Source organism: Flagellimonas sp. B-3 (assembly GCF_056857835.1).
The window spans coordinates 1-115,343 of record NZ_JBSXNW010000017.1 but is presented as its reverse complement, the minus strand read 5'-3'; the positions used below and the strand labels follow the sequence as shown (position 1 = coordinate 115,343).

General features: G+C 42.3%; 112 protein-coding genes, 1 tRNA gene and 1 other RNA gene (1 of these 114 running past the window's edge). 51 read left to right on the top strand and 63 right to left on the bottom strand.

Annotated features, from left to right (window positions below):
- Window positions 1-2,160, top strand: the 3' portion of a protein-coding gene (recQ, locus tag AC13CS_RS05290; RefSeq protein ID WP_293168255.1) for a DNA helicase RecQ. It extends 42 nt beyond the left edge of the window; the window shows 2,160 of its 2,202 coding nt (coding positions 43-2,202); its start codon lies off the left edge, out of view; its stop codon occupies window positions 2,158-2,160.
- On the opposite strand, the gene AC13CS_RS05285 is transcribed toward recQ, so the two are convergent.
- The 3 genes from AC13CS_RS05285 to AC13CS_RS05275 all read right to left on the bottom strand — a co-directional run bounded on the left by AC13CS_RS05285 (window position 2,157) and on the right by AC13CS_RS05275 (window position 3,428).
- Complete coding sequence (locus AC13CS_RS05285) at window positions 2,157-2,468, bottom strand: CCC motif membrane protein (RefSeq protein ID WP_293168253.1); 312 nt, start codon at window positions 2,466-2,468, stop codon at window positions 2,157-2,159. The two genes, recQ and AC13CS_RS05285, sit on opposite strands and share 4 nt — an antisense overlap.
- 243 nt (window positions 2,469-2,711) lie before the next feature.
- Window positions 2,712-3,035, bottom strand: a complete 324-nt coding sequence (locus AC13CS_RS05280; protein ID WP_293168251.1) for a CCC motif membrane protein — start codon at window positions 3,033-3,035, stop codon at window positions 2,712-2,714.
- 12 nt (window positions 3,036-3,047) lie between these two features.
- Complete coding sequence (locus AC13CS_RS05275; protein ID WP_313790358.1) at window positions 3,048-3,428, bottom strand: DUF2752 domain-containing protein; 381 nt, start codon at window positions 3,426-3,428, stop codon at window positions 3,048-3,050.
- Between the two features lie 11 nt (window positions 3,429-3,439).
- Between AC13CS_RS05275 and AC13CS_RS05270 the strand changes: the two genes are divergently transcribed.
- Window positions 3,440-3,982: a Smr/MutS family protein gene (locus AC13CS_RS05270; RefSeq protein WP_293168249.1), complete on the top strand. Its 543-nt coding sequence runs from the start codon at window positions 3,440-3,442 to the stop codon at window positions 3,980-3,982.
- Here the strand turns inward: AC13CS_RS05270 and AC13CS_RS05265 are convergent.
- On the bottom strand, window positions 3,979-4,500 hold the full coding sequence (locus AC13CS_RS05265) for a hypothetical protein (RefSeq protein ID WP_293168247.1): 522 nt from the start codon (window positions 4,498-4,500) through the stop codon (window positions 3,979-3,981). The genes AC13CS_RS05270 and AC13CS_RS05265 overlap by 4 nt on opposite strands.
- A gap of 109 nt (window positions 4,501-4,609) precedes the next feature.
- On the opposite strand from AC13CS_RS05265, the gene AC13CS_RS05260 reads away from it, so the two are divergent.
- A complete protein-coding gene (locus AC13CS_RS05260) occupies window positions 4,610-5,758 on the top strand; it encodes a cysteine desulfurase family protein (protein ID WP_293168245.1) in 1,149 nt (382 codons plus the stop codon).
- On the opposite strand, the gene AC13CS_RS05255 is transcribed toward AC13CS_RS05260, so the two are convergent.
- Window positions 5,759-6,406 (bottom strand): hypothetical protein, encoded by a 648-nt coding sequence (locus AC13CS_RS05255; protein WP_293168244.1) that lies wholly within the window; start codon window positions 6,404-6,406, stop codon window positions 5,759-5,761. It lies immediately after the preceding gene.
- 147 nt (window positions 6,407-6,553) lie between these two features.
- On the bottom strand, window positions 6,554-8,245 hold the full coding sequence (locus AC13CS_RS05250) for a M23 family metallopeptidase (RefSeq protein ID WP_293168243.1): 1,692 nt from the start codon (window positions 8,243-8,245) through the stop codon (window positions 6,554-6,556).
- A gap of 159 nt (window positions 8,246-8,404) precedes the next feature.
- Here AC13CS_RS05250 and AC13CS_RS05245 point away from each other — a divergent pair, with 159 nt between their 5' ends.
- The 5 genes from AC13CS_RS05245 (at window position 8,405) to AC13CS_RS05225 (ending at window position 11,295) form a co-directional block, all read left to right on the top strand.
- Window positions 8,405-8,698, top strand: coding sequence for a hypothetical protein (locus tag AC13CS_RS05245; protein ID WP_163625800.1), 294 nt, complete (start codon window positions 8,405-8,407; stop codon window positions 8,696-8,698).
- A gap of 14 nt (window positions 8,699-8,712) precedes the next feature.
- Window positions 8,713-9,006 carry a cell division protein ZapA gene (locus AC13CS_RS05240; RefSeq protein ID WP_292961381.1) on the top strand — a complete coding sequence of 98 codons (294 nt, stop codon included), beginning with the start codon at window positions 8,713-8,715 and terminating at the stop codon, window positions 9,004-9,006.
- A 54-nt stretch (window positions 9,007-9,060) separates the two neighbouring features.
- Window positions 9,061-9,170, top strand: a non-coding RNA gene (gene ssrS / locus AC13CS_RS05235) — 6S RNA.
- 52 nt (window positions 9,171-9,222) lie between these two features.
- Window positions 9,223-10,794 carry a ribonuclease Y gene (rny, locus tag AC13CS_RS05230; protein ID WP_293168242.1) on the top strand — a complete coding sequence of 524 codons (1,572 nt, stop codon included), beginning with the start codon at window positions 9,223-9,225 and terminating at the stop codon, window positions 10,792-10,794.
- A 75-nt stretch (window positions 10,795-10,869) separates the two neighbouring features.
- Window positions 10,870-11,295 carry a CBS domain-containing protein gene (locus AC13CS_RS05225; protein WP_293168240.1) on the top strand — a complete coding sequence of 142 codons (426 nt, stop codon included), beginning with the start codon at window positions 10,870-10,872 and terminating at the stop codon, window positions 11,293-11,295.
- 71 nt (window positions 11,296-11,366) lie between these two features.
- Here the strand turns inward: AC13CS_RS05225 and AC13CS_RS05220 are convergent, their stop codons facing one another.
- The 13 genes from AC13CS_RS05220 to AC13CS_RS05160 all read right to left on the bottom strand — a co-directional run bounded on the left by AC13CS_RS05220 (window position 11,367) and on the right by AC13CS_RS05160 (window position 27,582).
- Complete coding sequence (locus AC13CS_RS05220; RefSeq protein WP_293168238.1) at window positions 11,367-13,409, bottom strand: DUF349 domain-containing protein; 2,043 nt, start codon at window positions 13,407-13,409, stop codon at window positions 11,367-11,369.
- A gap of 142 nt (window positions 13,410-13,551) precedes the next feature.
- Window positions 13,552-14,304, bottom strand: coding sequence for a shikimate dehydrogenase family protein (locus AC13CS_RS05215; RefSeq protein WP_293168236.1), 753 nt, complete (start codon window positions 14,302-14,304; stop codon window positions 13,552-13,554).
- Window positions 14,258-15,298, bottom strand: a complete 1,041-nt coding sequence (locus AC13CS_RS05210; RefSeq protein WP_293168234.1) for a DUF368 domain-containing protein — start codon at window positions 15,296-15,298, stop codon at window positions 14,258-14,260. Before AC13CS_RS05210 ends, AC13CS_RS05215 begins: the two co-directional genes overlap by 47 nt.
- Window positions 15,299-15,409: 111 nt before the next feature.
- Window positions 15,410-16,327, bottom strand: a complete 918-nt coding sequence (locus AC13CS_RS05205) for a polyprenyl-phosphate transporter (RefSeq protein ID WP_293168232.1) — start codon at window positions 16,325-16,327, stop codon at window positions 15,410-15,412.
- A gap of 21 nt (window positions 16,328-16,348) precedes the next feature.
- Window positions 16,349-17,749, bottom strand: a complete 1,401-nt coding sequence (locus tag AC13CS_RS05200; RefSeq protein WP_293168230.1) for a tetratricopeptide repeat protein — start codon at window positions 17,747-17,749, stop codon at window positions 16,349-16,351.
- 86 nt (window positions 17,750-17,835) lie between these two features.
- A complete protein-coding gene (locus AC13CS_RS05195; protein WP_293168228.1) occupies window positions 17,836-19,032 on the bottom strand; it encodes a class-III pyridoxal-phosphate-dependent aminotransferase in 1,197 nt (398 codons plus the stop codon).
- Entirely contained in the window at window positions 19,032-20,735 is a 1,704-nt protein-coding gene (locus AC13CS_RS05190) for an OstA-like protein (protein WP_293168226.1), read from the bottom strand. The genes AC13CS_RS05195 and AC13CS_RS05190 overlap by 1 nt, the downstream gene beginning before the upstream one ends.
- A 174-nt stretch (window positions 20,736-20,909) precedes the next feature.
- On the bottom strand, window positions 20,910-21,389 hold the full coding sequence (locus tag AC13CS_RS05185; RefSeq protein WP_293168224.1) for a Dps family protein: 480 nt from the start codon (window positions 21,387-21,389) through the stop codon (window positions 20,910-20,912).
- 108 nt (window positions 21,390-21,497) lie between these two features.
- Entirely contained in the window at window positions 21,498-22,766 is a 1,269-nt protein-coding gene (locus AC13CS_RS05180) for an adenylosuccinate synthase (protein ID WP_293168222.1), read from the bottom strand.
- A 12-nt stretch (window positions 22,767-22,778) separates the two neighbouring features.
- Window positions 22,779-23,234 (bottom strand): Fur family transcriptional regulator, encoded by a 456-nt coding sequence (locus AC13CS_RS05175; protein WP_293168220.1) that lies wholly within the window; start codon window positions 23,232-23,234, stop codon window positions 22,779-22,781.
- Between the two features lie 41 nt (window positions 23,235-23,275).
- A complete protein-coding gene (locus AC13CS_RS05170; RefSeq protein ID WP_293168218.1) occupies window positions 23,276-25,480 on the bottom strand; it encodes a RelA/SpoT family protein in 2,205 nt (734 codons plus the stop codon).
- 44 nt (window positions 25,481-25,524) lie between these two features.
- On the bottom strand, window positions 25,525-26,757 hold the full coding sequence (locus AC13CS_RS05165; protein ID WP_293168216.1) for a M48 family metallopeptidase: 1,233 nt from the start codon (window positions 26,755-26,757) through the stop codon (window positions 25,525-25,527).
- Between the two features lie 3 nt (window positions 26,758-26,760).
- A complete protein-coding gene (locus AC13CS_RS05160; protein WP_293168214.1) occupies window positions 26,761-27,582 on the bottom strand; it encodes an RNA methyltransferase in 822 nt (273 codons plus the stop codon).
- 49 nt (window positions 27,583-27,631) lie between these two features.
- Here AC13CS_RS05160 and AC13CS_RS05155 point away from each other — a divergent pair, with 49 nt between their 5' ends.
- On the top strand, window positions 27,632-28,435 hold the full coding sequence (locus AC13CS_RS05155; protein ID WP_293168212.1) for a DUF6503 family protein: 804 nt from the start codon (window positions 27,632-27,634) through the stop codon (window positions 28,433-28,435).
- A 52-nt stretch (window positions 28,436-28,487) separates the two neighbouring features.
- Here AC13CS_RS05155 and AC13CS_RS05150 read toward each other — a convergent pair whose 3' ends face one another.
- The 6 genes from AC13CS_RS05150 to AC13CS_RS05125 all read right to left on the bottom strand — a co-directional run bounded on the left by AC13CS_RS05150 (window position 28,488) and on the right by AC13CS_RS05125 (window position 36,643).
- A complete protein-coding gene (locus AC13CS_RS05150; RefSeq protein ID WP_293168210.1) occupies window positions 28,488-29,786 on the bottom strand; it encodes an amidohydrolase family protein in 1,299 nt (432 codons plus the stop codon).
- 9 nt (window positions 29,787-29,795) lie between these two features.
- On the bottom strand, window positions 29,796-32,741 hold the full coding sequence (locus AC13CS_RS05145; protein WP_293168208.1) for an amidohydrolase family protein: 2,946 nt from the start codon (window positions 32,739-32,741) through the stop codon (window positions 29,796-29,798).
- 59 nt (window positions 32,742-32,800) lie between these two features.
- A complete protein-coding gene (locus tag AC13CS_RS05140) occupies window positions 32,801-33,874 on the bottom strand; it encodes a DUF3810 domain-containing protein (protein ID WP_293168206.1) in 1,074 nt (357 codons plus the stop codon).
- Window positions 33,875-33,966: 92 nt separating this feature from the next.
- Window positions 33,967-35,070, bottom strand: coding sequence for a peptidylprolyl isomerase (locus AC13CS_RS05135; protein WP_293168204.1), 1,104 nt, complete (start codon window positions 35,068-35,070; stop codon window positions 33,967-33,969).
- Window positions 35,071-35,081: 11 nt separating this feature from the next.
- Complete coding sequence (gene gldI / locus AC13CS_RS05130; RefSeq protein WP_293168202.1) at window positions 35,082-35,630, bottom strand: gliding motility-associated peptidyl-prolyl isomerase GldI; 549 nt, start codon at window positions 35,628-35,630, stop codon at window positions 35,082-35,084.
- On the bottom strand, window positions 35,627-36,643 hold the full coding sequence (locus tag AC13CS_RS05125; protein ID WP_293168200.1) for a DHH family phosphoesterase: 1,017 nt from the start codon (window positions 36,641-36,643) through the stop codon (window positions 35,627-35,629). Before AC13CS_RS05125 ends, gldI begins: the two co-directional genes overlap by 4 nt.
- Before the next feature lie 74 nt (window positions 36,644-36,717).
- Here AC13CS_RS05125 and AC13CS_RS05120 point away from each other — a divergent pair, with 74 nt between their 5' ends.
- Together AC13CS_RS05120 and AC13CS_RS05115 are read left to right on the top strand one after the other, a co-directional pair.
- Window positions 36,718-37,752 carry an alkaline phosphatase D family protein gene (locus AC13CS_RS05120; protein WP_293168198.1) on the top strand — a complete coding sequence of 345 codons (1,035 nt, stop codon included), beginning with the start codon at window positions 36,718-36,720 and terminating at the stop codon, window positions 37,750-37,752.
- A gap of 48 nt (window positions 37,753-37,800) precedes the next feature.
- Window positions 37,801-38,220, top strand: a complete 420-nt coding sequence (locus AC13CS_RS05115; RefSeq protein ID WP_100815890.1) for a nucleoside-diphosphate kinase — start codon at window positions 37,801-37,803, stop codon at window positions 38,218-38,220.
- A 338-nt stretch (window positions 38,221-38,558) separates the two neighbouring features.
- Here AC13CS_RS05115 and AC13CS_RS05110 read toward each other — a convergent pair whose 3' ends face one another.
- The 3 genes from AC13CS_RS05110 to recF are packed head-to-tail and all read right to left on the bottom strand — an operon-like array spanning window position 38,559 to window position 40,361.
- The gene (locus AC13CS_RS05110) at window positions 38,559-38,855 is read right to left on the bottom strand and encodes a DciA family protein (protein WP_293168194.1); all 297 of its coding nucleotides are present in this window, start codon (window positions 38,853-38,855) and stop codon (window positions 38,559-38,561) included.
- Window positions 38,855-39,277 carry a hypothetical protein gene (locus tag AC13CS_RS05105; protein ID WP_293168192.1) on the bottom strand — a complete coding sequence of 141 codons (423 nt, stop codon included), beginning with the start codon at window positions 39,275-39,277 and terminating at the stop codon, window positions 38,855-38,857. The genes AC13CS_RS05110 and AC13CS_RS05105 overlap by 1 nt, the downstream gene beginning before the upstream one ends.
- Window positions 39,278-39,281: 4 nt before the next feature.
- Window positions 39,282-40,361, bottom strand: a complete 1,080-nt coding sequence (gene recF, locus AC13CS_RS05100; RefSeq protein WP_293168190.1) for a DNA replication/repair protein RecF — start codon at window positions 40,359-40,361, stop codon at window positions 39,282-39,284.
- Between the two features lie 126 nt (window positions 40,362-40,487).
- On the opposite strand from recF, the gene AC13CS_RS05095 reads away from it, so the two are divergent.
- From AC13CS_RS05095 to AC13CS_RS05065, 7 genes are all read left to right on the top strand, one after another.
- A complete protein-coding gene (locus tag AC13CS_RS05095) occupies window positions 40,488-41,249 on the top strand; it encodes a tetratricopeptide repeat protein (RefSeq protein WP_293168188.1) in 762 nt (253 codons plus the stop codon).
- Between the two features lie 3 nt (window positions 41,250-41,252).
- On the top strand, window positions 41,253-41,735 hold the full coding sequence (gene ribH / locus AC13CS_RS05090; RefSeq protein WP_293168186.1) for a 6,7-dimethyl-8-ribityllumazine synthase: 483 nt from the start codon (window positions 41,253-41,255) through the stop codon (window positions 41,733-41,735).
- A gap of 187 nt (window positions 41,736-41,922) precedes the next feature.
- Window positions 41,923-42,207 carry a hypothetical protein gene (locus AC13CS_RS05085; RefSeq protein ID WP_014031601.1) on the top strand — a complete coding sequence of 95 codons (285 nt, stop codon included), beginning with the start codon at window positions 41,923-41,925 and terminating at the stop codon, window positions 42,205-42,207.
- Window positions 42,207-44,054 carry a DNA mismatch repair endonuclease MutL gene (gene mutL / locus AC13CS_RS05080; RefSeq protein ID WP_293168184.1) on the top strand — a complete coding sequence of 616 codons (1,848 nt, stop codon included), beginning with the start codon at window positions 42,207-42,209 and terminating at the stop codon, window positions 44,052-44,054. The genes AC13CS_RS05085 and mutL overlap by 1 nt, the downstream gene beginning before the upstream one ends.
- Window positions 44,055-44,789: a rhomboid family intramembrane serine protease gene (locus tag AC13CS_RS05075; RefSeq protein WP_293168182.1), complete on the top strand. Its 735-nt coding sequence runs from the start codon at window positions 44,055-44,057 to the stop codon at window positions 44,787-44,789.
- 3 nt (window positions 44,790-44,792) lie between these two features.
- On the top strand, window positions 44,793-45,656 hold the full coding sequence (locus AC13CS_RS05070) for a rhomboid family intramembrane serine protease (protein ID WP_293168180.1): 864 nt from the start codon (window positions 44,793-44,795) through the stop codon (window positions 45,654-45,656).
- A 3-nt stretch (window positions 45,657-45,659) separates the two neighbouring features.
- A complete protein-coding gene (locus AC13CS_RS05065; protein ID WP_293168178.1) occupies window positions 45,660-46,697 on the top strand; it encodes an endonuclease/exonuclease/phosphatase family protein in 1,038 nt (345 codons plus the stop codon).
- Here the strand turns inward: AC13CS_RS05065 and AC13CS_RS05060 are convergent.
- The 11 genes from AC13CS_RS05060 to udk form a co-directional block, all read right to left on the bottom strand.
- Complete coding sequence (locus AC13CS_RS05060) at window positions 46,686-46,994, bottom strand: DUF6122 family protein (protein ID WP_293168176.1); 309 nt, start codon at window positions 46,992-46,994, stop codon at window positions 46,686-46,688. The genes AC13CS_RS05065 and AC13CS_RS05060 overlap by 12 nt on opposite strands.
- Complete coding sequence (locus AC13CS_RS05055; RefSeq protein WP_293168174.1) at window positions 46,987-47,619, bottom strand: WbqC family protein; 633 nt, start codon at window positions 47,617-47,619, stop codon at window positions 46,987-46,989. Before AC13CS_RS05055 ends, AC13CS_RS05060 begins: the two co-directional genes overlap by 8 nt.
- Before the next feature lie 23 nt (window positions 47,620-47,642).
- On the bottom strand, window positions 47,643-49,382 hold the full coding sequence (gene lepB / locus AC13CS_RS05050) for a signal peptidase I (protein ID WP_293168172.1): 1,740 nt from the start codon (window positions 49,380-49,382) through the stop codon (window positions 47,643-47,645).
- Between the two features lie 50 nt (window positions 49,383-49,432).
- On the bottom strand, window positions 49,433-50,134 hold the full coding sequence (gene dapB, locus AC13CS_RS05045; protein ID WP_293168170.1) for a 4-hydroxy-tetrahydrodipicolinate reductase: 702 nt from the start codon (window positions 50,132-50,134) through the stop codon (window positions 49,433-49,435).
- Window positions 50,135-50,137: 3 nt separating this feature from the next.
- Window positions 50,138-50,794: a DUF5683 domain-containing protein gene (locus AC13CS_RS05040; protein WP_293168168.1), complete on the bottom strand. Its 657-nt coding sequence runs from the start codon at window positions 50,792-50,794 to the stop codon at window positions 50,138-50,140.
- A complete protein-coding gene (locus AC13CS_RS05035) occupies window positions 50,787-51,692 on the bottom strand; it encodes a ParB/RepB/Spo0J family partition protein (protein WP_293168166.1) in 906 nt (301 codons plus the stop codon). The genes AC13CS_RS05040 and AC13CS_RS05035 overlap by 8 nt, the downstream gene beginning before the upstream one ends.
- A complete protein-coding gene (locus tag AC13CS_RS05030; RefSeq protein WP_163625762.1) occupies window positions 51,693-52,466 on the bottom strand; it encodes a ParA family protein in 774 nt (257 codons plus the stop codon). It lies immediately after the preceding gene.
- A 134-nt stretch (window positions 52,467-52,600) separates the two neighbouring features.
- Window positions 52,601-54,709 carry a methylmalonyl-CoA mutase gene (gene scpA, locus AC13CS_RS05025; protein WP_293168163.1) on the bottom strand — a complete coding sequence of 703 codons (2,109 nt, stop codon included), beginning with the start codon at window positions 54,707-54,709 and terminating at the stop codon, window positions 52,601-52,603.
- Window positions 54,702-56,087: a methylmalonyl-CoA mutase subunit beta gene (locus AC13CS_RS05020; RefSeq protein WP_293168161.1), complete on the bottom strand. Its 1,386-nt coding sequence runs from the start codon at window positions 56,085-56,087 to the stop codon at window positions 54,702-54,704. Before AC13CS_RS05020 ends, scpA begins: the two co-directional genes overlap by 8 nt.
- On the bottom strand, window positions 56,080-56,412 hold the full coding sequence (locus AC13CS_RS05015) for a septum formation initiator family protein (protein ID WP_293168159.1): 333 nt from the start codon (window positions 56,410-56,412) through the stop codon (window positions 56,080-56,082). Before AC13CS_RS05015 ends, AC13CS_RS05020 begins: the two co-directional genes overlap by 8 nt.
- Window position 56,413: 1 nt before the next feature.
- Window positions 56,414-57,022: a uridine kinase gene (udk, locus tag AC13CS_RS05010; RefSeq protein ID WP_293168157.1), complete on the bottom strand. Its 609-nt coding sequence runs from the start codon at window positions 57,020-57,022 to the stop codon at window positions 56,414-56,416.
- Window positions 57,023-57,374: 352 nt separating this feature from the next.
- Between udk and AC13CS_RS05005 the strand changes: the two genes are divergently transcribed.
- Genes AC13CS_RS05005 through AC13CS_RS04995 form a run of 3 tightly spaced genes read left to right on the top strand, consistent with a single transcriptional unit; the run spans window position 57,375 to window position 60,856 of the window.
- Window positions 57,375-57,860 (top strand): biotin/lipoyl-containing protein, encoded by a 486-nt coding sequence (locus tag AC13CS_RS05005; RefSeq protein ID WP_482888589.1) that lies wholly within the window; start codon window positions 57,375-57,377, stop codon window positions 57,858-57,860.
- Window positions 57,861-57,866: 6 nt separating this feature from the next.
- Window positions 57,867-59,309 carry an acetyl-CoA carboxylase biotin carboxylase subunit gene (accC, locus tag AC13CS_RS05000; protein WP_293168153.1) on the top strand — a complete coding sequence of 481 codons (1,443 nt, stop codon included), beginning with the start codon at window positions 57,867-57,869 and terminating at the stop codon, window positions 59,307-59,309.
- 5 nt (window positions 59,310-59,314) lie between these two features.
- Complete coding sequence (locus tag AC13CS_RS04995; RefSeq protein ID WP_293168151.1) at window positions 59,315-60,856, top strand: acyl-CoA carboxylase subunit beta; 1,542 nt, start codon at window positions 59,315-59,317, stop codon at window positions 60,854-60,856.
- Window positions 60,857-61,100: 244 nt separating this feature from the next.
- Here AC13CS_RS04995 and AC13CS_RS04990 read toward each other — a convergent pair whose 3' ends face one another.
- A complete protein-coding gene (locus AC13CS_RS04990) occupies window positions 61,101-62,162 on the bottom strand; it encodes a Gfo/Idh/MocA family protein (RefSeq protein WP_482888587.1) in 1,062 nt (353 codons plus the stop codon).
- A gap of 175 nt (window positions 62,163-62,337) precedes the next feature.
- Between AC13CS_RS04990 and AC13CS_RS04985 the strand changes: the two genes are divergently transcribed.
- The gene (locus AC13CS_RS04985) at window positions 62,338-63,552 is read left to right on the top strand and encodes a multidrug effflux MFS transporter (RefSeq protein WP_482888586.1); all 1,215 of its coding nucleotides are present in this window, start codon (window positions 62,338-62,340) and stop codon (window positions 63,550-63,552) included.
- On the opposite strand, the gene AC13CS_RS04980 is transcribed toward AC13CS_RS04985, so the two are convergent.
- From AC13CS_RS04980 to nagB, 4 genes are all read right to left on the bottom strand, one after another.
- The gene (locus AC13CS_RS04980; RefSeq protein ID WP_482888585.1) at window positions 63,549-64,637 is read right to left on the bottom strand and encodes an anhydro-N-acetylmuramic acid kinase; all 1,089 of its coding nucleotides are present in this window, start codon (window positions 64,635-64,637) and stop codon (window positions 63,549-63,551) included. The genes AC13CS_RS04985 and AC13CS_RS04980 overlap by 4 nt on opposite strands.
- Window positions 64,634-66,220, bottom strand: a complete 1,587-nt coding sequence (locus AC13CS_RS04975; protein ID WP_482888584.1) for a glycoside hydrolase family 3 protein — start codon at window positions 66,218-66,220, stop codon at window positions 64,634-64,636. The genes AC13CS_RS04980 and AC13CS_RS04975 overlap by 4 nt, the downstream gene beginning before the upstream one ends.
- Window positions 66,213-67,493: an MFS transporter gene (locus AC13CS_RS04970; RefSeq protein WP_293168141.1), complete on the bottom strand. Its 1,281-nt coding sequence runs from the start codon at window positions 67,491-67,493 to the stop codon at window positions 66,213-66,215. Before AC13CS_RS04970 ends, AC13CS_RS04975 begins: the two co-directional genes overlap by 8 nt.
- Window positions 67,494-67,704: 211 nt before the next feature.
- Window positions 67,705-69,642, bottom strand: a complete 1,938-nt coding sequence (nagB, locus tag AC13CS_RS04965) for a glucosamine-6-phosphate deaminase (protein WP_293168139.1) — start codon at window positions 69,640-69,642, stop codon at window positions 67,705-67,707.
- Between the two features lie 182 nt (window positions 69,643-69,824).
- Between nagB and AC13CS_RS04960 the strand changes: the two genes are divergently transcribed.
- Window positions 69,825-70,574 (top strand): DeoR/GlpR family DNA-binding transcription regulator, encoded by a 750-nt coding sequence (locus AC13CS_RS04960; RefSeq protein WP_293168137.1) that lies wholly within the window; start codon window positions 69,825-69,827, stop codon window positions 70,572-70,574.
- 7 nt (window positions 70,575-70,581) lie between these two features.
- Window positions 70,582-71,394 carry an N-acetylmuramic acid 6-phosphate etherase gene (murQ, locus tag AC13CS_RS04955; RefSeq protein WP_293168135.1) on the top strand — a complete coding sequence of 271 codons (813 nt, stop codon included), beginning with the start codon at window positions 70,582-70,584 and terminating at the stop codon, window positions 71,392-71,394.
- An 11-nt stretch (window positions 71,395-71,405) separates the two neighbouring features.
- Here murQ and AC13CS_RS04950 read toward each other — a convergent pair whose 3' ends face one another.
- Window positions 71,406-72,524 carry a PQQ-dependent sugar dehydrogenase gene (locus AC13CS_RS04950; protein WP_293168133.1) on the bottom strand — a complete coding sequence of 373 codons (1,119 nt, stop codon included), beginning with the start codon at window positions 72,522-72,524 and terminating at the stop codon, window positions 71,406-71,408.
- Between the two features lie 441 nt (window positions 72,525-72,965).
- Here AC13CS_RS04950 and AC13CS_RS04945 point away from each other — a divergent pair.
- From AC13CS_RS04945 to AC13CS_RS04915, 7 genes are all read left to right on the top strand, one after another.
- Window positions 72,966-73,042 (top strand) — tRNA-Pro (locus tag AC13CS_RS04945).
- Window positions 73,043-73,256: 214 nt separating this feature from the next.
- Entirely contained in the window at window positions 73,257-74,501 is a 1,245-nt protein-coding gene (locus tag AC13CS_RS04940; RefSeq protein WP_293289749.1) for a site-specific integrase, read from the top strand.
- Between the two features lie 339 nt (window positions 74,502-74,840).
- Window positions 74,841-75,542 (top strand): hypothetical protein, encoded by a 702-nt coding sequence (locus AC13CS_RS04935; protein ID WP_293289747.1) that lies wholly within the window; start codon window positions 74,841-74,843, stop codon window positions 75,540-75,542.
- 5 nt (window positions 75,543-75,547) lie between these two features.
- Window positions 75,548-76,378, top strand: a complete 831-nt coding sequence (locus AC13CS_RS04930; protein WP_293289745.1) for a serine/threonine-protein kinase — start codon at window positions 75,548-75,550, stop codon at window positions 76,376-76,378.
- Window positions 76,379-77,578: a hypothetical protein gene (locus AC13CS_RS04925; RefSeq protein WP_293289743.1), complete on the top strand. Its 1,200-nt coding sequence runs from the start codon at window positions 76,379-76,381 to the stop codon at window positions 77,576-77,578.
- 163 nt (window positions 77,579-77,741) lie between these two features.
- Window positions 77,742-78,191 (top strand): hypothetical protein, encoded by a 450-nt coding sequence (locus tag AC13CS_RS04920; protein WP_293289741.1) that lies wholly within the window; start codon window positions 77,742-77,744, stop codon window positions 78,189-78,191.
- Between the two features lie 798 nt (window positions 78,192-78,989).
- Complete coding sequence (locus AC13CS_RS04915; protein ID WP_482888583.1) at window positions 78,990-79,592, top strand: hypothetical protein; 603 nt, start codon at window positions 78,990-78,992, stop codon at window positions 79,590-79,592.
- Here the strand turns inward: AC13CS_RS04915 and AC13CS_RS04910 are convergent, their stop codons facing one another.
- The gene (locus AC13CS_RS04910) at window positions 79,593-80,159 is read right to left on the bottom strand and encodes a DUF4468 domain-containing protein (RefSeq protein WP_482888581.1); all 567 of its coding nucleotides are present in this window, start codon (window positions 80,157-80,159) and stop codon (window positions 79,593-79,595) included.
- A gap of 271 nt (window positions 80,160-80,430) precedes the next feature.
- Window positions 80,431-80,892 (bottom strand): hypothetical protein, encoded by a 462-nt coding sequence (locus tag AC13CS_RS04905; protein WP_293290477.1) that lies wholly within the window; start codon window positions 80,890-80,892, stop codon window positions 80,431-80,433.
- A gap of 777 nt (window positions 80,893-81,669) precedes the next feature.
- On the opposite strand from AC13CS_RS04905, the gene AC13CS_RS04900 reads away from it, so the two are divergent.
- The 3 genes from AC13CS_RS04900 to AC13CS_RS04890 all read left to right on the top strand — a co-directional run bounded on the left by AC13CS_RS04900 (window position 81,670) and on the right by AC13CS_RS04890 (window position 88,519).
- Window positions 81,670-84,699 (top strand): SusC/RagA family TonB-linked outer membrane protein, encoded by a 3,030-nt coding sequence (locus tag AC13CS_RS04900; RefSeq protein ID WP_482888580.1) that lies wholly within the window; start codon window positions 81,670-81,672, stop codon window positions 84,697-84,699.
- Between the two features lie 17 nt (window positions 84,700-84,716).
- Window positions 84,717-86,147, top strand: a complete 1,431-nt coding sequence (locus tag AC13CS_RS04895) for a RagB/SusD family nutrient uptake outer membrane protein (protein WP_293290481.1) — start codon at window positions 84,717-84,719, stop codon at window positions 86,145-86,147.
- A gap of 71 nt (window positions 86,148-86,218) precedes the next feature.
- Window positions 86,219-88,519 (top strand): zinc-dependent metalloprotease, encoded by a 2,301-nt coding sequence (locus AC13CS_RS04890; protein ID WP_293290483.1) that lies wholly within the window; start codon window positions 86,219-86,221, stop codon window positions 88,517-88,519.
- Window positions 88,520-88,686: 167 nt separating this feature from the next.
- Here the strand turns inward: AC13CS_RS04890 and AC13CS_RS04885 are convergent, their stop codons facing one another.
- From AC13CS_RS04885 to AC13CS_RS04870, 4 genes are read right to left on the bottom strand one after another with little or no spacing between them, the layout of a single operon-like run.
- Window positions 88,687-88,929 (bottom strand): DUF6520 family protein, encoded by a 243-nt coding sequence (locus AC13CS_RS04885; protein WP_293290485.1) that lies wholly within the window; start codon window positions 88,927-88,929, stop codon window positions 88,687-88,689.
- 58 nt (window positions 88,930-88,987) lie between these two features.
- Entirely contained in the window at window positions 88,988-89,449 is a 462-nt protein-coding gene (locus AC13CS_RS04880; RefSeq protein ID WP_293290487.1) for a MauE/DoxX family redox-associated membrane protein, read from the bottom strand.
- 56 nt (window positions 89,450-89,505) lie between these two features.
- Window positions 89,506-90,489: a helix-turn-helix transcriptional regulator gene (locus tag AC13CS_RS04875; RefSeq protein ID WP_482888579.1), complete on the bottom strand. Its 984-nt coding sequence runs from the start codon at window positions 90,487-90,489 to the stop codon at window positions 89,506-89,508.
- A 51-nt stretch (window positions 90,490-90,540) separates the two neighbouring features.
- Window positions 90,541-90,912, bottom strand: coding sequence for a DUF7793 family protein (locus AC13CS_RS04870; protein WP_482888578.1), 372 nt, complete (start codon window positions 90,910-90,912; stop codon window positions 90,541-90,543).
- A gap of 374 nt (window positions 90,913-91,286) precedes the next feature.
- On the opposite strand from AC13CS_RS04870, the gene AC13CS_RS04865 reads away from it, so the two are divergent.
- From AC13CS_RS04865 to AC13CS_RS04835, 7 genes are all read left to right on the top strand, one after another.
- Window positions 91,287-92,126, top strand: coding sequence for an RteC domain-containing protein (locus tag AC13CS_RS04865; protein WP_482888577.1), 840 nt, complete (start codon window positions 91,287-91,289; stop codon window positions 92,124-92,126).
- Between the two features lie 269 nt (window positions 92,127-92,395).
- A complete protein-coding gene (locus AC13CS_RS04860) occupies window positions 92,396-92,683 on the top strand; it encodes a helix-turn-helix domain-containing protein (RefSeq protein WP_349351687.1) in 288 nt (95 codons plus the stop codon).
- Window positions 92,680-93,354: a hypothetical protein gene (locus AC13CS_RS04855; RefSeq protein ID WP_482888576.1), complete on the top strand. Its 675-nt coding sequence runs from the start codon at window positions 92,680-92,682 to the stop codon at window positions 93,352-93,354. The genes AC13CS_RS04860 and AC13CS_RS04855 overlap by 4 nt, the downstream gene beginning before the upstream one ends.
- Complete coding sequence (locus tag AC13CS_RS04850; RefSeq protein WP_482888575.1) at window positions 93,338-94,015, top strand: ATPase; 678 nt, start codon at window positions 93,338-93,340, stop codon at window positions 94,013-94,015. The genes AC13CS_RS04855 and AC13CS_RS04850 overlap by 17 nt, the downstream gene beginning before the upstream one ends.
- Before the next feature lie 18 nt (window positions 94,016-94,033).
- Window positions 94,034-95,161 (top strand): hypothetical protein, encoded by a 1,128-nt coding sequence (locus AC13CS_RS04845; protein WP_482888573.1) that lies wholly within the window; start codon window positions 94,034-94,036, stop codon window positions 95,159-95,161.
- A gap of 152 nt (window positions 95,162-95,313) precedes the next feature.
- Entirely contained in the window at window positions 95,314-95,601 is a 288-nt protein-coding gene (locus AC13CS_RS04840) for a helix-turn-helix domain-containing protein (RefSeq protein WP_119606336.1), read from the top strand.
- A gap of 3 nt (window positions 95,602-95,604) precedes the next feature.
- Entirely contained in the window at window positions 95,605-96,861 is a 1,257-nt protein-coding gene (locus tag AC13CS_RS04835) for a type II toxin-antitoxin system HipA family toxin (protein ID WP_482888572.1), read from the top strand.
- A gap of 85 nt (window positions 96,862-96,946) precedes the next feature.
- Here the strand turns inward: AC13CS_RS04835 and AC13CS_RS04830 are convergent, their stop codons facing one another.
- From AC13CS_RS04830 to AC13CS_RS04815, 4 genes are all read right to left on the bottom strand, one after another.
- Window positions 96,947-97,681, bottom strand: a complete 735-nt coding sequence (locus AC13CS_RS04830; protein WP_482888571.1) for a hypothetical protein — start codon at window positions 97,679-97,681, stop codon at window positions 96,947-96,949.
- A 34-nt stretch (window positions 97,682-97,715) separates the two neighbouring features.
- On the bottom strand, window positions 97,716-97,979 hold the full coding sequence (locus AC13CS_RS04825; protein WP_482888570.1) for a hypothetical protein: 264 nt from the start codon (window positions 97,977-97,979) through the stop codon (window positions 97,716-97,718).
- Window positions 97,980-98,036: 57 nt separating this feature from the next.
- Entirely contained in the window at window positions 98,037-98,759 is a 723-nt protein-coding gene (locus AC13CS_RS04820; protein ID WP_482888569.1) for an SOS response-associated peptidase, read from the bottom strand.
- A gap of 214 nt (window positions 98,760-98,973) precedes the next feature.
- Window positions 98,974-99,594 carry an N-acetylmuramoyl-L-alanine amidase family protein gene (locus AC13CS_RS04815; protein ID WP_482888567.1) on the bottom strand — a complete coding sequence of 207 codons (621 nt, stop codon included), beginning with the start codon at window positions 99,592-99,594 and terminating at the stop codon, window positions 98,974-98,976.
- A 245-nt stretch (window positions 99,595-99,839) separates the two neighbouring features.
- On the opposite strand from AC13CS_RS04815, the gene AC13CS_RS04810 reads away from it, so the two are divergent.
- Genes AC13CS_RS04810 through AC13CS_RS04775 form a run of 8 tightly spaced genes read left to right on the top strand, consistent with a single transcriptional unit; the run spans window position 99,840 to window position 106,750 of the window.
- Window positions 99,840-100,133 (top strand): hypothetical protein, encoded by a 294-nt coding sequence (locus tag AC13CS_RS04810; protein ID WP_482888684.1) that lies wholly within the window; start codon window positions 99,840-99,842, stop codon window positions 100,131-100,133.
- 36 nt (window positions 100,134-100,169) lie between these two features.
- The gene (locus tag AC13CS_RS04805) at window positions 100,170-100,445 is read left to right on the top strand and encodes a hypothetical protein (protein WP_482888566.1); all 276 of its coding nucleotides are present in this window, start codon (window positions 100,170-100,172) and stop codon (window positions 100,443-100,445) included.
- Window positions 100,435-102,861: a TraG family conjugative transposon ATPase gene (locus tag AC13CS_RS04800; RefSeq protein ID WP_482888565.1), complete on the top strand. Its 2,427-nt coding sequence runs from the start codon at window positions 100,435-100,437 to the stop codon at window positions 102,859-102,861. Before AC13CS_RS04805 ends, AC13CS_RS04800 begins: the two co-directional genes overlap by 11 nt.
- Window positions 102,848-103,453 (top strand): coiled-coil domain-containing protein, encoded by a 606-nt coding sequence (locus AC13CS_RS04795; protein ID WP_482888564.1) that lies wholly within the window; start codon window positions 102,848-102,850, stop codon window positions 103,451-103,453. Before AC13CS_RS04800 ends, AC13CS_RS04795 begins: the two co-directional genes overlap by 14 nt.
- Before the next feature lie 11 nt (window positions 103,454-103,464).
- Window positions 103,465-104,289 (top strand): hypothetical protein, encoded by an 825-nt coding sequence (locus AC13CS_RS04790; protein ID WP_482888563.1) that lies wholly within the window; start codon window positions 103,465-103,467, stop codon window positions 104,287-104,289.
- Between the two features lie 28 nt (window positions 104,290-104,317).
- A complete protein-coding gene (locus tag AC13CS_RS04785) occupies window positions 104,318-104,935 on the top strand; it encodes a conjugal transfer protein TraK (RefSeq protein WP_482888562.1) in 618 nt (205 codons plus the stop codon).
- Window positions 104,936-104,939: 4 nt separating this feature from the next.
- Window positions 104,940-105,857, top strand: coding sequence for a conjugative transposon protein TraM (gene traM, locus AC13CS_RS04780; RefSeq protein ID WP_482888561.1), 918 nt, complete (start codon window positions 104,940-104,942; stop codon window positions 105,855-105,857).
- A complete protein-coding gene (locus AC13CS_RS04775; RefSeq protein WP_482888560.1) occupies window positions 105,854-106,750 on the top strand; it encodes a DUF4138 domain-containing protein in 897 nt (298 codons plus the stop codon). Before traM ends, AC13CS_RS04775 begins: the two co-directional genes overlap by 4 nt.
- Window positions 106,751-106,957: 207 nt before the next feature.
- On the opposite strand, the gene AC13CS_RS04770 is transcribed toward AC13CS_RS04775, so the two are convergent.
- On the bottom strand, window positions 106,958-107,722 hold the full coding sequence (locus AC13CS_RS04770; RefSeq protein WP_482888559.1) for an MBL fold metallo-hydrolase: 765 nt from the start codon (window positions 107,720-107,722) through the stop codon (window positions 106,958-106,960).
- A gap of 138 nt (window positions 107,723-107,860) precedes the next feature.
- On the opposite strand from AC13CS_RS04770, the gene AC13CS_RS04765 reads away from it, so the two are divergent.
- The gene (locus AC13CS_RS04765; protein ID WP_482888558.1) at window positions 107,861-108,184 is read left to right on the top strand and encodes a winged helix-turn-helix transcriptional regulator; all 324 of its coding nucleotides are present in this window, start codon (window positions 107,861-107,863) and stop codon (window positions 108,182-108,184) included.
- Window positions 108,185-108,194: 10 nt separating this feature from the next.
- Here the strand turns inward: AC13CS_RS04765 and AC13CS_RS04760 are convergent, their stop codons facing one another.
- Window positions 108,195-108,560: a cupin domain-containing protein gene (locus tag AC13CS_RS04760; RefSeq protein ID WP_482888557.1), complete on the bottom strand. Its 366-nt coding sequence runs from the start codon at window positions 108,558-108,560 to the stop codon at window positions 108,195-108,197.
- Between the two features lie 229 nt (window positions 108,561-108,789).
- On the opposite strand from AC13CS_RS04760, the gene AC13CS_RS04755 reads away from it, so the two are divergent.
- A complete protein-coding gene (locus tag AC13CS_RS04755; RefSeq protein ID WP_349351667.1) occupies window positions 108,790-109,239 on the top strand; it encodes an META domain-containing protein in 450 nt (149 codons plus the stop codon).
- Window positions 109,240-109,806: 567 nt separating this feature from the next.
- Here AC13CS_RS04755 and AC13CS_RS04750 read toward each other — a convergent pair.
- The 6 genes from AC13CS_RS04750 to AC13CS_RS04725 all read right to left on the bottom strand — a co-directional run bounded on the left by AC13CS_RS04750 (window position 109,807) and on the right by AC13CS_RS04725 (window position 115,007).
- Window positions 109,807-110,280 (bottom strand): hypothetical protein, encoded by a 474-nt coding sequence (locus tag AC13CS_RS04750; protein ID WP_349351666.1) that lies wholly within the window; start codon window positions 110,278-110,280, stop codon window positions 109,807-109,809.
- Between the two features lie 700 nt (window positions 110,281-110,980).
- Complete coding sequence (locus tag AC13CS_RS04745; protein ID WP_482888556.1) at window positions 110,981-111,223, bottom strand: hypothetical protein; 243 nt, start codon at window positions 111,221-111,223, stop codon at window positions 110,981-110,983.
- A 69-nt stretch (window positions 111,224-111,292) separates the two neighbouring features.
- Window positions 111,293-111,928, bottom strand: coding sequence for a hypothetical protein (locus AC13CS_RS04740; RefSeq protein WP_482888555.1), 636 nt, complete (start codon window positions 111,926-111,928; stop codon window positions 111,293-111,295).
- Between the two features lie 15 nt (window positions 111,929-111,943).
- Window positions 111,944-112,984, bottom strand: coding sequence for a serine hydrolase domain-containing protein (locus AC13CS_RS04735; protein WP_482888554.1), 1,041 nt, complete (start codon window positions 112,982-112,984; stop codon window positions 111,944-111,946).
- A 223-nt stretch (window positions 112,985-113,207) separates the two neighbouring features.
- Window positions 113,208-114,734, bottom strand: a complete 1,527-nt coding sequence (locus AC13CS_RS04730) for a dienelactone hydrolase family protein (protein WP_482888553.1) — start codon at window positions 114,732-114,734, stop codon at window positions 113,208-113,210.
- 120 nt (window positions 114,735-114,854) lie between these two features.
- A complete protein-coding gene (locus AC13CS_RS04725) occupies window positions 114,855-115,007 on the bottom strand; it encodes a hypothetical protein (RefSeq protein WP_349351662.1) in 153 nt (50 codons plus the stop codon).
- Window positions 115,008-115,343 lie beyond the last annotated feature (336 nt).

Sequence of the window (115,343 nt, the reverse complement as noted above, 5' to 3'; positions counted from 1 at the left end):
TATTTTGGTTTCTCAAAATTTAAAGGATTACAGGAAGATGTAATCCAGAACATTCTTAGCGGCAACGACACTTTTGTGATCATGCCAACAGGCGGTGGAAAATCCCTATGCTATCAATTGCCGGCAATTATGAAAGAAGGAACAGCAATTGTTGTTTCTCCTTTGATCGCCTTAATGAAAAACCAAGTCGATGCCATACGCGGCATATCCGAACAGCATGGTATTGCACATGTGTTGAACTCTTCCCTGACCAAAACAGAGGTAAAACAGGTTAAAGAAGATATTACCAACGGTATTACCAAATTGCTTTATGTGGCCCCGGAATCCTTGACCAAGGAGGAAAATGTGGATTTCCTAAAAAATGTGAAACTTTCCTTTGTTGCGGTAGACGAGGCCCATTGTATATCGGAATGGGGGCACGATTTTAGACCGGAATACCGAAACCTACGGGGCATTATAAACAGACTTGGGGACAATATTCCTATTATAGGTCTTACCGCTACGGCCACACCCAAAGTGCAAGAGGATATCATCAAAAATTTGGGTATGACGGATGCCAAAGTTTTCAAGGCATCGTTTAACCGCCCTAACTTATTTTATGAAGTTCGTCCCAAAACCAAGGATGTAGATGCCGATATTATTCGTTTTGTAAAGCAAAATCAAGGAAAATCGGGAATCATATATTGCCTGAGCCGTAAAAGAGTGGAGGAATTGGCACAAGTACTTCAGGTAAACGGCGTAAGCGCAGTTCCGTATCATGCCGGTTTTGATGCCAAGACTCGCTCCAGATATCAGGATATGTTTTTGATGGAAGAGGTTGATGTGGTTGTGGCAACAATTGCCTTCGGAATGGGAATAGATAAACCCGATGTGCGTTTTGTGATCCATCATGATATTCCAAAAAGTATTGAAAGCTATTACCAAGAAACCGGACGTGCCGGTAGAGATGGGGGCGAGGGACATTGTTTGGCCTATTACGCCTATAAAGATGTGGAAAAGCTGGAAAAATTTATGTCAGGAAAACCCGTGGCGGAGCAAGAAATCGGCAATGCTTTATTGCAAGAAATTGTAGCCTATGCCGAAACATCCATGTCCCGTAGAAAATTTATACTGCATTACTTCGGTGAAGATTTTGATGAGGAGAATGGAGAAGGGGCCGATATGGACGATAATGCCAGAAACCCCAAACCGAAGGAAGAGGCCAAGGAGCAGGTTATTAAACTTTTAAGTGTGGTTAGGGATACCAAAGAAAAGTTTAAGACCAAAGAAATTGTCAAGGTTTTGATTGGTAAAACCAATGCCATGATATCCTCGCATAAAACTGATGAAAAACCCTTTTTTGGAATTGGTAAGGACAATGACAAGGAATTTTGGATGGCCTTGACCAGACAGGTTCTGGTAGCGGGGCTTCTGAAGAAGGAAATTGAACGATACGGGATTCTCCATTTAACCGAATTGGGTGAAAAGTACTTGGAGAATCCAGAATCATTTATGATGACGAAGGATCATGTCTACTCCAAAGAAGAGACTGGAAATATTGTTACGGCCCAGAAATCCAATGGGGCTGTTGCGGATGAACATTTATTGAAACTACTCCGTGACCTTCGAAAAAAAGAGGCGCAAAAACGGGATGTGCCCCCTTTTGTGGTTTTCCAAGACCCATCCTTGGAGGACATGTCGCTAAAGTACCCCGTAACCATGGAAGAATTGATAAATATTCAAGGAGTTGGTGAGGGAAAAGCAAAAAAATATGGGAAAGCTTTTGTGGAGCTGATTTCCAAATATGTGGATGAAAATGATATTACCAGGCCCGATGACCTTGTAGTGAAAAGTACCGGGGCGAATTCTGGACTTAAACTTTATGTAATTCAAAGTGTGGACAGAAAACTGCCGTTGGACGATATAGCCTCTGCCAAGGGATTGGAACTACCGGAGCTTATTAAAGAAATGGAACAAATCGTGTTCAGCGGTACCAAGTTGAACATTGGCTACTGGATAGATGAAATCTTGGACGAGGACCAACAAGAAGAAATCCACGATTACTTCTTGGAAGCGGAAACAGATTCCATTTCTGCCGCCATTGAAGAATTCGAAGGCGATTACGAAGACGAGGAACTCCGCTTGTACCGTCTAAAATTTATAAGTGAAGTGGCGAATTAAAATTCGCCACTTAACTCACCTGTAGTAATTGCCGCTACAATAAATCCAAAGTAAAGAATTACGAATACCAAGGAGATAAGTGATAAAGCCAATCCAATATAGGAAAGGATTTTACCCGTTTTTACATTGCTGTAATCGGTATAATTTTCTGGGTTTTGTTGGTACAATTGGTTGGCAGTCTTGGCTTTCACCAATCCTATGATGCTAAATATAGCACCAAAAGGGCCACAGCATACCAAAGTGAGGACAATGGAGAGAATCCCCATTGTCAACACAGTGCTTGCCCCAGGTAAGGGTTGTTGGTTCATTTTATTTTCTAGTTAAAGGTTAAAATCCTGCCTTTGCCGGCAGGCCTGCAAACTTGCCTAAAGGCGGTCAGGTTTTATTACAGTTACTTTTGTGTTTATATAAATGTCCTCTCTCCGGTCTCCCCAAAGGGAGAAACTTTTCTCCTTTGGAGGGATTGAGGGAGGACTTGATTCCCAATGACAAAGAATTTCATTCTTATCTTTAAAACTATGGATTTCAAATCCAATAGTGGTTTATTTATTTTATTGATATTGTTCTGTCATTTCCTGTACTTTTTCCATATAGCCTTCCCAGCCTCCCATTTGGTTGATCGACCATAAAGTATACAATAGATAAAGTAGTCCAATGACCATGCCTATTATCGCAAGTATCCTAACTGTTTTTAGTGTGCTGTAATTTTTGTATACCTCTGGATTTTCAGCATACGTTTTTTCATCTTTTTTGACCAAAAAGAAAGCTATTCCAGCTAGAACAAGACCGGGTGCTCCCCCGAAACAGCAGCAAAGAAATGATAAAATGGCCAAAACTAGGGCGATAGTTACATTAGGTAAATTTTTTTGTTCCATGGTTAATAATGTTTAATGGATAAATTTGAATATATAATTTATTAAAATTAGAGCAACAGTTGCTACGCCTAAACCGGTGATCAATCGGTTGTCTACCTTTAAATTGAATACTTTATTGCTAATGATCATGACAAACAGAGGTATAATGGTATAAATAGCCGGATACATCTGAAAAGCCGCCACAAACTCACCATGCAACAACAAATCAACGGAGCGTTGCAACCCACAACCTGGGCAATCCACCCCCAATATTTTTTTATTGAGGCACGGCAGCATGTAGTTTTCTAAACTAAAGGCGTTTATGGTTGGTGTTAGGTTCATCATAGGCTGTAGTGCCCGAAAAATACTATTATTTTTGTATTCGGGTTTAATTTTTACATCATTTTTTACCACAGCGATCAATTATGGGCAAATTTTCTATTGGAGATAGGGCAGAGGTGTTGGACGAAGCAATTGCGGGAATTGTACAAAAAGTGGATGGTGACAGGGTAACCTTGATTACCGATGATGGTTTCCCCATGCAATATGCAATCAGTGACCTTGTCAAAATCGAAGGCCATATTTCGGTGACTAATTATGAAGTGGCCAAAATCAAAAAAGAAAAGGAATTGCCCAAAAGAAGAAAAGCACCGACCATAAAACCCAAAGAGCGCAGCGCTCCCAAAATGGAGGTGGACCTACACATTCATCAATTGGTTAAATCCAGTAAGGGAATGAGCAATTACGATATGCTGAACATTCAATTGGATACGGCCAAACGGCAATTGGATTTTGCGATACGAAAACGCATCCAACGAGTAGTGTTTATCCATGGGGTGGGTGAAGGCGTTCTAAAAGAGGAATTGCACTACTTGTTCAAGAAATATGACAATGTGGAATTTTACGATGCCGAGTATCAAAAATACGGATTAGGTGCCACCGAGGTTTATATTTATCAGAACAGCTAGTTGGGAACGGTGGTGGTCACCTCCCCAAACTCGTTTATGGCCAAATTGGTAATGCGTTCCCCGTTGCCGGTAACAAAAGATATTCCGCTCAGGCTAATGTTGTGAACAAAAAGGGTGCTGTCGTTTTCGGCCAACATGGTTTCCACGATTACCAATCCATCTTCCGCAACAACTTCATCAATAACTGTGGGTTCTACTACTGGAATATCATCACAGAAATAAGCATTGTCCACAGCATCCGAGAAAACCCTGTAAGTAACTTGAGATTGACCGGGCACTGTACTTTCGGTGACAATGGTGTCTCCTACAACACCATTGTTCAAGACCCCACTTTGCAGTTGTAAGATAAGGGCTTCGCTCTCATTTATTTTGAACATCAGATTTCCTGCGTTCCTGACCGGGGCAGAGCAATATTGAACGGCAACACTGTCAAAATCAATGGTTTCAATCTGAAGGTCGCCATCACTGCAAGAAAATAGCAAGCCCAAAGTAAGAATTGAAAAGATAAATTTTCTCATGCGCCAAATTTAAAGCAATTCCATTATAATACGCCAATACTAAGATCTACTTTAAAAGAAATTAACTTTATTTCCCGTATTTTTACCCCTGTTAAAAGTGAACTCAACCATGCAAAAAGTGTATTTGGACAATGCTGCTACAACGCAGGTAAGGGAAGAGGTTATTCAGCGCATGCAACAAGCGCTTGCGCAGCATTATGGCAACCCATCTTCCACGCACAGTTTTGGAAGGTCGGCAAAAACCGCCGTAGAACAAGCAAGAAAGACCATTGCCAAAACCTTGAATGCCCAACCCTCTGAAATCATTTTCACCTCAGGGGGGACCGAAGCCGACAACATGATTTTGCGATGTGCTGTTAGGGATTTAGGGGTTGAGACCATTATTACCTCCAAAATAGAGCACCATGCCGTGCTGCATACCGTGGAAGAACTCGAAAAAGAGTACAATACAAATGTTCGGTATGTGGATTTAGATGAATTTGGCAGTCCCAGCATAGCACATTTGGAGGATTTGCTCAAGAAGGACGGTTCCAGGAAGTTGGTAAGTTTGATGCATGTGAACAACGAGATTGGCAATATTACGGATATCGCTGCCGTTGGTGAACTTTGCAAAGAAAACAATGCACTTTTCCATTCGGATACTGTTCAGTCCATTGGACATTATCCTTGGGACGCGCAGGCTATACATATTGACTTTATGACTGCGGCAGCCCATAAATTCCATGGGCCCAAAGGCGTCGGATTTGCCTTTATCAGAAAAAATTCTGGATTAAAACCATTGATCGTTGGTGGGGCCCAAGAAAGGGGCTTTAGAGCGGGAACAGAACCTTTTCACAACATTGTAGGCTTGGAAGAGGCCTTTGTCAGGGCTTACGAGCACTTGGATGAAGAGGCCAAAACCGTAAAAGAGCTTAAAAAATATTTTGTAGACCAAGTTTTAAAGGAGATACCGGGAGCTGAATGCAATGGACTTTCAGGTGATTTGGAGAAAAGTACCTATACCTTGGCCAATATTCGCTTGCCGTTTGACAAACAAAAAGGGCTAATGCTCTTGTTCCATTTGGATATGAAGGGAATTGCCTGCTCCAAAGGCAGTGCCTGCCAATCGGGAAGCAACCAAGGGTCGCATGTGCTTAACGAGATTCTGTCCGGTGAGGAGCTGGAAAAGCCAAGTCTACGCTTTTCTTTCTCCATATACAATACCAAGGAAGAACTCGACTACGCTGTTGAGGTATTAAAGGAATTTGCGAACAGTTAATCAGTTTCTGTTCCTGCGTTTTTCTCTGTCGTAAGGAAATTTTCTGGATGCGGTTTTCATCATTTTGTCGATGAGCTCCGTGGTGTTTTTACCGGTTTTCTTGGAGATTTCGTTTTCGTACTTCCACAGCAATTTTCCGGTTTCGCCATCACTGATTTTTACCCCGATGCGACCATAATTGGCATCTCCACTGAAGTAATCCAAAATACTGAAATCGGTGGGCACACCCTCGGAAAGTAAAATGTTTAGGTTTAGGTTGCCGCTGATAATTCCATCAACATCCAAAATTTCACACAATTCTTGGGTGGTGTAGGTGTCAATATTGTTGTAGTTGATGTTGTTTTGGGCCAAAATAGCATTGGTGTTCCTGATATTTTGGAAATCCACACTGAACTTTTTCCGCTTTTTTCGTTTGGAAAAATAGGTTTCCAATGCATTCTGCACCGCGTACCCTTCTTTTTCGGCCAATATGCTTAACTCATCCTTGTCCACGGCTTTTTTGAGTTCCAAATGAGCTATAAAGGGAACAATCGCCAAAATTTCATGGTCATTGGTGTATTCGTCAAACCGTATGCTCTCATAAATGTTTTTTTGCGCCATGGTTAAGGTCGAGGCAAAAAGAACAAAGACAAAGACAATTTTTTTCATCAAATTTTATTTAGTCGAGTACTCGGTAATTAATTGGCCGAAGCTTATAAAAAGTTGAGTTTGAACATCTCTCATGGGTTTACCCTAGAGCCGTTGATTAATTTTAAGGAAATCGGTCTAGGCGATTTTTCGTTTGCAAAAATAACGCTATTTCCTGAAAAATGTGCCCTCATAGGTTGTGGAATTGCCCACATTGTCGGTAACCGTAACTTTTAGTTCACATTCCGTTTCGTTGGAGATATTGTCATCAAAACTGTATGTTATGGTATTGGTCTTGGGTTCGTACTCCATCAAGATCCATTTCCCGTTCAAGGTGGCCGAATAGCTGTCAATACCGCTAAGATCGTCCGAAATGGTAAGGCTCAAATAACTATAATTGCTCAACCATTGTTTTTCCTTAAAATTCTTGGGCCGTATTACGGGTGCAATGCTATCCCTTACCAATGTGTAGGTGCCCAAAGTACGGGTTCGGGTGGTAAAGGAACCATCCCTTTTATAGGTTTTGGAATAGGAAGGGTTCATTCTACTGTCCAAATGTGCAATAAATAGTTGTTTTCTTTCTTCAGCCGAATATTTTGACGGGTCGAAACTAATAGTAAAATTTCGGTGCGCCGCTATACTATTGTCGTGTATGGTGATGGTATCGTTCCCTTTTTCCAGGTTGATGAAGAAATCTTCATAAAATGTACTGGCGGGGAAATACACTTTGGCAGCACCTAGGTCAAAGTTGTTGGGTTTGTCGGCTATCACAAAATTATCGGTGGTTTCATCAACTTTGCTAATTTTTTCTTCCTCTCGTTTCCCTTCAACCGGAATAACGAGCTTGGTTGTGTTTCCGGCCAAATCGGAAATGTGCAATTCCACGTTGTAGGACATTCCTTCTTCCACATTGATTTTACCATCGTTGTACAGTGATTTGTAGATGCTCAAATGGTTGTAGGGCTCCTTAAAACATTTTTGGATACGCTGCCGGTGGTCATAAAAATGAGCGTAATCAATAAGTGTGTTGATGTATCGTGTTTCTCCAAAGGAGAAAGATTCAAAATCAAACTCGGAAAATACCCTGCCATTTACCGTTTGCTTAACGGCATATACCCCATTTTTGTTCGCTGCCATGTCCAAACGGTCAAAAGTATCGATGCCAAAACCAATGGTACCAATGGCAGTTACTTTATCTGCCAAAAAAGAACCATCGGACTGCCTTGTATAATTTAACTGAATTTTCTCAGCACTTTGGTTGATCAAGGCGCCTTCGGACAAAGGGTAGCCATACAGCCCTAGCAAAGTTGGGTCTGTCGCATCCCTTACTTCATAACCATAGAGCAGGGGGTTGGTGGGTTTGCCGCTTACACTGCTTCGTATTTCAAAATGGAGGTGGGGCCCCGCAGAACCGCCTGTATTGCCCGAATAGGCAATAGTGCCCCCTTTTGTGACTTTAAGTTCACCATAATCAGGGAACATTTCCACTTCGTAGGATTGTTTCTGGTACTGTACTTTTTTTACATACTCCTCTATTTCAGGGCCAAATTTTTTAAGGTGAGCATATACCGAGGTATATCCATTGGGGTGTGCTACGTACAGGGCCTTTCCATAGCCCCAGTGAGAAACTTTGATGCGCGTTACAGTACCATCGGCAATGGCATAAACCGGCAGTCCTTCCCGTTGTTGGGTCTTAATATCCATTCCCGAATGAAAGTGGTTGGAGCGCAGTTCACCGAAAGTGCCGGCTAGCACCAAGGGAATGTCCAAAGGGGAGCGAAATTCGCCTTGAGGATATTTTTTTTGGGCAGGCAGGTATAATACAGTAAAAAAAAAGGCTAAAAAAAAGTTGTGGCGCATATAAAAATCAATATTTCCTTACGAAAGTAACCAATGTTTTTATTTGATAAAAAGATTTAAGACAACTCCCCAAACAGGCTCTAAGAATAAATCCAAAAAGTATTGCGAGGTTGTGCTAGGTTGGTTAACTTTGTGTAATACGTATTGTTGTTTGCATATATGAGCGAACTTGTTGAGATTGTGGATTCTTTGGAGAACAAGGTGAGCAAACTGCTGCACAAAATGGAGCTGTTGCACCAAGTGAATGCCAAACTAAAACAGGAATTGGAACTTCAAAAGGAGAAAAACGAACTCAAAGAGCGTGCTCTAAAAGAATGGGAAGAAAAATATGACTCCCTGAAAATGGCGAACACAATGCTGGGTGGTAATACTAGTAGTAAAACAGAAGCTAAGCTCAAAATAAATACATTGATTCGCGAACTTGATGTTTGCATAGCCAAGTTGGCGGATTAACGGATACCGAGATTATGGACGAGAAGCTCAAAATAAAGCTTTCCATTGCCGACAGGGTATATCCTTTAACGATTGACCCCAAGCAAGAGGAAGGGTTGCGAAAAGCGGCCAAGAACATAGAAAATTTGGCAAAAAAGTTTGAGCAAAACTATGCCGTTCGGGATAAGCAGGATGTTTTGGCCATGTGTGCCCTGCAATTTGCTTCCAAAATTGAGCAAGGTGGAATAGAACGTTCAGAAAATGCAGAGGCCGCCATGCAGCGCCTCAGGGCCTTGGATGAATTGGTTCACTCCAAATTGGGAGAATAAGTTCTTTAAAATAAAATATTGTTACTGCCCACATTGGTAATTTATTTTTGACAAACTCAACACTATTATAATTAGAAAGGGTGAGTTTAGGTTGTAAAAGCAGGCCCTACTTGTATAGGGATCCTTGATCAGTCTGTTAGCCCTAAACTTGTATTTTGGAGTTTGTACAAAACTTCTTCCGATGTGGGCTTTTTTTTTAACTAAACACAAGCAAACATGGATAATATCATAGTTATTGTTGGCGCAGCTGTTGTGGGGCTGGCAATAGGATTTGCAATTGCCAAGATGATGGAGAAAGGCAAAGCGTCCAAGACCATTGCCAATGCAAAAAAAGAAGCAGCCAATATTATAAAGGAAGCCAGTAAAGAAGGCGAGAGCATAAAGAAGGATAAGATTTTTCAGGCAAAGGAGAAGTTTTTGGAGTTGAAGGCGGAGCACGAGAAAGTCATCATCAATAAGGATAAAAAAATTGCAGAGGCCGAAAAGCGTACAAGGGACAAAGAGTCACAAGTTAGCAGCGAATTGGCCAAGAACAAAAAGCTTAACGATCAATTTCAACAAAAAATAAAAGAAATCGAGTACAAAAGTGAGATACTCGACAAAAAACAATCTGAGGTTGAAAAGCTCCACAAGAGCCAAGTACAGCAGTTGGAAGTAATTTCTGGACTTTCCGCAGAAGATGCCAAGGCCCAATTGTTGGAATCTTTAAAGGAAACTGCCAAAAGCGATGCCATGGCATATCTTCAAAACACCTTGGAAGAAGCAAAGCTCACCGCACAGCAAGAGGCCCGAAAAATCGTGGTCAACACCATTCAGCGTATCGGAACCGAGGAAGCTGTGGAGAACTGTGTGTCGGTGTTCAATTTGGAGTCGGATGACGTTAAAGGCCGTATTATTGGCCGAGAGGGTAGAAACATCCGTGCTTTGGAATCGGCCACAGGTGTTGAGATCATTGTAGATGATACCCCAGAAGCCATTATCCTATCCTGTTTTGATTCCGTTAGGAGGGAAGTGGCACGTTTGTCGTTGCACCGATTGGTCACCGATGGAAGAATTCACCCTGCCCGCATTGAAGAGGTAGTGAAGAAGACCGAAAAGCAAATCAACGAAGAAATAGCCGAAATAGGCAAGCGTACCGTAATCGATTTAGGTATCCATGGATTGCATCCGGAATTGATCAAAGCAGTGGGCCGAATGAAATATCGTTCTTCCTACGGACAAAACTTATTACAACACTCCAGAGAGGTTGCCAAACTCTGCGGGGTAATGGCCGCCGAACTGGGTCTTAACCCAAAATTGGCTAAAAGAGCCGGATTGCTTCACGATATTGGTAAAGTGCCCATGGCCGAAGTGGAGGTGGAAACCCCTCACGCCATCTTGGGGATGCAATGGGCGCAGAAATATGGTGAAAAGGACGAGGTTTGCAATGCAATCGGAGCCCACCACGACGAAATTGAGATGACCACTTTAATTTCTCCCATAGTCCAAGTTTGTGATGCTATCAGCGGTGCACGCCCTGGAGCTAGGAGACAAGTTTTGGACTCCTACATTCAAAGATTAAAGGATTTGGAAGATATTGCTTTCGGCTTCAATGGGGTACAGAAAGCCTACGCCATTCAGGCGGGAAGGGAACTGCGTGTAATTGTGGAAAGCGAAAAAGTGAACGATGACAAAGCAGCGGAACTCTCTTTCGAAATATCACAAAAAATACAGACCGATATGACCTATCCCGGTCAAGTTAAGGTTACCGTAATCCGTGAAACACGATCGGTGAACGTGGCCAAGTAAGGGCTGATATTTATCATATTTTTCTAACCAAAATCAGGCTAATTTCATTCAGGGAATTGATAAATAACTTGAGTGATGAAAAATAGTGTGCCCGTTTCAAAAATAATGACCACAAAACTGGTCACGCTCACGACCAAAGATGATTTGGTTACTGCAGAAAGGCTTTTCAAGAAGCATCATATTCGACATATTCCTGTTGTTGAAGGTAGTTCCATCTTGGGAATACTGAGCTACACCGATTTGTTGCGTATCAGTTTTGCGGATGCGGTGGATGAGCATGAGGAATTTGTGGATACCATTGTATATAATATGTTCACCATTCCTCAGGTGATGGTCAACGATGTTATGAGTGTAGCATCCGATACTTCAATCAAGGATGTGGCACGTTTTCTCTCCAAAAAAGAATTTCATGCGCTGCCTGTAGTGGATAACGGCAAACTTGTGGGGATAGTCACCACTACGGATTTAATCAACTATTTGTTGGAATGTATTGAATCTTAGACGGGAGAAGTTAAAGGACCGCTAGTTTTAGCGGCCCTTTAATATTTTATTTTTCCATAGAAAACTGAATCTTATTCCTCTTCGTTGCTGTCCGTTTCTTCCTCTTCGCTCTCCTTGTTGAGTTTGTGCTCCAAAATATTCAGCTTCTTCATTTTCTCTTTCCAAGTTTGAAGTGCTTCTTTTTGTTTGTCCAATTTGTTGACGACTTCTTTGACCAAAGGATTGTCCTCTGAATCATCTGAGAAAAACTGAAGGTTGTTCTCCAACTGACGAATTTCGGATTTTACCTCATCAATTTTACGCTTAACAAAAACACGTTCGTTGCCAATGGCGTAGTTATCCTCTGTTTTGGCAAGTTCCTGTACTTTGTTCCCGTATTTGAGCAGTTCCGATTGTTGTTTGCCTACCCCTAATTTTTTAAAGAGGGCATCCACAATTTTATTGAACTTGCTGTTGATGTGCTTTTTGTTATATGGAATACGACCGTATTGTTTCCACTCGGCCAAAAAGGCTTTAACGTCTTCAATATCCTTCTTCTTGTCACCGCTCAGTTGGAACTCTTTTAAACGGTCCAAACATTCGCTTTTCTTTTTAAAGTTTTCAAACTCTTCCTTGTGTGCCTCGTTCTTTTCTGCGTGTAAACGGTCAAAATAGTGGTTGCAAGCATCTTTGAATTCTTTCCAGATTTTGTCGGAATATTTTCTGGGAACATGGCCAATTTTTTTCCAATCCCTTTGAATACGCTTCATTTGTGGGGTAACCTCGGCCCAATCATCACTATCTTTCAAAGAAATGGCCAATTCCAACAGTTCCTTTTTCTTTTCAAGGTTTTGCTGTTGCTCTTTTTTCTGATTTTTATAGAATGCGTTTTTTGTCCTATTGAATTTACGGACGGTTTCCTTAAAATAGCTCCAAGTTTCTTCGTTCACTTTTTGGGGTACCCGACCTGCCTTAAAAAATGAATCCCTTAGCGCTTCCACCTCTTTTATTTGTTGTTGGATGCCTCTGTGGTTATCCGCAACGTTTTCGGCTATTTTAGCGATGTTAGCTATGATCTCTTGCTTTTTTTCCAAGTTTTTCTCGTAGACCTTTTCCAATTCTTGGAAATGTTCTTGCCTACGTTGGTGCATGGCCTTGGTGGCTGTGCTGAATTTTTCCCAGATTTCCTCCCGATGTTCCTTGGCTACGGGACCAATATCCTCTTTCCAAATTTTATGAAGCGTTTGCAGTTCCCTAAAGGCTTTGTTCAAATCTGGTTCTTCCGCCAAAGCTTCGGCACGTTCCACCAACTTCTGCTTTTCTTCCAGATTGTGTTTAAAATCCAGATCGCGCAATTCACGGTTTAGGTGCAGAAAATCGTAAAAGATTTCCATGTGATGATGGTAGGTGCGCCAAACATCGTTGTAATTGGTACGCGGAATGGGTCCTGCATTTTTCCATCTATTTTGGAGGTCTTTAAAATTGTTATAGGTAGTATTAATGTCCTCCTCAATATCAATGAGGCCTTTTAGCTCTTCAATAATATCCAACCTTTTTTGCAGGTTGGCCTTTAGGGATTGATCGAGTTGTTTGTAATATTGATCGCGTTTTTCCCGGAAATCCGAATACACCTCGTTGAATTGCCTTTTGGCAACGGAATTATATCGAAAATCAATTTCATTTCCTCCCTTGGATATAAACTCTTCTTTTTTCTCGTCAATGAATTCTTGGAATTTTTGGTCGAACTCATACTTAATGGAACTAACATGTTTGTTAATTGCCTGTACTTTTTCATTTTTTACCAAACGTTGTAACTCTCCGACCAGGTTTTCCATGGTCATGGAGTGGTAATCCAGCATTGGTATGGTATGCCGTTTTTCGTTTTCGGCATCTTCAGCATCCTCTGCGTTGGATTCGTCAATCTCGTCTATATGTTCTTCGGTATTGTTCTTTTCGCTTTCGGATTCGGAAACGACCTTTTTCTTGGGTTTTTGGGACTCTTCAGTTTCAGATACAGTTTCTTCGGACACTTCAGATTCGGCTTGTGTAGCTTCTTCCAATTGTCCTTTTGTGTTTTCTGATGTTTCTTCTATTCCACCTTCAGCTTGCTGAAGTTTACGATCGTTTTCCTGCATTCGTAGCTTGTTTACCTATTGATTGATGAAAATTATAGCCAATTTAACAACTTAATTGTCTAATAGCAAAAGTATTGATTCTTCTTTTGATGAAGTTTACAGATGTACGGATTGGTAAAATCCCTATGTCGATTACTCGTTTTTAAGCATTGTTCCAGATTTCCCAAGCTTTTTCGGCTTGTTGCTCCAGCATTTTTAATCCATTGGAAATGGTTGCCCCTTTGGCTTCGCCATAAGCTAGAAAACTGGTTTTTTCGGGATTGTAGATAAGATCGTACAGCAAATGTTGAGGACCAATGTGCTGATAGTGGAGTGCTGGTTTGTCCTCAATATTGGGATATGTTCCCAAAGGGGTGCAGTTGATGATCAAGGTGTTTTTTTCCATGATATCTTTATCCAGTTCCCCATAGGTGTACTGCCCATCTTTTTTACTGCGCGAAACATAGGTGTTGGCAATTCCCAGTTCATCCAGAACAAAACGAACCGCTTTGGATGCGCCTCCTGTTCCTAGGATCAATGCGTGGGTATGATGTGGTTTCAAGAAAGGTTCCAAGGATTTTTTAAAGCCATAGGCATCGGTGTTGAAGCCTTTTAAGCCTTTTTTTGAAAATTGAATGGTGTTTACGGCACCTATTTTCTCTGCTTTGGAATCCAATTCATCTAAATAGGGGATAACCTCTTGTTTGTAGGGTATGGTTACGTTAAGTCCTCTAAGATTATCTTGGGTGAGCACGTTTTTTAGCTCTTCGATTTTTTGAAGATCAAAATTCTCGTAGCTGTGGTCGTTCAATCCCAAAGCCTTGAATTTTTGGGTGAAATATCCTTGCGAAAACGAGTAAGAGATGTTTTTACCGAGTAGCCCGAACCTGTTCATTTTTTTTTCTGTTGTTGCCATACCAATCCAAAATCAATAATACCAAAATCCCCATTAAAATAAAAAGTATGGCCCACCAAGTTTCTGCCTCTGCCATTTGTGGAAGGTGACGTTTATAGTTGAGAATTATTTTATCCCCGTTGGAATCCAATAAGGGGTTGCCGGCTTCGTCCACCTTAAAAATGGTTCTTTTCCAAGGCCAAAGTACGCCCAAAGATCCCGTGATAAAACCTAGCAATACCGCAGTTGTTGTAGCTTTAAAATGTTTGAGGACATAACTGAGCAAATGTGAAAAGGTAACCAATCCGGTGACGGACCCCAAGGTGAAAACACCTAGTATCTTTAAGATTTGTATGCGTTCGGAATTTTTTACGAAGCTAAAATCCCCAGATAAAACTTCAGAAAAAGTATCGTAGAGTGCGTTGACGGAATCTACCAGTAGCAGGACATAGTTGCCCAATAAAATCAATATGAAGGAGCCGGACAGCCCGGGAAGTGTCATCCCGGAAACACTAACAATCCCACAGAAAAAAACAAAAAATAAGTTGTCGTTCTCTTTGGCAGGGTTTAAAAAACTAATGGAAATTCCAATGATAAACCCGATGACACCTGCTGGAATGGTACGTTTGTTCCAAGGAGCAAAATCTTTCCCTATATGGTAAATGGAGCCTATGACCATTCCAAAGAAAGTGGCCCAAACAAAGACCTCGTTATGGTCCAAAAAATAATCTAGAATCCGGGAGACACTAAAATAGCTGACCAGCATTCCAAAAATCAGCAAGCCCAGAAATTTGGCATTGGTGTATCGGAAAAAACTTTTGAACCTGCCATTGAAGAACAACTTCACCGCTTTGGAATTCAGTTTTTGCAGCGAATAGATGAATTCTTCGTAAAATCCGGCAACAAAGGCTACAATACCGCCCGAAACCCCGGGAACCTTATTGGCGGCCCCCATGCACAGGCCTTTGATGACCAAGAAGAAGTTATCCAGAAATGTTCTAGGTTGCTGTGGCATAAGACCTGATGGTTTTCTCGATAATCGAGATTTAAATGCTCCGAGGCTTGCCTCGAAATCAAAATATGTTTTCCTACCGATGTCTCGTGGGCTTGTCCCGAGGTAGTTTACTTATTTTTTGGAAGCTACTTTTTCCAGGATAAAAATAAGTGAAAAACCTAGGATGGCTAAGACTATGGCCAGTATTAATTTGCTATCGCCCTCAAAAGCGCCCGGAAGTACGTTCATATCATCCACAACAATGGTTTTTTCGCCAAATGTTTTGGTTTCCAAGACTTTTTTCCACGGCCAAATTTTATTTAAGGAACCCAAGATAAACCCTGTTAGCAGTGCCAAAGTGATGTTTTTGTAGTGATTGAACATCCATTTGAGCAGGCGAGCAAAGCTCAAAAGCCCAAAAATGGCCCCAACGCCCACAGTCAAAATTATTTTGATATCCCTTTCGTGGACAGCATCCAAAATGGTTTTGTAGGAGCCTAACAGTACAAGGATAAACGCTCCCGAAATACCCGGGAGGATCATGGCACAAATGGCCAATGCGCCCGAAAGAAACAAATAGGGCAGGCTACCCGAGTTATCGCTTGCAGGGAGTTCGGTTATAAAGAAAGCCAAGGCAGCGCCCAAGATCAATACAATCACTTTTCCCAAATTCCATCTGGTAATTTCTTTGCCTACCATAAAAATGGAGGCAACCACCAATCCAAAGAAAAAGGACCATAATAAAATGGGTTCGTTTTCCAAAAGCCAACTCAGGAATTTTGCCAAGGAAAGCACACTGATAAATATTCCGAGAAAAAGAGCCAATAAAAAGTTTCCATTGACTTTGTTCCAAAGGGCCTTGATGCCTTCTTTTTTTAAAATTGAAATCAGGGAAAGGTTTATGTTATTTATGGAGGTTATGAGTTCTTCATAAATGCCAGAAATAAAGGCAATGGTTCCTCCCGATACTCCTGGGACAACGTCCGCGGCACCCATGGCCATTCCTTTCAGGGTAATAAAAACGTAGTCCAGTATACGACGTGCTTGCATTAATTTGGTAATAAGGTGGGGCTACTTGGCTGTTTTTCTGATTTTTGAAACCAGCGCTTTTACCCAATCAACTTCAATGAATTCAGGGAATTCTTTTTCAAACTGCTGCAATTTACCAATATCCAATTTCATAGCCTTGGATAAGATGCTTTTTGCTTCATCCAAATCGTGATTTTTTAAATGGATACCTGCCAATTTATAGGTAAGGTCCGAATTGTCGGGATAAAATTCCAACCCTTGGATCAACACTTGTATTGCCGAATTGTAATCTCCGATTTTATTGAGTACTTGTGCCCAGTTCCTCCATGTTTCCAGTTCGTAATTGCCCAAGTCCACTGCTTGTTTATAGGCAAAATCTGCCTCGTCCCAATTGTTTAGGGCAGCATATAATTTTCCGGCTTTTTTCCAATATTTTGGGTTTTCCCCATCAATATTTATGGCCTTGTTGATGTAGTATATGGCTTTTTCATAGTCTTTTTGCCTAAAATGGAAATCGGTAATGGCCAACCATCCCTTGTCCAATAAAGGGTCTTCGTGAACGGTGTGGTAGTAATAATATTTGGCCAGATCGTAGTTCCCCAGTTTTTCGTGGCATTTACCAAGCCTTAGAAAGGCATACGATGTAGGGTCTTCTATGGATATGGTGGACTCGTAGTTCTCGATGGCCTCGTTGTACCTGCCCAATTTTTCCAGCACTTTACCTTTTTCAAAATAGGCGCCGATAAAGGAATCGTCCGAAATCACTGCAAAATCAAAAGCGGTCAAAGCCTCGATATAGAGCTTTTTGGCCAAGTACATTTTCCCCAATTGGTGCCAAGCCACCTCGCAATAAGGGTTTCGGTCGAGATAATCGTTAAGGTATAGGATACTGCCATCATAATCCTCCAAAAACTCAAAGCAGTATACTACGTTATAGAGTGATGAGTAGTCTCCATCATCAATCTCAACGCATCTCATAAAACTAAGTTTTGCCTGCTCGTAGTTGTCCATAAATAGATACTCCATTCCCAATAGGGAGTGAATGTCGAACGAGTGGTCCGTAATATCCAATGCCTCTAGTAGAAGATTTACGGCTTCTTGGTGTTTGTCCTGTTTGGAGCGGATATTGGCCCGTTGGATATAGACTTCCTCATTGGCCGCATTAATGGTCTGAATTTCATCCAGAAGTGTTTCTGCAGCATCAAACTTGTCCTCAAAAGCCAATACTTCTACCTGTAAAAGTTTCAGTTCCATGGAATTTGGATGTTGTTCCAAGCCAATCTGAATGGCTTTTTTGCCCAAGGAGATTTTACCGTTGTTCAGGTAGTGGTGAATAATTTCCTCAAAGTCCTCCGCATCAAAAAAGTAGACGTCATCCGTCTTGAGCATGGACTCAAATTTGTTTATGGATTTGTCAGGATATTCGTTAGATTCTAACGCCATAGGAACGTTTTTGGTTGAACTATGGACTTAAAATTAACCCTTTGCGGTGCTCTTCAAGTCCAAATTCGGGGTATGTTATCAACAAATTAGTTAACAGTACTGGGTTTGTAGTTATTTAAAATACTGAGGATTTGGTCGCAACCCTCCTCAATTTCTTTCATGGAAATGGTTAATGGAGGTGATATTCTTACGGCTTTGGGTTCAAATAAAAGCCAAAAGAGAATCAGTCCTTGTTTAGCGGCCTCAAGGATTAAATAGTCGGCCACTTCCTTGCTTTCCATAATGGGGGCGAGCATTAAGCCCTTGCCCCTAATTTCCTTAATTAAGGAGTGATCCAATAATTTTCGGAACAGTTTTTCTTTTTCCAGCGTTTGTGGTATAAGGTCTGTTTCGGTGATTTCTTTTAGGGTTGCCAAACTTGCCGCAGCAATCACGGGATTGCCACCAAAAGTTGTGATATGTCCAAATTTTGGGTTTTCTTTTAATTCGGCCATGAACTCGTGCGATGCCACAAAGGCTCCTACTGGCATACCTGAAGCCATTCCTTTTCCAATGACCAAGATGTCCGGCGTGCAATTAAAATGTTCAAATGCGAACAATCTACCTGTACGGCCAAATCCGGGCTGTATTTCATCCAGAATCAATAAAGCACCTACTTCGTTGCAACGTTTTCTTACTTTTTCTAAGTAATGGTTCTCTGGTAATATAAATCCAGCGCCCCCTTGAATGGTTTCCAAGACCACGGCAGCGGTTTTCTCGGTAATGTTGTCCAGTTCTTCCTCCGCATTAAATTGGATGAACCTCACATCTGGAATCAGTGGTCGAAAGGCACTTTTGCGTTCCTCCAGCCCCATCAAACTTAAACTGCCCATGGTGTTACCGTGATAGGCCTTTTTTGCAGCAATAATTTGTGAGCGACCTGTGTGTCTTCGGGCCAGTTTAATGGCTCCTTCCATGGCTTCCGTTCCCGAATTGACCAAATAAGTGGTGTTCAGATTGTCGGGTAAGTGTGCCGCCAATAATTTTGAAAATTCGACCGCTGGTTTTTGCACATACTCGCCATAGACCATCACGTGCATGTACTTGTCCACTTGTGCTTTAACGGCATCCACAACTTTTGGATGGGAATGTCCCAAACCGCATGCAGATACCCCAGCCACAAAATCCAGATGGGCATTACCATCTTGGTCGTAGATGTAGCTGCCCTTGGCATGGGAGACTTCCAAGGCCAATGGATGGGGGGAAGTTTGGGCTTGGTATGTGAAAAAGTCGTTTTTGGACATTATGGGGTCTGTGCTTTCTTTTTAAGAACGGGCTTTTTGGGTTTTACAGCCTTGGAATTAGGTGCATTTATAGGGTCGTTTTGGTTTTTCTGCCGTTCGTTTTCCTCTGCATCAATATCAATAGGGCTGTCTATTCCCCTAATTTTAACTAGTTCGATATTATTGTCGTCTTCATCAAAAATTTCTTCTTTGGACATGATCCGCTCATCGCCACGCCAAACAAAACCTTTTAATTTTCGGCTTTCAACGGGCAAGTCGGTCTCGGGGAATATATCCCCATCAGGATTCACATAAAAAGTAATGTCTTCAATGTCGTTATCGGCCATGAGCAATCGAATCTTGCTGCAAATGGTCTTGTCAATTCCAATGAGCTCTTCGTCATCGTTGTAGACGTAGTAAATCACCTCGGTGTTTTGGACCAAATCAATGATTTTGAGCTCGTTTTCTACGAATTTGCCAAAGAGGTTTTTGCCCTTGGCTTGATTGTATCCAGTTCCACTAATGGTATCCAACGAAATAATAAAGGCATTTTCTATCACTTTTAGTGAATCGAGCTTATCGGTTTCCATGTCGGATATCAAATGAATACTATCGCCTGTGATTTGATTGTCCACATTCCATAAAATCGGGTCTGTAATCAACTCGGTGATCCCCGTTCTCTCATCAAAATGAATGGAATCGGATTTACCGCTCAAATCGGTTTTATAGAACTTGGCATTTCTGAAAGCTCTTACGATGCGTTCCTCTTCTTTTCCTGTTACCATCAAAGTATCTCCGTGCATGTAAAGCGAATCTTTTTGCACCAAACTGATGGAAACCGCCCTTTTGGTCGCAAAAACGGAATCTTTGGCCTTGTGCACCTCGGCATAATGGGCCCTGATCACTCCATTGTTGATGGTATCCGTAATCTGGATATTGTTGGTGGCCGAAGCAAATTCGGTAGCCTTATCAAAATAGAGACTGTCCCCCTCTATAATTTTATTGTCGTAATCAATGCGGGTGTTCTTAATGCCGTAGCCTTGTTCTATTTTGGTGTCGTAGAACCCACGTTCGCAGTAAATTTTATATTCTTCACCTGTTATGGTGGATGGACCGTACATGTATGCATTTTTGGAGGTAGTGTAGTAGTCCAACTGCTCGGAATCTATGATGTAATCTGGATTGTCTATGTGTACATTTTGCTGGAACTGATACTTTTTCGGGGTCATAAAATAAGTGCCCACTTTGCTGGTAAGCACATTGGCGGAATCTACCACTTTACCGCCTGAGTTGTAGTATGCCTGCTGTTTTTCTCGATCAAAATAAAGGGTGTCGGTGGTCAAGGTCATCTGGCCGTTCGTCAAATCCACTTTTTCCCAGGCTTTGGCCAGTTTGGTGTTACCGTCATAATCCATTTTGCCACTGTTCATTTCTATGGAATCCCCTTGTTGCAAACGGATGTTCCCAATGGCCTTTAAGCGATTTTCCTCGGCATAAAAAACGGCAATATCGCACCAAAGGTCGGCACCTTGATGCTCAAACTGAACTTGGCGCTCATCGTCTTTGCTGAAAATGGAGGCACCTGGGTACTGCGCTTCATCTTTGGTAAAGTTGGCTCCGTAGACAATGTTGATTTGCCTTTCTCCTTTGGGTTCTTGTTCTTGGGCAAAAACGCTAAAAGCGGCCAAAAATAGAATGAAAAATGAAATGCTTTTCAAATTCATGGAATTTTGCCCAAAAGTAGGATTTTTAAAGGACGTGGCATATACCGTTTAGAAAGCTTTGGCATTTCTGCTCCAAATGGTTGCAGCCTCACATTTTACTTTCCCTGTTTTAAGGAAAGCGTAATACGTCCAAAACGCCAGGTGTTGTGATAAAGAACCACCTTTGCCCTGTATTTATTTGTTCAAAAATGCAGAGTACATCCAAACCAATTTTTCCTGTTCACGGATGTAATCGCTCATCAAGGCGTTGGTACCCTCATCGTTGGAATCTCCGGACATTTCCAGAAGCTCCCTTTCCAAAGGTAGCAGCACTTCATAGCCATTTAGGATTGCCTGAACAGCTTCCTTGCCGTTTGATACATTCTTTGCTGCCTTAATCTTGGATAGCGCTGAATAATCGGCATAGTTATGTAAAGGTGTAAAGCCCAAGGTCAAGATTCTTTCGGCAATTTCATCAATTTTTATCAATGAATCGTTATAGAGCTCTTCAAACTTTGCATGAAGTTCAAAAAACTTTTCACCCTTAATGTTCCAATGGAATCCACGGGCATTCATGTAGAATAGTTGATAATTGGCCAAAAGTTCGTTCAGTTTGTCGGATAGGTCGCTCGAAGCTTGTTTATCTAGCCCTATTTGATTGAGTTTATCAGTCATATCGCTTTATTTTTAGATTGAATTAAAGATAAAGCAAATGTCTTGCACTTAAAGTGATATAAGTCACATAAGGCAATGTTTTGGATACTGAAAAACTACTTTGATAGCTTACCTATGAATAGTTTGAAGCCTGTCGGGGCCTACGGATACGATTTTAATGGGTACATTTAATTGATCTTCCAAGAACGTGATATAGTCGTTCAGCGCAGTAGGTAATTCCTCTGTCTTTGTAAGTTTGGTTAGGTCTTTGGCCCAACCTTTCATTTCGGTGTAAACAGGTGTTACATATTCCTCTTCGATATTGTAGGGCAAATGCTGAATTTCCTCTCCCTTGTATTTGTAGGCCGTACAAACTTTGATGGTTTCAAAACCGCTTAAAACGTCGGCTTTCATCATCATAAGCTCGGTTACCCCATTAATTTGAACGGCATATTTTAGGGCGACCAAATCCAACCAACCACAACGTCTTGGCCGTCCAGTAGTGGCGCCGAATTCGTTACCTATTTTTGCCATTCTTGCCCCATCCTCGTCAAAAAGTTCGGTAGGGAACGGTCCGCTGCCCACACGGGTGGTATAGGCCTTGAATATTCCCAAAACTCTTTCAATTTTATTGGGAGCCACGCCTAATCCGGTACATGCACCGGCTGCCGTAGTGTTGGATGAGGTTACAAAAGGATATGTGCCGAAATCAATATCCAATAAAGAGCCTTGGGCACCTTCGGCCAAAATCTTTTTGCCTTCTGCTTGGGCTTTAAAAATGTACTCCTCGCTGTCTATAAAGGTTAATTTTTTAAGTGTTTCCACACCTTCACAGAATTCTGCTTCAAGTTCGGCCAAATTGTATTGGATGTCCACATTGTAAAAATCAATCATGGCTTCGTGCTTATTGGCCAGGGCACGGTATTTTGTTTTCCAATCGTCAAACTCAAGATCACCGACACGCATACCGTTACGGCCAGTTTTGTCCATGTAAGTTGGACCAATGCCTTTAAGGGTGGAACCAATTTTGGCCTTGCCTTTGGAAGCTTCCGAGGCAGCATCCAATAAGCGATGTGTTGGTAGAATCAAGTGTGCTTTACGGGATATGAAAAGCTTGGTTTCAATATCAATATTGAACTGCTCCAAGTTGTCCAGTTCTTTTTTGAAGATTACGGGGTCTATTACAACTCCGTTCCCCACAACATTTATGGCGTTCTTATGAAAAATCCCAGAGGGAATTGTGTGCAAAACGTGTTTTATGCCATCAAATTCCAAGGTGTGGCCTGCGTTGGGCCCTCCTTGAAATCGGGCTATAATATCGTATTCCTTGGTCAGTACATCAACAATTTTTCCTTTTCCTTCGTCTCCCCATTGGAGTCCAAGCAATAAATCTACCATGTAATGTTCGGGTTATTCAGTTAGGTTTTTTTCTTTGTTTCGAGTTCCGTAGAAATATAATGAGTGATTGTTGATCTTAATGTCAAAAACCTCTTCAATTGTTTTTTTGATGGATTGAATGCGTGGGTCGCAAAACTCCACTACTTCGCCTGTATCGGTCAAGATAACGTGATCGTGCTGACGGTCGAAATATGACTTTTCGTACTGTGCCTGATTTTTGCCGAATTGATGTTTGCGTACCAATTTGCTCTCCAATAATAGTTCAATGGTATTGTAGAGGGTGGCACGGCTTACCCTGTAGTTTTTGGTTTTCATTTTAATGTAGAGCGATTCCACATCAAAATGATCGTCACTTTCGTAAATTTCCTGTAAAATGGCGTAGCGTTCAGGGGTTTTGCGGTGTCCTTTTTCCTCAAGGAACGAGGTGAACACGTTTTTTACAATTTCCTGATTTTTATTGTTTCCCATGGCTTTCTACCTATACTAAGGCACAAAGGTACAGTTAAAAATTAAATTCTGCTTACTTTATCTATCCCTTCGACCTGCTTTAAACTGTTCATCAACCTTTTAAGGATATTGTTGTTTTTTACGACCAAGGTAATTTTTCCCTTAAAGGTACCGCCATCTGCACTAAAGTTGAGGTTGCGCATGTTCACGTGCATATTTTCGGAGATGATTTTTGTAATGTCCTTTACCAATCCCATATTGTCGATTCCCGTAATTTTAATGTCAACGGAGAATTCCTCTTGACTGGAATCTATCCATTTAGCGCTTATGATCCGGTAGGCATAGTTGGATTGCAGTGAGATGGCATTGGGGCAATTCTTCTTATGCACTTTGATGCCATCATTTACACTTACAAAACCAAAGACATCGTCGCCAGGAATAGGGTTACAGCATTGGGACAATTTGTAGTTTAGCCTTTCTTCTTCCTTTCCAAATACAAGTAAATCGTATTTGGTGGTAATTTCGTTTTTATCAACATCTTTTGGAACAGGTGTTTTGCGCATCCTGTTTTTAAAGAAATTGATGAAGGCATTATGATAGGAAGAAGAGAAGTCCTTCAGCTTATCGTTGTCAATAACCCCGATACCCACCCTGTAGAACAAATCCAAGCTGGTCTTTAATTTAAAGAAAGTTACCAGTTTGTTGATGGTGTCCTCGTTCAGGTTTATTTTTTGAGCTTTCAGCTTGCGTCGCAATATCTCCTTTCCTTCTTCGGCAACCTCTTTTTTCTCTTCGCTAAGTGATGATTTTATTTTGGAACGTGCTCGCGCTGTTTCGGCATAATCCAACCAGTTTTGGGTGGGTTTGGCACTATCTGAGGTAATTATTTCCACTTGGTCGCCACTGCGAAGTTTGGTACCTAAAGGAACTAGTTTGCCATTTACTTTGGCACCACGGGTCTTTAAACCTATTTCTGTGTGAATGTTGAACGCAAAGTCCAATGCCGTTGCTCCCTTGGGCATGGATTTTAAATCTCCTTTGGGGGTAAAGACAAATATTTCTTTGGAGTATAGGTTCAGTTTGAACTCTTCAACAAAATCAACAGCATTGCCATTGGCACTTTCCAGTGCTTCTTGTAATTTGTTCAGCCATTCTTCTATACCTTGTTCTTTTTGTGCTCCGTGCTTGTATTTAAAGTGTGCTGCATAGCCTTTTTCGGCGATTTCGTGCATGCGTTCACTTCTGATCTGTACCTCTACCCATTTGCCCTTAGGCCCCATTACTGTAATATGGAGCGCTTCGTAACCTGTGGATTTTGGTGAGGTAATCCAGTCGCGTAATCGGATAGGGTTAGGAGTGAAGTGGTCGGTAACAATGGAATAGATTTTCCAAGCGAGGAACTTCTCGTTCTTTCTATCGGATTTGTAAATGATCCGAATCGCGAATTTATCGTAGACTTCGTCAAAAGTAACATTTTGGGTCTTCATCTTCTTGCGAATGGAGAAGATGGACTTCATTCGGCCTTTGATGTAGTAATTCAGCCCTTCCTTGTCCAAGGATGTCCGTATTACGTTGGCAAAATCTTCGATATAGGCCGAACTTTCCTCCTCGGTCCCTTCTATTTTTGCCTGAATGTCATTGTACACTTCAGGTTCCGTGTATTTTAAAGAAAGGTCTTCCAGATGAGTCTTGATGTTGTACAGACCTATCCGATGTGCCAAGGGAGCGTAGATGTAAAGCGTTTCGGATGCGATTTTTACCTGTTTATGCTCCGGCATGGATTCCATGGTGAGCATATTGTGGTAACGGTCTGCGATCTTAATAATGATTACCCGAACATCATCATGCAAGGTCAGCAGCATTTTTCTAAAGTTCTCAGCTTGCTGACTAATGTCTTTGTCCTTCTTCAGATGGGCAATTTTAGTGAGTCCGTCCACAATTCGGGCAACGGTCTCGCCAAACATCCGCTCAATATCAGCCAAAGTATATGGCGTGTCTTCAACTACATCATGGAGTAGGGCAGAGGCAATGGAAACGGCATCCAAGCCAATTTTGGATGCTACGATCTTGGCCACTGCGATCGGGTGGAAAATATACGCTTCCCCTGATTTACGTCGTTGATCCTTATGGGCATCCACGGCCACATCAAACGCAGAACGAATCAACTTCTTGTCCTCATCCGTGAGCGTCTGGTAGCTTATGCGAAGTAATTCCTTGTACTGCTTCGCAATCTCCTTGTTCTCTTTTTCAATAGCAGCCTCTGTCATAGTATTTTAAATTTACTACAATCTTATTATCTAAACAACAAAAACTATGCCTTTAGGTTTCGGATACGTTCCACCAGTGGTGGGTGGGAGTAGTGCACAAAAACATAGGCGGGGTGTGGTGTTAAGTTGCTCAAGCTTTTTTTGGACAATTTTTTTAAAGAAGATACCAGCGGGGTTGCCGCGAATGTTGTTTTGGCAAAATCGTCGGCTTGAAACTCGAATTTTCTCGATAAATAGTTCATGACCAAACCGGTGATTTCGGAGATTGGGCTGTACAACAGGGCAAAACCTACCAAAGCGGCATGGAAGCTTGGAGTGGATACCCCAATGGCCAACGATATTTCAGGGTGGTTGATGAACAATGAAAGTATGAACAATGTCAGACCTGTGGTCAAAAGTGAGACAATAAGGTTGACAATAATGTGCTTCTTCTTGTAATGACCTACTTCGTGGGCCAATACTGCCACAATTTCATCTTCGCTCAAATCATTGATCAAGGTGTCAAATAGGGTGATGCGTTTTTCTTTTCCAAAGCCCGAAAAATAAGCATTTGCCTTTGTGGAACGCTTGGAGCCATCGATCACAAAGATGTTTTGGAGCTCAAAACCCACTTTCTGGGCATAGTTTTCAATGGAGCTTTTTAGGCTCCCATCTTCAAGTGGTGTTTGCTTGTTGAACAGTGGTACGATCAAGCGGCTATAGAACAAATTGATGAAAAGGATAACCACGGCAACCATGGCCCATGCATACATCCAAAAATTGGGCCCGGTAGACTGGTAAAACAGCATAAACAAAGTCAGAATACCTCCTCCTAAAATAATGGTAAGGATTCCACCTTTTAATTTGTCCGATAAAAAAATGGATTTAGTGGTCTTGTTGAATCCGTATTTTTCTTCGATCACAAAAGTTCGGTAGTAAGAGAAAGGTAATCCCAGAATGGCGCTTCCAAACATAATGATTCCGAAGAAAATCAAAGCCATTGGAATGGGTTCATCGGTGATGGAGCGAGTGAGTTGGTCTACCCATTCAAAACCTCCAAACAGCAGAAAACATACTGTCAAAACCAGAGAGAATCCATCGGAAATTACCCCAAATTTATAATTGGTCTGTTTGTACTGTTGCGATTTTCGATACTCGTTCTCATCATAAATATCGGCAAGTTCGTGGGGCAGTGTTGATTTGAAACGCTTGGCATTCAGGTACTCCAAATATTGGTGAACGAGATATTGGACTACAAGGATGACTAGAATGACATAAAAGAGAGTATTTTTTTCCATAGCTTAAAATCCGCGCTGGCGCTTCGCCTCAAATATAAGTATTGCAGCGGATACCGAAACATTCATGGAGTCTATTTCTCCCTGCATCGGTATAATTATGTTTTGGTCGGAATTTTTAAGCCAATTTTCGGTTAATCCAGTAGCCTCCGTACCCATAACTAGGGCCGAAGCGGCTTTAAAATCACAATCCACATAATTTTTGGAAGCGGTTAAGGCAGCACAGTAAATTTTGATTTGGTTGGTTCGTAAAAAAGCAATGATTTCGTCCGTGGTCCCCACGCCTATTTGGTTGGTAAAAAGGCAACCTACGCTGGAACGTATAATGTTTGGACTATATAGGTCGGACTTGGGGTTTGCTATTAAAACGGCGTCCACAGCGGCCGCATCGGCGGTTCGCAATAGCGCGCCTATGTTTCCAGGTTTTTCGGGAGCTTCGGCCACCAGCACCAAAGGTGTTTTGTTTTTAAAGCAGATGTTCTCCAATGCATGGTTTTTGGAAAGCATCAACCCGAGAACACCTTCTGTGGTGCCACGGTGGGCAATTTTGCCATAAACGCTTTCAGAAACTTGGATGATTTCAGGATTTAAGGACTTTGTAATGGACTCAATGGAAATATCACCCATAATTTCAGGACAAAAAAGAAGGGTTTGCAAAGTATACCCTCCCTTTTGCGCCAGTTCAATTTCCCGTTGTCCCTCCACAACAAAAAGCCCGGTCTTTTTTCGTTCACGGGATTTTTCTTTCAGTTGAAGAATTTTTTTCACCAAGGGGTTTTGGGCACTACTGATCAATTTAGCTTCCATACGCATGGTAAAAATAGCCATTCCTGTAATTATAAAAAGGGGTTTTCGACCAATTGATAAAATTCATATCATGAACAAATTAACCATTCTAGTGTTTTTTCTGGTCGTTTTAGCCTGCAAACAAACGCCTAAAACCGAAACAGTTAAAGAGCCTGTTCCTCAGGAAATTGACGAATCCAAAACGAAGTACCCAGATGCCATGGTCAAAGTTTTTGATGCACATGGAGGTTTGGAGCAATGGAAAAAGCAACGAACATTGTCTTATGTGCTTCCAAAACCTGAGTTGCCCGAAACACATACTATTGACTTGTGGTCCAGAAGAGATAGAATCGACACCGAACAATTTTCAATGGGCTTTGATGGCGAACAAGTGTGGTTGTTGAACACCGACGAAATTTATAAAGGTGATGCGGGGTTTTACCATAATTTGATGTTCTATTTCTATGCAATGCCTTTTGTATTGGCCGATGATGGCATTATGTATTCCGCAACTAAAGATTTGGAATACGAAGGGAAGAAATATCCCGGCCTCCAAATAGCTTATGAGTCGGGAGTTGGGGCCTCATCTAAAGATGAGTATTTTATCCATTTTGACCCAGAAAGCCATCAAATGGCATGGTTGGGCTATACGGTGACCTACAAATCTGGGGAAAGTTCGGATAATGTTAAATGGATTCGTTATGATAATTGGCAAGAGGTAAATGGATTGATTGTTCCTGAATCCATTACATGGCACAAATTTGAGGAAAGAAAAATTCTAGAGCCTGCAAGTACGGTCACTTTTGAAGAAGTTGGCTTGAGTGAGATCTCCAAACCTAAAGGGTTTTATGAAAAACCGGAAAATGGGGAATATGTGCCCATTAAGATGAATTAATCACACAAAACAAAAACGGCGCCCTTCCGAGCGCCGTTTTTTATTTTGGAATCTATTGTCCTTCTTTTTCTCTTTCGTATTTGCCCATGTACCGTTTCCAAAGTTCGGTCTGGTGGGTTTCCAACGAAATATCCCTACCATCAATATAGGCTTTAGTGAGTTTATTGGTACGCATATCCAATGCATCTCCCTCAGAAATAAAAAGGGTGGCACTCTTACCTTCTTCCAAAGTTCCGTACATATCATCAATACCCAAAATTTTGGCTGTGTTGCCAGTTAGTAATTGTAGGGCAGTTTCCTTATCCAGTCCATGGGCTACTGTTTGGCCTGCGTAAAAGGCAAGGTTCCTAGCTTGGAAATTGGCGGCATCCTCATTTTGAAGGCCTACTAAAAGACCGGCATCCAACAATAATTTTGGTAGTTTGTAGGTGATGTCGTAATCATCATCATCAAAACTTGGCAAGGCGTGTGTACGTTCCACTAAAACGGCTACATCGTTTTCTTTTAGAAAATCAGCTATTTTGTTGGCTCTATATCCTCCAACGATTACCACGTGCTTCACGCCCATTGCTTTGGCCATGGTCACACCATCGGTCATCTCCTTTTCGCCATTGGCATGGATGTACAAACGTTGAGAACCATCGAAAAGACCCTGCATGGCGGCAAACGGAAGGTTTTTCTCCGTCTCGCTTGTTTTTCCGTAGGCTTTGGAATTTTGGAAAAACATTTTGATGTCTTCCATTTCCTTCCCATAATCCTTGTTGGGGATATATCCTCTTTCTTCGCCCATCCACCAGCGGCCTCTTCTAAAAAAGTTTGGCCAGTTCATGTGGATCCCATCGTCTGTTTTTAAGGCAGCGTCTTCCCAGTTCCATGCATCAAACTGAACAATGCTGGAAGTTCCGGAAATGGTCCCGCCCTGTGGGGTTACCTGTCCGATTAATACACCGTTGGGACGCATACTTTCCACAACCTTGGACTCTGCGTTATAGGCTATCAAACTACGGACATGGGGAATCATCTCGCCAATTTCATCTTGATCGTCACTTGCTCTAACGGCATCGACTTCTACCAAACCAAGGGGCTTGGAAGGAGCGATAAAGCCTGGGTAAACATGTTTTCCCTCTGCATTGATCGTTGTCCCGGTAGTCGGTGTCGTAACATCTGCACCGATAGCGGTAATCTTTCCATCATTAAAAATAATGGTACAGTTTTCTATCACCTCGCCATTACCAACATGGGCCGTCGCCCCAATAATGGCAACTTGTTCGGATTGAGGTGGGGCAGGGGGTTGTTGTGCGTTCAATGAAACCCCAAAAACAATTGCTATGATTAAAACTATTTTTTTCATGATCTATTTTTAAAGGGTGTCACAATTAAACTCTTCTTTCTTGCTTTGAACGGGAGTACGGGACTTTTCACCCTTCTTGTTCTCGTTCAACATCATACCAATAAGTTGGTTTCTTTCCTTTTTGATGGATTCTCGTAGCATTTTGTCCTTTTCCAAGTCAAAATAAACTTTACCCTCGATCAATGTTTTTTCAGCTTTGGCATAAACCGATAGGGGATGGTCGCTCCAAAGCACTACATCGGCATCCTTGCCTTCCTCTATACTTCCCACGCGGTCGTCCAAATGAAGCAATTTGGCAGGGTTCAAGGTTACCGTTTTCCAGGCTTCAATTTCAGACATGCCTCCATATTTTACGGTTTTGGCGGCTTCTTGGTTCAATCTTCTGGACATTTCCGCATCATCGCTGTTAATGGCGACGGTAACACCTTGGCTGGACATGATGGCGGCGTTGTAAGGAATAGCATCGTTCACTTCATATTTGTACGCCCACCAATCACTGAATGTACCTCCACCAACACCGTGTTCGGCCATTTTATCGGCTACTTTGTAACCTTCCAAAATGTGTGTGAAAGTGTTCACACGGAAACCAAATTTCTCGGCGACTTTCATCATCATGTTGATTTCGCTCTGTACATAAGAATGGCAAGAGATGAATCGTTCTCCGTTTAGGATTTCGGCCAATGTTTCCATCTCCTCATCATAACGGTAAGGTTCTCCGCTCTTTTTCTTTTCATCATATTCCTTGGCGCGTTGGAAATAATCGGTATATACCTGCTCAACGCCCATTCTTGTCTGTGGGAAACGAGAATAGCTCCCCCAGTTGGACTGCTTTACGTTTTCTCCCAGAGCAAATTTGATGAACTTGGGTGAGTTGTCGAATACCATATCCTCGGCACTTTCTCCCCATTTCAATCTAAAAATGGCAGACTGTCCACCGATTGGGTTGGCAGAACCGTGCAACAATTGGGCAGTAGTAACTCCACCGGCCAAATCACGGTAAATGGCAACGTCTTTTGGGTCGATTACATCTTCCATACGTACTTCCGCGGAAGAATTGTGTCCTCCTTCGTTAATGGATAGCGCAGCAATATGTGTGTGCTCGTCAATAATTCCAGCAGTTAAGTGCTTTCCGGTGGCATCAACCAGGGTAGCTCCCCCAGCACGCAAATCTTTACCGACTTTGGAAATTTTACCATTTTTGATCAATACATCGGTGTTTTCCAGAATGCTCTCTCCCGTCCAAACGGTTGCATTTTTGAATAGGATATTTTCCTGCTCAGGCTTTTTCTTGAAGCCATATCCAACATTGGGATAGGTCAAAGCCATAAGCTGGGGCTTCTCGGCAGTTTCTTTGTCTTTGGATTTTTCTTCGAAAGGTGAAGTCTTGGTCATTGTTGCCGAAGTTTCATCACCATTGGGAAGAACCACACTTCCCGTAATGGTTTTAGTGTCCGGCAGAACATGGGCGACCATACGGTAAGAACCTACATTGTCTTCACTAAAAGAAATATTCAGCCAATCGGCGGAATAATCTATCTTGGAATCTACTGTTTCGTCACCTTTTTTGATTTCCGCTTTTGGTTTATCGGCATCTCCTGTCAAGGAAACCTTGTAGGTGCTTCCGTTAACAGCGAGATTATAATCCCCACGAATATCGATGATGTCCATGCTCTCGATAACATTCTTGGTTCCCTGGACCCAGTTTTCGTAAAGCGTGGTCCCTTTGTCAAAAATATCACCAGAGGTAATCAAGAAGTTGGCTTGGCTTCCGGCCTGTAGTGACCCTATTTCGTTGGATTTTCCCAAGATCTGGGCGGGAACAGTGGTCAAAGCTTCCAATGCCTTAGTCTTGGATAGGCCATAGGTAATAGCTTTCATAATTTTTTCCTTCAACTCTTTGGGGGACTTAAGTCCGTGCAAAGTAATGGAGAAATCCACACCGTTATCGGCCAAAACCTTTGGGTTTGATGGAGCCAAGTTCCAGTGTCTCATATCTTTCAAGGCAATGTATTTTGCCTCGTATGGGTTGGAAACATCGAATGCATCCGGAAAGTCCAGCGGTAGGATCAATTTGGCGTTTGTGGCCTTAATTTGGTCAATATGCTCGTACTCATCGCCCCCGCCCAAAATGGTATACTGTATGCCGAAAAGGTCTCCGATCTTATCGGCGCGTAAAACGTTACCGTTATCACCGGCAGCATAAATCTGGGTCAATCCCTTGTTGGCAATAAGTGCTTCCAAGGAACGGTCCTTGGTGTCCACATTGCCTTTGCTGTACCAGTCCATGTCGTAATAAACCTGACGCATCAATGCCATGGCTCCCATTAGTGAGCCTGGATAGGATTGTCTCGAAGCAATGCTTTTTTCAAAAGAAAAATATTGCGCAGATTTATCGGATAGGATACGTTGTGCTTCGGATGCTTCATCGTTCAAAGCAACCAAAAGTCCTGTCCCTCTGGCAATACCATCTTCAATGTGTGTGTTGATGGTTCCAAAACCTGCATTTCGAAGTTCTTTGGCCTCTTTTTCATCATACGTAAAACTATTGATGGCATCTTTCTCTGGCATAATATGGTCGTTCCAGTAGAATCCTTCCCTGGATGGCCCATATTGTGCCGATCTTCCGCCGCCGTTGGCTTTTTTGGGAAGTTTCACGCCAAATCCTGAGAATACATCGATGAATGATGGGTAGATGGATTTTCCATCAAGGTTTTCTACAACAGCATTTTTGGGAATGCTTACGGATTTCCCCACTTGTACCACTTTGCCGTTTTGGATGAGCAAGGTACCGTTATTGATAACCTGTGTTGGGGTTACATAGATCTTGGCATTGGTGAATGCCGTGTAATTGTTGTTTTTCTTTGCCTTTACGCCATCATTTTTTGGAAAGTAGTCCTGCGCAAACAAAGAAACACTGCCCATGAAGAGAAACAGTGCTAAAAGTTTAAGTTTCATAAGGTTTTAATTGAATTAGTCGGTTTAAATATAACCTAACTCTAAGGACTCCACAAGTTTCAAGGAGAGTCTAACTGTTGATTTCGGTAATTAATCATCAATCCAACAACAGAGTTGTAACTTTTGATGCCGTCCTTTTGGTTGTTTACCTTTAAAAAAGTGTTGAATACGGATTTAAATATGGGTTCCATGGGGTTCTCATATTTTTCCCAAAAATTGCGTAATTCATTAAAGTTCTCCTTTACCCCCTTGTTTATGGTGGCAACTATCTTATTATATTGTTCCTCATCTTTATGAAAAAGGTCGGTGAGACAATAGCCTAAGGCATGATTGTAAGCAGAATACTTAAAGTAAGGGTCTTCACTTTGTGAAGTGACCAAAAAACCGATAAAGTTAGTGGCCCCTTCTGCCGAGTAGCCCAATTGATGACCTACTTCGTGCCCGCTAACGGTGGGCAATCTAAATTTTGGGGTAATCCCGTTTACCTGTGCCTCGTTGGTAAAAGGGTTTAGGTAGCCGCCGTATCCCATAAAAGTGAGTGGAATACTGTATATGGAAGACTTTAGACTGCGGTGTTCGTATCCAAAATCGGGGTATTGTTTTGCAAAGTTCCCGTAGGCCTCTTCCGTTTTTGAGAAGATTTCCTTTTTGGAGTAGGGTATATGTACGGGTGACACGGTATCCCCTGTCAACTCAAATTGATATTGGTTTGTTTTTTCGACAATGTATCGGGTTAAATCAACCAATTCGTCAACCGTGTATTCACGTTCAATGCCCAATTTCCAGTTAATGGGTTGGCGGTGATAGTTCATGCCCCAAAGTAGATGAAAGGCAAAATAAACGATGGAAAGTACTACAACAATATCCTTTAAGAACAATAGCGGTTTTCTTTTGATACTTTTCCAATGCCTGTAAAGATATCCAATGGCTAAAATCACCAGAGCAGTGTACAACAAATCTCCAAAAGAGAAGGGAATCCAACCAAACAAGGTTCGTAGCAAACGGGAAATGTAGCTGTAAATCCCATTACTGTAATAATCCTCAACAAAGGTAGGGTAGCTGCTGAGCCATTTTACCAATAGTATTTGTACTGGAAGGGCTAGAGCTATGATTGTTTTGGTTTTTTGTCCCATCAAAAACGAAAGCAAAGTGTTATGAGCACTGAAAAATAAAAAGCCGCACAGAAAAGTACGGCTTTTTTATATTAAATCTGTTTGAGTTGTTATTATTGAATTCCAACAACTTCTATATCAAAGACCAAGGTTGAGCCACCGGGAATAGGGCCATAATCATTGTCTCCATATCCTAAATGCGGAGGAATGAACAAGCGGAGTTTGTCACCGACCTTCATGGTCAATAACCCTTCGCGGAAACCTGCCGCCAATTGAGCATCGGGGCTATAATCCATTGGGAATGGTCGGTAACCGCCCTGATCTCTTCTTCCAGGGTTCAATTGGTTGAATTGCTCGGCAATTTCTTGGATATTGCTATCAAACAAATCACCATTGAACAACCATCCTGCATAGTTGACCAATACTTTTTGACCTATTTTAGGCTGCTCCCCATCACCTTCTTTTAAAGTTAAAATACGCAAGCCACTGGAAGTTTCTTCGGCCTCATTGATTTGTTCCGTAAACTGAGCGGCCAGATCTTCTTTCATTTTTTTGAATGCTTCTTCGGCTGCTTTGGCTTCCTCAAAATAATCGCTCATGATTTGAACGGCATCAAACTGTCGAGCTTCCTTGCCATTGCGAACAATTTCCACATGATCCATTACAATATCGGTAGTTGGCTTGTCGCCAGCTCCGGTTTTTACATTGGCAATGGTGTCCACCACATCCATTCCTGCGACCACTTCACCAAAAACAGTATGTTTGTCATCTAACCATGGCGTTGCTTTGTGTGTGATAAAAAATTGGCTGCTGTTTGTCTTGGGGCCTCTGTTGGCCATGGAAAGGATTCCTTTTTTGGAGTGCCTCAACGAATCGTTGAACTCGTCCTTAAAAGTGTATCCAATATTTCCACTGCCTGTGCCTGTAGGGTCTCCTCCTTGTATCATAAAATCTTTGATGACCCTGTGGAAAACAATGCCGTCATAGAATTTTTTGTCCTTGTACTCATCGTTCACAAATGGGTTTTTGCCTTCGGCCAAAGAAACAAAGTTGGCCACGGTAACCGGGGTTTTTTTGTATTCCAATTGAATGATGATATCTCCCTTGGTAGTTTGGATATCGGCAAAAATGCCATCACCCAAATCGGCATACTTGCTCGATTTACATCCTATGATTACTAGGAGAAATACGGGTATGATATAAAATAATTTCTTCATTGTTTAAGAATTTAGTTTAAACTGTCGTTGTCTATTATGATTGTATGTAATTCTACGGATGATTTAAGTGGCGTTTTTGGTCCAATGGCCTTGTTGTCTCCTTGATAGCCATAGGCTAGGGGAGACGGGAACAAAAATGTAGCCTTCTCGTTTATTTTTAAAAGTTTCACGGCATTTTGAAGCCCGGGAAACAGTTGTTGCTTGTCTATTACGTGAGATATTGGTCCAATTTCTTGCGCCGTATAAATGGTGTCGTTGCCCAAGCTCATCAAATTATAGGAAAACAAAATTTGATCTCCCGTTTTTAATTGATATGTTGCCGTATCGTTTTTGGACTCGTAATAGTACCAAAATCCATCTGGACTGGACAGGTATTCGTGAACCGTATCTTTGGAGATGATTTCCTGAATGGCTTCTTCCTCTGCGGCCAATAATTTTTTGGTACGTTCAATGGACTCCTTGTAAAAACTGCCCGATTTAACCTCTACAGGTTTTCTGGGTTCTGGACCCCCACAGCTGGCAACAATCGCAATCAACAGAACGGCTAGCAAAAATCTCATGGGTTCAATTTGTCTTTATACGTTTTTAAAATATCGTTGAATCTGGATATGGTCTCTTCCATGCTCACCTCGCTCCTGCCCCCGGCAGCATTGGTATGTCCGCCTCCATTAAAATGTGTTCTCGCAAATTCGTTCACGGAAAAATCCCCAACGGAACGCAACGAAATCTTGATAATGCCTTCTTCCCGATTTTCAATAAAAATGAGCGCAAAAATAATACCTTCCAAAGTTAGCCCATAATTTACGAATCCCTCTGTGTCCCCCTTTTTAAAATCGTATTGGTCCAATTCATCTTGGCTAAGGGTAATGTATGCCGTTCTATATTCGGGCAGGATCACCATATTGCTCAAGGCAATGCCCAGCAAATGCAGGCGAGAGGGTGAATTGGTATCAAAAACTTTTTGATGGATTTCCATATTGTCCGCACCCTTGTCAATAAGTTCGGCCACTACACGGTGCGTTTTGCTCGATGTGGAACGGTATTTAAACGAACCTGTATCCGTCATGATGCCTGTGTACAAATTCGTGGCGATGTCGGCATCAATAAGACTGGTTTCACCCAAAAAGTCGATAAAGTTGTAGACCATCTCACAGGTGGAGCTCATGGTAACATCGGAATAGGTCACTTTGGCATAATCACTTGGTTGTTGGTGATGGTCTATCATAATAAAATCTGCATTGGCCTCTTGCAAAACAGTTTCCATTTGTCCAACTCGGGAAAGGTCGTTAAAGTCCAAGGTAAAAATTACAGTGGCCTGATCAATACGTTCTTTGGCTTGCGAGTTTTCCTTTTCAAAATTTATGACCGTATCGTTTCCTGGCAACCATTTCAGAAATTTAGGGTAGTCATTAGGTGCCACAACGTGCACCGTTTGTCCCTTTTCTTTTAAAAAAGCATAGAGGGCCAAACAGGAACCCATGGCATCTCCATCGGGGTTTCTGTGGGGAACGATTACTATTTTCTGAGGTTGGGAAAGAATCGACTTTATTGTCGTGATATCCGCTGAATTCATGCGACCAAATATACAATAATATAATATAGAGGAAACTTGGTTTATCCGTATTTTTGGTTCGGTAAAAACACATCATGAAACATTTTTATATTTTACTGACGGTTCTGGTTCTTTTTTCGGCTTGTAAAAAGAAAGCGGAAAAAACAGTTGGGGTTGCGGATAGTCCAATACCGGATTTTGTTGTGGCCTTTGGCTCTTGTAACATGTCGCAGGAACCGAATCCTTTTTGGGACGATATTTTGGCGGAAAAACCCGATGTGTGGATTTGGGGCGGGGATATTGTCTACGCAGATACGGATGATGTGGAAAGATTACGTACTATTTATGCGATGCAGGACACTGTTGCAGGCTATGCCAAATTGAAAAATGAAGTGCCCATAATAGGTACTTGGGACGACCATGATTTTGGTGTGAACGATGGGGGCTCCGATTTTTCCATAAAGGCCGAAAGCCAACAGGTTTTTTTGGACTTTATGGGTGTGCCCAAGGATAGTGAAAGAAGAGACCAAAAGGGAGTGTATGCTTCCCACGAATATAAGGCTTCATCGGGAAAAGTGAAAGTTATTGTGCTGGATACCCGCTATTTCAGGAGCGAACTCATCAAAGATGAGGATTCCAAAAAAAGGTATAAACCCACTACGGATTCTACCGCAACTGTACTTGGAGAAGCGCAATGGAAATGGTTGGAAAACGAACTTAACGATTCAGATGCCGATTTCAATTTGATCATGTCCAGTATCCAGGTACTTTCGGGAGAGCATGGTTTTGAAACTTGGGGCAATTTTCCTTTGGAAGTGGATAAATTGGAGAATATGATTGCTGAATCAGGAGCCAAGGGGGTGATCATCCTATCTGGGGATAGACATATTTCCGAATTCTCCAAAACGGATATTGACGGTCTTTCCTATCCCTTGGTAGATTTTACCAGCAGCGGACTTACCCATTCCTACTCTAGCTTTAGCGGTGAACCCAATCAGTATCGGGTAGGGGAGGTGGTTTCGGATAAAAGTTACGGTATCATCAACCTAAATATTGAAGAAAGAAAGGCAGAATTCAAGATTATGGGAGATAATGGTACTGTTCTCCAAGAGTTAAAACAAAGCTATTGAGCCTTGTACCTTGCTTGAAAAAGCGTAAGTTTGCGCAAAATTTAAAAAATGACTGGAAATAGAACATTTACCATGATTAAGCCTGATGCCGTTGAAAACGGGTACATTGGTGCAATTTTGGATAAAATAACGGCTGCTGGTTTTAAGATTGTGGCCATGAAGTTTACACAATTGAGCAAGAGGGATGCCGAAATATTCTATGCCATCCATAAAGAGCGTCCATTTTTTGGCGAGTTGGTAGAGTTTATGACAAGAGGGCCCATTGTGGCCGCTATTTTGGAAAAAGACAATGCAGTGGATGATTTCCGCGCTTTGATCGGTGCCACCAACCCGGAGGAAGCTGCTGAGGGAACCATTAGAAAATTGTACGCGGCCAGTATCGGTGAAAATGCAGTACACGGTTCCGATAGTGATGAAAACGCTGCTATAGAGGGTGCTTTTCACTTCTCAGGAAGGGAAATTTACTAATCGCGATACAAAGATATTTTAGTGGAAGCCACCTTTTTGGGTGGCTTTTTTATTTATTCCGTGCGGTTGCTGAGCGCTGGTCATTGAGCGAAGTCGAAATGAGTCGAAGCACGACACGGAATCTCATAAGCAATGGAATGGATGGGATGCTGAAACCTGCCTATGCCGGCAGGCGAGTTCAGCATGAAGAATTACGTTAGATTTCCCGTCGCTTTGCCCTGTCGAAATGACAATACGATTATACTTGTCATTTCGAAATGAGATGCAAAGCATCGATTGAGAAATCTACATTACTTCTAGATTTCTCGTCGCTTAGCTCTCTCGAAATGACATTGCGATTATTTTAAAACCAACTTCTTCACCAGTTCTTTACCTAATTCTTCATTGATCATCTTAATGATCTTGGACTTGCCCAAACTCAATTCTTCTCGCAGTACAGAAGATGAGAGCGAGATAAAGAGCGTTTCGTTCCTTAGTTCAACGGCGGTAGTGTAGTTGTTCACCCCATTGCCCATCAATTTAACCCATGCCTCTCTGGCGTCCACTTTGTCCATGCCCTTTTGGAGCTTGTTCTCTTTGATAAACTCGCTCAAAGCTTCGCTTAATGGTATGTGTGAGCTATGCCGTTTGGCCATTACTGTGGAATTTTGATGGGTTCAAAGCGTTTGTACTTGTAGACAACACCCTCTTGATTGGTTACCGAAAAAGAAACTGAATCCAATTGCAGCAGTTTTTCCTCCCACTCGCTAAACCCGCTTTCATAATATAAGGTAAATCTTTCATTGGATTGGGTTATAGTGAAACGCTCCACATCCTTGGAAGTGTTGTAGGTGCCATCAAACTTCGGTTTCATTTTTTTTCGATATCCTCTCTGTTCTTTTAAGTGGATGAAATCGATGCTTGTGTTTAAGCCATACTCCTTGATGGATCCATCGGGGAATTCTACTTCGGATATTTCCCAATAGCCGTTCAAATAATGCAAATCATCTTTATTTACGGATGAATCATTGCATCCCCAAAGCGTCAAAACCAATAATAGGGAAAGGATTTGTCTCATGGTGCTACAAGTTAAATATTTTATAGCTCTGGTGAATGTTTTTAACGACCTCTTCTGTTCTGTCGGCGTGCGTGTCGCTGATAAAAATCTGTCCAAAATTATCATCCTTCACCAATCCGACGATGTGAGAAACCCTGTTTTCGTCCAGTTTGTCAAAAATATCATCCAATAATAGAATTGGGGTGGTGTCCGCCAATTGCTTGATGAAATGGAATTGCGCCAGTTTCAATGCGATCAAAAAGGATTTTTGTTGCCCCTGGCTCCCAAACTTTTTGATGGGATGCCCCGCTATCGTGAAGCTGAGGTCATCTTTATGAACGCCGACCGATGTGTATTGCAACGCTCTGTCCTTTTCAATATTCTTTTCCAAAAGGTTCAATAGGGGGTCATCGCTCAACTGACTTTCATAGGAGAGGTCTATTTGCTCGTCTTTCTCGGAGATATTTTGATACTGTTCCTTAAAAATGGGCAGAAAGGAATCAATAAACTCAACTCTCTTTTGATGAATCGCTGTTCCCAAGGTATTCATCTGTTCGTTGTAAATGCTCAACGTATCTGGGTCAAAGGTACGGTTGGCGGCAAAATATTTGAGTAGGGAATTTCGTTGCGAAACCACCTTGTTATATTTGATGAGGTTTTGAAGATACACCTTGTCGGATTGCGATATTACCCCATCCATGAACTTTCTTCGGGTCTCGCTTCCTTCCAAAATAAGGTCGCGATCAGATGGGGAAATAATCACCAAAGGCAAAAAACCAATGTGCTCGGAAAACTTTTCGTAGGGTTTTCCATTGCGTTTTATCACCTTTTTAGTGCCTTTTTTAAAAGAGCAGAGTATTTTTTCGGTTCTTTCTTTTTTCTCAAATTCACCTTCAATAACAAAAAAATCGGTGTCGTGCTTTATATTTTGTGTGGACACGGGATTAAAGTAGCTTTTGCCAAAGCACAAGTGGTAAATGGAGTCCAAAACATTGGTCTTTCCCACTCCGTTATCACCCACCAAACAGTTGATTACGGGGTCGAAATCTAGCGCCTTGGAATCGAAATTCTTGTAATTGACTAAAGATAAATGTCTTAAAAACATAAAAAGTTAGAGAAACAATTTGGAATTAAAAGGTAGCCCTCCAAAAAGGGATTCCAAAAATAACGAATAAATTACCTTTTGGTTTTGGATAAAAACTTTATTTTTGCGCGACCAATTAAATGACGGATGGCAACATACAAGAAGAGAGGCTTTAAGCCAAAAAATAAGGAAGAGGAAGCTCAGTTAGAGGAACACGACAGTACAACCGCTGAAGTTTTCAATACTTTGGATGAGGGTGCTTCCAAAACCGAAGAGTGGGTTCAGAAGAACCAAAACTACATTTTGGGCGTTATTGGTGTAATTGCCGTGGGTGTTTTGGCCTACTTGGGTTATCATCAATTCATCCAGAACCCAAAAGAAGCTGCCGCAGCAAACGAACTTTTTTACCCACAACAATATTTTGATCAAGCCTTGGCAAGTGAAACAGAGAAAGATTCTTTGTTCACTTTGGCATTGAACGGGGCCCAAGGTAAATATGGGTTCTTGGATATTATCGAGGAATACAGCGGTACCAAAGCAGCGAACTTGGCCAAGTATTCGGCAGGCATGACGTATTTGAACTTGAAACAGTACGATCAAGCCATTGAGCATTTGGAGGGCTTTTCTTCTGATGATGATATTATGGGAGCCATGGGTAAAGGTGGAATCGGAGATGCTTTCTCACAATTGAACCAGCCTGAAGATGCATTGGACTACTACGAAAAAGCCATTGCACATAGCGATAACGAGTTTACTGCACCAAGATTTTTACACAAAGCAGGTGTGATTGCCTTGGAACTTGGGGAAAAAAGCAAAGCCTTAGGGTACTTTGAACGCATCAAAGAAGAATTTCCCAACTCACAAGAAGCAAATAGCGTTGATGCACTGATCGGATTGGCGCAAAACTAAACCATGGCTACAACGAACAAAAACTTATCCGTTTACGATAAAAACAAAATCCCAAATGCGAAGAACCTTCGGTTTGGGATTGTTGTTTCTGAATGGAACGGTGAAATTACCGAGGCCCTTTATCAAGGTGCCGAAGAAGCTTTAGTGGATTGCGGCGCGCTTCCCGAAAATGTGCTTCGGTGGGATGTGCCCGGGAGTTTTGAACTCACTTTTGGGTGTAAAAAAATGATTCAAACGGAAAAAGTTGATGCCATTGTAGCCATTGGTAGTGTTATCCGTGGCGAAACCAGTCATTTTGATTTTGTTTGCAGTGCCACCGCACAAGGCATAAAAGATTTAAATGTGGCGTATGATGTTCCCGTGATCTTTTGTGTGTTGACGGATGATAACATTGAGCAGTCCAGGGCCAGGAGTGGGGGCAAGCACGGCAACAAGGGAACCGAAGCGGCCATTGCCGCCATACAAATGGCTGTGTTGGGCAAGTAAAAGTCAAGTTCAAGCTCAAGTTCAAGTTCAATACTTCGACAATCCAACTTCTGAACATCCAAGAATCCAATAAGGCCAATCCCCTGGTTGCACAAATATCCAGATAGCTGTTAACATTTTTTGGGATGATCGTTCAATCCCTTTTTCCTATTTTAAGTACCTTTGAGGCTACAGCGATAAGGATACCATGCGAAACCCTTTAAAACTTAGGAAAAATAAGAGCTTCGATTACTCCCCCAGATATTACAAGGGAGAGGGAAATCCTTATAAAATTGAGCACAAACTCGATAAATTTCGAAGTACGGCACATTCTACAAGGGGGCTCAAGAATAAGTTGACTTCTGCAGTAGATGACCTACAGACCGAAGGGGATAAAAACTTAAAGCTTCGTTTTTGGATTATTGTGGCCGTTTTGGTGTTGCTGTTCCTGTTTATCATCGATTTTGATTTATCAATATTCCTGAATCCATAATGGCGGACATCATTAAACTTTTACCGGACCATGTCGCTAACCAAATAGCCGCAGGGGAGGTGGTCCAACGACCCGCTTCCGTTGTAAAGGAACTTTTGGAAAATGCCATTGATGCAGGTTCAACTTCCATTAAATTAATCATCAAAGATGGTGGCAAAGCACTTATCCAAGTCGTTGACGATGGTGTTGGTATGAGCGAGACGGATGCCCGATTGTCTTTTGAGCGGCATGCGACTTCCAAAATATCATCGGCGCAGGACTTGTTCAATCTGGAAACCAAAGGTTTTCGGGGAGAGGCCTTGGCCTCCATTGCCGCAATTGCCCATGTGGATATGCAAACCAGAACCTCGTCCAATGAGGTGGGAACCCATCTTAAGATTGAAGGCAGCAAGATTGTTTCCCAAGAAGTTGTAGCGACTCCAAAAGGAACGTCAATATCTGTCAAAAACCTGTTCTTCAATATTCCTGCCCGTCGGAACTTTTTAAAGTCGAACCAAGTGGAACTTCGCCATATTACCGATGAGTTTCATCGTGTGGCCTTGGTACATCCCAATATTGAGTTCCATTTTTACAATAACGGCTCTGAAATTTTTAACCTGCCCAGCACAAAGCACCGCCAACGAATTGTGCACATCTTTGGCAGTAAAATGGAGCACCGTTTGGTGCCGGTGAACGAAGAGACCGAGGTAGTGAAAGTATCCGGCTTCATCTGTAAACCCGAGTTCGCCAAAAAGAGCAGGGGAGAGCAGTTCTTTTTTGCCAACAACCGTTATATTAGAAGCCCGTATTTACACCACGCAGTGGTCGCTGCTTTTGAAGGCTTGATAAAATCCGATACATACCCTGGGTATTTTTTGTTTTTGGATGTGGACCCATCCTCTATCGATATCAACATCCATCCCACCAAAACCGAGGTGAAGTTTGATGATGAGAACACCTTGTATGCCATTTTAAGGTCAACCATTAAGCATAGCTTGGGACAGTTCAACGTGGCCCCTGTATTGGATTTTGACCATGACCCCAATTTGGACACTCCTTATTCCTACAAAGAAAAAGGAGTCGTGATTCCAAAAGTGACCGTGGACGCTATGTTTAATCCGTTTCAGGAAACACCGACCAAGAAAAATACAGGTAATAGTTTCCGTAAACAAAGCGCCAAAGGCTGGGAAGATTTGTACGAAGGTCTTGGCAATCAAAATGACCACAACGAGTTTAGTAGTGTGATTATTGAGTCGGAAAGTGAGGAGCAAGGAACGTTGTATTCGGGCAAGGATATTGAAGAACATTTGGCCAGTACGTTTCAATTGCGCCGAAAATATGTGGTAAGCACGGTAAAATCCGGGATGTTGGTCATCCATCAGAATAGAGCTCACGAACGGATTCTCTTTGAAAAGTTTTTAGGTGAGATTACGGTAAAAGAAGGTGTGAGCCAACAATTGCTGTTTCCTTTGGAACTGACCTTTAATAAACAGGAATTGGCTGTGCTGCAAGAAATTAAAGAAAGTCTGACAAACATTGGTTTTGCTTTCCAGAGTTTGGAGGAGGAAACTGTAAAAGTGACAGGCGTGCCCATGATGGTTCCCGAGAGTGGGATTGGCACGGTATTGGATCGCTTAATTTCAGATTACATGGAGGGTTATGCCGATGGCTCCATTTCGCAGGCCGAAATGTTGGCAAAGGCATTGAGTAGGAATTTGGCCGTAAGAACTGGGGATGTGTTGGACCAAGAATCGCAATTGACCTTGGTGAACAACCTTTTTGCTTGCAAGGAGCCCAATTTGAGCCCTTTTCAAAAAATAACATATACCATTATCTCAGAAGGGGATATAGATAAAAAATTTAATTAAATGGGTAGACTTACCGAGGCAGTAAAGCATATTTTGATCATTAACGTGATTATGTTTCTTGCCACACAATTATACGGAGACCAAATGTACCAATGGATGTCACTTTGGTTTCCCAAAAATTCCAATTTTGAATGGTGGCAGGTGGTGACCCACATGTTTATGCATGGTAACTTTATGCATATTCTTTTTAATATGTACGCGCTTTGGGCCTTTGGTACGCCTTTGGAGCGTATTTGGGGCAAGAACAAGTTTATTTTCTTCTATTTTTCGGCAGGTTTGGGTTCTGCTGCCTTGCATACCGGGGTGAATTATTTTCTTTTCAACGAGGGAATGAGTGCTTTGGAAGGTGCAGGTATTGCCCGTACACAGATTTTGGATATTTTGGCCAATGGGCAGTATAGCCCCGGTTGGTACGATATTGCTGGAAAAAGCACGGTGGATAGTATGCTGACAGCTTTCAATACGCCAGCAGTAGGTGCGTCGGGAGCTATTTACGGTATTTTGGTGGCTTTTGCATTTATGTATTCGGAGGCCAAACTGATGCTTATCTTTTTGCCCGTACCGATAAAGGCGAAGTACTTTGTGCCGATTCTTATTGCCGTTGACCTTATTTTTGGAATAGGCAATGTTAATACAGGGGTGGCACATTTTGCACACATTGGCGGTGCTTTAATTGGTTTTATAATGATGTGGTACTGGAAAAAGAACCAGTTCAACAGTAATCGGTGGGATTAACTTATGATGAACGGTGGACTACGATATCAATTTGCGAGGCTTAGTATTGCAGAGAAACTTATAGCGGTAAACGTACTGTTGTTTTTGTTGGATGGTCTATCCGGAGCGTTACTGGGGCAGTCCTTTTCGCATTGGTTCCATTTGCCGAAGGATTTCTTTGAATTTTTGGCACAACCATGGTCTTTGGTCACATATTCATTTTTCCACGCAGGTTTTGGTCATATTTTTTGGAATATGCTCGTACTTTACTTTGCCAGTCGAATCTTTTTGAACCTTTTTGATGCCCAACGCTTTATCAACGTCTACTTTTTAGGATTGATATTGGGTGGGTTGGTATTTCTGCTCAGCTATAATGTTTTTCCAACCTTGGTCAATTCCAATACAGCTTTAATCGGAGCATCTGCAGGAGTTAACGCAGTACTTATTTTTGTTTGTGCCTATATTCCCAATCAAGAAGTACGTTTGATTTTCTTCAACATCAAACTATGGTATATCGGGGTTGCTTTGGTGGTTAAGGATTTGGTGCTGATAGGTATGGGGGACAACATTGGTGGTGGAATGGCCCACTTAGGTGGAGCCTTTTTGGGCTATGTGTATGCTCGGCAATTGTTCAAAGGCAATGACATAGGTGCTGGCTTTACCAAGTTCAGAAATGTCATTTTGGACCTTTTCAAGCCAAAAGAAAAGAAGGCGCCAATGAAAACGGTATACAGGAAAAAAGCAGCGACCAAGAGCAAAGCGGATTACGATAAGCAGGCCAAGCAAAAACGAATAGATACGATTTTGGATAAAATCAGCAAGTCTGGTTACGAGAGCTTGTCTAAAGAGGAAAAAGACTTTTTGTTTAAGGCAGGTAAGGAAGATTAGACCGTGAAAAAAGCTACCTCGATAATTGATAGGATTGTGTATGTAATCAATGCGTTAGTTGCAGTTTTATTGATAGTCACCGGCATACTATCCTATATGCCGCTCCAAATTGTTTCGGCCTTATCTGTTCTAAGTTTGGTTGTTCCCTTTCTTTTTTTACTTAATATTTTATTCCTTGTTTACTGGGGCATCAAACTAAAAAGACAACTTGTTCTTTCCTTGGTTGCGATTGTTCTTGGTTATTTAATGTTTGGACCTTTTTATGGATTGGGCAATGACCCTATTCCCAAAAAAGAATCATCCGACTTGAAAATTATGTCCTATAATGTGTGGGGCTTCAATAAAAATGGATGGATGAAAGAACCAGGTGTTGGCGATAGTATTGTTGAACTTGTTAAGAAACAGGACCCCGATATATTTTGTGTGCAGGAGCATAGTAGGGCACGGTATCAGCAATTGAAACAGTATCCTTACCGTAGTGAAACCCCGCATGCCAATAAAAGAGCAACGCAAGCCATATTCTCCAAGTTCCCAATAATAAGTAGCGGTTCGTTAGATCTTCCCGGCACACAGAATAACATTATTTATGCAGATATTTTATTACGAAAAGATACCATTAGGGTTTATAATTTGCATTTGCAATCGTTTAAAATAAGACCCAGTACCGATAATTTTTCAGATGGGGAAAAATCGGAGAGGACATATAAAAGATTGGTCCATACATTTTCGAAGCAGTTGGAGCAGGCGGAAATATTTAGGGCGCATTTTGAGAACAGCCCTTATACCAATATAGTTTGTGGTGATTTAAATAACACACAGTTTTCCAACATCTACAAAATTGTAAAAGGAGATTTACAAGATACTTTTTTGGAAAAAGGTAAGGGCTTTGGTCGTACCTATGATTTTTGGAAGATTCCACTGCGTATTGACTATATTTTGGCAGACCCAAAGTTTGAAGTACTTTCCCATCAAAATTTTGATGAACGCCTGTCCGATCACTATCCTGTTATGGCCACTTTGCGCTTCAGCTCACATGAGTAGGCAATCCAATGTATCCGCAAAAATGTGGATGATCAAGGCCAATCCAATGATTCGTGTGGGTTTAAAAAATGGCAAAATGCAGTAGATGGCTATTGCCCAATAACTGTGTAGGGCATGAAATCCAATACTACAACGGTTGGTGTCAAATAGGGGAGTGGCCCAAAGGTGATCTACATCGATGATAATTCCCGCCAGCAGTATTAGTGCCACTTTGATTCTATTGTCCTTGAAAAACCAAACGGCTATCAAAATAGGGATTAAAAAGTGTATGCCGTAATGGAGTAGATGCCTAAGCATGTTTTAAATCCAAAGATAGACTTTTTAGGTAACTGAGCGTGTTGGTGCCCTCGTTGAACAGGAGATCAAGCACACTTAAATTGGGGATGAATCCGTGGCGTTCCTCAAATACTTGGGTGTAGGGTTCCACGTTCCAATCTTTCTCCTTTTTCGCATCGACCAAAAACCGAGCATCAAAAAGGCTTGCTGGTGAAAGTTCGTATTTTTCGGATTTTTCTGTTGTGATTGCCAGCCCAATACAATCTGCAATCGTTTCTATGGTTTTTAAATTGAAGTCGTATAGGGAGTCTTCAGAGTCTTCGTAAAGTGGTCTTAGCTCATCCTCATAAAATTCAAAAAAAGGTGAGGTCCTGTATGCAGTTTCCAAAGTGCGCCAATGTTCTTTCTTCCAGTTATAACTGTTCTCCGTGCTTACATCAACATATTTTTGTCGACCTTCTTGGCCACCTACGTGCTTAATGGGGATGTTGAGCATGTGCTTGCCCTTATCTGTGGAAATATAACAGCGGTTTCTGTACGTCTGCTTCTGAAAATTATCATGGGCTTCCCAAATCACTTCATGCTGCACTATGGCCGCAAAAGTGGCAATACTTGGAAAATAAGAGGGATGTACGAGTATTTTCAAAGAACAATGTAATTAACGGTTATCTATGCTTTGCTCTTCTTTTTCTTACGGAAGAAATCAAAAATGAACCAAGCTGCCAAAAGCCCGATGAAATACCAGAAATAGGATACAGGTTCGCCGCTTCCGCCAACGGTAGTAAATACACGGTCCCAACGAACTCTCCAATTGGCGATTCCTTGTCTAAAGTTGTCAAAACTCATCCAAAGGAAAACAGGCTTGCCCACAATGTGGTCGGCAGGAACGTAGCCCCAAGTCCTACTATCTTCGGAGTGGTCACGGTTGTCACCCATCATCCAATAATAATCTTGTTTAAAAGTGTAGGAATCGGCTTCTTCTCCGTTGATGAGCACTTTGTTTCCTGTTACTTTTACATCGTTGTGCTCATAATCGCGGATGATTTTTTTGTACAACGGAATAGTTCTCGAATTGATTTCCACCGTGGTTCCTTTCTTAGGAATATAAATCGGTCCAAAGTTATCGTTGTTCCAAGGGTAGAGGTTGGGTTTTTGTGGAAATGCGCCGCCATATTGCCCTTTCGGGTCGATGGTTTGTACCACTGAATCTATGGCAGGATTGTTCCTAAGGGCATCAACCATTTCACTGGTAAGGTTGGCCATCCGGGAGCGGGGTTTTTCCTCGGTGAGCGAAAGCCGCAATTGACGAATAACATCGGTTGGAATACCATTTTCCTGTGTGTAAAGCTCAATTTTGCCATCGTCCGTTGGTCTTGCACCGGAAATGTATGGCGCCAACCCATTATATTGGGATTCATTGATGTTGGTGGCAATATATTTACGAACGTAGTCGGAAGCATCAACATCCTCCAAATATTTACTGGATACCCCATTTTTAGCATAAATGTCATACATATACATGGGTTTTGCCCTGTCCGAAAGTTGAAGCTGCTCACCGTTGATATACACATATCCATTGATAACTTCGAGAGAATCCCCGGGGGTTCCCACGCATCGTTTTACGTAGTTTGATTTTTTGTCGATAGGCTTTATAACGGCCTTTTGTGCCTTAAAGAATTGATACAGCGTATCAGCGGGCAAACTAAAGACAACGATGTCGTTTTTCTCCACTTTTTCAAAACCGGGCAACCGCATGTAAGGGAGTTGCAATTTGTTTATCCAAGAAGTTTTATAAGTGTCTGGATTCACATCGGCCAAATATGACCTTGTTTTAAGAACAGGAAGTGTATCATGCACCATGGGGGCGGCCAAGGTTGTCATAGGAACCCTTGCTCCATAATGGAACTTGCTTACAAACAAGAAATCACCCACTCGCAAGGTACGCTCCAGAGACCCTGTCGGAATCACATAAGGTTGAATGAAATAGGTGTGGACAAAGGTTGCTGCCACAATGGCAAATACAATGGAGCTGACCCATTCGCCCAATCCCGTTTTTGGCTTTAGGCTACGATCTTCAATGTACTGTACGTCCTCCGCATAATTAAGGTAAAAAATGTAAAAACCAAGGGTAAGGATTACCAGCCAAGTATCTACAAGCGAGTTCTTTCCAAAACTGCGGATGGTTTCCACCCAAACTACGGGGAACATCAATAAATTAATGATGGGAATGAACAACAACAGCACCCACCACCATGGTCTGTTGATGATTTTCATCAAAACAATGCCATTGTAAATAGGTATGGCGGCTTCCCATGGTTTTCTGCCTGCCTTAACGTAGAGTTTCCATGTTCCCAAGAAATGGATAACCTGAATGATCAGGATAAAAATAATCCATTGTGTACCGTCCATATAAAAAAGTTTCTTTGTTAGACCCTGGGTCTAAATTCTTGTTACGTTTTTTAGCTTAGGTTTAACACATCTTTCATGGAAAAAACACCTGTTTTTCCGTGTATCCATTCCGATGCAATAACTGCTCCCAGAGCAAAACCTTCCCTGTTGTGTGCTTCGTGTTTTATCTCAATAGTGTCCACCGAACTTTTATAAGAAATACTGTGCGTTCCAGGAACCATACCTTCCCTGATGGATTTTATAGGGATGATTTTATCTCCCGATTGTTCCAATTTCCAGTTTTCGTAGGGGGTGTTTTCAATGATTCCCTCGGCAAGGGTAATGGCGGTTCCACTGGGTGCATCCAATTTTTGGGTGTGATGGATTTCTTCCATGGAAACCTTGTATTGCCCCGATCCAGCCATTATTTTGGCAAGATGTTTATTGAGTTCAAAAAAAATATTGACCCCCAAACTAAAGTTGGAGGCGTAGATAAAAGCACTTTTATTGTCATCACAAATTTTGATGGCCTCCTCAAACCTGTCCAACCAACCCGTTGTGCCGCTTATTACGGGAACCTTGTTCTTAAAACAGTTGGTAATATTGTCAAAAGCAGCCTCGGGCGTGCTAAAATCAATGGCAACATCCAAGGAAGCATAATCTACATCTTGCGAAGGGTCGTCAATTTTTGCTACAATGGAATGGCCTCTGCCCTGAGCAATCTGCTCTATCATCTTTCCCATTTTGCCATATCCAAACAGACCGATCTTCATATATTAAAATTTTATCACCATGGCCATACCATAGTTTGGCCGATTGGTAAAAGGGTTTATATCTAAATAAGGGTTGAAGTCAACTGCCAGATCATCACTTACATTATATTGCTTTAAGTGAGAGTCCACATTGGCATCTATAATGTTCAAGGCATAGAGCGCAATGGTTATGACCAAGGCCAAATCCCTATCCCTTTGTGTGTTTTCCTGTGCTTCCTGGAGCGCTTCCGAAGTTAGATCCGGTCCGCTTCCATCTCCGTTCAAATCCCAGAACTCATCATCCTCAAAACCTGCAAGCCTGCGCTTGAAAGCGTTTCTTGCCCTACGATATTCAGTGTTGTTATAGGAGTACACGTAAATACCTGTTCCGATGGCGCCCCAAACAATGGGGGCCTTCCAATAGCGTTTGTTGTAAATTTGTCCAAGACCTGGGAGAATTGCCGAATAAAAAGCAGCCTTGCTAGGGGCAAGGGGATTAATGTTCTCCTTTTTGGTGACCTCTTCAAAAGTAACGCCTTCCCCTTTCATATTTTGTGAAAGAGAATCCACCTCTTTGGTTTGTTGGGGCTGTTTTTTGCTTTCTTTTTCCTCTTCTTCCTGAGAAAATCCTGTGTGAAACAACAAAAAGGCAAAGAACAATAAAAGGAGGTTTTTATTCACCTGTCAACAATTTTTTGATACGCTTAAAGTCTTCTTCTGAATGAAAGGGTATCACAATTTTTCCTTTTCCGTTTTTGGATGTGGTAATATCCACTTTGGTCGCTAATCGTTCTTTGATGGAATCCAAGCTGTTTGAAACAAAGTCGGGAACATCTGAGCTGCTCTTTTTCTTTTCGGAGCCTGAACTTTTAGGTTCTTTGTGGTCTTTCACCAATTGTTCGGTAGCTCTAACGGAGAGACCATCGGAAACCACCTTTTCATAAATGGCGATTTGGTCCTTCTTTTTATCAATGTTGATAAGGGCCCTACCGTGACCCATGCTGATGAATCCATCGCGCATTCCTGTTTGGATGATGGGGTCTAATTTTAACAGGCGCAAATAATTGGTGATGGTGGAACGTTTTTTTCCAACACGGTCGCTCAATTTTTCCTGAGTGATCTCGATTTCATCGATAAGTCTTTGATAAGAGAGGGCAATTTCGATGGGGTCGAGGTCTTGCCTTTGGATGTTCTCCACCAAGGCCATTTCCAAGGATTCCTGATCATTGGCAATTCGAATATAGGCTGGAATGGTCTCCAATCCGACCAATTTGGAGGCACGAAATCTACGTTCACCGGAAACCAATTGGAATTTATTGAAATCGAGTTTCCTGACCGTTATTGGTTGTATAATGCCCAATTCACGAATGGAACTGGCCAATTCCTCAAGGTTTTCGTCGTTAAAATTGGAACGTGGCTGAAAAGGGTTGACTTCAATGGAATTGATATCCAGTTCCACTACATTGCCTATAACCTTGTCCGCATTTTTATCCGAAACTGACTTAATATCATTCTCTGGATCATTCAATAGAGCGGACAGGCCTCTTCCCAGTGCCTGTTTTTTTGTTGCTTTCGCCATCTAAACTTTCTCCTTGTTTTTCTTCAAAATTTCGTTGGCTAAGTTAAGATAATTGGAAGCACCTTTGCTGCTTGCATCATATTTTATGATGCTCTCGCCATAACTTGGTGCTTCGCTTAGCCTAACGTTTCTCTGGATGATGGTGTCAAAAACCATATCTGCGAAGTGTTTTTTCACTTCTTCAACCACTTGGTTGGAAAGTCGTAACCTAGAATCGTACATGGTCAATAACATTCCTTCAATGTCCAAATCGTTGTTATGTATCTTTTGTACACTTTTTACAGTGTTCAACAATTTGCCAAGACCTTCCAGGGCAAAATATTCACATTGTATGGGTATCATTACAGAATCGGCTGCTGTAAGCGCGTTCAGGGTGAGCAGTCCCAAGGAAGGAGCACAATCTATCAGTACAAAATCATACTTGTCGCCCAAATTTTTAAGGGCTTCTTTCATCATGTACTCTCTGTTGTCCTTATCCACCAATTCAATCTCGATGGCAACAAGGTCGATGTGCGCTGGTACCAAATCCACATTAGGGGAATCGGTGGAAATCGTCACTTCTTCCACACTCATGGTGTGTTCCAAAAGTTGATATGTGCCTTTTTCAATAGAGTCAACATCAACACCCAAACCCGATGTTGCATTGGCCTGGGGGTCGGCGTCAATCAATAACACCTTTTTTTCCAATACACCTAAGGAGGCTGCAAGGTTTACCGTGGTGGTAGTTTTACCTACACCGCCCTTTTGGTTTGCAATTGCAATAATCTTGCCCATTTCATAGTAAGTTAGGTGCTAAAAATACGATTATTTAGGATGCGATAAAATGTAATTTGTTAACAGGGGGTGAATAACCCCTGCATTCCACGTTAAAGAAAGTTAAAGTTTTATTTACGTGATTGTTAGGGAGGTCAGTCCAGTAAAATATTCAGTATTTCTGTAGCAGCATCCGCAATTTTTGTGCCTGGTCCAAAAACCGCTATGGCACCATTTTTTAGCAGATGGTCATAATCTTGCTTTGGAATTACGCCCCCAACAATGACCATAATATCTTCCCGACCATACTTTTTTAGTTCTTGAACCACTTCGGGAACTAGGGTTTTGTGTCCTCCGGCAAGTGAGGAAATGCCCAAAACATGCACATCGTTTTCCACAGCTTGCTTTGCGACTTCGGCCGGTGTTTGGAACAAAGGCCCAATATCCACATCAAAGCCCAGGTCGGCATAACCCGTGGCAACCACTTTGGCGCCACGGTCGTGTCCATCCTGACCCATTTTGGCAACCATAATACGAGGTCTGCGGCCTTCTTGCTCAGCAAACTTGTCTGCCAATTTACGGGCCTTTTCAAAACTTTCGTCGTTTTTAATTTCTTTGGAATACACTCCGGTGAAAGATTGAATTTTTGCTCTATAGCGTCCAAAGGCACTTTCCATGGCATCACTGATTTCACCAAGGGTAGCACGCTTTTTGGCCGCTTCTACTGCTAAAGCTAACAAATTTCCACGGTCAGAATCATTTTCCATGGCTTTTTTGGAAGCAACACGTATTTCATCAAGTGACTTTTCCACAGCTTTGGAATCCCTGCTGCTTCGTATTTGGTCCAAGCGGGCCATTTGTTGCTTGCGTACCTTGGCGTTGTCCACCTCCAAAATTTGAAGGTCGTCCTCGTTCTCTAATCGGTATTTGTTCACACCAACAATAATGTCCTGTCCACTATCAATACGGGCCTGCTTTTTAGCTGCGGCTTCTTCAATGCGCATTTTTGGGATGCCTTTTTCAATGGCCTTCGTCATCCCGCCCAACTTTTCCACCTCTTGAATCAATTCCCAAGCTTTTTCGGCAATTTCGTGGGTCAATTGTTCCACCTTGTGGCTACCTGCCCAAGGATCTACCGTTTTGGTAATATGGGTTTCTTGCTGTAGATAGATTTGTGTGTTTCTTGCAATACGGGCGGAGAAGTCCGTTGGCAATGCAATGGCCTCGTCCAATGCATTTGTATGTAAGCTCTGGGTACCGCCAAAAACTGCTGCCATGGCTTCAATGGTAGTTCTGGCCACATTGTTGAAAGGGTCTTGTTCCGTCAAGCTCCATCCGCTGGTTTGGCTGTGGGTACGGAGCATCAACGATTTTGGATTTGAAGGGTTGAATTGTTGTACCAACTTGGCCCATAGCATGCGTCCGGCCCTCATTTTTGCAATTTCAGCGAAGTGATTCATCCCAATACCCCAGAAAAAGGAAAGTCTTGGAGCGAACTCATCAATTTTAAGCCCTGCTTTTATTCCAGTTCGGATGTACTCAATGCCATCGGCCAAAGTATAGGCCAATTCCATGGATGCAGGGGCTCCTGCTTCGTGCATATGGTATCCAGAAATACTGATGCTGTTAAAGCGCGGCATATGTTTACTGGTAAACTCAAAAATATCCGCCACGATCTGCATGGAAGGGGTAGGAGGATAAATGTAGGTGTTCCGAACCATAAATTCCTTTAAAATATCGTTTTGGATGGTTCCGGAAAGTTGTTCCATGGACACACCTTGCTCCAATCCTGCTACAATGTAAAAGGCCATGATTGGGATTACGGCACCGTTCATGGTCATGGAAACGGACATTTTGTCCAAAGGAATACCATTGAACAGGATTTTCATGTCCTCAACGGAATCTATGGCGACTCCAGCCTTGCCCACATCCCCGACTACGCGGTCGTTGTCCGAGTCGTAACCCCGGTGTGTGGGGAGATCAAAGGCTACGGAGAGTCCTTTTTGGCCCGCCTCTAAATTTCTTCGGTAAAACGCATTGCTTTCCTCGGCAGTTGAAAACCCTGCGTATTGACGTATGGTCCAAGGCCTGCTAACGTACATGGTGGAGTAGGGCCCCCGTAAAAATGGAGATATGCCCGCAGCAAAGTTGGTATGGCCATAGTTATGAGTTATGGGTTTTGGGTTATGGGTATTCTCCAACTCTGAACTCTGAACTCCGAACTCTGAACTTAATTCTATATGTTGAAGGTCTTTTCTACTCATTGTTCAATCTTTTTTGTTCGGATGCTTCGGCCAATCTTTTTTCAATAATAGGCTCAATAATGGTTTTTCGTGCCTTGGTTTTCACAAAGGGGTAGAGTTCCAATTCGTCCTTCATGCGGTCCTGCGGATTTTGGTATTTGTTGGTGCCAAGAGAAACGATCTTGCCTTCATTAAAAAGCTGTTGCTCTTTGTCCGCACTTTCCTTTATTTTACGCTGAACCATGCCTTTTTTCAAACTATCCAAAAAACCGCCGGCCTTTTCAATCTGTTTAAAAAGGACCAAGGCCTTTTCTGCCAGTTGATTGGTAAGTGATTCAATATAATAGGTGCCTTCAGAAATTTGTGAAGCTCTGGCCAGATAGGATTCTTCTTTTAAAAGTAATAGCTGGTTACGTGCAATGCGTTCTCCAAACTCGTTGTCTTTATGGTAAATGGCATCATAGGCCAAATTACAAACGGTATCCGCTCCGCCCAAAACTGCCGACATGGACTCTGATGTAGTACGGAGCATATTCACGTTGTAATCGTACAAGGTTTTGTTGCGCTTGGAGGGTATGGCCAAAATGTTGCACTCACCTTGAATGCCGTATTCGGAGGCCAAGCTGTTCCAAAGCCATCGCAACGCTTTAACCTTGGCTATTTCAAAGAAATAGTTGCTGCCAACGGCAACTTTAAAGGTAATTGGGAGTGACTTCTCGACTCCGCTCGAAGGAACAAGATGATTCAGATATTCGTTGGCGTGGGCCAAACCGTAGGCCAATTGCTGCACCATGTTGGCACCTGCATTTTGGTACAGGGACAGGTCAACTCCAGTAATTGATATGTCCGAAGTGCCCAATGAAACCAATTCGGTCAATATCTCGTGGTCCTTTTTCAAATTATGGTACCAGTTGCCATCTTTGGCCAAATGCCCAATGATGTCGATGTTCAAATGGGCCTTTGCTTTTTTGTCTTTTAGAAGTGAAACTAATTTTTTGACAGGTTCCAGGGCCAAAAACTCAAAATTGAAGTAAAGCTGCACTGTCTCTAGATTGATGCCCGAAACCAAGGTTTCGAAGTCAATTTTCTCACTGGGAATAGTGAAAACTATGCTTTCCGCACCTTTTTCGAGTATTTCTTGAGCCTTTGCATTGGCTTTTTCGGTATCTCCTACATAAATGGATTGCGCTACAGACCAATCGTGGTCTTTGGGCAAGGAATAAGTTGGAATGTTCTTTAGGTCTTCTTGATGGTAAAAAGGTTTAACATTGATGCCCTCCAAAGATTCCCAAACCAAGGTTTCGTTGTAATCGGCACCTTTGAGGTCCATCTGGATTTTTTGTTTCCACTGTTTGGCGGAAACCTCGGGAAATTCGTTAAATAGGCCAGTGTTACTCATCTTGTTTGTTCTTTAGGCTATCTTCATATTCAATCAGGAATATTTCCTCGTTCTCCTTTTTCATGTAATATTTTTCACGGGCAAGTTTTTCCAACTCTTTCTTATCCGACATTTTCTCCAAAATCTCCTTATCCTTGGCGATTTCATTTTTTAGAAACTCCTTCTCCTTTTCCAACTTATCTATTTCGTTTTCCAGTTCCAAATGAATCATTAGGGAATTGGTATCAAAAAAAGCCATCCAAATCACAAAAATGGTCAGGACCAAAATATAGGTGTTGGTCATAATCTTGAACCATTTCTTTTTCCTCAACTCTTTTAGGCCCATGTTACGTAAGATTATTGTTGATGATGGTCCTTACAACATCCACGGCAACCGTATTGTAACGATTGTTGGGTATAATGATGTCCGCAAACTCCTTCGAGGGTTCTATAAATTGAAGGTGCATTGGTTTTACCGCGGTCTGATATCGAGTGAGTACCTTGTTTAAATCATGGCCCCGTTCCTGCGTGTCCCGCTGCAACCTTCGAATCAAACGCTCGTCCGAATCTGCATGAACAAATATTTTTATATCGAACATATCCCTTAATTTGGGATTACTCAACACCAAAATCCCTTCCACAATCATCACTTTTCGCGGTGGCGTAGGCACGGTTTCCTTCATTCGGGTTTCCTCTACAAAGGAATAAATAGGAGTGTCCACTGTTTTACCTGCCCTTAATTGTTCAATATGCTTAATCAATAGCTCAAAATCAATGGAATTAGGGTGGTCAAAATTAATTTTGGCCCTCTCATCCCGGCTCATATGGGAAAGGTCGTTGTAGTAGGAATCCTGCGAAATCACACCTACCTCGTTTTCGGGCAATTGCTCCACAATTTGGTTTACTACCGTTGTTTTTCCGCACCCTGTGCCACCAGCAATCCCAAGAATCAACATAGTTCAAAATTTGTCATCAAAAATAAACAAATGATTATATCTACCGCTTAACTCGATAATCGAGATTTAAACCTGACTGCCGTTAGGCATGTTGCTCCGAGGCTTGCCCCGAAATCAAAATGTGTTTTTCCTATCAACCTGCCTACCGGCCAGGCAGGTGCCTCGTGAGCCTGCCTTTGTCGGCAGACAGGCTTGCCCCGAGGCAGTTTACTAGGATACAGCATAATTAGCAATCATCTATCAAAAAATGAATGATCAATGTCATAATTCTTACTGGTTTAAGCGTTTAGCTTTGTGTGATTTTAATGCATTACCCTTATATTTATCAAGCTAACCAATGGAAATTTTATATATGAATGATACTTATACGGTCAAGGTTGGCGATGACTTTGACTTTAAACTTTCCAAGGACACTATTTCTTCGTTGGATTTGATCAAAACCGGTGATGATGCCTTTCATCTTTTAAAAGATGGAGGATCGTACCATATAAAAATTTTGGATTCCAACTTTAATAATGGAACCTACACCATAAGTGTTAACGGAAGGGAATACCAAACCTTAATCCAAACCCCTTTGGATGAACTTATCCAAAAAATGGGCTTTGCTACCAATGGCAGTAAAAATATAGATTCCATATCCGCACCTATGCCAGGATTAATTTTGGATATTTTGGTGGAAGAAGGTCAGGAAGTTGAAGAAGAAGGCCAACTATTGATTCTGGAAGCCATGAAAATGGAAAACATTATTACCTCTCCGAGAAACGGCGTTATCAAAAAAATAGGAGTATCGAAAGGTGATGCCGTTGACAAGAAACAATTGTTGATTGAATTTCAATAAAACATCATGAAAAAAATATTGATAGCCAATCGCGGCGAAATTGCGGTAAGGGTTATGAAAACCGTAAAAAAGATGGGCATAAAGACTGTTGCCGTGTTTTCTGAAGTGGACAGGAATGCCCCCCACGTACAATTTGCTGACGAAGCCGTTTGTATTGGCGAAGCACCTTCCAACCAATCGTATTTGCGAGGGGACAAAATTATTGAGGTGGCCAAAAAGCTTCATGTTGATGGAATTCATCCAGGCTATGGCTTTTTAAGTGAAAATGCTGATTTTGCCGAAGCGGTAGAAAAAAGCGGCATCACTTTTATAGGGCCAAAATCCAAGGCCATTCGGATCATGGGCAGCAAGTTGGCGGCCAAAGAAGCTGTGAAAGCCTACGATATTCCCATGGTGCCCGGAATTGACGAAGCGATTTCCGACGTGGCCAAGGCCCAGGAGATTGCCAATGAGGTAGGTTACCCGATATTGATAAAAGCCTCTGCCGGTGGCGGGGGTAAAGGAATGCGGATCGTGGAAAAGGAGGAAGACCTTGAATCGGGTATGAAAAGAGCCATTAGCGAGGCCACTTCCGCCTTTGGCGATGGTTCCGTTTTTGTGGAGAAATATGTGAAATCGCCAAGGCACATCGAAGTACAGGTCATGGCCGATATGCACGGTAATGTCCTCCATTTTTTTGAAAGGGAATGCAGTGTGCAACGTCGCCACCAAAAAGTGGTGGAAGAGGCACCTTCTGCCATTTTAACCCCAGAATTGCGTGAAGAAATGGGCGTTGCAGCGTGCAAAGTGGCCAAATCTTGTGATTATGTTGGAGCAGGTACCGTCGAGTTTTTGATGGATGCCGACCTTAATTTCTACTTTTTGGAGATGAATACGCGCCTGCAAGTGGAACACCCCGTTACCGAATTGATCACGGGGGTGGACTTGGTGGAATTGCAAATAAAAGTAGCTCGTGGTGAAGAACTCCCAATGAAACAGGAAGACTTAAAAATCAATGGTCATGCGGTGGAACTTCGCGTGTATGCCGAAGACCCATTGAACGATTTCTTGCCCAGTGTGGGAAATCTCGAAGCATATCAATTGCCCGTTGGTGAAGGGATTAGGGTGGACAATGGTTTTAAGGAAGGAATGGATATCCCCATTTACTACGACCCCATGCTGTCCAAGCTCATTACCTATGGTAAAACCCGCGAGGAGGCCATAGAGTTGATGCTCGATGCCATTCAAAAGTATAAAGTGAAAGGGGTGCAGACCACCCTGCCTTTCGGAAGTTTTGTGTTTGCACATGAAGCGTTCCGGTCAGGTGATTTTGACACCCATTTTGTGAAGAATTATTATTCTCCGGAAAAAATCAAGCAGCAAACGGCCAACGGAGCAGAGGTCGCCGCCATGATAGCCCTTTATCAATTTCTGGAAGACAAGAAAATAGTACGATTACCTTCAAATTGAATCCTATGGACCCCAAAATAAAAGCACTACAAGAAAAAATAGCACAAGCCCATTTGGGTGGAGGCGAAAAACGTATCGAAAAACAACATCAAAAGAAAAAGTTGACGGCTCGCGAAAGGGTACTTTACTTTTTGGATGAAGGCTCTTTTGAAGAAATGGGCATTTTGGTGACCCACCGCACCACCGATTTTGGTATGGACAAGGAAATGTACTATGGTGATGGGGTAGTAACGGGCTATGGAACCGTAAACGGAAGATTGGTATATGTATATGCCCAGGATTTCACCGTTTTCGGAGGAGCGCTTTCCGAAACCCATGCCGAAAAAATATGTAAGGTGATGGATTTGGCCATGAAAGTGGGAGCGCCCGTAATCGGTCTCAACGATTCCGGTGGTGCCCGAATTCAGGAAGGAGTGAGGTCATTAGGGGGATATGCCGATATTTTTTACCGCAACGTGCAAGCATCAGGGGTAATTCCACAGATTTCTGCCATTATGGGCCCTTGTGCCGGAGGAGCGGTGTATTCGCCTGCGATGACGGATTTCATTATTATGGTGGAGGAAACCAGCTATATGTTCGTTACTGGACCCAATGTGGTGAAAACCGTGACCAACGAAACAGTTACTTCGGAAGAGTTGGGAGGTGCAAGTACCCATGCTGTAAAATCTGGGGTTGCCCATAAAACTTCTGCCAATGATGCCACTTGTTTGGATGATATTCGAAACTTGTTGGACTATCTACCTCAAAACAATAAGGAAACCACACCATTATTACCTTATGAGCTTGGTGATGAAACGAGGGATGAACTGTCTGGTATTGTGCCCGACAATCCCAACAAGCCCTACGATATGCATGATGTTATAGGAGGAATCATTGATGCCGATTCGTTTTATGAAATCCACAAGGATTATGCGGAAAACATTATTACAGGTTTTGCTAGATTAGGGGGAAGAAGTATTGGGATTATTGCCAATCAACCTATGTTTTTGGCTGGGGTTTTGGATGTGAACAGCTCCACAAAAGCAGCGCGTTTTACCCGTTTTTGTGATTCGTTTAATATTCCATTGTTGGTGTTGGTTGATGTTCCTGGATTTTTGCCGGGAACTGACCAAGAGTGGAGCGGCATTATTATGCACGGGGCAAAATTACTCTATGCCCTGAGTGAAGCGACCGTGCCACGAGTTACCGTAATTACCCGTAAAGCCTATGGCGGTGCTTACGATGTAATGAATTCCAAGCACATTGGTGCCGATTTTAACTTTGCTTGGCCAACGGCCGAAATTGCAGTGATGGGAGCGAAGGGTGCCAGTGAAATTATTTTTAGAAAGGAGATTGCCGCCGCCGATGACCCCGATGCCAAATTAAAAGAGAAAGAAACCGAGTATGCCGATAAGTTTGCCAATCCCTACCGAGCAGCTAAACGCGGTTTTATCGATGAGGTAATTCTGCCCAAAGATACCCGAAGCAAATTATTGAAGACTTTTGCCATGTTGGAGAAAAAAGCCGTGCAAACCCCTTGGAAGAAGCATGGGAATATTCCGTTGTAAGGTTGGAAAGGTGAAGGGTTAAAGGTCAAAGGCTTGACACGAATTGCACAAAAAGTTCAAGTTCAAGCATCAAACTCCATAACAAAATAACCGATTGACACAATAATACATCAACGCCACGATTGTCATTCTGAGCGTAGCGAAGAATCTTTGCAAAGGTTGAATAGTTAAATGGTAAAGTGTTTGACACGAATTCCACCAATTTTCACAAAAACCTAAATCTGAACTCGACCTGACATTTTATCTACAACATCACCGTCTTCCCCGTTTTAACGGATTCATCCGCAGCCAAAACAATTTTAAGGCTGTTCACTGCATCATTCAAATGGTCTGTTAGGTCGCGGTCGTTTACAATGGCATCGAGCAGATATTCCTGTTCCAACAAGCAAAGCCCATCATGGTCGGGTTCGTCCGCTGTGCTGATGATTTCATCCTTTTTAGTAAAATTACCATTGGCATCGAGCTCACTATGGTGTAATTTTAGACTTCCCGTTTTGGTATGTCCTTCAATATCTTCAGATGCCCCCTTGTCAGCATCACTAATGGATACACAACCTTTTGGGCCGATAACATCCTTGATAAAAAATGCAGTTTCGCTCATCATGGGCCCCCAGCCTGCTTCGTACCAGCCTACGGAACCATCTTCAAATCGTACTTGTAGCTGTCCGTAATTGTACATTTTGGAATCTACTTCATCAGACAAATGGGCACCAATGGCAGAAACGCTAATGGGTTTGGAGCGCGTCATGGAACACATGACATCCACATAATGTACACCACAGTCCACAATGGGAGACATGGATTGCATTAACTGTTTGTGGGTGTACCATTGTTCCCCCGAGCTTTGTTGGTTTAGGTTCATTCGCATCACCAGGGGTTTGCCCAAGGTCTGTGCCATTTCTGTAAACTTGGCCCACGTAGGGTGCACTCTCAAAATATAGCCTACAACCATTTTGCGATCCTGCTTTTGGGAAAGATCAACCAGTGTTTGTGCTTCTTCCACGGTCAAAGCCAACGGTTTTTCTACGAAAACATGGGCATTGGCCTCAAGGGCCGTTTTTACATAATTGTAATGCGTGTCCGGGTATGTGTTAATGGAAACCACATCGGGTTGGGTTGTTTTTAATGCTTCGGCATAATCCGAAAAAGTAGGTGCTCCATCCAATTCTTCGGAAAGGCGTTCCCTGCTTTTAGCACCTCTACTTACCAATCCCACTATTTCAAATCCATCTAACTGGTGGTAGGCACGGGCATGGGAAGTTCCCATATTGCCGCATCCGACCACTAAGGTTTTTAATTGTTTCATTGCCTAGTTAATTTAGCTTTAAAGATAAGGTTATCTGTTTTTTTTGAACAGATTTGGAAGGAGATATTCCCTTGGACCATCAATAATCTCAAACTACAACGTTGGATATGTTTTCTTATCATTAAACCTTTCTTAAAAGCTTTACTGGTCCGTTGGGTATGCCTAATTTTGCCAGATGCAAAAGTTAAATCAAAAACCCAACTTTGAGTTTGTGGCCATGATGGCCGCTTTGATGTCCATTGTAGCCTTGGCCATTGACGCCATACTGCCTGCAATTTCCAACATTGGGATTGCCATTAATAGCACCGACCCTACGGATAATCAATTGTTGGTCACCATGATTTTCTTGGGACTAGGCGTGGGGCAATTGTTTTTTGGCCCTATATCCGACAGTTTTGGACGTAAACCGGTGGTTTATATGGGTTTTTCCATCTTTTTGATTGCGAGTATCATCTGTTTGTATGCCCCATCTTTGGAAGTAATGGTCGTAGGAAGGATTTTGCAGGGAATTGGATTGTCCGCACCCCGAACCATCTCCATCTCCATTATTCGGGATACATACGAGGGCGATTATATGGCCAAAATAATGTCCTTTGTCACCGCTTTTTTTATTTTGGTGCCAGTTGTGGCCCCCGCAGTGGGTAAACTGATTTTGGACGCAGCAGGTTGGCAAGCCATTTTTTATGTGCAAATGTTTTTTGTACTTGTGATTGCCGTATGGTTTTGGAAACGACAAAAAGAGACCCTGCACCCAGAATATAAAATTCCCTTTACGAGGCACGTTTTTATTGATGGTGTAAAGGAGTTTGTAAAATATAAAGAGACTGTTGCCTTTACCTTGACATCTGGTTTGGTAACGGGAGCATTTTTGGTGTATTTGAGTTCTGCCCAGCATATATTCGAAGATCAATATGCCTTAAAAGAAATATTCCCGTACATTTTTGCAGGCCTTGCGGTTTCTATTGGACTTTCCACATTTTTGAATGGAACCTTGGTAATGCGTTTTGGTATGCGAAGGTTGTCCTTAATGGCAACCATTGTATTTTGCGTTGTAGCACTGACCTACGCCATTGCTTTTCTCAACACCCCTAATCCAAGCATTTATGTTTTGGTCGGATTTTTATCCGTTCAGTTTTTCTGTCTAGGGTTTATGTGGGGGAATTTCCGTTCCATCGCCATGGAGCCTATCGGTCATATTGCCGGAATTGGAGCAGCCATTAATGGGTTTGTGTCGACATTGTTATCCATACCCATTGCAACCTTTATCGGAGAATTTGTAAAAGATTCCGTTTGGCCCCTTTTTGCAGGTTTGGCCATTTGTGGACTGTGTGCTTTGACTATTTTTCTTTTGGTGAACAAACCCGGAAGAAAACGTTTGGCAACGACTTAGTTTTCTTTGGGAAAAAATACCTCGCCACTGCACGAATCGGAAGTGGCACCGGTAACTGATTTCAGCACATTGGTTTTTCCTTCCAAGCGGAGTACACCCATTAACGCAAAAACAAGAGCTTCTTTGTAGGCTATCAAGGTTTTGTTGGGAACTACAACCTCAATACCGGCACCCAGTTTAATTTGGAGCGTATCCATAAAGAATTGATTGAGCGCACCTCCTCCCGTAGCCAACAGTTTACTGTTGGATTTGCCATTGCTCTTGTGCTTGAGGACAGCAAATGCAATCTGTTCGCAATTATGATGGATGAATGTATGCAATAAATCCTCGTTGGAAATCTCGGAAGCCTCGATCAATGGTACAATTTCGGAAACGAACCACTCATACCCTGTAGATTTGGGGTAGGGCAGGTCATAATATTTAAGGTTGTTCAGTTTTTGGAGCAGGGAGTGGTCCAATTTACCGGAACGGGTCAGTTTTCCATTTTCATCATAGGCCAGTCCCATTTTATGGGTGATGTAATTCAGTGGCATGTTGGCCAATCCAATGTCGTAGGCAATGCGTTGGCCATCTTTATCAAAAGAAATATTGCTGATGCCACCCAAATTCAAACAAAAATCGTATTCATGGAACAGCAATTTATCGCCAATGGGTACCAAGGGAGCGCCTTGTCCTTTTAGGGACACATCCTTGGTCCTGAAATCGCAGACAACTTGTTTGCCAGATGTATTGGCCAATAGCTGTCCATCTCCCAATTGAAACGTAACACCATCTTCTGGTCGGTGGTGCGAAGTGTGCCCATGACTGGCAATAAAATCGACCTCTTCGCCCAATTCATCCATAAACAACTTGGATTGTTGTCCCAACCAAATACCATAATCCTTGTGCAGTTGCTCGTGTTCTTCTTCGGAAAGATGAATCGCTTTTTTGAGGTACTCCCGCATTTCATCGGAATAATCGATTTCAGCAGTTTCTTTTATGGAAAAGCTCCATTTTCCATCTTCTTTCCAAATATGGCAATAGGCAATGTCCAATCCATCCAAAGAGGTGCCGGACATCAGTCCCAAGACTTTATAAACATTCATGGTTGAAAGGTTTTTAGTTGGATAGGGAGTTTCCCTTTAGCTTCAATTATATCGGAAAAGTGCTCAAAAGCAACTTCTTGAAATTCCGGGAAATCCTGATACATCAATACGGCATTGGATGATGGCTTCAATTTTAAAATATCCAGTACGTACGGATTTCCAAAAAGATAGATCAAGGTATTTTTTTTCTCCACCAATTTATGGATAGTGGCCAACGTACTTTCATCAAAACCAAATTGGTTTTTGGGTTTTACAGCAGGAGGGAAAATGCTCAGCAATACATTCTGATCATTGGAATTCAGGGCCGTATCCAAATCAACCACTTTTGATCTAAAATTGAATGAGATTTGTTCCGAAAAGCTATTTTCCTTGCTGGAATTCACGGAAACATTCAAGAAGTTTGAAGATTTTATTTCTTCTACGGTTGATGCATTACCATACAATTCCGTGATGCTCTGTTCTGCAATTTTACGGTTTAATTTGAAGTTTACATCAAGACCGGAATCACTGGATTGCGTTTTTACAGAAAACACTTTGTGTTTTAAGTTCCAAACTCTTTCAAAACTTTCTTGGATTCGTTCTTCTGAAGCACTTGCCAATATCCCCTCAATACCCTCGGCCACATTTTCACTAAAACAAAGCACGTCCATACCTGCATTAAAAGCAGCTTTTTCCAAGGCTCCTTTTTGAGGAAATTTTTTGGACACCGCATGCATGTTCAAAGCATCAGAAATTACAACTCCATCAAAACCCAATTTTTTTCTGAGCAGATCCGATATGATTTTGGAAGACGTAGTAGATGGGTTTTCAGCATCCAACTGAGGTAGGAGCAAATGACCTACCATCACAGAGTCTACCCCTGATTCAATTCCCTTTTTGAAGGGATAAAGCTCATTTTCCATCAATTCTTCCAGCGATTTGTCGATTACAGGTAGCCCCAAATGTGAATCTGTTGCCGTATCACCATGACCAGGAAAGTGTTTGATGGAGTTTAGGGTTCCATTCTTGGCCATTCCTTTTAGGAATGCTTCCGCTTTATGGAATACACTATTTCTATCATCCCCAAAGGAACGATAACCGATTACGGGATTTTCTGGATTGTTGTTGATATCCACAACGGGGGCCAAATTCCATTGTATTCCCGCTTGTCTGCAATCGTTTCCAATAGCTTCACCTACTTTATAAATTAAGGCATTATTGTCGGTCAAAGCGCCCAAAGTAATGGCATAAGGGTATTGTGGTGTGTTTTCAATGCGCATAGCAAGTCCCCATTCGGCATCAATGGCAACAAGCAAAGGTACGCTGGCAGCTTTTTGATACCGTGCAATAAGCTCCAACAAACGGTCGTAGCTTTTTTCGTTATGAGCCACCTTTTTCTTTCCTTCAAAATTAGTGGCCGCACTGGCCCTGCTGTGGAAAAAACAGATAGAACCGATATGATGTTCCTTGATGAGCTTCTCCATTTTTCGTACCTCATCTTCGGTATCATTGATAAAAACAGCGGGCATAAACAATTGCCCCACTTTTTGTTTTAAAGTCAGTATATTTTTTGGAAGTGTATAAGCTTGATGGGTTTTAGTCATTGGATTCTACTGTTTTTTTACCGTAATCTGCTGGGTATTTTAAATAGCGAAGCACCAGAAAAGCAGGCAAGGCGGCAATTACCACCCATATAAAGAAACCGTCGTAGCCCAACCATTCTTGAATGTATCCGCTCAGCATTCCGGGCAGCATCATACCCAAGGCCATAAAACCTGTGGCGATAGCGTAGTGCGATGTTTTGGAAGCACCATCAGCTACATAAATGAGGTACATCATAAAAGCGGCAAAGCCGAAACCGTACCCAAATTGTTCAAGCACAACGGTACCGACCACTGCATATATGCTGGTGGTTTGTGTTATGGCCAATATAGCATAAAGTGCGTTGGGCAAATTGAGTGCAAGCAACATGGGCAACATCCATTTTTTAAGGCCGTCCCGGGAAATCAAGATTCCGCCAAGAATTCCTCCGAGCGACAACATAATTACACCAACAGTACCATAAATGGTACCCACGGCTTCAGTGGAGTACGCCAATCCGCCAACTTGTAACTCATCCAGTAAAAAGGGGGATGCCATTTTTACCAATTGTGATTCGCCCAGACGGTACGTTAATATGAACAATAAGGCTACTCCAATTTGATGTTTTTTGAAAAAAGTGGCAAATACCTCGAAGAATCCTGCTGGTTTATCCTTGGGTTCGGTTGTTGATTCTTCAAACTTTGGAGCGGTAAAAAAGTTGGATACCGTTAAAGCAAGCATTAAAATAGCTGCGCTGATCATGGTTACGGACCATGCTTTGGTATTGTCCCCGTATTGATTCTCCAAAAAACCTGCAAAAATCACTAAAAGCCCTTGCCCCGTAACCATGGCCAATCGGTAAAAAGTACTACGAAGTCCAATAAAGAAGGATTGTTTTTTCTGGGTGAGCCCAATCATATAATACCCATCCGAGGCAATATCGTTGGTGGCAGAGGCGAAGGCGGCCATCCAAAAGAATGCTAGCGTTATGATAAAGAACGAATTTGACGGTAAAAAGAGTCCAATCCCCAAAAATGCCAGGGAAACCACCAATTGCATGCCCAAAAACCATTTTCTTTTCGTGCCATTTAAATCAACAATGGGACTCCACAAGGGTTTGATGACCCAAGGGAGGTACAGCCAACTTGTGTACAAGCCTATTTCCGCATTGCCAATGCCCAAACGCTTGTACATGATTACGGAAACCGTTACCACCAAAATGTAGGGAATCCCTTGGGTGAAATATAAAAAGGGAATCCACAGCCATGCGTTTTTATCTTTCGGAGCTACATTCATTGGTTGTGGTTTTAATTTATAGTATTGGCTTTTATTTGTTGAAATATCGGGAAGTTCAGGCTAATTTGGTAGTATCACTTTAGTTAAGGGTCAAGTTTTTATGTTGTTTTAACGGAGGTACATAAAAGAAAAAGGCCTACGTATGCACTAAATGTAGGCCTTTTCAAGATTAATTAAACAACTAACAACTTAAAATGAAATGTTGTTGTTTTTAGAAATGGTACCGTACAAAACCTTCCATGGCTTCGTACTCTGCCATTCCAAGTGCATTATATCTATTTGCGGTATCCTTGTTTCTTTGTTCTGCACGTTGCCAGAATTCCCTTTCGTCGTTCCCGGGAAACATGGCACTATCCTTTTGGGACTGGTGTTTAAATATGGCATTGATTTTTCTATCCATATCTTTTGGTCCAATTGGGACTGCCATTTCCATATCCGCAATGTCCCATTCCTGCCAAGCTCCTCTATACAACCAAACGTAGCAGTTTCTTATCCAGTCCGAGCCTTCGTCCACCAAGCGCTGAATAGCTTTAAAGATTACATCCAAACAAACCCTGTGTGTTCCATGTGGGTCGGAAAGGTCTCCTGCGGCAAAAATTTGATGTGGTTTCAGTTTGTTCAGCAAATCATAGGTTATTTGAACATCTTCGTCGGAAAGGGGTTTCTTTCTAACGGCACCTGTTTCGTAAAATGGCAGGTTCTGAAAATGCGCATTTTCTTCCTTCACGCCACAATAGCGGCACGCGGCCAAGGCTTCCCCTTTTCTAATTAGCCCTTTATAATCCTGAACTTCGGGACTGTCCAATTCCCCTGGTTTTTTGTTGGCCAAAAACTCACGGACCTGTTTGAACTTCTTTTTAAGTTCCTTGTTGTCTTTTTGCACGTCGGTGGCAAAATCGAGGAAACGTATTACTTCATCATCAAAAACCGCAATATTGCCCGAGGTTTGATAGGCTACGTGAACATTATGTCCTTGGTCCACCAATCGCAGCAAGGTGCCTCCCATCGAAATTACGTCATCATCGGGGTGGGGACTAAAAATCAAAGATGTTTTTGGGTGGGGTTGGGCTCTTTCCGGTCTTTGACTGTCATCGGCATTGGGCTTGCCTCCGGGCCATCCAGTAATTGTGCGTTGTAATTGATTGAATACCGAAAGGTTGATTTGCTCTGCGGAACCGACTTCGGCAATCAGGCTTCCCATACCATATTCATTATAATCTTCGTTGGTCAATTTTAATATGGCTTTGCCCAGTTTTTCCGAAAGCCAAATTGATGCGGTTTTTATGAGTTTGTCGTCCCAATCGCACTCGGTTACCAACCAAGGTGTTTTTATTCTTGTTAAATAGGAGGATGCTGCTCCGTCAAGAACAAAATCACAGTTTTTATGATGTTGTAGGAAAGTTGCAGGAACGGATTCCTTTATTTCGCCCTCAACCGCTTGTTGTACAATGGGTGCTTTTCCTTCTCCCCATGCCATGATTATGATTCTTTTGGCATCCATAATGGTGCCAACGCCCATTGTAACCGCTCTTCTTGGCACATTTTCCTCGCCGAAGAAATCACTTGCGGCATCAAGGCGTGTAACACGATCCAAACGAACCAAACGGGTTTTACTGTTTAGTGACGAGCCAGGTTCGTTGAACCCGATATGTCCAGTTCTTCCGATTCCTAGAATCTGGATGTCTATACCTCCGACATTTTTTATTTTCTCTTCATAATCCAAGCAATACTTTCTTATTTCATCCTTGGGCAAACTCCCATCTGGAATATGAACGTTATGAGGCTCAATATCAATATGATCAAACAAGTGTTCGTTCATAAAACGAACATAACTATGGATGGAGCCTGGGTCCATCGGGAAATATTCGTCCAAATTGAACGTGACAACATTTTTAAAACTCAGTCTACCTTCTTTATAAAACTGAACCAAATAGTCGTACACCTTGGTCGGCGTAGAACCTGTTGCCAACCCAAGAACCGCCTTTTTGCCTTCGTCTTGTTTTTGTTTTATCAGACTTGCTATTTCGTTGGCAACGTACCACGATGCGCTTTGGGCATCTTGATAAATATGGGTGTCAATTTTTTCGAACTTCACGGATTCAGCATCCAGAGGTTCCTTTTTTAATACATTATCGGCTAACTCTTGCATGTTTTTATTGATTTTGACCTGTTTAACATTGCAAATATATTCAAAAAAAGCATTAAACAGCAATAAAACGCATTATATTTGCAATTATTTGCAGTTTTTAAGCAAAATAAACATTATGTTCCGGTAGAAGATATTTTCCGTGATTGTTTTCTACTTTTGAATTCGTATGAAAAGGATATCATATGCTTAAAGAAGAAAGGCAGCATTCCATACTCAATGAGGTGGAGTTGCATAACAGGGTATTGCTGACAGATTTGGCGGACAAGCTCAATGTTTCCGTAGATACCGTAAGAAGGGACGTCAAAGAGCTTGATGATGAAAACCTCTTGGTCAAAGTGCATGGAGGTGCTGTTTCTCTGGGATTTGCCAATCACAGTCCCCAACAGAGCAATGTTTATGCCCAAGACAAGAAAATAACTATCGCAAAAAAGGCATTGGGCCTTCTTAAAAACAATAGTGTCATTTTGATTGATGGGGGGACAACCTGCCTCGAGTTGGCCAAATTGTTGCCCGTAAACCTAAAACTCACTTGTTTCACCCTGAGTCTGCCTGTAGCTATGGAGTTGCTGCGCAAACCTAATGTGGAAACCATATTTATTGGGGGTACACTATCAAAGGGGTCGCAAATAGCAATGGGGTCCAGTACTATCAATGCACTGTCACAGATTAAAGTGGATTATAGTTTTATAGGTACGGGTTATGTTGACACGGAATTTGGATTGACCGAGTTTGATTGGGATGTGGTGCAGACGAAAAAAGCCGTAATCAACGCTTCCAAGAAAGCCGTACTTTTATGTATTTCGGAGAAATTGAATTCCCAACATCGCTTTAAAACATGCGATTTGAACGTAATCAATACCATGATAACGGAGTTGGAACCTTGGGACGCAAAACTGAACGCATTCAAAAATTTAAACGTACAAATACTATAAAGTAGTGGTGGAAAAACACATTAAGATTACCGAGGAGCCATCCAACTATGATGGGTTGGATGAAATGGATACATTGGAGATTGTAGCCAATATCAACAATGAGGACAAGAAAGTGGCAGAAGCTGTTGAGCAGGTATTGCCTCAGGTAGTCAAAGTAGTTGATGAAACGGCCAAACGTTTTGAAAAAGGGGGGAGACTTTTTTATATAGGGGCCGGAACCAGTGGTAGATTGGGCATATTGGATGCTTCAGAAATTCCACCTACGTTTGGGATGCCACATGATCGGATAATTGGATTGATTGCAGGAGGAGATGATGCGATTCGCAAGGCGGTAGAGAATGCTGAAGATGACACGAAGCAAGCTTGGAAAGACCTTCAGGAACATAATATTAATGATAACGATGTTTTGGTGGGCATTGCTGCTTCGGGCACCACTCCTTACGTTTTGGGAGGGATTGAAGATGCAAAGTCCAATGGTATTCTAACAGTGGGGATTACCAATAATCCAGGGTCTCCTCTGGCTAAATCAAGTGATATACCGATTGAAGTGAACGTTGGCCCTGAATTTTTAACAGGGAGTACCCGAATGAAAAGTGGAACCAGTCAAAAACTGGTCCTGAACATGATTTCCACCGCCTTGATGATTCGTGTAGGTAGGGTAAAAGGCAACAAAATGGTGAACATGCAATTGAGCAACACCAAATTGGTGGATAGGGGAACGCGTTACATTATGGAAGAACTGGGCCTGAGTTATGAGGAAGCCGAAAAAGCGCTCAAAAAATATGGTTCGGTCAAGTTGGCCGTTGATGCTTTGAAATAAGTAAGCCCAGATTATTTTGGCTCCAATCGGTAAATCCCTTTACCTTCAACACCTACATAAATGAAACCATCTGGTGCTTGGCGCACGTTACGAACACGGCCCATGCCATCCAATAATTTTTCGCGGTATACAACTTTGTTGTCCCTTAATTCCAATCGCTCCAAATATTGAAAAGCTAGGGAGCCGACCAATAGATTGTCTTTCCATTTGGGATATTTCTCAGAAGTAACAAACGTCATCCCGGATGGTGCAATGGATGGTGTCCATTGGTATAATGGCTGTTCCATGCCTGGCCTTGAGGTTTCATCGGTAATTTCGGTGCCACTATAATTAATGCCGTAGGTGATTACGGGCCACCCATAGTTTTTACCTTTTTGTATGATATTGATTTCATCCCCGCCCCTTGGTCCGTGCTCATGTTCCCAAAGCACTCCGGTTTTAGGATGAAGAGCCAAGCCTTGAGGGTTTCTATGCCCATAGCTGTAGATGGCTTTTTTTGCCCCTGTTTCATCAATAAATGGATTGTCTTCAGGAATACGACCATCATCGTGCAAACGATAAATTTTACCGCCATCGCGAGTAATATCCTGTGGGTTTACATCCCTGTCCCCTCTTTCGCCAATCGAGAAGAACAAGTAACCATCATTGTCAAACTCAATTCTAGATCCAAAATGTTGTCCGCGTGTGGAGTTTGGCGATGCTTTATACAATTTTTCAATGTTTACGAGCTTGTTGTTGGATAACTTGGCGCGTATAATGGCCGTATTGCCACCTTTTTCATTGCCTTCGGTAGAAGCGTAGGAAAAATAAATCCAACCATTATTGTCGTAATCGGGATGCAGTTCAATATCCATTAAACCACCTTGTCCACGGTTGTATACTTCAGGGGCATTGCCTACTTCAATGGTTTTTCCGGATTTGTGGAGAAGGAGCTTTCCGGATTTCTCTGATACCAAAATACTATTGTCGGACAAAAATACCATGCCCCAAGGATTTTGGACCCCACCTACCACAAGCTTAGGTGTAAAATCAATGGTTGCAGGAAGGTGTATGCCCTTATCTGATTTTTGGGCACAGGATGTACTGAGCAGTAAAATAAAAAAATATGGGAATAAGAGGTGTTTTTGCATGATTTTATATTGAAACAATAGATAAACAGCAGATTTAAAGTCCGTTTTATGGAAGATAAAGAGAATTTTTGTAAGAACAGAAACTATTATTTAGAATATTGAATTGACAAATCTGAGTATCCTTTATATAGTTTTCGTAAAAAAGTAATTTTAGGATTGAAATGTCACCAAAATTTATATTTTTGCAGTCCGTTTTCGGGATGTGGCCCTTCGGCTACGCTCAGGATAGACTCCGTCTGTTACCCAGACCGCTTAGCGGTAGGCGGAATTGTAATTTGGGTATTGTTTTTTTGAATTTTATCAGCATTTAGCTGATTTCGGGATGTGGCCCTACGGCTACGCTCAGGATAGACTCCGTCTGGTACCCAGACTGCTTAGCGGTAGGCGGAATTGAAATTTGGGTATTGTTTTTTTTGAATTTTATCAGCATTTAGCTGATTTCGGGATGTGGCGCAGTCTGGTAGCGTACGCGCATGGGGTGCGCGTGGTCGCTGGTTCGAATCCAGTCATCCCGACCAACCACCCTTTAGGTTAAAATAAAGCACTGTTAATTGTTTGATTATCAGTGCTTTTTGTTTTTTATGTATCCATTTGATATCATCTAAATCCAAATTTTCGGTGTGCAATAAGGTGAGCACACCAATGCACAGATTGTTGTAGTTTTAAGTATGGGCAATTGAGGATTAAGGGCAGTCCGACCACTAACATTTGTTCAACTTAAACTATTACAACATGCGGACAGACAGTACTTTAGGAATTAATTTCTTCGTAAGAAAAAAACGCAATGACCCGAACATATATGATATCTACCTGCGCATTACGGTAAAAAAAGCGCGTGCAGAGGTCAGTTTAAAAAGGTGCATAAAGGTGTGCAATTGGGACAAAAAACGTGGAAAAGCCTTTCCAAAGAACAAAACCATGGAAGATTTGAACGCCTACCTTGACACCGTATTTGGTGAAATCCTCAATGTTCATAGGGACTTGCACATGGAAAGGAAATTGATAACGGCGAAATCTATCAAAGCAAGGTACGTCGGGGAGGATGAATTGAACCATACTATTCTTGAGCTTTTTGAATACCATAATAAAAACATGGTCCATGCCCTTAAACCTGGCACCATGAAAAATTACTATTCCACCGAGAAATACTTAAAGAGCTACATTACCACAAAACTTAAAACCAACGATGTATCGTTAGGAGAATTGAAGCACAAGTTCATTTTGGACTTTGAAAACTACATCAGGACCTTTAAGCCCAAGAAAAACCGAAAGACCTGTTCCAATAATGGTACTATGAAACATCTGGAGCGTTTGATGAAAGTCACCAAACTTGGTGTTCGCTTGGAATGGATGGACAAAGATCCCTTTCGAAACTTCAAATTGCGTTTCGAGAAATTCGATAGAAAGTATCTTACACAAAGGGAAATCGATTTGATTGAGGATACCACTTTTAGAAGTATAGGTAAGGAAAGGGTAAAGGATGTATTTCTTTTCAGTTGTTACACCGGGCTAACCTTTATGGACATCAAGCTACTGACCAGAGACAATGTAAGTAGGGGGATTGATGGGAACTATTGGATATATACCAAAAGGATAAAGACCGATGAGCCCTTAAAGATACCGATGTTGCCAAAGGCGGTTGAAATCATGGAGAAATATGAAAGCACACCACAGGCAGGGATTGGCTTGCTGCCCGTATACAGCAACCAAAAGACCAATGCTTACTTAAAGGAAATAATAAAGGCCTGCGGTATACACAAGTCCATTTCCTTCCATACGGCCAGGCATACTTTTGCAACTACAGTGACCTTATCTAATGGTGTTCCTATCGAGACAGTCTCAAAGATGCTTGGACATACCAAACTCTCAACTACCCAAATCTATGCCAGGGTATTGGAAAACAAGATTGGAGAAGACATGCAAAGTCTTATGAATCAAATGAAAGAAGTAAAGAGAAAGCAAGAATTTACTGGGTGAAGTTCTTGATATTGAACATTCATTTTGTGATAAATGGGTTTTAAGATTCATTAATAATTTGATTTTGTTTGGAATTGGAATAACGTAATTTATAGGTTGATGCCTGGAACTGCCACCACAAACCCTGCCATCCACAAGGATTTTGGTTATTTTGCTTTTTGGTTGACAATTTTAAGCGAGAAATCATTGATTTTAATACCGTTCCCAGGGACCTGGAATAGCTATCTGAATAATTAATATAGCTACGGCATACGGTCTTTTTTATTAGAATGGATGGTATAATGCTAAAAAAGAAGTTACCTTTAAGGTATTATCTTTGATCAAAACCAACTAATTTCTATGCTTGACAATTTGCAATTGAATTTTAGAAAAGAAATAATAGGGCCGGAAAACGATATGGTCGAGGCCTTTCTAAATCATTATATTCAAAAATTTGAGCAAAAAAACTTCAAGTTCAAAGTATTAAAAGAAGTTTATGCTGAGACAGGAATTCCAGACATCCTGATTGTAGTATGGGAAGAAATGGATAAATGGGGTTGGTCTCCAAAGAGAAATAATCTGGACAAAACAGATATTAAAATTTTGCACCACATCTCTTTAAATGGGAAAAGAGGTATTCGATTCAAAAGAATATTGGAAGAGCTTGGTTATCCTGAAAAGATTTCGAATAAATCTCTTAAAAAGTTAGTTGATGCAGAACTAATAGACTTTAACGGAACAACAGCCAGAATTAAGGACTTCGAAAGTTCCTTTTTTGTACGTGAAATCATTTCCATTGAGGCTAAAATCAGTGATTGGAAAAATGCCTTTAGGCAAGCTCAGCTAAATGAAAATTTTTCCTCACATTCTTATGTATTGCTTCCTGATGAGGCAATAAATGAAAATGTTCTAGCATCCAGTAATGGCAATCTTGGGATTTTATCCCAAAGTAAAAATGGAGCAAAATTGAAAGTAAGGGCTAAAAAATCTAAATTACCAGGATCGTATTTCTCGTGGCTGATAAATGAATATATTGGCCGACAGTTGGCATCGACATTATGAGTTTTATGATTGAAGAATTAAAGAATTTAACTCCCATCAAAAATGGGGGGCAAAAAGAGGTTTATCGAGGCACACATGATATACATGGTGACATTGTCTTCAAGAAAATCTTTCCGCATTCGGACAGTTTAGAGAGAACTAAAAGAGAGATAAGAGCGGTATCTATATTCGATAAATCTCCCAATATCCCTAAAATTATTGCCAACAATTGTGAAGAGAAAAACCCTGAATTTATTTGGATTATAGAAGAATATATATCTGGGCAAAACCTAAGAGATGCTATTAACGGTGGCAGAAAGTTTACTATAGGTGACATTGTTCGATTTTTAGACACGATGCTTGAAATATCAGTCCATTCCGAGAACAACCAGCTAGTACACAGGGACATAAAACCAGAGAATATCATTATTGATGATAATGATGATTTTTGGTTATTAGATTTTGGAATAGCAAGACATCTCGATATGGAATCCATTACCAAATCAGACGACCCTTTTGGCCTTTTTACTGTGGGTTATGCGTCATCAGAGCAGTTTAGAAACTACAAAAAGGATATCGATATACGAGCTGACCTATTTTCTATAGGGGTGGTATGTTACGAATTATTAAGAGGCCAAAATTTTTATATGCTTGATGTTGACAATGATATATTTAAGGTTTTAAGAAAGCTGGAAAACAGCTCTTTACCCCCATTGCGAATACAAGGTGATGGACAGTTCCAACTATCAACATTTATAAGCCTATTGGGAGATCACAGAAGAAATAGAAGGCCAAATACGGCAAAGGAAGCGAAAATTATTTTTGACACATTAAAAGAAACACTTACTTTAAGCTAAATGGAACTTTATCTTCAGTTTGGATATGGAATGATGGGTCATTGCAGGCATCTGATTAAAAGCTGGCAATCAGGTACAGTAATTCTGAGCCCAAGGGATCAGGAAATCGGTCAAATAAGTGATTTTGTTCCCGACATACATAAAGCAGGTGGACAAGTGGTATTTGACCCCCAATTTTATGTACCTCATGCCGATCATGGAAGATTAACCTCCCATTCGTTTTGGCCCAATGATTATTCAACAGCTCTTTTCAATTCTACAGAAGTCAGGAAAATGCTTACTGTCCTTAGAGACGAATATAACACCCCATTTGAAACCTCCTTTTTTATCCTACCTGGTAATAGGAGTTCGGAAATAAATGATGACTGGTACAAATACCATTCTATAATAATAAAGGAAGCACAGGATTTAGATGTTCACGATAATATTTATTTCACTTTGTGTTTATCTAAGGAGGCTATGAATTCAGAAGATACAATCCATAATGTATTAGAATATCTGGACACATGGGATATACAAGGATGTTATGTAGTACCTGAACCTTCCAACAATAGTTATTTAGTTGATAATCCAAATTGGCTTGTCAATCTTATGGATTTGACAGCTGGTATAAAACTGCAAAACAAAAAGGTTGTTGTTGGTTATGCAAATCATCAAATGCTCAATTTGGCGCTTACCAAAACAGATGCAATAGCTTCAGGAAATTGGATAAATGTAAGGAGTTTTAATGCGAGTAAGTTCAACAATCCAGATGACTCTGTAAGCAGGAGAAGTACTTGGTACTATTGCCCACAAAGCCTTTCAGAATATCAAATTCCAATTTTAGATATGGCAAAACGTTTAAGCATATTGGATGACTTAAGAACTGATACTGAAAATTTGTCTGGTTATGCAGATATTCTCTTCTCAGGGGCACAACCGACAACTGTACAATATAGTGAAAGAGAATCTTTTAGGCATTACCTACAATGCCTACATATGCAAGCCCAAAATGCTGTGAAAGGAACTTATGCTGAGACAAGAGAATCCATTAAATTAAGATTAGAAACTGCTGAAAGATTAACCAAATATTTCAATGATAATGGTATTAGGGGTAAAGATCGGGATTTTATTGATGTTGTGGATTCTAATCTTTCAGCCTTAAATGTTTTTCATAGGTTAAGAGGAATGATTTTAGGTCATAAATGGGATACTATTTAAATTTTCTTCCAAAAATGGTCCATTATATCAACTCGATTGTCTACTGATTTGTATTTACCTAGAAACTCAACACCTACCGTTACAATTATTAGAGACTAATGTAATTGGACCTTCTAGATAGGACCAGTTAAAATTATGGTTATCTTTTGACTAAAACAGCATAATGGAATACTATAAAAATCGAAAACAAGAAAGTTCAAATGGTATAGACTACAGTATTGAACGTATTGATTTATTGATTGTTTCCATTAGTGGTGCAGGAATTTACGTTTGTTTAGAAACTTTGAAATACGTAAATGACAATAACATGACCCCCTCTTCTTTGGTTAAAATAGGTGGAGGGTTATTTCTTGGCGCCATCATTCTAAATTTTATATCTCAGCATTTTGGAAGAAAGGCCAATGAGCATGATTATAACTGGTGTGAATACAATCTAGATATTGAGGATGAAAAGTACAGGGACCGTGTTCCCGAATTAAGAGAGAAAATCAGATATCATGAATGCGAGGCTAATAAATTCTCAAATTATTGTGTTAATACAACCAATTGGAGCTCAATAGTAATGGCTTCTGGTCTATTTTGTCTACTATGGTATTTCTTTTCTACTTTTTAGGACGGATAGGCCTACCTGGTATAGGTCTTGAGGGGTTGTCCTTACGTAAGGGTATGTCTCGAGGTGGATTTTTTGGAGTTGGTTTGGGCTTTGGTTGTGGTTTGGGAGTTGGGTTAGGTTTTTTAGGATTTGACATAACTGAGAATGGTTTTTATTATTTACCTATAAATAGCAGTAAGGTTGGGAGCCTTTCCCTTACTCGGAGGTGGCTTCGGCTTCATATCCCAATTTGGCTTCCACGTTAACCCTCCTCGCAAGTAGTTCATTATAAAACATGATATAACAAACAAGCCTCTAAGACAAGCTTAATCAACCTCGAGAGGTACGATAGCATCTTTTTTGACGGCAGAGACAACCGCAAGGTTATTTTTAAATTCATAAATTATAAGTTTATGTTATTAAATACCTTACTGCCGACCACAAGATAATAAAAGTCAATTATTTGTAAGAAAATTTTTATCCTCATAAATCATAATCCTTGAAGCTCAGGTTAATTAAAAAAAAGACTGGATATCCCTAAATACCCCGTGAATAACTACCAACTTTTATAATACGTATGGCTAAATGTAAATGAATGTTACAACGCCGAAATAAAGCATATATCTAATTGACAGTCTATTAGATAATTATCATGCTCACTAATCTAAAAATGAACCGTACAGTCATTTTAAAAATCAAGATGCTATTTTTATAGTGTGTTAACCATAAAAATTATTGCACTTTTCATTTTACAGAATTTAAAAATATCCTACCTAACAAAGTATTTCTTTAACTTGATTAGTATAAAACAATCAAAATATGAATGACTTTTTGGAAAACATTCTTACCGATGGGGGTGAATTAATTTTGGATTCCTTAATCAACAATGACATTTTAAAGGAAATACCAGTAATTGGGACATCTATTAACATTATAAGGGGAGTCAAAAGCATCCGCGATAAGATATATCTCCAAAAAGTGAAAACCTTTATTGATAAATTGGGGAGTATTAATGAACAGCAAAAAGAAAGACTTATTAACGAATCTAAAAGGGATCAGAGTCGTAGGGTAAAATTTGGAGAAGCCCTTTATACCACAATTGAACATAGCGATTCTACCGTAAAAGTTGAATATTTGGCTGTGGGTTTTGAAGCATTCCTTAACGGAGACATTGATAACGGCGAGTTAAGATTAATTTGCCATGCCATTAAATCGTCTTTTTCTGATGAACTTAGGGATATTGTAGAGAATGAAAACTATTCTTCTGATTTAAAATTTCTGGTTGCTTCAGGGTTAGCGGAAGCACTTTTTATTGGTGTGGTTTCGCATGGCACCCAACAAGGGCCGGGATACAAACTGACATCCATTGCTATTAACCTAAGGGATGCATGGAAAAAATATGGCGATAAAAAGAATAATTAATCACCAATCATCACCAGCCTCGACCTCACTTTTCATATAATCCAATAAAGATGAATCAATGCTTTCTATTTCATCTACAATCTGAGGGAAAATTTGATCATAATGGTTCTTTTGCCCATCATAATCCTTTCGAGCCTTTTTATCATTGTTCAATCGTTTTAATGCCGCTTTAGTGCCAGGCATATCCGTTTCAGTTAGTACTTTTCGACTATAATTCCTATATGCCTCAAAATCCATATTCATGAAGATAAAAGGTATTTCTACTCCGCTAGTAGACATAGAAAGGTCTATTATTTCAATTTTGTATCTCCCTTCTCTAAATTGAAGATCCAAAGTGAAGTTAATATCCCTCGTGACATAAATAGTTGTTCCGTAAGCGGTAAAATCAGCACCAACTGAAAAGCCTCCCTTTGCTAAAATCTGGTCAGCATTGTTTATTCTGGTCACATAATTTGAATTCTTGAATGACCGGGCCACCCATTCATCGGCCTTCTTTTTTAGTTCTTGCTTGCTCAGGCCAATGTCATGAACCTGCCTTAAATAAATAGTTTGGTTTACTGAATCCATTGTTGCCTGTGAAAACATTGTGAATGGCACCAATAGTAATAATAGGATAGTGTTTCTCATAACCAAAAAATAATCATTTTCTTTGTTTTACCCTATTTGTGGCGTTCGAAAAAGTAAATAAATCAACTAAAATATCAACCATATAATAATTATCAATGAATTCAATACCTACCATTACAATTATTGGAGGCGGGTGGAATTGAAAGTTGTTTACAAAATCTAACGGTTAAGAAGCAACCCCCTTTTGGATAGACCTCCATAAGTAAACTTATTACTCATAGTAAAACTTACGGTTTCCTTTTTTTGATGACTTTAAAAGCCGACCAAGAATTGTAGATACATCTTTGGATGCAGCATTAAGGTTATATTCCGTGTTAAGCTCTTTAACAACATCACTAGTTTTTCTAGGGATTTTAAAATAACCGGTTTTTATTAGAATTCTAATTCTTGAAGTAAGTCGCGACTTTTCTTTTCTACTTGGTGATAATTCATATCTCGGTTTAATTATGATATTTAAATCCAACATTTCCTTAGGGTGTATATCAATGGCTAAACACACTTCGATGAAATAGGATAAATAAGTTTCGGAACCATTTTCAATATTTGAAATTGTGTTATAGCTGAAACCAGTCATTTCAGTGATATCTTCAATCTCAAGTTCTTTTTTTACCCTTTGATTGTGTATCCTTTCCCCTATCAATTTTAATATTTTACTGTTCTTATATCTTGCCATGTTCAAATTGACTAATGGACAAGACGACATAAAATAGATACAAATGAAATTTTGTCGTTAAAAAAGAGTTGCTTATATTTAGCTTTTAAATTAATTATGCGATAAATCATAGTTTAGAATATTAGAAGCAATTGCTTTGATTCTTGTATAGGAAAACTGGTAATTTTTTAAGTACACAAGATGATTAGTAAGTTTGCTCACGACCCGGGCGTGGGCTCACTTATTTGTGTACAGGTATACCAGTACCTCCTATACTTTAAGTTGAGTTTCACGCCCAACTTTTTCTTAGCGTTTGATTTTTTATTTCTTTTTCGATGTGTCGCTGACCTTTTAAGGTTATGGGAAACATTTGGCAACTTTTTTCTGTAGGGTTCACACCTTGTTTTTGTTCCATTTTTGGGGCCTGTCACTCGGTGTTCGATATCCTCTTTAAGAAAAAGCCCAAGAACCCCGTATAACCTTGGACTATAGTTATGGGTATTACGCTACTAATTTTCGGTTTACATTACTTCTTCAGACCCATAACTGACACATACATTTTTCGGGCGACCGGCCCTATCACGAAATCATAGTCTTGTTCCACTAGGAATCCCATTTCCAAGAGCATTAAATCCTTGGACAGGATGGCCTATGCCCGAACCTAAATGCTCTAAAGTAAGTTACGACATTGTCGGGACTTCGGGGGCAGTGCAAACAAAAAACCTCCGGACAGGGTAGCAATTGTCCAGAGGCACGATTCAATTAACACTAACGGTTAAAATCAAACGACTCAAAATTATGAAGATAATATGGATAAATGCGAACAGATTTTCCCTGTTCCTGATTATTAACATGCTGCTGGCCCTTTGGCCATCAGAAACCTTAGAGGCTGCCATGGCCCCACCTCCCCAGGCTACCGTTACCGGTACCGTCACCGACGCTAACGGAAACCCTCTCGTCGGGGTGAGCATCCAAGTGGAGGCCACCCAACGGGGCACCATCACCGATATGGATGGCTCCTTTTCCATTCAAGCCAATCCTGACGATACCCTGTACTTTTCAATCATTGGCTTCAAGCCTTTGACTGTTGGCATCAAGGGCAGGAACGTGGTCAACGTCCAAATGGAGGAAGATGTCACCCAATTGGGGGAGGTAGTGCTCAATGCGGGCTATTACACCGTATCCGAAAAGGAACGCACGGGCAACATCGCCACCATCAAGGCCGAGACCATGGAGAAACAGCCCGTGGGCAATCCTTTGGCCGCTATGCAGGGGCAGCTTTCAGGGGTCAACATCGTCCAAAACACCGGGGTTCCGGGTGGGGGATTCGTGGTCGAGGTACGAGGTAGAAACTTCATTAACGGTGTCAGCGACCCGCTCTATATCATCGATGGTGTACCCTTTGGCTCTCAGTCCCTAGGTTCCGGCAGTGTCTCGGGTGGGATTCTGGGCGGTAATATCAGTCCGCTCAATGCCATCGACCCTACGACCATCGAAAGTATCGAGGTATTAAAGGATGCCGATGCCACGGCCATTTATGGTTCCAGGGGCGCCAATGGAGTGGTGCTGATCACCACCAAACGGGGAAAGGAAGGCAGGACAACCTTCAGTGCCAACCTCAGTACCACCTTGGGCCAGGTTTCCAATTTCTTGGAACTGATGAACACCCAGCAATATTTGGAAATCCGAAGGGAAGGCATTGTCAATGACGGTTTCGGGGACTTTTTGAACGATCCCAATTTTGATCTGTTCTTTCCCGATCTCAAAAGCTGGGACAATTCCCGCTATACCGATTGGCAGAAGGTACTCATTGGCGGTACGTCCTATCGCAACAATGCCCAGCTTTCGGTATCAGGGGGCAATGAACGGACCAATTTTTTGATCAGTGGTAGCTACTTAAAGGAAACCACGGTATTCCCCGGTGACAGCAACTATCAAAAGGCAACGGTACAGAGCAAGGTAAACCATCGCTCGGAGAACAATCGTTTCCAGATCGACCTGTCCACCATCTATTCCAATGAACGAAACCAATTGCCGCAGCGTGATTTCACCGGACTGGCCTATACGCTGGAGCCAAATGCCCCCGAAATCTATGATGAAGAGGGACGGTTGAACTGGGAAAACAACACCTGGAACAATCCCTTTGCGGCTCTAGAGGAAGACTATGTCTCCAAGGTGAACACCCTTATCGCCAATGCTTTGGTCACCTATAAGCTATTGCCCAACTTGGAACTAAGAACCAGTCTGGGGTACAACACCTATCGCTTGGATTCCTACCGGACCCTGCCCAGCAGTGCCCGTAACCCGAGCTTGGGACTGACCCCAGAGAACTATTCCTCCATCACCACCAATCTATCCCAACGGGACTCCTGGATCGTGGAGCCCCAATTGCAATGGCAACAAAAGTGGGGCAGAACAGCCCTGGATGTATTGGTGGGGACCACCTTCCAACAGCAGACCACCGAAGGTTTTGTGCAACGGGGTAGAGGTTTTCCCAATGAGGATCTGATCTTTAACCTATCCGCCGCCGAGACCTTGGAAGTGCTGACGGATACGGAAAGCGAGTACAACTACAATGCGGTATTCGGTCGGGTGAACCTCAATGTGAAGGGCCGTTATATTCTCAATCTGACCGGCCGTAGGGACGGTTCCTCCCGTTTTGGTCCCGGCCGGCAGTTTGGGAACTTTGGGGCCGTGGGTTTGGCCTGGCTCTTTAGTGAGGAATCCCTTTTTGGGGACAATTCGATATTAAGCTTTGGAAAATTAAGAGGCAGTTATGGAACCACGGGCAGTGACAATATCGGTGATTACCGATTTTTGGATACCTATAGCATAACCGGGTTTGATTACGATGGGATTTCCATATTGGAACCCACGGGCATCTTTAATCCACTTTTTGGATGGGAATCCAACCGTAAGCTGGAAGCTGCTTTGGAGCTCGGTTTTTTCAATGACCGTATACTGCTCAACACCTCATGGTACCGCAATCGTAGTTCCGATCAATTGGTCGGTATCCCCTTAGCGGCCACCACCGGCTTTTCCGAATTGACCGGCAACTTTGATGCGACCGTGGAGAATTCCGGGGTAGAGCTGGACCTTCGCACGGTCAATCTGAGAAATGGCAAATTAAAGTGGTCCACCAGGGTCAATCTTACGGTGCCAAGGAACAAATTGTTGCGCTTCGACGGCCTGGAATCCTCTCCCTTTGCCAATCGCTATGAGATCGGCAAGCCACTGACCATTGTCAAGCTGTACAACGCCCTTGGCGTGGATCCGGAGACGGGTCTCTACACCTTTGAGGACTACAATGGGGATGGGAACATCAGCAGTTTGGAGGACCGACAGTTTATCGAGGACAGGGCCCCGCGCTTCTATGGCGGTTTAGGGAATACCCTTACCTATGGCAAACTATCTTTGGATGTATTCTTTCAGTTCAAAAAGCAGAAAGCTTTTGACCAATTGGCCTTTGGGGCCACCCCGGGCTTTCGGGGGAACGCTCCGGTCGAACTTTTGGACCGTTGGCAAGAAGTTGGCGATATGGCCCCAATTCAAAGAGCTTCTGGGGGACTCGCCCCGGATGTGGACCTCGGGACCTTCCAGCAATTGAGCAATGCCTCCTTTTCCGATGCCTCCTTTATCCGTTTACGGAACATTTCCCTGAACTATGGGCTGGGCCGGTTGGATAATGGCATGCAGGTAAATGTATACCTACAGGGACAGAACCTATGGACTTGGACCAAGTATCGGGGACCTGACCCTGAACAACCTTCCAATAGTAGATTGCCACAATTGCGACAGATCACCCTTGGACTACAAGTAGACTTTTAACCATAAAAAAATTAGATATGATACAACGAATAAACAAAACCAGGAGCGTAGGGGACCGTGGTCTTCCAGCGCTCCTAAAACATCTCAACCTTCAAATCCTGCCATTGCTCATGTTTTTGGTCATGGTAGGCTGTACGGACTTTGTGGAAGTGGAGCCGCCCAAGGACACCCTGGTCGCGGAGACGGTATTCGATGAAGCCTCCACGGTACGCTCCGCCATGGCAAACTTATTTTTCGGGATGCGGGAACAAGGTATGGTATCGGGCAGCTTTGGCCTGACCACGGCTTTGGGCATCTATGCGGACGAACTGGATTATTATGGATTCGAAGTGCAGAATACGGAATTCTACCAACACAACCTCTTGGCCGGTAATGAATTGGTGAGGCAATGGTGGGCCAACGGCTATGAACTGATCTACGGCGCCAACGATATCATTCGAGGTGTGGAAGAATCACAGGCCCTGAGCGAAGATGAAAAGGCCATGTTTACCGGCCAGGCCCTATTCGTCCGTTCCTTTATCCACAGTCTTTTGGCGCAATTGTTCGGTGATGTACCCTATATCACCACGGTGGACTATCAGGTGAACAATACCGTATCACGCACCCCGGAGGCCGAAGTTTTTCAAGCCATCATTACCGATTTGGAACGGTCCGTGGCCCTTTTGGAAGGTATGGAAAATCCATCGTCGGAACGCACTCTCCCCGACCAGTATGCAGCCAAGGCCTTATTGGCCCGGATGTACCTGTATGTAGAGGATTGGACGAATGCTGACGCTATGGCCTCCGAACTGATAGGTGCTTTTGATCTGGAAGGCGATTTGGATAGGGTCTTTCTAAAGGATTCGGGCGAGACCATCTGGCAATTGAAGCCGGGCGAGGCCCCTAGGAATACCCAAGAGGCAAACCGATTGATCATACAGGCAGTTCCCGGCCAAACCTATGCACTGACCGAATCATTCTTGGACAGTTTTGAGGAGGGCGATCTACGGGAAGCTTCTTGGACAGAAAGCATATCCAATGCCGACAATACACAGACCCTGTTCTACGCCCATAAATACAAGGCCGATTTTTCCCAAACGGAGTCCGTGGAATATTCAATCGTACTCCGTTTGGCGGAACAGTACCTGATCCGGGCCGAAGCGAGAGCACAATTGGGCAATCTCTCCGATGCAGCAAGCGATCTGAATGAGCTCCGTAATCGGGCAGGTTTGCCCAATATCCCCATAGGAACACAAGGGGAACTATTGGAATCGGTATTGCAGGAACGGCGGATGGAACTGTTCACAGAGCGGGGGCATCGTTGGTTCGACCTGAAACGCTTTGGAGAGGCCAGTGTCGTATTGGAAGGTATCAAGCCAGGATGGCAGGATACCGACCTGTTGTTGCCCGTTCCGGAGACCGAAATCGAGATCAACCCCAATCTATTGCCGCAGAACGCTGGCTACTGATAATTATGAACAATATGGGATGTCAGGGCATTTAATTGGAAGCCTTGGTATCCTCAATAAAAATGAAATCAATGAAAAAAATCGTATCGATACTATGGCTTTTTATGGCCGTTGGGGTATTTTCCCAAACACTGAAAACCAACCCCATATATGAGGATGAAGCGGCAGCTTCCTCAATGGGGTCAACGTTTCTGACCTCCTTCATGCAGGAGGGGGAGCTCTATCTCAATATTCCGCGGGAGGTGCTGGAGCGTCCTATGCTCTTTATCCGCTATGACTACAGAAAAGTATATAAATATATGCAGGTGCTTTGGTCACTGGAGGGGGACAAGGTGCTATTAAAACACCCTAGGGTAAGGTCCACGGCAGGAATAATTTTACCTGTAAGGCACCACAAGGCCTTAAAGGATAATGTCTTGGCCATGTTTCCCTTGGAAAAAGATATGGGCGAACAAGGGGAACTGTGCATCAATGTCACTTCCTTGGTAATGGACAATGTCATCGAATGGACCAAGGGCTTTACGGAAACCTTGGTGCCACAGTTGAGCCTCTTACAGGGCTCGAAGGATTTTCACAACGAGGTGGTCATCAAGACCCGACGTGGCTTGATGTTCGAGGGCTCGAAAGTTTCTTTTCCGGTATTCTTTGGATTGGCGGCCCTTCCCGAGAAACTGATGAAAGGTAGGGACTATGATTACCGCATGGGATTCGTTAACGAGGACCGATATGGAATCGATCACGGTGAACCGAAGAACAGTATAGCTAATATTGCCCGCTGGCGATTGGAGAAAAGGGACAAGGACCGAAAACTGAGCGTGCCCGTTAAACCGATCACTTTTGTTATACCTCCAGATGTTCCCGAACAGTGGAGACCTTATGTGAAGGCAGGTATCGAAGAGTGGCTGCCTGCCTTTGAGGCTGCAGGGTTCAAGAATGCCATAGTGGTAAAGGAAACGGATAGCCTGTCGGAATGGGAGGCCCATAGCATCCATACCTCTTACGTGGACTGGGGCGATTCCAAATACTTGCGCGGCTTTGAAGAGTCTGGAGGGACCGCTCCAGAAATAATCGATGAAAGGACCGGTGAAATCCTCAAATGCGACATTTATCTGGGAGCTTCGGTCGAAAATGTTACGGACCGTTATTTTATCCGTTGCGCCCCCTTGGATAAACGGGCCCAGTCGTTGCCTTTTCCCCAAGAACTCACGGGAAGGCTTTTTCAACGGATTGCCGCCCATGAAGCGGGACATGCCTTTGGCCTGATGGACAGTAATTATGGGGAGTTCGCCTATCCCGTCGAAAAGATGTCCGATATTCAATGGCTGAAGACCATGGGCCACACCCCAAGTATGATGAGCTATTCCCGGGAAAATAATATTGCCCAGCCAGAGGACAGTGTGCCCCCTGAATTGTTAATGCAAAAAGTGGGCCCGATGGACCGTCACCAGATTGAGTGGGGCTACACCGAATTTCCGGAGGAAATGTCAGAGCAGCAGGAGGAGGAAGCTCTAGAGCGTATTATAGGGGTGCAGGATTCCATTCCCTGGTTTAGGTTCAACCAAAGCCAAGTGGAGGTTTTCGGGCCCGCAACGGCAGATGAAGTGGTGGATACCAATGATCCGGTCGAAAGCACCAAGTTGGCACTGAAGAACTTGGAACGTGTTATTCAACTGATGCCGGCCGCCGTTAAGGACCAAAAGGATACTAGAAGATTGGAAAATCTATATGGAAGAGTACTGGAACAATGGAAAGACCATATGCTCCATGTGACCTCTTTGCTAGGTGGGTACGATATTCGGTACAAGCCGATCAACACCCCTGGCAAGATGTTCACGCCAATCCCCTTGGCCATGCAGGAGGAGGCCATGGACTTTTTGCATGCCAATGCCCTGAACCCACCAGAGTGGTTGGTTGCCCCCGAGTTCCTTCCCCAACTGGAATACTCCACCTTTCCGGACAAAATGGTCGAATTCCAACAGCGGTCGGTGGACGAACTATTGCGCCCCCGACGCTTGAAGCGCTTTGAATACATGGAAACGCTTGAGGGCTTTGAAGGTACATTTGAATGGTATCTATCGGAATTGCAAGAGGGATTGTTCGGGGAACTGTACGAAGACTCTCCCAAAGTAGGACGGATACGACAAGAAATCCAATCCTATTATATTGACAGGGCCATTACTGCGGTACACCAAGAACCGCAACACTTTTATGCAGAAATGAAAGCTTATGATTATACCGCTTACTCCAAAGGGTTGTTGATGGAGCAGTTGGTGAAATTACGGGGGGATATTAAAAGCAAGTTGAAAAAGGAAAAGGACAGTGATGCCAGAGGGCATTGGGAGCACTGCTTGGCCCGATTGGATTCGTTGTAAAGAAATGAGTGGATCAAAAAACCAATTAGCATAATGGAAATGTAATCCCCAATAAGGAATGATAGGTTGCAGCAACTAAAAAGTAATTTTTTGTTTTCATATATTTTTTGAATTAGTCAAAAAGGTGCCCTGTGAGGGGCACCTTTTCTACTACGAGTGACAAGGAACTATGGGTTCCTGCCCAACACAGTATTCAGTGTGGGTTCAGCATACAGTTGATAGCCGAAGTACGTACAATTGATTTGCCCTTCAGGTATACACTCGTTACTAACAGTAACTTGCATTACCCCACTTGGTGACTGATAGTACGCCACTTGACTGACCGAATTGCTCTCTGTGGCAAAGGCCAGACCGACTGCCAACAGAATGGCAAAGGCCGGTAAAACGAGTTTTAAAAATCTAGTTTTCATAGTATTAAGAATTAGATATGAATGCCTACTCTTTCTCTAAGGTTTTCGGCTTCCCCTTTCACTGCACAGTGTTTTTATATGTTGATTTTTTTCTTGTGTTTTCCATGAGCACGATACCGATAAATGCCAGGACGATACAACAGGCATTGAACACGAGGTGGGTTTCCCAGCCCATTGAGGATATGACACCCCCGCAGGAGCAGGGGATATGGTCACTGAAACGTAGCATCCAAGCGATATAGCCCGTGAAAAGAGTCATTAGGATAAGGGACCCATATAGGGCAGCCAGACGAAACACTTTGATCAGGAGCAGGATGGCCAGCACAATTTCAAGCAGGGGCACCATCCAGGCAATCCACTCCGCGAAAGGACCCAAGACCTCGGAACGGCCCAATTGGAGCTTAAAGTCAGATAGTCCCATGAGTTTACTGCTTGCGGTATACAGGAAAAGTATGCTATAGAGATAACAAATGGTTTCCACTATGGCTTGACGCTTTTTTATGAATGTGCCCGTATGCATTGTAAGAGTTTGATTTACAATGATAAAATTAATGGGGTCTAGTGATCTCTAAGGGATTATTTAGGCTCCGGGAAGGATTTTTTGGAGCGTTTCCGCAGTTGGGAGGGCGTATAACCATACCTTTTTTTGAATTCCCGGGTAAAGTGGTTCCCCTTTTTGAAACCCACGGTCCTGGCTATGGCAAGGATGGTCTTGTTAGAGTGCTCTATCAGGATATGGGCCTTTCGGAGCCGTTCATGTTTTTGATATTGAAAGGCTGTCATGCCGAAAAGCTCCTTGAATCCCTTTTTGAACTTGTACTCGTTGGTATTGCAAAAATGGGCCAGCTCTCTGATTGAGGGTAACGGTATATCCAGATTGTCCATGATATACCGTTTGGCCTTCCTTAAGTTCTCCATATCCATGGCGTGAAGGATATGGGTCTCCGTTTTTTCTGGTCGGGGCAATAGCCCATGGGTCTGTAATTGTTTCTTCAGTTTCTTCTGAAGGAACCCTTGATCCGTTCCATCGTATTTGACAAGTTCAAAACAGGTCACCATAAAAGTTCCTTTTTTCTCCCGGTGTTCCGGGAAATAAATCACATGACAATGGGCAGGGAGGAGGAGTCCTGATTGTTCGGAAAATGACAACTCTAAGGTCAGCTCCCATATCTTGTCTTTTGGTGCTGCCTTCAACAGTTTTTTCCAGCCCTGTTGGGAGTTCTTTTCCAATAATTGTGCAAATTGGTGACCGTTTAAGGTGCCTTCTTTGTAGTTCAACAGTGTCGTTACCTTTGGGTTGGTCCTCAGTATCTGGCCTTTGTTATCCAGTTCAAAGTACAATTGAACGACCATTTCATAGGAATTGTGAAGTTTGATAAAGCCTTGGTGCAGAAAGGCGTCCCTGAGTTCCTCGGTAGTGGAGTTGACCAAAAAGGTCAGGGCCTCCAGTGCATCGTTTTGATCCGTTCGTTCGATTTGGTAAGAGAAGTTCCCATTGGCGATATGCACCAATTGGTTGTAGATATGCTCCAATCGCTTCTTGTTTTCCAGATTGTCCATAATTGTCCCCGTGTTTTAGATTCATAATCCATTGGAAACGGGATACAACACCTATCTTGGGCGCGATAGGTACAAGCGGGCCGTTTCCATGTTGGGGAACATTTTGATGGGCGCCGAACGCATTCGGTTCGAAATGTATTTGAAGAAGACCCGTTCCAAGGGCGTGGCAGCAACCAGTACCAGTTCCTCGACCAGTTCGGCACCTTCTCCAGATAAAAAGTGCCAGGCATCCTTCTCGATATGCCTGACCCCATTGATGTTGCAAAGGATGCGATAGGGTTTTCCCTGTTGCAGGACCATGCGACGGGCCACCGTCTTTTTGGCTCCCGAAAGGTCAATGGAAATCCCCTCTTTCCAAATAAAAAAGAGGATTTCATCTTCCAACCACATGGTTGCCAATTCGGTTTCCACAATTCTTTTCATCCGTTGTTATTTCAAAAAGGGCGGTTAAAATAAAAAATTTCTGAAAATATTTTTAACAAGAAAAATCTGCTTTTTTAACAAAATGGGCTCTAAAACGTAAAAAAACTTATCTGTCAGGGATTTTTTTTGGCTCCAGCATGTCCTTGATGCACAAAACATTATGGATTTTATTTAGTTTGAAACCGTGCGATTTGATACCAATTCGTTCAGCAATTCAAATTTGTACAACTGATTTGGTACAAAAAGGACGGATTGGAAGGAGATCAGCAGAGAAGTTCCCTGAATACGAATTTGATGTAAAGTGCCTCTCCTTTATGATATGGTAGAGGAAGGGTGCAGAATACGTTTTTGGAGACTACTAAAGATTACCTATAATGAAATATCAAAAACTGCTATCGGAATTTGAGGGCCAATTGGAAGCCTTGGAAAGTGGGGACGGTGATATCCTTTACAAAGCGGAGAGGGGCATAGCCCTGGTGGAGAAGTGCATCCGAAAACTGCAAAAGCAGATCGTTGGCCAGGATTTTGAGAACCAAGCCGACGAAATCTATTTTTTTAAGCACGTAAAGCCCCAGATCTTTAGCAAGCTCATCTATTACATCAGGCTTTTTAGCATTGAGAGCAAACGGCCACGGGGTAAGGATGTATCCCAGATCAAATATCTACAACAACAGATCGATAAACTGCAGACCTTCTTTAACGAAAACCTTGAGTTCTATAACTATTACCGGCGTGGGGCCATGTCGATGGACGAGCAGTATTTTGTCAGGGGCAACCGGGACCTGCGCATGCCTTTGGAATCCTTTCACTTTTTGATCGATGACCAGTTCTCCACCTGTCAGGACGGCACGGTGGCCACCATCATGGCCTATGACATGCTCATCGTGTACCTGAGAAAGGAAGTGGACGACCTCAATAACAATATGGAACCTACAAAGAACACACCAATGGAAAAACCATCAAAACTTTTTTGGACGGGGAGCAAGACCGATCTCATCGAGCTCCTTTATGCCCTGCATACCAGTAAATCTATCAACGGCGGTACCGTGGACATCAAGGAAATGGCCTCCCATTTTGAGTATTTCTACAATGTCGACCTAGGGAATTACTACCACACTTTTATCGATATCCGTTCCCGAAAGAGCAGCCGGACAAAGTTTTTGGATCAGCTTATTGAGATGCTCAACCAACGGATGGAATCCCTGGAAGAATAGCCCTCGAATTTTTCCCAAGTTGGTACCAACTTGGGAATTTTGGTTTTCGGGGGTTTTGGTGCCCCTTTTTTGCGATTTTCAAGCTTTTTTGGACCTCCCAAAAATCCAAATGGCCCTAAATCGATATAAATTTTTAGGATAAAAAATCTTTCCCAAGTTGGTACCAACTTGGGAATTTCTTTCAAAAACCTTTTTCAGTTTTGTGGTCGAACCCGGATAGGGAACCCCGGAGGTAACAGCTCCGATACCTATCCAAAAACCACAAGCATATGGCGGCAACGATTATTACCACGGAAGACCTCATGGAGTTCAAAGAGGAACTCTTGGAGGAGTTCAAGAAATTGATGGTGGAACACACCCATCCACAACCCAAAAACTGGCTACGATCAAGCGATATCCGAAAGCGATTCGAGATAAGTCCCAGTACCCTGCACAGTCTGCGCAACAGGAACATTATTCCCAGCTACAAAGTAGGGGGACTTGTTTTTTACGACGCAGAGGAAATCGACCAGATCATCCTGGACAACAAGGTGGAACCCTTGGACGGTACGGTATGAACTATATCAAGCACCTTAATGCGGCCTTGGTGGAAATTTACGGGGATGAGCGTTTGTGTCCTGGCCATATCAGTTTGTACCTGGCCCTGTTCTTTTATTGGAATTTATACCGGTTTCCAGGGGAATTTCCGGTCAATCGCAAGGAATTGATGAAGATGGCCAAGATCGGTTCCAAGTCCACTTATCATCGCCTTTTGAAACAGTTGGATACGATGGGCTATATCGACTATTCCCCTTCAAATAGTCCTGCACGTTCGAGTAAGGTGGCACTGTCCCAAAATTGGGACAAGAGTGGTACGGTCATGGAACGGAGCCGTTCCATTTTTAGGACCTACTGTCCCACCAGTGTACCGGACCCCTTATTTAAGAAAACAAAACAAAACAATAAACGCTCTTTGGGAGCACAGCCCAGAAGCCAATTGGAAGTCCTCAATTTTTTTAAGGAGAACGGATATGGAAAGGAAGAGGCCCAACGGTTCTTCAACCATTATCAGGCCATTGGCTGGAAGATAGGGGGCAAGATTTCCATTTTGGATTGGAAGGCGGCCGCGCACAATTGGATGCTCAAGGCCGATGAAATAAAAAAAGCAAATGGCACCTCCAAAATCCAGTCTAGAACCCAGGACCATCTGATGGTCGAAACACAAAAGGACTATGGGCAACCCCTCTAAGATAACGGAAGGTGGCGTGGTCTATTCCCTGGGAGAATTCGACGGGAAGCAGGTGGAATACGATTTTTCCAAGGTACTGACCTATATGGATGCCAAGGGAAAAATGCTGTTCGGAAGAAATTTCAGGCTCTATCCCGAGGACCATGAGGTCTTGTTGAAGCTTTGCAATTATATGGTCCGGGACCAGGACAATTGTCAAAAACTGGGTATTGATCCGGATAAGGGCATCCTGCTTTCGGGTCCTGTGGGTTGTGGCAAGACCACTTTGATGAAACTGATTCGTCACATCACCCCCCACTATAGGCCCTATGAGGTCATCCCCGCAAGGAACATTGTCTTCGGGTTCAACCATGTCGGGCATCGCATCATTGAGGACTATGGCAATGGCCAGTATTACTGTTTCGATGACATCGGGCTGGAACAAATGGGACGGCATTTTGGGAAGGACTGCAATGTCATCGGGGAAATCTTGCTGTCCCGCCATGAGCTGTTTTTGGAATCTGGCCTCCGTACCCACGCCACAACGAATCTCAATGCCGAGGAGCTGGAGGAACGTTATGGCAAGCGTGTCCGGAGCCGGATGCGGGAACTGTTCAACTTGGTGGCCTTTGACCAAAATGCCATGGACAAACGGGGAACGAAAAATACTGACAAAAAATAAAATCAAAAATCGACAATCATGAGAATAGCAACGATGAACATCCAAAACCTATTTCACAGGGACCTTTCCTTTTTACGTCAAAATGCTTCCAAGAACCTTCAGGATTGGATGGAGGAATTTCAGACCCTGTTGAAAAACCCCAACAAACGGCACCAGGAATTGGGACGCATGCGGGAACTGGCTTTTTTGATGGGCTTCAGTCCACAGGCTACAGAACCCTTTTTGACATTGAGAAGGAAAGGGGGACACCTTTATGTAAAACCTTTGGGAGGGGAGCGTCAGACCAGGGCCACGGAGCGGATCGGTTGGAACGGCTGGGTGGAGCTCAGAAGTTATCCCTTGGATGAAAAACACCGAACTGCCAAAGTGGAGTGCATTGCCAAGGCCGATCCGGATATCTTGGTCTTGCAGGAAGTGGAGGACAGAGCATCTTTGTCAGATTTCAATAGGGATTATTTGGGACCAAAATTGGGCAGCGCCTTTGAGCAGTGGTTGTTCACGGAGGGTAACGACAATAGGGGGCTGGGCCATGCCATCTTGACCAGGAACGGCTACCGAATCGTTGGGTTCCAGCCCCATGCCCATGAACGGGACCAAGAAGATAGGGACCTTTTTGAAATGGACTGCCCGGAATATACCGTTGTGACCCCGACCGGAGATGAACTCACCATCATCAGTACACGATTCTCGGAGGACAGCAATGATTTGGATTACAACGCGAAACGGAAGGAACAGGCCAAACGGATAAAGTCTTATTGTAATCGATTATTCGATCAGGGTAAGGATAGGATCGTGATATGCGGAACCTTAGGTGAGGTTTCGTATGGAAATAGTTTAAGGCCGTTGTTGTCGGACAGGGAGGTCAGGGACATTTCGGAGCATTCAGCCTTTGAAGTAACCGGTGATAAGGACTCAAATAGATTGTCCAACAATGACCCGTACTCGGGCTGGTTGGCCAAACATGATTATTTATTGTGTTCTCCTTTATTGTATGACTGCATTAACAGTGGTGGGGCTTATTTTCCAATGTTGTCAAAAAAGGCCAGTATATCAAAGTTGGCCCTTTTCAACATCAATGTTAGGGATAGACCCATATCTGCACCTCCGCTGTTATGGGGAGACTATAAAGCGGGATGCGCTAAATAGAAAATAGTAGAAAGATCAACTTTCCTGCCATGTTAAGGAACTCACGGTTTGCTGTTCTATTTCTGTTTTAAAAACTCATATGATGGTCTTTAATCATTAAATGTCGCTTATTTACATCAAAAATTGTATATTTGTCGTTAATAAGCGACGTTATGAACTCTAAGAAAGCAATACTTCTTCCTAAATACCAAAAGATATTTGATGGGATAGGAGAAAATATCAAACTTGCACGAAAGCGAAGAAAATTGACTGCCGAACAGGTTGCGGAACGTGCCGGCATTCACCGTGCTACTTTACATCGTGTTGAGAAAGGCGACCCCACTGTGGCCATAGGGATATATTTCAACGTTCTGAAGGTATTAAATCTCGAAAGTGATTTTTCAAAAATAGCGGAGGATGACGAATTCGGTCGTAAACTACAAGATTTGGATTTACTTTAGGTCATGGCTCAGGGAAAATTTGATATTTATGTTTATGCTGATTGGATAGGATTAAATGGTCCTATTGAAATAGGTGTCCTATCGGCTCATTTTGCGAAAGCCAAAAAAGCGTTCAGTTTTGAATATAACAAAGAATGGTTGGAAAAAGGTTTGTACCAATTGTTAGACCCGGATATTGAATTTTATTCAGGACCTCAATTTCCAGTCGATAAAGAAAACTTTGGGATATTTTTGGACAGTATGCCGGATACTTGGGGAAAGACCTTGATGAAGCGTCGCGAAGCCCAGGATGCAAGAGCTCGAAACGAGAAGGCAAAAACGCTTTATGAAATAGATTATCTTCTTGGTGTATATGATCAGAGTCGCATGGGGGCGTTACGTTTTAAGACCGATCGGGAGGGTCCATTTTTAGACAATGATAACCAAAACCCAACACCACCTTGGTCCTCACTTGGCGATTTACAGGAAGCGGTCAACCAATTGGAAAGTGATACGCAAAACGTTGCCATACGTCAATGGATAGCTGTACTTATAGCACCGGGTTCTTCCTTGGGTGGTGCACGTCCAAAAGCGAATATATTGGATCAAGATAAAAATCTATGGATTGCCAAGTTTCCTTCAAAAACAGATACAATAGATAAAGCTGCTTGGGAATTTCTTACATACAAACTTGCAACCTCTTGCGGTATCGAAATGGCTGAATCAAAACTAGAAAAGATAGCCGGCCCATATCATACGTTTCTTACCAAAAGATTTGACCGTGAAAATGGTGGTCGTATCCATTTTGCATCTGCTATGACGATGACCGGAAACACGGAGGAGACCTTGAAGTCTTACTCGCCGAGCTATTTGGATATTTTGGATGTGATTGAGAATTACGGAACCAATGTAGCGGAAAATTTACATCAATTATGGCGTAGAATAGTTTTTAATATTGCCGTGTCAAATACGGACGACCATCTGCGGAACCACGGTTTCATTCTAAAAGAAAAAGGTTGGGAACTGTCACCAGCGTATGATTTGAACCCTTCCATTGAAAAAGATGGATTGGCACTAAATATTGATACCGATGATAATGCCCTTGACTTTGAACTTGCAAAAAGTGTAGGGGAATATTTCCGTTTAAGTGATAATGAAATGGATGTTATTATCAATGAGGTACTGGAAGTAGTCAAGGATTGGGAATCTGTCGCCAAACAAATAGGTATTTCCAATAAGGAACAACTTTTAATGAAACCCGCTTTTAAAACTGAAATTTAAAATGGATTACACAAATGGTGTACAGCTGAAAAGCAAGACAGTCAGCTAAAGCAAGACTCTAAGTTCGAAATGATGCAGGATAGATCTAGGATAGAAGTTTCAATGCCTCATTTCCCAAGAATTTTATTAATTCTTTGAAGCCCATGGCTATCATTTCTTTTTCCCAAATGTCGTATACTTTTTTCGTTAAGACCCCTCCTTTTTTTCTTAACATAACATATAATTCCCTACCAACCTGAATAACTTGCTTTTTAGTATAAATTCCTACTTTGGATTTCAAGGAATGTGCTTCATTAATAATTGGGTCATCTTCTTTTACCCCAGCCTCAATTAAAGCTTTAATACCTATATCCAACGAATGCTCAATTAATATTTGACGTTTTATATCAAACGGGGCAGAATCAGCATCTTCCTCGACAATTTCAAACCAATCATAGAACTCTTGATTGTATTGTTGGTTTATGCTGTCTTCACTTGGGTGAATAGGCTGTTTATCGAGGTGTTTATTGATTAATTCAATCCAGGCATTAAAAACCCTTTCAAGATTCTTATGGTCAGATTTCAGAATCTCGCTGTTGTTACTCCGGGCATTCTTTGGTGCCCTTGTTAGACTAAAAACTAAATTATTTCCTTTTTCAATTGGCTTAGTAATTTGAAATAGAAAATTAGGATAGTCACGAATTGGCTTGATGATAATTTCATTCTCTGAATCCTTTTCTATGTAAATCACATCTGATTTGGATTTGACAATTTCTCTAATCTTAGCATATGTGCTTTTAAGAACACTATGAAAAAACAAGGTCATATCCCTTTCATCCATTGTATGAATTATTTATTATTTTAAATTTAATTTTTTAGACCTTAACAAGTTCCCACCCATCCTTGGGCAACATCTCGAAGTGTTCCACTTTCATCAACTTCAGGACGTAGCCGGATGTATACCGATGGCACAAAAATATACAGTCGTCATTGGCCTCAAGGTAGAATCCTTCCATGCTAATGGGACGCTGTTCCACCTTCATTTGTTCCAAGGCGATTTCATACCGGTACGCTCCGATTTCACGCATCAATATCTTGATGGCCTTTTTGTCCGAATTCCTGTATTTGATATGCTTCATTGGAAATTATCCCAAAATTAGGATATATTCCAATACATCGTTAGGTGTGTTGATAAGTTAAAACAGACTGCCCTGTTCATTGAGTTCCGGATAATCCCTCCTTTCAATAGCCAGCTTATTATTGGTGTCAATCCCTCTTTTGTATAAATCCCTTGAGACTGGGTAGGCTTCGATCTCTTTGGTGGTAAATGAGGATTTCATAAGTTCCTTGATACCTGGTTCGTGAAGATCGGGAAGGAGCCAATCCTCTTCCCAATGCTCGTCCAGTATCAAAGGCTGCCTTTTCTTTTCATTGTGGATATGCTGGAACTGTTCATTGGCAGGCATGGTAATGATGGTACAGCTATAGAGGTCGTCATCCAGCTCGGAGTAGAGACCGGCAAAGGCGAAAAGCGAATCATCCTTGTAGTGGCAGAAATAGGGGTAGGATACTTTGTTGACGTGATGTGGTTCATGGAAACCATCGGCTACGATGAGACAGCGCTTATCGTGTATGGAGTGTTTGTAGGTATTGCTGGAAAAAACCGTTTCACTTTTGGCGTTGAGGGTATTGTACCTTTTGTGGAATGCGTCTGGGTCATCCATCCCAAAGGGAGGAACATAGCCCCACATGGCAGGAAGCAGTTCATCGGGATATTCCATTGGCACGATATACAGGTTGCCATGGGTAAAACCGTTCATATGATAGTAAGGGGTATACTCCAGTTCAATTTGCAGTCTCGCCCTGAACCTTTCTTCTACTTCTTCCTTGGTTTTCCGTAAAGTGGTGGAATAGCACATGACATAAAGATAAATTATTTAGGGTCATTTTGATCTTTAAGGGCGGCGAAATTTAAACTGAAAAGAGACCTTGCTAAAAATCGGCAATATCCCGAAGCATATAGTGTTCTTAGGATTTTATCCTTTGTTCCGAAATTGGTTCACTTCATTTATAATGAAGTTTATCCATGCGGACAAAAGCTGTCTCAATATTTTGGTCATGGCCAATAACAGTTCAGTCATCATAGAAGGATTTAATAAGCGATTGTAATAGAGCCAGAGCAATAGCGGATTGACTTTCTGTTCTTTTGGTATAATTAGCTTCCACATTATTTGAGATAAATCCGGTTTCCAAAAGGAGGGAGGAGCAATGCCCGTGGGTATCTCGTAACACCTGAAAGTTGGCATATTTGATGCCCCTGTCATAAATTCCCAATTGCTGCTGTAGACGGTCGGCCAAATTGGCGGCCATAACAGTAGTTCTCGGATTGACCTGCCCATGGAACAAAAAGATTTCAAAGCCTTGGGCTTTCTTATTTGGAGCTTGGTTGCAATGGAGGGAAACAAAGGCATCCGCTCCAAGTGCGTTGGCCAATCGTGTCCGATCACTCAGAGAGACCAAGGTGTCTGGATATCGGGTGAGGTATATTTCCAAGCTATCCTGGAACAGGCTACGGTTCAAATGCAGACATTGCTTGGCTATGTCCAAGACCACATCCTTTTCCAGAATCCCATTGGTTCCAATGGCCCCGGAATCGGGACCTCCATGGCCAGGGTCTATTACCACAATAGGTTTTTGAGCCATTGCTGTTAAACTGCAAACGAGCATTACTAAGGAGTACAGGTACAATTTCATATCAGAGCATTGTTGTTTGAACAATTTCCAGCGAACTACTCATTTTGGTGCCAATACTTCAATAATTAACAGCTTAAACTGTTAAAAAATGTGATTTTTAAAGCCTTTTCTTCATATCACTGGAAATTCCACATCGGAAAACCTCTTGGGCGACGAAAACAAGCTCAAGGGCCATTTCAATGAATCATCACAAACAGGTCCCATTCCCAAAATATTGGGTCGGACCCATCAAAAAACGAACGGTCATGAAAAACTTTAAAAAATCAATCGCACTCGTTATTGGACTCCTTGTCTCTCAGGCCAGCTATCCCCAGATTGGGGGCATTGAAGATTCCGTTGCGGATATCTCGGATACCATTCGGGCCATTTTCCCCATTATTCTGGGCGTAATCTTCCTCATAGGCTTTCTTTTCAATGCGGGCCATTTCTTTGGGGAGAACGCCGACCTCAAAAAGGGGATTACCCGTGTTCTCGTCTTTGTGCTCATTGCCGGGGCGGTCGTTGGGATCTTTACCTATCTCATTGGTATTGTCGTCTAAGGCGCACGCAACATTTTTAGTGAACAACAAGATGATATGAAACAGTATAGTGTTTATCGAAACATCCGTGTCCGTGCCTTGATCTTTGGATTGCCCGTGGCTTTTTTTGCCCTCCAGATGATGGCCGTTGTGGGCTCCCTCATAGCGGTCATCTTCTCCTTTAATTTGATGCTCCTCATTGTTATGGGGATTTGCAATACAGTGCTCTATGGTGTATTGCTCAAACTTGCCCAAGAACCGGGAATGCTCCAAATAGGGGTGCGGTTCCCGCATAGTATCTCGAACAAAAAAATAACCTCCTATGAACACTGAAGTGAACTTTCATGAAAGCTATCCCATCGTGGATATCGAACAGAACAGGGTATTGGCCAACAACGGGAACATTGCATACGCCTATTGGGTGGAACTGCCCGAAATCTATTCATTGTCCGAGGCGGATTTCGAGGAGTTGCACGGCCATTGGTTCCAGGCCTTGAAATCCCTCCCCATTGGTACGTTGGTACACAAGCAGGACATCTATCGAAAAACATCCTATGATGCCAGCCGATTGCCCAAGGGTTCCTTTTTGGCTAAGGCCACAAGGGATCATTTTGAAGGCAGGGAACATCTTTCCCATGAATCCCTGATCTTTTTTATCTGGCCCAAGAACAGGGCCATCAACAGCTCCGCGCTGATCAATCCCTTTGCCAAGGTGCCCAAAAAGTTATCGCAGACCCTTGGGGAACAAGCGGAAGAGTTCCGCAAAGCGGTGAGGGACGCCATTGGATTTCTCAACAATTCCCCAAAACTAAAACTGTTGCCGTTCAACCAGGCCGCTATGATCCAATATACGGATACCTATTTCAATGGGTTCAATGAAGGATTTGATACGGACATGGTATTGGGAAAGGACAAAGTCCAGGTCGGGGACCATTGGTTCGGGGCCATGGCCGTGAACAACGAAGGCTGCTTTGATGATAGCGTTCAGACTAGCCTGCCCAACCAACAATATACCGCTGATGGGTTCTTGTTCCACCAAGGTTTTATCGATGGGTTCGGGCTTACCTTTCCCGGGAATCATATCGTCAACCAGATCATCCATTTGGATGATCGACATAAATGGCGCAGACTTCTCGAAAAACGGTTGGAGGAACTCTCCAAGAGCAGCAATTTCGGTTCCCGGAACAAACTGCTTTATGATAGGGTATCGGATACTCTTTCCAAGCTCAACCAAGATGATTCGTCATTGATCATCAGGGGCCAATTAAACGTGCTTTGCTGGGCAAAGAGTGTAAAGAATTTGAATCGATCGTTATCGGAACTTACCGCCCGTTTCAAGGAACTGGATATTCAACCGTACGGTCCCGTGGGCAAGTCACGTATCCATTATGTGCTCAACAGCTATCCCTTGTTTTCCAGTAATTTTGGCGATACCGACCTTTATGTCACCGACCTCAAACATGCACTTTGTCTATGGATCAATTCCACGAATTATCGTTCGGATAACAAGGGAGTCATTTTCAATGACCGTTTGGAAAACATACCAGTGGTCAAGGATGTATGGGACGAGGGGAAGCGGCGGATCAAGGCCCGGAACTTTGCCATATTCGCTCCTACGGGAGAGGGCAAGTCCTTTTTGGCCAATAATATCCTACGGCAGTATTTTGAGCAGTACGTACGCCTTGTGATCATCGATCTGGGCGGTAGCTACGCCAAGTTTGCCCAGTTGTATCCGGGAGAGCATATCATCCTGAAATACGAACCCGGAAAAAACCTCGGCATCAATCCCTTTTATCTACCAAAACCCCACGATGTGGGGGCGGAGTGGTTGGAGGATCTGACCAACTTCTTGATGGAACTCTATGCTACTGGCGATACTAGGGGCAAGGTACAGCAGGTGGCCCTAAAGAAAATCCTTCGTTCCTATTATGAAAAGGTCAAGGAGGGGCATTCGCTCGAAGGACTGTATACCTACATCCAAGAACATCAAAATACGTTATTGGAGTCATTGGGCATTGCCACCGGTTATTTCAACCTCACCAATTTTTTGCACATCCTCTCCGAGTATGTGGGGGATGGTATTTACAGTTTTCTTTTTAAGGTAGGAGAGGACCAATCCCATCGGTTGGAAGACAAAAGGTTGATCATATTCGAGCTGGACGAGGTAAGGGAAAACCGTGAGGTCTTGTCAGTGATGCTCAAGCTCATCAAGTCAGCCATCCAACGGACCATTTGGCAAAACCGTAGCGAGCGGGGCATCATCCTCTTCGATGAGTTTGCCAAACAGCTTAAGTTCGACAATGTACTGGAAAGCGTAGAGTTTTACTATCAGGCCATAAGGAAACAGAACGGGGCCATTGGCATTGTGCTGCAGTCCATCAACCAATTGCCAGAGAACCATACCTCGGCCACCATCTTGGAAAACACCCAGGTCATCTATAGCCTGCGGAACGAAAAAGGATATGATGCGCTAGGTCAACGCCTCAATTTAAGCGCCCATGACCTGAACCAGCTCCGGTCTATCAAGAACGATTTGAAGGGCGAACGCAAGTACACGGAAATCTTTATCAAGATAGGATCTGAAAGCAATATCTACCGTTTGGAAGTACCCCCGGAGGCCTATGCCGCCTATCTCACCGACGGTACGGAAAATCAGGCTATTATGGAGCTTTACGAAAGGACCAGAGATATGGAACTGGCCATCCAAGCATTCATCCATCAGAAAACACTGAAACATGAAAACAACTAAAAACCAATCCATGAAGAAGGTGCCCTTTCCGATTATGGTGGCCCTGACCCTCCTGCTTTTATCGCCCGGCCGTGCTACGGCCCAGGGGATGCCGGTATATGATAATACCAACTTTATTTCCTTGGCCAAACAGCTGGTCGAATCCGCAAAGCAGACGGCAGAATTATTAAAGATGGTGGAGCAGCTCAATGCGGTGCGGGAAAAGATAGAAAAGGTCAACAATGCGGTGAGGCAGTATCAAGCGGTTCGGGACATTACCAGCAACAACGAACAACTCTTTGAGATGGTCCGGGACGATTTGAGGGAAGTCTTGAACTCCCCTTATATCCATGGCGATGAAGTGGAAGTCATATCCAATGCCTTCAACGGTATCATGGAACATTCCTTGGACCAATTGGATTTTATGGGGCAGGTGCTCAGCAATGATTTTTTGAACATGACCGACGCCGAACGGCTGGAGATATTGGAGACCCAACGGGAACAATCCCAAAAAATGTTGGCCGATATCAAGCATCGGAAAAAGCGGTACGATATGATTATTTCCTTTCGGAAGATGCAGGGCTTGATCAAGGACAGGAAACCCAACTATTAAACTAGAGCAATATGGGACTTGAATATGTGGATGCGGTCTTCCAGACCATCAAGGACAGCAGTTTTGCCACCTATACGATTGGTGGGATGAAGGCCTTGGCGGTACTCTTCTTTTTGGTCAACATCATCAAAAAGTATTACGAGGGCGGAGCGATGCGCACAGAACTTACTTGGGGACTTACGCCCAGTGATTTGATACGGAATTTTGCGGTGGTATTGGTCGTATTGTTCTCAACGGAAGTGTTGGGAGCCTTTGACACCATTTTAGTGGCCATTGAGGGCCAATATAGGGATACGGCTCCCGAACTGTTGCCACTTGCCCTTCAGGAAGTGGAGATAGAGGAGGAGACCGGTCTCTTGGATGCGGCCACCAAGGCCATGGGCCTATTGTATGAATGGCTGGCCACACCCTTGATAGGTTTAAGGACTTTGGCTTGGGCCGGGAGTTTGGTGCTTTGGGTTTTGGATCTGTTCATCTATCCGCTCTTTTTGGCCGAACGCTATTTTATCCTTGGGGTAATGCAGGCGTTTTTTCCTTTGGTCATCAGCATGGCGGTCTTCGAAAGGTTCAGGGAAATGGGCTATCGCTTCTTTCGCTTGTATGCAGCGGTGTATATGATTGTCCCGGCCTTTTTTTTGGTCAATGTCTTTGTCAACGCCCTGTACCAGGAAATCACCGATAATTTTTGGCCCAACCTCTTCGGAACGGACTTTGGCAGCGAGCTGTTCGCACCCTTGATCGAACTGGCTGGGATAGGGTTTATCGTACTGCTGAAGTTCAAACTCTATAAACGAGCAACCACTTTCACCTTCCGACTTTTCGCCGGGGGAGCTTAAGACACATTCAACTTTGAAAATAATCGATATGAAAAAAGTATATAAAAACATCACTGATGTCCTTCGTTTGAACCGTTTTATTGTTCTGGCGGTGGTCGTTCTCTGTCTATTGACAAGCGGCCTTTCGATGGGACTGCTGTACCACTATCAGGAGAAATTATTGAACGCTGCCTTTGCGATAGATTCGGAAGGCACGATACTGCCATTGCAACTGGTGAGCCAGCAGGAAAAACGCGAGGTGGAGGCTTTGGCCCATATCGACCTGTTCCATCGGCTTTTTTACGGTATAGATGACAGTAATTATCGTGACCATCTGGATAAGGCCCTGTGGTTGGGGGATGCTTCGGTGGATGCCATTTACCGCCAAAAAAAATCGGATGGGGTCTACAACCGACTGTTACAGTTTTCCCTACGGCAAGAGGTTGCACAGGTGGACATTGAACTGGACTTGGACAAGGAGCCTTATCGTTTTAGGGCGAGGACCATATTTGAGGTCCATCGGGGAGCGGTCATGGACCGCTACCAATTGGTTACCTCAGGCGAACTCATTGTAGTGGGACGTAATTTTCCGAACAATCCACATGGATTGCTCATTACCAACTTCTACGAGGACTCGCTTCGCAAACTGGAACCACAAACCAAATAATGTCATGATGAAACTGGACAGAAACAAATTGTTGTTTATCGGGATGCTTATCTGCATCTGCGGATTTATTATGCTCTACGCACTGCAGATGGGGGAACCTTCAAAAGATAAGGAACTGAGCCAACCAAAAGTGCCAGAGCTCACTGAGGAACCCGAGGAATACCGCTCAAAGCTAGAGGCTGTTGACGCCATCAAGGAGGAACGCGAACGGACAAAGCCCAGTCTTTATGGGGAAGAGTATATCGATTCCATCGGGGCATATGACCCGGAATTACAGGAGAAACAGCGCCAGCGTATCGTGGACAGCATCTATAGGGAGGGGCGTATTGATTATGGGGCGGGCACTTACCGAAAGCCTAAATCAAAAACCCAACCAATAAGGGATACCCAAACGGAAAACTCCGACCCAAAGCCAGAACCAAGACCCATTGATTTTTCAAAGACGTATACCGCTTTTTTTGGCTCCAGACCAATACAAAAGGATAGTGTTCATCCTCCCGTTGTTATTAGGGCCATAGTTAACGGTGAGCAACGGGTAAGGGCCAAAAATCGTCTGGAATTGCGGATTAATGAGGACATGGATATCAATGGCATGCATTTTACACGAAACACCCTGCTCTATGGATTTGTTTCGTTTCGGGCCAATCGGGTGTTTGTCGCCATTGACCATATCGGCCAGCACCCTGTTCGTTTGAAGGCCTACGATATAATGGACGGGGGAGAGGGCATCTATGTGGAGAACAGTTATCGAGAAGAAGCAAAACGTGAGGTGCTGGACGATGCCGTTCAGGATATCAGTGTTCCGGGCATGCCCCAATTGGGGGGCATCAAACAGGTGTTCCGACGCTCCAATCGTACCGTGCGCGTGACCGTGCACGATGGTTATCAACTCATACTCAAATCAGAAAATCAAACCCTATGAAATTAGTTCAATATCTACCGGCACTTTTTTTGTCCACTGCTGCGACCTATGGACAATCTGACACTTTATATGTGAACGACACCCATGTGTTGTCCCTGATATTCCCAAAACCGATATCGAGGGCGGTTACGGGGCATGCCAATTATACGCTGGGATATAATCAAGAAACTCCAGAAAGGGTAGGGCTTTTGCAAGGGAATCAGGGCGATGACAGCAATCTGCTAGTGGTGACCGAGGATGGCCTGGCCTATTCCTTTTATCTGGTCTATCGTAATCAGCTGGAGCAGAGCCATAAGTTCATTTCTACAAATAAGGCCATTGGTAATGTCCTCCCTGAAAAACCCTTGGATGAGATGACCCTAAAGAAAAAAAGAGGTTCTCTAATCGATAGCATGTCAGATAGTCTTCAGTATCGCAAGGCCAGCCAAATCTTTTTGGAACGAAATACTACCGTGATGAAGGCCAAACGCAAGGATGGCATGGTCCTTCGACTTCGTGATGTGTCCTATTTTGGTAAGGAAACCTATATCATTCTTGAGATTAAAAACAGGTCCGATATTGATTTTGAGGTGGATTTTGTACAGCTGTTCAAGGTGCATGGGAACCCCAGAAAGAAATCCTCCTATCAGAAACTTTCCCTAAAACCACTTTACATTTATAAAAGGCCTTCCATTGTCAAGGTAGGTCATGTGGAGCGTTTGGTATATGTGGTACCCAAGTTTACCTTGAGTGGTAAGGAACGTCTTATGATAGAGTTACAGGAAAAAAGCGGCAGTCGCAAACTGCTGCTGAAAGGTAAAAGGTATCATAGGCGCACTTGGGGTTCTAATCTTAAATGGGAAAGTAAGGGGCCAAATAGGATATTGGAACCGAAGGTTTTTACGCGCCAGTAAATCTTTGGATATGGATTTTCCAAGCACTTCTTTTCACGATGCATATGCGGTTGCGGTTCGGTTTTGCGTTTATAAAACTACCTCCATCATTAAATTGGCGTCATGACAGGTTTGTTTTCCATAAAATTGGTCTACAACCACAAGAGGGCAAAGTTGAAGAAGGTATGGTCATTTCACTGGTACCGTTATACAAATAGAGGACCCTGTTCAATTTAACTCAACTTTCTCTCCATCGGCCAATATTTTGCATTGATTCAAAAGCCCATGGGACTTTAGATATTCGGTAAGCATGGCCCTATCTTCACGGCATGGACTCACTGCCTCCATATGAGATATCCAAATGGATGCCTTTGGAGCATATTCGCAAAGCGCTTTGATATCTTTTCCGGTCATGGTAACGGGGTCTCCTATGGCAAAGGTAGCGGCACCCCCAGCCACAATGATGTGTTGGGGTTGGTGCTCGGTTATGGCTTTCTTTACCTCAGGGCACCATATGGTATCCCCTGCGATATAGAGTTTAAGATTATGGTGCTCAAGTACAATTCCATTTACTTGGCCCATATGTTCTCCAATTTCACCAGTACCATGCTGTCCGTTGGTCAAGTGGAGTTGGATATCATCCAAGATCATTTGATCATTGAGCGTAATAATCTTTTGAAAGCCATAAGAAGCTATGGTTTCTGCCAAAGGTTCAGGACATATGATTGTGGTTGTCTTCTCGATTAACCGAATGGCTGCCTCATCCCAATGGTCTGGATGCAGATGCGAAACAAAAACGGCATCAATACGTTCCAGTTTTTTTCTGAGTTTTTCTTGGGAGAAGGGCAAGGGAACCAATGGATTTTCACGTTTATCATCGGTATAGGGAAAAGGACCGATCGCACCTTTTTCTCCCAGCATCGGATCAATTAGCAAGTTGGTGTTGCCGATTGCAATCTGGATGGTGGCATTGCGCCATAACTGTATGTGCATAGGATAGGGTTTAAACATTTTATTCATTAAAGTCCGCCTCAGCTCCATTAGTATCTAAGGGACGTCATCTTTATTTTGGTAAACCTAGCTGAGTCTTTATAAATGAGCAAGAAGGTTACTTTTAGGTAACTTTGTTTTATGGATAAACCAGCGATGGACTACAAGGATTTTGAGAATTGTGGATTAAAGAAGGCGTTGACCATGCTTTCGGGAAAATGGAAACCGATGATCTTACATTATTTGTTCCACCAAGGGGAATTCAGGTTCAACGACCTCTGGCGATCGATGCCTAGAGTCTCCAAAAAAGTACTTGCAGAACATTTACGGCAAATGGAGTCCAAGGGAATTGTCAAAAGACGTGAAACAAACGGCTTTCCACCCGAGGTGCATTATGCCCTCTCGGAAAAGGGTAAGTCTTTGGGGCCTATCCTCGCCGCGTTGGAGAAGTTCGGGAATAACTGACCTTTTTTGCTTAGGATTGTTGTTTGGTTTTGGTCTGTTCTATGATTACCCGATCACCTTTAGATGAGGGCTCTGAGATTACAATAAATTCCAAATTTGTGCTGCCCTCGTTTCGAATTTGGTGGATAACTTGGCTTCCGATATGTATCCCTTCCCGTTCGCCAATATGCAGAGTTGTATTGTCCAACTCAAAAACTGCACTACCCCTTAGAATATAAAAGAATTGCTGAGCTTTGTTATGGTAATGCTTCACCTCAGAAGTATTGGGAGGCATGGACTCTTCTATGATACTCAATCGGTCATTTTTCAATAGATGCCAACCATGGCAATTTTCTCCCCAAATGTAGTGTTCCGAGTTTGCACGTTTTTTTTTCATGGTCATTCCTATATCAAGGTTGGTTTCGATGATTGGTTACGGCCAATTTTATCATTTGATTTAATAAAACATACTGCACTTTACCGATTCCTCAAAATATTGTTTGATCGTTATTCCAAATGGTTTAGAAATAAAATTCAGGCCACTCAAACATAAGGAATTAAAAATTGTGATGATTTAACGAAGGGATGTCTATGTTAAAATTGTATTTTACTATAAATTTATTGTTATGTCAGTCAGGTATTTAGCTATTCTTCTGATGCTTTTTTTCTGTTTGGGATGCAGTGATGATGATGTGGTGACCAATGTAACGCTAATAGGTTCTTGGGAGTTGGTTTCGTACTTCAATGAAAGTACGGGAGAAAATATAAATACCCCTAACAGGGGAGATGTTATCCGAATCACGTTTAAGGAAGATGAATTTGATGGTTCAACGGCACGGAACACTTTTTTCGGGGAGTATGCTTCGGGTACAGGTAGTTTGACATTTCTTTCGCTGAATGGAACCGAAGTAGCCGAAAGTGAGTGGGGGATGCGTTTTTATCAGACCATCGCTTCGACCTATGACTCGAGTCGGGAAGCATTTATAATGAATTATGCAATAGATGGGAATATATTAAACATAGGATATGAAACATCAAAAGTCATGAAGTTCAAGGCTATAAGATTGAGCAGGTAGTTTACAGAAGTTTTTCAGCACCAACACATAAGGTTAATTTCACCTTCCTTTACTATTTTTAGGGGCTCTAATCAACAAAAAGACATCTTCTTTTTTAGGTATCATAAAAATGAGATTCACGAGTAAGATGTTCATCTTCAAACCGTTTTACTGGTCAAGTATATAAGGTTATTTTTGATTGGTATGTCTTATTCTATCCGCAATGGCTTCAATACCTTCACGTTCACCAGTTTCTATATATCTTGCTGCGATGGTATTACAAGAACTACACCAGCCCTTTAGAATGACATCGTTTAAGTCGTTGATATAGCTTTTGTAATTAACCAGACGTTTGTCTTTTGACCCACAGTTACAAAAAATGCTGTTTACGCATAGTTCAATCGCTTTTTTGTACGAGGACCCGAGCATCAATTGCAATTGGAGTGGACCTATTTCGACTTCATCTGCATGAATTATGTGCTCAGTTCGCTTTTTTACCATCTCTGAATATATTTTGGGGTGTTTCTAACATCGCCACCACAAACGAGTCGCAATTTAAATGGACCGATTGTTCCATGTACATGATTTTTAAATTGTAATTTCTGCTATAAATTCCAAGGTGAAAACTTCCTCTATTTGGAGTTCTTTGTTATTCTGCAATATCCCTGTTGGAATATAATAAAAAAGATCGCAGGGGATATTTTTTCGTTGAGCAGAAATATCCAAGGTAACAACATCAGTTTCGTTCAGTTTAATGATATATTGAAAAGTAGACTCATTCGGGATATACAGCTTGATTGTATTGTCGAACTTCCTGATATCGGAATCTTGAACTGCAAATTCATTGGGCGGATTGTATCTGTAGCCCAATCCTTTTAGGAGTATTATTTCGTTCGGGTCAATGGTTCCGTTCCCAATTAGATTATCTCCATTTTGATCGATCAGTCTGACATACAACGAAGGGAAGCCAGGATCAAAAAGCGCGCAGTCTATACCGCCATCATTTTCGGAGCAATTAGACAACATAAAAGCCATTATAATCAAAGGCACAATTTTTTTCATTGATCATTTGGATTGGGTTCGTGCTCGATTCAATGAATCAAAACTAATTCAAGTAAAAATAGGCTAACTAAGGCAATCCATACAAATTACTTGGCACACAGCTATTTAAAAAAAAGACTTCGCTTCGCTTACTATACGGTCAAAAAACCTAGTTGCATGAGCCCATTGTATAGTCCTTGATGCCATTACACTCGGCTGTTGATAGGTTTTCGTAAGTAACACCATTGCACCCACAAACGGGGTTGATTTCAAAAGTTACTGCACAATTTTCTTTTTTCTCTTCACGGCACTCATCCTTGCTGCAGCTTAAAATGGATAGGCATATCCATAAAAGAACCAGCAAGTATAGTATTATTTTCCAGTGATATGTTTTCAATATGTTTTCGTCTATTATCACATTAGTTTTTTTTGCCCACTTGTTTAAAGTTATCAATTATCCTTCATCGAAATGACTGTAATCCTTTCTTTTTCGACCAGATAATAGATAGTAATGTTTTTGTGTATTATAGCGCGTCGTAAGGATTTAAGTTTATGTGATTTTGGATAAAGCGTTGGGAAATGAAACACGGTTTTCTCAAATTGCTTTAAAAGTTTCTCAAACCAGACTGGGTCATCCTTTTTGCCGAACTTGCGATTAAGGTGTGATTTGATTTCCAATGCGTTGGAAACGGACTTTTTTGTCCAGGTGACTTCACAAATATTACCCATTGGCAATCTCCTTCCAAAACTCTTTTGAGTTCATTGTCTGTACTTGTTCAAGGTCTCTTATGCCAGAGAGAATGTTTACCCGATCACTTTCTGTAATTTCATCCCACCAGTCACCAGACTTTCCTTCACTGGAAAGTTTTATAGAATGTAATAGCGCAATAATTGAATCATCGTTGAGGGATTCTATCCAAATTACCAGTTCTTTTTTTGTGGATTTTGAAGCTGACCTATTCATCAAAGAGTCATATTTAAAATGAAATTACAAAAATCGAAATAGTTAGGATACGGAAACCTATTTTGGATATTATTTCAAGTTTTCTTTTAGAATTTTCCATAATTCATCATGGGTGTCCGGAGAGATATGAGCAGAGCTATGGGGGACTGAGCCAAAGGTGTATTTATCAAAAAGGGTTCCCAATCGAACAAAAGACCTTCTTTTTGATCCTAGAGGCAGATATGCAATTTTTCTGTAGTCTTTAAGTTCGTCGTTATTTAAGTGTCTAGGTCTTCCCAACATAATCAAGTATGGAGGGTTTATATACTGAACATATTCCCTAAACAGGGCTATTGAGTCCCTCCAATCCTGGTAACTTAAAAATTTCTCGTTTGGGGTTCTAAAAAAGCATTGATTACTGTAATTGACTTCATCAAAAGAGTATCCAAAATATTTGATCAAATAGGTGTTCACATGGGATTTAAACTTCCACGTATTTTGATCAATATTTTCTGGATATGTTTTCTGTGCCTTGTGCCCTTCATAATTCGGGTCATTGCTAACGCCCCAATTCAATCCAAAAATGATTGGTTTATGCCTCAAAATAGGCCCGTTACAGATGGAATAAAACCATTTTTTATCTTTATTTTTCCTGTAGATTTCGCTTTGATAAAATATCGTTTCCGTCTTTTCTTGTAGATTTTTGAAAAATTCTTGTTCGGTCATTGTTTATTTTGAACTTTAGTATTGTTTATTGGCCAAAACATGCTTAATGTAATTTGAAATTTTGTTCATTCCCTCACCTTCAGCAGTATCGACGTTTGAGAGTATTATGGCGGTAATCTCATGTTTCTCGAAATGCATCAGCTCACACTGAACACCATACCAACCACCGGTGTGGCCAACAATGGTTTGTTCCCATCTTTTATCCACTGAAATACCAAACCCATAATTGGTGTAATATCCCTTTACCAGTGGTGACATCATTTTCTTGGTCAATTCCTCAGAAATCAATTGATAGTCTTTTAGGGCATTAAAAAAACTCAAAAGGTCCTCGGCTGTTGAATAGTAAAAACCGGCAGGATTGGCATACCCAAAATAGGAATCGTTCTTGCTCAAATGGGAGGATTCTCCAAAATAACTGGTATATCCACTTGCCTTGTTTTCGACCATTGAATCTATTGGTATGGCAATTGTTCTTTCCATCCCTGCTCTCTCATAGACATGACTTTCCATGTATCCATGGTAGCTTTCACCACTCAGCTTTTCAATCAACAGCCCAAGAACAACGTACCCCGCAGCACTGTATGAATATTTAGATCCGGGGGTAAACAAAAGCGGTTTGGATGCAAATAATGGCAAATAGTCCTTAGTATCCTTTAGGTTTAATTTCCCCATATCTTTAAAATCATCCACTAAAAAATTGTTCAGCCCTGATGTATGGGTCAACAGTTGATAGGTTGTAACCGAATCTCTAACTCTATGATTAGGATAATCTGGTAAATACTCACCTACTGGAGTATCTAAATCCAATAGACCTTTATCGACCAATTGAAGGGCCGCCACGGCTGTCATTGTTTTTGTTATTGAGGCAATATTGAATAATGTATTGACAGTATTTTTTTCTTCATACTCTATACTTGAATACCCATAAGCCTTTTCAAATAGAACGTTATCCCCCTTTGCAAGTAAGACCACACCAGAAAACTCAGGATAGGATAACTCTCTAAGATAATCGATGATATCAGCAAGTTTTTCCTCTTCATTCTGCGCAAAAAACATGTTGATTGAAAGAAATAGTGATATAATGGTCAGGATAAGACGCCTCGAATCATCATTTTTTACACTTATGCCATATTCAATCATACTTCCAATATACGCAGTATTAAACAATTGAGTTAAAACAAGAATTAAGAAATCAGTTATTATGAATTTTGGCAATCTGTGTGGTGATTTTGGGCAGTCGTGTTTTCCAATAAGTTATTTGCCCTTCAATCAATTAGCTTTATTTCTTTAACTGCTCCAATCGGTTGATGGCATTCTGATTTTGTGGATTCAACTCCAAAGACCTTTCAAAGCTTTCAATTGCCTTTTCGTCATTTCCCATAAATAGATAGCCCTCCGCCAAACTATCATAAAGATTGGCGGAGTTGGGAAAGAGTTTTGTCCCCAACAGAAAAACCATTATGCCTTGATCGGATGTTTTTGGATTGAAAACAAGTTGTAGGCCGAGCGTGTTCAAATGACCTTCAGGGATTTTGAACAAAGGATGGTTTTTTAGGATAGAGTCGTGGAGTTGAACCAAGTTTTTGTAATTCTTTTTTGAGGCCAGCTCATTGAAATCCTGAAAGGTGTACTCCTCTTCTTCTGGCCGCTTGATTTGTAGCGTTATCAAGCTATCCCCAGCTTCATTGTCCTGGGGATCGTTTTCGATGAACTTTTTGGCATTGTCATCCTTTTTTAAAGTCGCTTCCACGAATTGCAGGGCATACTTAGCGACCCATTTGTATGATTCCATTATTTCTGGGTCGCTTTTATCCTGCCTCTTGTCTCTCTCGGCAAAAAGAACGCCCAACGTACTAAAATGGCTATGGGTCAGGTTGTGGAACTTTAACCGATACACTTTGCTCTTTGTTATGCTATCGTACAATTTGTATTCGGTGTTCAGGACAGTGTCAATCTTGTCTTCTTTCAGGACACTTTCAGGAATGTCTTTTTGAGCCATGTGCATATAGGGGGCATCGATTTTAAAGGCATCGAAAAACGGTGATTGGGTAAGTAGGCCATACTGGTATCTTTCAGTGCCGTCCAAACTGACAACGGCCTTTACCTTATCATTACGGTTCTGTACCAGAATATTGGACAGGCCACCAAAGCTAAAACCCATAATTGCAATATCATCACCCGCAATAGGATACTTATCTATCTCCTTAATCAAATACTCCACATCTCTGGCTTGGGTCTCCATTTCTTTCACGTTGTTATTGCTGAACCAACGGGTTTCAGTTCCCCTGCTTGGACTGGATATCACCACAAAACCATGGCTTGCCAAGTATTCGCAAAGCGCAAAGTTTTCAATGGAGGAAGCTTGGAAACTGGGTGCATAAATGATTACCGGAAATTTTCCCTTTGCAGATCTCGCACCACCGTATGCTGTCGTGGTTTCCAAAAGGTGTTTTTGGTTGGCGGGGGTATTGGCATAATAGAACCAATTAAGTATTTGATCATTGGGCAGGTGTTCCCACTCCTCTTCTTCTTTTAGAACTTCAAAGTAATCTAAAACTGTCAGTGGCTCTCTGTTAACCATTTCCTGTTCAGAAGGATACCATATGCTTACGGGAATTGGTCTTGGGAACTTTTTGTTGGTATAGTCAAAGATTCTGCTATAAGTTCGTGTGCTGTCAGTGGCTGTATAGTGTCGAAATCCAACCTTGTATGCTCCATTTTCAAGGTTAATTTCCTTGAGCGAAGTTTGTGCGGCAATTAGGTTACCTGAGAAAAATATTAAAATCTGAAGAATTGTCAATCTCATGATGTTCAATTTGTGCTAACCGCCTATGATTGGTATGCTTTTAACGTTATTCTTTAGTTTGCACTTAATTGCGTAAATAAGGGTTATACTTATCTGTTCTTTTGGTTGCCTCAGGTCCTCTTAATCTACTAAATATTTAATGAATCCATTTCCTAGGGCTGTACAATGGTAATAGGCAAGGTCACCCGTATCACTTACCCTGCCCTCGGAAGGGTTATACACCAAGTCCATGCTGAGTGGTTGTCCGGGATTTCCGGACAACCATTTTTTCATCCAGTTCACCTTCTTTAAAAATGTTTCTTATTTGCTCCGAAATTGTACGTTTGTTTTTTTTAAATAGTTAACCCATTTGCGCCTGTGTCAACCAAACGGTATCTTGTGCAAAAAACGGGCATAGTATACCACCTTCGGCGGGTCAAAGTGAGCCACCCGCGGCGGACCAAAGTGAGCATAGTGGGGCGGATGAACGTGAGCCACTAAAAAGATCGATTCTATTTGAGTGTTGCGATGGTTTCTTTTGTAAAAAAGACCATGGCGAACAAACAGATAGATATGCGAAAGGCAAAAAGGATTTACAAATTGTACGGCGAGGGGGCCAGCAAGCGACGG

Bases quoted from the DNA above. Each gene is read 5' to 3' on its own strand.
- AC13CS_RS04825 (WP_482888570.1), bottom strand. From the start codon at position 97,979: ATGAAGCATATCAAATACAGGAATTCGGACAAAAAGGCCATCAAGATA.
- AC13CS_RS05175 (WP_293168220.1), bottom strand. From the start codon at position 23,234: ATGGGAAACAATAAAAATCAGGAAATTGTAAAAAACGTGTTCACCTCG.
- AC13CS_RS05145 (WP_293168208.1), bottom strand. From the start codon at position 32,741: ATGAAACTTAAACTTTTAGCACTGTTTCTCTTCATGGGCAGTGTTTCT.
- AC13CS_RS04995 (WP_293168151.1), top strand. From the start codon at position 59,315: ATGGACCCCAAAATAAAAGCACTACAAGAAAAAATAGCACAAGCCCAT.
- AC13CS_RS04790 (WP_482888563.1), top strand. From the start codon at position 103,465: ATGGGACTTGAATATGTGGATGCGGTCTTCCAGACCATCAAGGACAGC.
- AC13CS_RS04755 (WP_349351667.1), top strand. From the start codon at position 108,790: ATGTCAGTCAGGTATTTAGCTATTCTTCTGATGCTTTTTTTCTGTTTG.
- AC13CS_RS04835 (WP_482888572.1), top strand. From the start codon at position 95,605: ATGGCTCAGGGAAAATTTGATATTTATGTTTATGCTGATTGGATAGGA.
- AC13CS_RS05220 (WP_293168238.1), bottom strand. From the start codon at position 13,409: ATGCAGGAAAACGATCGTAAACTTCAGCAAGCTGAAGGTGGAATAGAA.
- AC13CS_RS05120 (WP_293168198.1), top strand. From the start codon at position 36,718: ATGAAACATTTTTATATTTTACTGACGGTTCTGGTTCTTTTTTCGGCT.
- AC13CS_RS04815 (WP_482888567.1), bottom strand. From the start codon at position 99,594: ATGAAATTGTACCTGTACTCCTTAGTAATGCTCGTTTGCAGTTTAACA.
- AC13CS_RS05035 (WP_293168166.1), bottom strand. From the start codon at position 51,692: ATGGCGAAAGCAACAAAAAAACAGGCACTGGGAAGAGGCCTGTCCGCT.
- AC13CS_RS04970 (WP_293168141.1), bottom strand. From the start codon at position 67,493: ATGAATGTAGCTCCGAAAGATAAAAACGCATGGCTGTGGATTCCCTTT.
- AC13CS_RS04905 (WP_293290477.1), bottom strand. From the start codon at position 80,892: ATGGCAAGATATAAGAACAGTAAAATATTAAAATTGATAGGGGAAAGG.
- AC13CS_RS04805 (WP_482888566.1), top strand. From the start codon at position 100,170: ATGAAACAGTATAGTGTTTATCGAAACATCCGTGTCCGTGCCTTGATC.
- AC13CS_RS05070 (WP_293168180.1), top strand. From the start codon at position 44,793: ATGATGAACGGTGGACTACGATATCAATTTGCGAGGCTTAGTATTGCA.
- traM (WP_482888561.1), top strand. From the start codon at position 104,940: ATGATGAAACTGGACAGAAACAAATTGTTGTTTATCGGGATGCTTATC.
- AC13CS_RS05250 (WP_293168243.1), bottom strand. From the start codon at position 8,245: ATGCGCCACAACTTTTTTTTAGCCTTTTTTTTTACTGTATTATACCTG.
- AC13CS_RS05255 (WP_293168244.1), bottom strand. From the start codon at position 6,406: ATGAAAAAAATTGTCTTTGTCTTTGTTCTTTTTGCCTCGACCTTAACC.
- recF (WP_293168190.1), bottom strand. From the start codon at position 40,361: ATGTTTTTAAGACATTTATCTTTAGTCAATTACAAGAATTTCGATTCC.
- AC13CS_RS05195 (WP_293168228.1), bottom strand. From the start codon at position 19,032: ATGTCCAAAAACGACTTTTTCACATACCAAGCCCAAACTTCCCCCCAT.
- mutL (WP_293168184.1), top strand. From the start codon at position 42,207: ATGGCGGACATCATTAAACTTTTACCGGACCATGTCGCTAACCAAATA.
- AC13CS_RS04885 (WP_293290485.1), bottom strand. From the start codon at position 88,929: ATGAAAACTAGATTTTTAAAACTCGTTTTACCGGCCTTTGCCATTCTG.
- lepB (WP_293168172.1), bottom strand. From the start codon at position 49,382: ATGGACGGTACACAATGGATTATTTTTATCCTGATCATTCAGGTTATC.
- AC13CS_RS05245 (WP_163625800.1), top strand. From the start codon at position 8,405: ATGAGCGAACTTGTTGAGATTGTGGATTCTTTGGAGAACAAGGTGAGC.
- dapB (WP_293168170.1), bottom strand. From the start codon at position 50,134: ATGAAGATCGGTCTGTTTGGATATGGCAAAATGGGAAAGATGATAGAG.
- AC13CS_RS04735 (WP_482888554.1), bottom strand. From the start codon at position 112,984: ATGTTTTTTGCGCAGAATGAAGAGGAAAAACTTGCTGATATCATCGAT.
- AC13CS_RS04930 (WP_293289745.1), top strand. From the start codon at position 75,548: ATGATTGAAGAATTAAAGAATTTAACTCCCATCAAAAATGGGGGGCAA.
- AC13CS_RS05030 (WP_163625762.1), bottom strand. From the start codon at position 52,466: ATGGGCAAGATTATTGCAATTGCAAACCAAAAGGGCGGTGTAGGTAAA.
- AC13CS_RS05085 (WP_014031601.1), top strand. From the start codon at position 41,923: ATGCGAAACCCTTTAAAACTTAGGAAAAATAAGAGCTTCGATTACTCC.
- AC13CS_RS04890 (WP_293290483.1), top strand. From the start codon at position 86,219: ATGAAAAAAATCGTATCGATACTATGGCTTTTTATGGCCGTTGGGGTA.
- AC13CS_RS04920 (WP_293289741.1), top strand. From the start codon at position 77,742: ATGGAATACTATAAAAATCGAAAACAAGAAAGTTCAAATGGTATAGAC.
- AC13CS_RS04940 (WP_293289749.1), top strand. From the start codon at position 73,257: ATGCGGACAGACAGTACTTTAGGAATTAATTTCTTCGTAAGAAAAAAA.
- rny (WP_293168242.1), top strand. From the start codon at position 9,223: ATGGATAATATCATAGTTATTGTTGGCGCAGCTGTTGTGGGGCTGGCA.
- AC13CS_RS05285 (WP_293168253.1), bottom strand. From the start codon at position 2,468: ATGAACCAACAACCCTTACCTGGGGCAAGCACTGTGTTGACAATGGGG.
- AC13CS_RS04845 (WP_482888573.1), top strand. From the start codon at position 94,034: ATGAGAATAGCAACGATGAACATCCAAAACCTATTTCACAGGGACCTT.
- AC13CS_RS04960 (WP_293168137.1), top strand. From the start codon at position 69,825: ATGCTTAAAGAAGAAAGGCAGCATTCCATACTCAATGAGGTGGAGTTG.
- AC13CS_RS04925 (WP_293289743.1), top strand. From the start codon at position 76,379: ATGGAACTTTATCTTCAGTTTGGATATGGAATGATGGGTCATTGCAGG.
- AC13CS_RS05140 (WP_293168206.1), bottom strand. From the start codon at position 33,874: ATGGGACAAAAAACCAAAACAATCATAGCTCTAGCCCTTCCAGTACAA.
- AC13CS_RS05280 (WP_293168251.1), bottom strand. From the start codon at position 3,035: ATGGAACAAAAAAATTTACCTAATGTAACTATCGCCCTAGTTTTGGCC.
- AC13CS_RS04860 (WP_349351687.1), top strand. From the start codon at position 92,396: ATGGCGGCAACGATTATTACCACGGAAGACCTCATGGAGTTCAAAGAG.
- accC (WP_293168153.1), top strand. From the start codon at position 57,867: ATGAAAAAAATATTGATAGCCAATCGCGGCGAAATTGCGGTAAGGGTT.
- AC13CS_RS04880 (WP_293290487.1), bottom strand. From the start codon at position 89,449: ATGCATACGGGCACATTCATAAAAAAGCGTCAAGCCATAGTGGAAACC.
- AC13CS_RS05125 (WP_293168200.1), bottom strand. From the start codon at position 36,643: ATGAATTCAGCGGATATCACGACAATAAAGTCGATTCTTTCCCAACCT.
- AC13CS_RS05135 (WP_293168204.1), bottom strand. From the start codon at position 35,070: ATGAAGAAATTATTTTATATCATACCCGTATTTCTCCTAGTAATCATA.
- AC13CS_RS04985 (WP_482888586.1), top strand. From the start codon at position 62,338: ATGCAAAAGTTAAATCAAAAACCCAACTTTGAGTTTGTGGCCATGATG.
- AC13CS_RS04765 (WP_482888558.1), top strand. From the start codon at position 107,861: ATGGATAAACCAGCGATGGACTACAAGGATTTTGAGAATTGTGGATTA.
- AC13CS_RS05005 (WP_482888589.1), top strand. From the start codon at position 57,375: ATGAATGATACTTATACGGTCAAGGTTGGCGATGACTTTGACTTTAAA.
- udk (WP_293168157.1), bottom strand. From the start codon at position 57,022: ATGTTGATTCTTGGGATTGCTGGTGGCACAGGGTGCGGAAAAACAACG.
- AC13CS_RS04915 (WP_482888583.1), top strand. From the start codon at position 78,990: ATGAATGACTTTTTGGAAAACATTCTTACCGATGGGGGTGAATTAATT.
- AC13CS_RS04980 (WP_482888585.1), bottom strand. From the start codon at position 64,637: ATGAATGTTTATAAAGTCTTGGGACTGATGTCCGGCACCTCTTTGGAT.
- AC13CS_RS04775 (WP_482888560.1), top strand. From the start codon at position 105,854: ATGAAATTAGTTCAATATCTACCGGCACTTTTTTTGTCCACTGCTGCG.
- AC13CS_RS04910 (WP_482888581.1), bottom strand. From the start codon at position 80,159: ATGGATTCAGTAAACCAAACTATTTATTTAAGGCAGGTTCATGACATT.
- ribH (WP_293168186.1), top strand. From the start codon at position 41,253: ATGGCTACAACGAACAAAAACTTATCCGTTTACGATAAAAACAAAATC.
- AC13CS_RS04935 (WP_293289747.1), top strand. From the start codon at position 74,841: ATGCTTGACAATTTGCAATTGAATTTTAGAAAAGAAATAATAGGGCCG.
- AC13CS_RS05155 (WP_293168212.1), top strand. From the start codon at position 27,632: ATGAACAAATTAACCATTCTAGTGTTTTTTCTGGTCGTTTTAGCCTGC.
- AC13CS_RS04990 (WP_482888587.1), bottom strand. From the start codon at position 62,162: ATGAAACAATTAAAAACCTTAGTGGTCGGATGCGGCAATATGGGAACT.
- AC13CS_RS05180 (WP_293168222.1), bottom strand. From the start codon at position 22,766: ATGGTAGATTTATTGCTTGGACTCCAATGGGGAGACGAAGGAAAAGGA.
- scpA (WP_293168163.1), bottom strand. From the start codon at position 54,709: ATGAGTAGAAAAGACCTTCAACATATAGAATTAAGTTCAGAGTTCGGA.
- AC13CS_RS04730 (WP_482888553.1), bottom strand. From the start codon at position 114,734: ATGAGATTGACAATTCTTCAGATTTTAATATTTTTCTCAGGTAACCTA.
- AC13CS_RS04750 (WP_349351666.1), bottom strand. From the start codon at position 110,280: ATGAAAAAAATTGTGCCTTTGATTATAATGGCTTTTATGTTGTCTAAT.
- AC13CS_RS05240 (WP_292961381.1), top strand. From the start codon at position 8,713: ATGGACGAGAAGCTCAAAATAAAGCTTTCCATTGCCGACAGGGTATAT.
- AC13CS_RS05095 (WP_293168188.1), top strand. From the start codon at position 40,488: ATGGCAACATACAAGAAGAGAGGCTTTAAGCCAAAAAATAAGGAAGAG.
- AC13CS_RS05170 (WP_293168218.1), bottom strand. From the start codon at position 25,480: ATGACAGAGGCTGCTATTGAAAAAGAGAACAAGGAGATTGCGAAGCAG.
- gldI (WP_293168202.1), bottom strand. From the start codon at position 35,630: ATGAGATTTTTGCTAGCCGTTCTGTTGATTGCGATTGTTGCCAGCTGT.
- AC13CS_RS05160 (WP_293168214.1), bottom strand. From the start codon at position 27,582: ATGGCTATTTTTACCATGCGTATGGAAGCTAAATTGATCAGTAGTGCC.
- AC13CS_RS04875 (WP_482888579.1), bottom strand. From the start codon at position 90,489: ATGGACAATCTGGAAAACAAGAAGCGATTGGAGCATATCTACAACCAA.
- AC13CS_RS04865 (WP_482888577.1), top strand. From the start codon at position 91,287: ATGAAATATCAAAAACTGCTATCGGAATTTGAGGGCCAATTGGAAGCC.
- AC13CS_RS04745 (WP_482888556.1), bottom strand. From the start codon at position 111,223: ATGAATAGGTCAGCTTCAAAATCCACAAAAAAAGAACTGGTAATTTGG.
- AC13CS_RS05215 (WP_293168236.1), bottom strand. From the start codon at position 14,304: ATGGCAACAACAGAAAAAAAAATGAACAGGTTCGGGCTACTCGGTAAA.
- AC13CS_RS05270 (WP_293168249.1), top strand. From the start codon at position 3,440: ATGGGCAAATTTTCTATTGGAGATAGGGCAGAGGTGTTGGACGAAGCA.
- AC13CS_RS04950 (WP_293168133.1), bottom strand. From the start codon at position 72,524: ATGCAAAAACACCTCTTATTCCCATATTTTTTTATTTTACTGCTCAGT.
- AC13CS_RS05115 (WP_100815890.1), top strand. From the start codon at position 37,801: ATGACTGGAAATAGAACATTTACCATGATTAAGCCTGATGCCGTTGAA.
- AC13CS_RS05225 (WP_293168240.1), top strand. From the start codon at position 10,870: ATGAAAAATAGTGTGCCCGTTTCAAAAATAATGACCACAAAACTGGTC.
- AC13CS_RS05165 (WP_293168216.1), bottom strand. From the start codon at position 26,757: ATGGAAAAAAATACTCTCTTTTATGTCATTCTAGTCATCCTTGTAGTC.
- AC13CS_RS04725 (WP_349351662.1), bottom strand. From the start codon at position 115,007: ATGAAAAAATGGTTGTCCGGAAATCCCGGACAACCACTCAGCATGGAC.
- AC13CS_RS04895 (WP_293290481.1), top strand. From the start codon at position 84,717: ATGATACAACGAATAAACAAAACCAGGAGCGTAGGGGACCGTGGTCTT.
- AC13CS_RS04785 (WP_482888562.1), top strand. From the start codon at position 104,318: ATGAAAAAAGTATATAAAAACATCACTGATGTCCTTCGTTTGAACCGT.
- AC13CS_RS04830 (WP_482888571.1), bottom strand. From the start codon at position 97,681: ATGGATGAAAGGGATATGACCTTGTTTTTTCATAGTGTTCTTAAAAGC.
- AC13CS_RS05015 (WP_293168159.1), bottom strand. From the start codon at position 56,412: ATGGGCCTAAAAGAGTTGAGGAAAAAGAAATGGTTCAAGATTATGACC.
- AC13CS_RS05265 (WP_293168247.1), bottom strand. From the start codon at position 4,500: ATGAGAAAATTTATCTTTTCAATTCTTACTTTGGGCTTGCTATTTTCT.
- AC13CS_RS04760 (WP_482888557.1), bottom strand. From the start codon at position 108,560: ATGAAAAAAAAACGTGCAAACTCGGAACACTACATTTGGGGAGAAAAT.
- AC13CS_RS05260 (WP_293168245.1), top strand. From the start codon at position 4,610: ATGCAAAAAGTGTATTTGGACAATGCTGCTACAACGCAGGTAAGGGAA.
- AC13CS_RS04850 (WP_482888575.1), top strand. From the start codon at position 93,338: ATGGGCAACCCCTCTAAGATAACGGAAGGTGGCGTGGTCTATTCCCTG.
- AC13CS_RS05075 (WP_293168182.1), top strand. From the start codon at position 44,055: ATGGGTAGACTTACCGAGGCAGTAAAGCATATTTTGATCATTAACGTG.
- AC13CS_RS04870 (WP_482888578.1), bottom strand. From the start codon at position 90,912: ATGAAAAGAATTGTGGAAACCGAATTGGCAACCATGTGGTTGGAAGAT.
- AC13CS_RS05110 (WP_293168194.1), bottom strand. From the start codon at position 38,855: ATGGCCAAACGGCATAGCTCACACATACCATTAAGCGAAGCTTTGAGC.
- AC13CS_RS05210 (WP_293168234.1), bottom strand. From the start codon at position 15,298: ATGCCACAGCAACCTAGAACATTTCTGGATAACTTCTTCTTGGTCATC.
- AC13CS_RS04810 (WP_482888684.1), top strand. From the start codon at position 99,840: ATGAAAAACTTTAAAAAATCAATCGCACTCGTTATTGGACTCCTTGTC.
- AC13CS_RS04900 (WP_482888580.1), top strand. From the start codon at position 81,670: ATGAAGATAATATGGATAAATGCGAACAGATTTTCCCTGTTCCTGATT.
- nagB (WP_293168139.1), bottom strand. From the start codon at position 69,642: ATGCAAGAGTTAGCCGATAATGTATTAAAAAAGGAACCTCTGGATGCT.
- AC13CS_RS04740 (WP_482888555.1), bottom strand. From the start codon at position 111,928: ATGACCGAACAAGAATTTTTCAAAAATCTACAAGAAAAGACGGAAACG.
- AC13CS_RS04820 (WP_482888569.1), bottom strand. From the start codon at position 98,759: ATGTGCTATTCCACCACTTTACGGAAAACCAAGGAAGAAGTAGAAGAA.
- AC13CS_RS05205 (WP_293168232.1), bottom strand. From the start codon at position 16,327: ATGCAAGCACGTCGTATACTGGACTACGTTTTTATTACCCTGAAAGGA.
- AC13CS_RS05200 (WP_293168230.1), bottom strand. From the start codon at position 17,749: ATGGCGTTAGAATCTAACGAATATCCTGACAAATCCATAAACAAATTT.
- AC13CS_RS04770 (WP_482888559.1), bottom strand. From the start codon at position 107,722: ATGCACATACAGTTATGGCGCAATGCCACCATCCAGATTGCAATCGGC.
- AC13CS_RS04855 (WP_482888576.1), top strand. From the start codon at position 92,680: ATGAACTATATCAAGCACCTTAATGCGGCCTTGGTGGAAATTTACGGG.
- AC13CS_RS04800 (WP_482888565.1), top strand. From the start codon at position 100,435: ATGAACACTGAAGTGAACTTTCATGAAAGCTATCCCATCGTGGATATC.
- AC13CS_RS05105 (WP_293168192.1), bottom strand. From the start codon at position 39,277: ATGAGACAAATCCTTTCCCTATTATTGGTTTTGACGCTTTGGGGATGC.
- AC13CS_RS05020 (WP_293168161.1), bottom strand. From the start codon at position 56,087: ATGAGTAACACTGGCCTATTTAACGAATTTCCCGAGGTTTCCGCCAAA.
- AC13CS_RS04840 (WP_119606336.1), top strand. From the start codon at position 95,314: ATGAACTCTAAGAAAGCAATACTTCTTCCTAAATACCAAAAGATATTT.
- AC13CS_RS05150 (WP_293168210.1), bottom strand. From the start codon at position 29,786: ATGAAAAAAATAGTTTTAATCATAGCAATTGTTTTTGGGGTTTCATTG.
- AC13CS_RS05060 (WP_293168176.1), bottom strand. From the start codon at position 46,994: ATGCTTAGGCATCTACTCCATTACGGCATACACTTTTTAATCCCTATT.
- AC13CS_RS05190 (WP_293168226.1), bottom strand. From the start codon at position 20,735: ATGAATTTGAAAAGCATTTCATTTTTCATTCTATTTTTGGCCGCTTTT.
- AC13CS_RS04795 (WP_482888564.1), top strand. From the start codon at position 102,848: ATGAAAACAACTAAAAACCAATCCATGAAGAAGGTGCCCTTTCCGATT.
- AC13CS_RS05185 (WP_293168224.1), bottom strand. From the start codon at position 21,389: ATGACTGATAAACTCAATCAAATAGGGCTAGATAAACAAGCTTCGAGC.
- AC13CS_RS04975 (WP_482888584.1), bottom strand. From the start codon at position 66,220: ATGACTAAAACCCATCAAGCTTATACACTTCCAAAAAATATACTGACT.